The organism is Peribacillus sp. FW305-BF15, from assembly GCF_058783805.1.
In genome coordinates this window covers 97,316-189,100 of sequence record NZ_JBYSYV010000007.1, presented here as the reverse complement: position 1 = coordinate 189,100, position 91,785 = coordinate 97,316, and the positions used below count along the sequence as shown (strand labels likewise).

Annotated in this window: 93 protein-coding genes and 1 other annotated feature (1 of these 94 running past the window's edge); of the genes, 11 read left to right on the top strand and 82 right to left on the bottom strand. The window is 43.1% G+C overall.

Annotation, left to right across the window (positions count from 1 at the left end; translation table 11 throughout):
- Positions 1-477: 477 nt before the first annotated feature.
- Together vrrA and AC3WLU_RS09645 are read left to right on the top strand one after the other, a co-directional pair.
- The gene (gene vrrA / locus AC3WLU_RS09650; protein ID WP_400448339.1) at positions 478-1,164 is read left to right on the top strand and encodes a VrrA/YqfQ family protein; all 687 of its coding nucleotides are present in this window, start codon (positions 478-480) and stop codon (positions 1,162-1,164) included.
- Positions 1,165-1,289: 125 nt separating this feature from the next.
- The gene (locus AC3WLU_RS09645; protein ID WP_034308464.1) at positions 1,290-2,234 is read left to right on the top strand and encodes a 4-hydroxy-3-methylbut-2-enyl diphosphate reductase; all 945 of its coding nucleotides are present in this window, start codon (positions 1,290-1,292) and stop codon (positions 2,232-2,234) included.
- Positions 2,235-2,280: 46 nt separating this feature from the next.
- Here AC3WLU_RS09645 and AC3WLU_RS09640 read toward each other — a convergent pair whose 3' ends face one another.
- The 26 genes from AC3WLU_RS09640 to rpsU form a co-directional block, all read right to left on the bottom strand.
- Positions 2,281-3,399: a Nif3-like dinuclear metal center hexameric protein gene (locus tag AC3WLU_RS09640; RefSeq protein WP_278089841.1), complete on the bottom strand. Its 1,119-nt coding sequence runs from the start codon at positions 3,397-3,399 to the stop codon at positions 2,281-2,283.
- Positions 3,396-4,103, bottom strand: coding sequence for a tRNA (adenine(22)-N(1))-methyltransferase (locus tag AC3WLU_RS09635; RefSeq protein ID WP_492597192.1), 708 nt, complete (start codon positions 4,101-4,103; stop codon positions 3,396-3,398). Before AC3WLU_RS09635 ends, AC3WLU_RS09640 begins: the two co-directional genes overlap by 4 nt.
- A gap of 215 nt (positions 4,104-4,318) precedes the next feature.
- Positions 4,319-4,687: a cytochrome c550 gene (cccA, locus tag AC3WLU_RS09630; RefSeq protein ID WP_268563531.1), complete on the bottom strand. Its 369-nt coding sequence runs from the start codon at positions 4,685-4,687 to the stop codon at positions 4,319-4,321.
- 235 nt (positions 4,688-4,922) lie between these two features.
- Positions 4,923-5,453, bottom strand: coding sequence for a hypothetical protein (locus AC3WLU_RS09625; RefSeq protein ID WP_427524377.1), 531 nt, complete (start codon positions 5,451-5,453; stop codon positions 4,923-4,925).
- Between the two features lie 179 nt (positions 5,454-5,632).
- Positions 5,633-6,766: an RNA polymerase sigma factor RpoD gene (gene rpoD / locus AC3WLU_RS09620; RefSeq protein WP_034308477.1), complete on the bottom strand. Its 1,134-nt coding sequence runs from the start codon at positions 6,764-6,766 to the stop codon at positions 5,633-5,635.
- A gap of 35 nt (positions 6,767-6,801) precedes the next feature.
- Positions 6,802-8,607, bottom strand: coding sequence for a DNA primase (gene dnaG, locus AC3WLU_RS09615; RefSeq protein WP_095389827.1), 1,806 nt, complete (start codon positions 8,605-8,607; stop codon positions 6,802-6,804).
- A gap of 51 nt (positions 8,608-8,658) precedes the next feature.
- On the bottom strand, positions 8,659-9,114 hold the full coding sequence (locus tag AC3WLU_RS09610) for a YaiI/YqxD family protein (RefSeq protein ID WP_034311344.1): 456 nt from the start codon (positions 9,112-9,114) through the stop codon (positions 8,659-8,661).
- Between the two features lie 511 nt (positions 9,115-9,625).
- Entirely contained in the window at positions 9,626-10,435 is an 810-nt protein-coding gene (locus tag AC3WLU_RS09605; RefSeq protein ID WP_034311346.1) for a pyruvate, water dikinase regulatory protein, read from the bottom strand.
- A gap of 28 nt (positions 10,436-10,463) precedes the next feature.
- Positions 10,464-11,102: a transcriptional regulator CcpN gene (gene ccpN / locus AC3WLU_RS09600; protein WP_034308483.1), complete on the bottom strand. Its 639-nt coding sequence runs from the start codon at positions 11,100-11,102 to the stop codon at positions 10,464-10,466.
- A 161-nt stretch (positions 11,103-11,263) separates the two neighbouring features.
- On the bottom strand, positions 11,264-13,333 hold the full coding sequence (gene glyS, locus AC3WLU_RS09595; RefSeq protein WP_187049756.1) for a glycine--tRNA ligase subunit beta: 2,070 nt from the start codon (positions 13,331-13,333) through the stop codon (positions 11,264-11,266).
- Positions 13,320-14,216 (bottom strand): glycine--tRNA ligase subunit alpha, encoded by an 897-nt coding sequence (glyQ, locus tag AC3WLU_RS09590; RefSeq protein ID WP_034308488.1) that lies wholly within the window; start codon positions 14,214-14,216, stop codon positions 13,320-13,322. Before glyQ ends, glyS begins: the two co-directional genes overlap by 14 nt.
- Positions 14,217-14,311: 95 nt before the next feature.
- Positions 14,312-14,488: a binding site (T-box leader), on the bottom strand.
- Between the two features lie 58 nt (positions 14,489-14,546).
- A complete protein-coding gene (gene recO, locus AC3WLU_RS09585) occupies positions 14,547-15,299 on the bottom strand; it encodes a DNA repair protein RecO (protein WP_034308490.1) in 753 nt (250 codons plus the stop codon).
- Positions 15,300-15,332: 33 nt separating this feature from the next.
- A complete protein-coding gene (locus AC3WLU_RS09580; RefSeq protein ID WP_065310843.1) occupies positions 15,333-15,476 on the bottom strand; it encodes a YqzL family protein in 144 nt (47 codons plus the stop codon).
- A gap of 99 nt (positions 15,477-15,575) precedes the next feature.
- Entirely contained in the window at positions 15,576-16,505 is a 930-nt protein-coding gene (era, locus tag AC3WLU_RS09575; RefSeq protein WP_034308493.1) for a GTPase Era, read from the bottom strand.
- Positions 16,498-16,896 (bottom strand): cytidine deaminase, encoded by a 399-nt coding sequence (locus tag AC3WLU_RS09570; protein WP_048685709.1) that lies wholly within the window; start codon positions 16,894-16,896, stop codon positions 16,498-16,500. The genes era and AC3WLU_RS09570 overlap by 8 nt, the downstream gene beginning before the upstream one ends.
- Before the next feature lie 39 nt (positions 16,897-16,935).
- The gene (locus AC3WLU_RS09565) at positions 16,936-17,313 is read right to left on the bottom strand and encodes a diacylglycerol kinase family protein (protein ID WP_034308499.1); all 378 of its coding nucleotides are present in this window, start codon (positions 17,311-17,313) and stop codon (positions 16,936-16,938) included.
- The gene (ybeY, locus tag AC3WLU_RS09560) at positions 17,291-17,767 is read right to left on the bottom strand and encodes an rRNA maturation RNase YbeY (protein WP_492597191.1); all 477 of its coding nucleotides are present in this window, start codon (positions 17,765-17,767) and stop codon (positions 17,291-17,293) included. Before ybeY ends, AC3WLU_RS09565 begins: the two co-directional genes overlap by 23 nt.
- Positions 17,764-19,929: an HD family phosphohydrolase gene (locus AC3WLU_RS09555; RefSeq protein ID WP_187049757.1), complete on the bottom strand. Its 2,166-nt coding sequence runs from the start codon at positions 19,927-19,929 to the stop codon at positions 17,764-17,766. Before AC3WLU_RS09555 ends, ybeY begins: the two co-directional genes overlap by 4 nt.
- Before the next feature lie 189 nt (positions 19,930-20,118).
- The gene (locus AC3WLU_RS09550) at positions 20,119-21,081 is read right to left on the bottom strand and encodes a PhoH family protein (RefSeq protein WP_413001057.1); all 963 of its coding nucleotides are present in this window, start codon (positions 21,079-21,081) and stop codon (positions 20,119-20,121) included.
- A 3-nt stretch (positions 21,082-21,084) separates the two neighbouring features.
- Positions 21,085-22,272 carry a sporulation protein YqfD gene (gene yqfD / locus AC3WLU_RS09545; protein ID WP_034308509.1) on the bottom strand — a complete coding sequence of 396 codons (1,188 nt, stop codon included), beginning with the start codon at positions 22,270-22,272 and terminating at the stop codon, positions 21,085-21,087.
- Between the two features lie 15 nt (positions 22,273-22,287).
- Positions 22,288-22,572, bottom strand: coding sequence for a sporulation protein YqfC (gene yqfC, locus AC3WLU_RS09540; RefSeq protein ID WP_034308511.1), 285 nt, complete (start codon positions 22,570-22,572; stop codon positions 22,288-22,290).
- 127 nt (positions 22,573-22,699) lie between these two features.
- Complete coding sequence (locus AC3WLU_RS09535) at positions 22,700-23,194, bottom strand: YqfB family membrane protein (protein WP_328110775.1); 495 nt, start codon at positions 23,192-23,194, stop codon at positions 22,700-22,702.
- 22 nt (positions 23,195-23,216) lie between these two features.
- Positions 23,217-24,200, bottom strand: coding sequence for a flotillin-like protein FloA (floA, locus tag AC3WLU_RS09530; RefSeq protein WP_370023731.1), 984 nt, complete (start codon positions 24,198-24,200; stop codon positions 23,217-23,219).
- A gap of 56 nt (positions 24,201-24,256) precedes the next feature.
- Positions 24,257-25,531, bottom strand: coding sequence for an NfeD family protein (locus AC3WLU_RS09525; protein ID WP_440438927.1), 1,275 nt, complete (start codon positions 25,529-25,531; stop codon positions 24,257-24,259).
- A 345-nt stretch (positions 25,532-25,876) separates the two neighbouring features.
- Entirely contained in the window at positions 25,877-26,320 is a 444-nt protein-coding gene (locus AC3WLU_RS09520) for a GatB/YqeY domain-containing protein (protein WP_034308521.1), read from the bottom strand.
- A 14-nt stretch (positions 26,321-26,334) separates the two neighbouring features.
- Entirely contained in the window at positions 26,335-26,508 is a 174-nt protein-coding gene (gene rpsU, locus AC3WLU_RS09515; protein ID WP_028391853.1) for a 30S ribosomal protein S21, read from the bottom strand.
- 236 nt (positions 26,509-26,744) lie between these two features.
- Between rpsU and AC3WLU_RS09510 the strand changes: the two genes are divergently transcribed.
- Positions 26,745-27,677, top strand: a complete 933-nt coding sequence (locus AC3WLU_RS09510) for a Na/Pi symporter (protein ID WP_492597190.1) — start codon at positions 26,745-26,747, stop codon at positions 27,675-27,677.
- Positions 27,678-28,215: 538 nt separating this feature from the next.
- Here the strand turns inward: AC3WLU_RS09510 and deoC are convergent.
- The 13 genes from deoC to gpr form a co-directional block, all read right to left on the bottom strand.
- A complete protein-coding gene (gene deoC / locus AC3WLU_RS09505; protein WP_492597189.1) occupies positions 28,216-28,887 on the bottom strand; it encodes a deoxyribose-phosphate aldolase in 672 nt (223 codons plus the stop codon).
- A gap of 428 nt (positions 28,888-29,315) precedes the next feature.
- Positions 29,316-30,653 carry a tRNA (N(6)-L-threonylcarbamoyladenosine(37)-C(2))-methylthiotransferase MtaB gene (gene mtaB, locus AC3WLU_RS09500; protein ID WP_328097957.1) on the bottom strand — a complete coding sequence of 446 codons (1,338 nt, stop codon included), beginning with the start codon at positions 30,651-30,653 and terminating at the stop codon, positions 29,316-29,318.
- 6 nt (positions 30,654-30,659) lie between these two features.
- Positions 30,660-31,412 (bottom strand): 16S rRNA (uracil(1498)-N(3))-methyltransferase, encoded by a 753-nt coding sequence (locus AC3WLU_RS09495; RefSeq protein ID WP_096337733.1) that lies wholly within the window; start codon positions 31,410-31,412, stop codon positions 30,660-30,662.
- 138 nt (positions 31,413-31,550) lie between these two features.
- Positions 31,551-32,492, bottom strand: a complete 942-nt coding sequence (gene prmA, locus AC3WLU_RS09490; RefSeq protein WP_098185694.1) for a 50S ribosomal protein L11 methyltransferase — start codon at positions 32,490-32,492, stop codon at positions 31,551-31,553.
- A 37-nt stretch (positions 32,493-32,529) separates the two neighbouring features.
- A complete protein-coding gene (gene dnaJ, locus AC3WLU_RS09485; protein WP_492597188.1) occupies positions 32,530-33,645 on the bottom strand; it encodes a molecular chaperone DnaJ in 1,116 nt (371 codons plus the stop codon).
- A 287-nt stretch (positions 33,646-33,932) separates the two neighbouring features.
- Positions 33,933-35,765 carry a molecular chaperone DnaK gene (dnaK, locus tag AC3WLU_RS09480; RefSeq protein ID WP_034308533.1) on the bottom strand — a complete coding sequence of 611 codons (1,833 nt, stop codon included), beginning with the start codon at positions 35,763-35,765 and terminating at the stop codon, positions 33,933-33,935.
- A 37-nt stretch (positions 35,766-35,802) separates the two neighbouring features.
- Entirely contained in the window at positions 35,803-36,396 is a 594-nt protein-coding gene (gene grpE / locus AC3WLU_RS09475) for a nucleotide exchange factor GrpE (protein WP_063575648.1), read from the bottom strand.
- A gap of 99 nt (positions 36,397-36,495) precedes the next feature.
- Positions 36,496-37,524, bottom strand: coding sequence for a heat-inducible transcriptional repressor HrcA (hrcA, locus tag AC3WLU_RS09470; protein ID WP_048682856.1), 1,029 nt, complete (start codon positions 37,522-37,524; stop codon positions 36,496-36,498).
- 124 nt (positions 37,525-37,648) lie between these two features.
- A complete protein-coding gene (gene hemW / locus AC3WLU_RS09465) occupies positions 37,649-38,800 on the bottom strand; it encodes a radical SAM family heme chaperone HemW (RefSeq protein ID WP_034308541.1) in 1,152 nt (383 codons plus the stop codon).
- Positions 38,801-38,889: 89 nt separating this feature from the next.
- Positions 38,890-40,725: a translation elongation factor 4 gene (gene lepA / locus AC3WLU_RS09460; RefSeq protein ID WP_328131710.1), complete on the bottom strand. Its 1,836-nt coding sequence runs from the start codon at positions 40,723-40,725 to the stop codon at positions 38,890-38,892.
- Positions 40,726-40,900: 175 nt separating this feature from the next.
- Positions 40,901-41,224: a YqxA family protein gene (locus AC3WLU_RS09455; protein ID WP_106026905.1), complete on the bottom strand. Its 324-nt coding sequence runs from the start codon at positions 41,222-41,224 to the stop codon at positions 40,901-40,903.
- Between the two features lie 21 nt (positions 41,225-41,245).
- Entirely contained in the window at positions 41,246-42,445 is a 1,200-nt protein-coding gene (spoIIP, locus tag AC3WLU_RS09450) for a stage II sporulation protein P (RefSeq protein ID WP_413001067.1), read from the bottom strand.
- A gap of 86 nt (positions 42,446-42,531) precedes the next feature.
- Complete coding sequence (gene gpr / locus AC3WLU_RS09445) at positions 42,532-43,650, bottom strand: GPR endopeptidase (RefSeq protein ID WP_057278854.1); 1,119 nt, start codon at positions 43,648-43,650, stop codon at positions 42,532-42,534.
- A 274-nt stretch (positions 43,651-43,924) separates the two neighbouring features.
- Here gpr and rpsT point away from each other — a divergent pair, with 274 nt between their 5' ends.
- Entirely contained in the window at positions 43,925-44,191 is a 267-nt protein-coding gene (gene rpsT, locus AC3WLU_RS09440) for a 30S ribosomal protein S20 (RefSeq protein WP_034308554.1), read from the top strand.
- Between the two features lie 88 nt (positions 44,192-44,279).
- Here rpsT and holA read toward each other — a convergent pair whose 3' ends face one another.
- Positions 44,280-45,293 carry a DNA polymerase III subunit delta gene (gene holA, locus AC3WLU_RS09435; protein WP_063575645.1) on the bottom strand — a complete coding sequence of 338 codons (1,014 nt, stop codon included), beginning with the start codon at positions 45,291-45,293 and terminating at the stop codon, positions 44,280-44,282.
- Positions 45,294-45,633: 340 nt separating this feature from the next.
- On the opposite strand from holA, the gene AC3WLU_RS09430 reads away from it, so the two are divergent.
- Positions 45,634-45,768, top strand: coding sequence for a YqzM family protein (locus tag AC3WLU_RS09430; protein ID WP_034308559.1), 135 nt, complete (start codon positions 45,634-45,636; stop codon positions 45,766-45,768).
- A 76-nt stretch (positions 45,769-45,844) separates the two neighbouring features.
- On the opposite strand, the gene AC3WLU_RS09425 is transcribed toward AC3WLU_RS09430, so the two are convergent.
- The 3 genes from AC3WLU_RS09425 to AC3WLU_RS09415 form a co-directional block, all read right to left on the bottom strand.
- The gene (locus AC3WLU_RS09425; RefSeq protein WP_492597187.1) at positions 45,845-48,151 is read right to left on the bottom strand and encodes a DNA internalization-related competence protein ComEC/Rec2; all 2,307 of its coding nucleotides are present in this window, start codon (positions 48,149-48,151) and stop codon (positions 45,845-45,847) included.
- Between the two features lie 18 nt (positions 48,152-48,169).
- Complete coding sequence (locus AC3WLU_RS09420; protein WP_057278857.1) at positions 48,170-48,730, bottom strand: ComE operon protein 2; 561 nt, start codon at positions 48,728-48,730, stop codon at positions 48,170-48,172.
- A gap of 68 nt (positions 48,731-48,798) precedes the next feature.
- Positions 48,799-49,434 (bottom strand): helix-hairpin-helix domain-containing protein, encoded by a 636-nt coding sequence (locus AC3WLU_RS09415; protein WP_492597186.1) that lies wholly within the window; start codon positions 49,432-49,434, stop codon positions 48,799-48,801.
- Positions 49,435-49,544: 110 nt separating this feature from the next.
- Between AC3WLU_RS09415 and comER the strand changes: the two genes are divergently transcribed.
- Positions 49,545-50,375 (top strand): late competence protein ComER, encoded by an 831-nt coding sequence (comER, locus tag AC3WLU_RS09410; RefSeq protein ID WP_222619912.1) that lies wholly within the window; start codon positions 49,545-49,547, stop codon positions 50,373-50,375.
- Between the two features lie 98 nt (positions 50,376-50,473).
- Here comER and AC3WLU_RS09405 read toward each other — a convergent pair whose 3' ends face one another.
- From AC3WLU_RS09405 to AC3WLU_RS09370, 8 genes are read right to left on the bottom strand one after another with little or no spacing between them, the layout of a single operon-like run.
- Positions 50,474-51,217, bottom strand: coding sequence for a class I SAM-dependent DNA methyltransferase (locus AC3WLU_RS09405; RefSeq protein WP_057278859.1), 744 nt, complete (start codon positions 51,215-51,217; stop codon positions 50,474-50,476).
- A complete protein-coding gene (gene rsfS / locus AC3WLU_RS09400) occupies positions 51,214-51,570 on the bottom strand; it encodes a ribosome silencing factor (RefSeq protein WP_034308569.1) in 357 nt (118 codons plus the stop codon). Before rsfS ends, AC3WLU_RS09405 begins: the two co-directional genes overlap by 4 nt.
- A complete protein-coding gene (yqeK, locus tag AC3WLU_RS09395; RefSeq protein WP_054400178.1) occupies positions 51,570-52,142 on the bottom strand; it encodes a bis(5'-nucleosyl)-tetraphosphatase (symmetrical) YqeK in 573 nt (190 codons plus the stop codon). Before yqeK ends, rsfS begins: the two co-directional genes overlap by 1 nt.
- Positions 52,132-52,701, bottom strand: a complete 570-nt coding sequence (locus tag AC3WLU_RS09390; protein WP_034308571.1) for a nicotinate-nucleotide adenylyltransferase — start codon at positions 52,699-52,701, stop codon at positions 52,132-52,134. Before AC3WLU_RS09390 ends, yqeK begins: the two co-directional genes overlap by 11 nt.
- An 11-nt stretch (positions 52,702-52,712) precedes the next feature.
- Positions 52,713-53,003: a ribosome assembly RNA-binding protein YhbY gene (yhbY, locus tag AC3WLU_RS09385; protein ID WP_034308574.1), complete on the bottom strand. Its 291-nt coding sequence runs from the start codon at positions 53,001-53,003 to the stop codon at positions 52,713-52,715.
- Positions 52,997-53,839 carry a shikimate dehydrogenase gene (gene aroE, locus AC3WLU_RS09380; protein ID WP_063575642.1) on the bottom strand — a complete coding sequence of 281 codons (843 nt, stop codon included), beginning with the start codon at positions 53,837-53,839 and terminating at the stop codon, positions 52,997-52,999. The genes yhbY and aroE overlap by 7 nt, the downstream gene beginning before the upstream one ends.
- A gap of 20 nt (positions 53,840-53,859) precedes the next feature.
- Complete coding sequence (gene yqeH / locus AC3WLU_RS09375; RefSeq protein WP_222619913.1) at positions 53,860-54,969, bottom strand: ribosome biogenesis GTPase YqeH; 1,110 nt, start codon at positions 54,967-54,969, stop codon at positions 53,860-53,862.
- Complete coding sequence (locus AC3WLU_RS09370) at positions 54,966-55,487, bottom strand: YqeG family HAD IIIA-type phosphatase (RefSeq protein ID WP_034308582.1); 522 nt, start codon at positions 55,485-55,487, stop codon at positions 54,966-54,968. Before AC3WLU_RS09370 ends, yqeH begins: the two co-directional genes overlap by 4 nt.
- A gap of 466 nt (positions 55,488-55,953) precedes the next feature.
- Here AC3WLU_RS09370 and AC3WLU_RS09365 point away from each other — a divergent pair, with 466 nt between their 5' ends.
- On the top strand, positions 55,954-56,094 hold the full coding sequence (locus AC3WLU_RS09365) for a sporulation histidine kinase inhibitor Sda (protein ID WP_034311351.1): 141 nt from the start codon (positions 55,954-55,956) through the stop codon (positions 56,092-56,094).
- A 53-nt stretch (positions 56,095-56,147) separates the two neighbouring features.
- Here AC3WLU_RS09365 and AC3WLU_RS09360 read toward each other — a convergent pair whose 3' ends face one another.
- Positions 56,148-56,933 (bottom strand): phosphatidylserine decarboxylase, encoded by a 786-nt coding sequence (locus tag AC3WLU_RS09360; RefSeq protein WP_492597185.1) that lies wholly within the window; start codon positions 56,931-56,933, stop codon positions 56,148-56,150.
- Positions 56,934-57,078: 145 nt separating this feature from the next.
- Between AC3WLU_RS09360 and pssA the strand changes: the two genes are divergently transcribed.
- Positions 57,079-57,618 carry a CDP-diacylglycerol--serine O-phosphatidyltransferase gene (gene pssA / locus AC3WLU_RS09355; RefSeq protein ID WP_034308587.1) on the top strand — a complete coding sequence of 180 codons (540 nt, stop codon included), beginning with the start codon at positions 57,079-57,081 and terminating at the stop codon, positions 57,616-57,618.
- Positions 57,619-57,684: 66 nt separating this feature from the next.
- Here pssA and AC3WLU_RS09350 read toward each other — a convergent pair whose 3' ends face one another.
- Complete coding sequence (locus AC3WLU_RS09350; RefSeq protein WP_492597184.1) at positions 57,685-59,475, bottom strand: M3 family oligoendopeptidase; 1,791 nt, start codon at positions 59,473-59,475, stop codon at positions 57,685-57,687.
- A 161-nt stretch (positions 59,476-59,636) separates the two neighbouring features.
- Here AC3WLU_RS09350 and AC3WLU_RS09345 point away from each other — a divergent pair, with 161 nt between their 5' ends.
- Positions 59,637-59,939, top strand: a complete 303-nt coding sequence (locus AC3WLU_RS09345; protein ID WP_063575638.1) for a hypothetical protein — start codon at positions 59,637-59,639, stop codon at positions 59,937-59,939.
- A gap of 188 nt (positions 59,940-60,127) precedes the next feature.
- Here the strand turns inward: AC3WLU_RS09345 and sigK are convergent, their stop codons facing one another.
- From sigK to AC3WLU_RS09310, 7 genes are all read right to left on the bottom strand, one after another.
- Complete coding sequence (sigK, locus tag AC3WLU_RS09340) at positions 60,128-60,850, bottom strand: RNA polymerase sporulation sigma factor SigK (protein ID WP_034308596.1); 723 nt, start codon at positions 60,848-60,850, stop codon at positions 60,128-60,130.
- Positions 60,851-61,549: 699 nt separating this feature from the next.
- Positions 61,550-61,690 carry a YrzI family small protein gene (locus tag AC3WLU_RS09335; RefSeq protein ID WP_076365157.1) on the bottom strand — a complete coding sequence of 47 codons (141 nt, stop codon included), beginning with the start codon at positions 61,688-61,690 and terminating at the stop codon, positions 61,550-61,552.
- A gap of 712 nt (positions 61,691-62,402) precedes the next feature.
- Positions 62,403-62,669 carry a YrhC family protein gene (locus tag AC3WLU_RS09330; protein ID WP_034308601.1) on the bottom strand — a complete coding sequence of 89 codons (267 nt, stop codon included), beginning with the start codon at positions 62,667-62,669 and terminating at the stop codon, positions 62,403-62,405.
- A 116-nt stretch (positions 62,670-62,785) separates the two neighbouring features.
- Positions 62,786-63,922, bottom strand: a complete 1,137-nt coding sequence (locus AC3WLU_RS09325; protein WP_034308604.1) for a bifunctional cystathionine gamma-lyase/homocysteine desulfhydrase — start codon at positions 63,920-63,922, stop codon at positions 62,786-62,788.
- Between the two features lies 1 nt (position 63,923).
- Entirely contained in the window at positions 63,924-64,847 is a 924-nt protein-coding gene (locus AC3WLU_RS09320; RefSeq protein ID WP_492597183.1) for a PLP-dependent cysteine synthase family protein, read from the bottom strand.
- A gap of 94 nt (positions 64,848-64,941) precedes the next feature.
- On the bottom strand, positions 64,942-65,637 hold the full coding sequence (mtnN, locus tag AC3WLU_RS09315; RefSeq protein WP_034308609.1) for a 5'-methylthioadenosine/S-adenosylhomocysteine nucleosidase: 696 nt from the start codon (positions 65,635-65,637) through the stop codon (positions 64,942-64,944).
- Between the two features lie 16 nt (positions 65,638-65,653).
- Complete coding sequence (locus AC3WLU_RS09310; RefSeq protein ID WP_034308611.1) at positions 65,654-66,292, bottom strand: class I SAM-dependent DNA methyltransferase; 639 nt, start codon at positions 66,290-66,292, stop codon at positions 65,654-65,656.
- A gap of 154 nt (positions 66,293-66,446) precedes the next feature.
- Here AC3WLU_RS09310 and AC3WLU_RS09305 point away from each other — a divergent pair, with 154 nt between their 5' ends.
- Positions 66,447-66,659: a DUF2536 family protein gene (locus AC3WLU_RS09305; RefSeq protein WP_048682770.1), complete on the top strand. Its 213-nt coding sequence runs from the start codon at positions 66,447-66,449 to the stop codon at positions 66,657-66,659.
- Between the two features lie 70 nt (positions 66,660-66,729).
- Here AC3WLU_RS09305 and AC3WLU_RS09300 read toward each other — a convergent pair whose 3' ends face one another.
- From AC3WLU_RS09300 to cymR, 22 genes are all read right to left on the bottom strand, one after another.
- On the bottom strand, positions 66,730-67,437 hold the full coding sequence (locus tag AC3WLU_RS09300) for a YrrS family protein (protein ID WP_430026169.1): 708 nt from the start codon (positions 67,435-67,437) through the stop codon (positions 66,730-66,732).
- Positions 67,438-67,525: 88 nt separating this feature from the next.
- Positions 67,526-69,277 (bottom strand): peptidoglycan D,D-transpeptidase FtsI family protein, encoded by a 1,752-nt coding sequence (locus AC3WLU_RS09295; RefSeq protein WP_492597182.1) that lies wholly within the window; start codon positions 69,275-69,277, stop codon positions 67,526-67,528.
- A 125-nt stretch (positions 69,278-69,402) separates the two neighbouring features.
- Positions 69,403-69,879: a transcription elongation factor GreA gene (gene greA / locus AC3WLU_RS09290; protein WP_412995442.1), complete on the bottom strand. Its 477-nt coding sequence runs from the start codon at positions 69,877-69,879 to the stop codon at positions 69,403-69,405.
- A gap of 302 nt (positions 69,880-70,181) precedes the next feature.
- On the bottom strand, positions 70,182-70,820 hold the full coding sequence (gene udk / locus AC3WLU_RS09285; RefSeq protein ID WP_063575632.1) for a uridine kinase: 639 nt from the start codon (positions 70,818-70,820) through the stop codon (positions 70,182-70,184).
- A 1-nt stretch (position 70,821) separates the two neighbouring features.
- A complete protein-coding gene (locus AC3WLU_RS09280) occupies positions 70,822-72,093 on the bottom strand; it encodes a peptidase U32 family protein (protein WP_034308621.1) in 1,272 nt (423 codons plus the stop codon).
- Between the two features lie 32 nt (positions 72,094-72,125).
- Positions 72,126-73,055, bottom strand: a complete 930-nt coding sequence (locus AC3WLU_RS09275) for a peptidase U32 family protein (protein WP_492597181.1) — start codon at positions 73,053-73,055, stop codon at positions 72,126-72,128.
- Positions 73,042-73,707 carry an O-methyltransferase gene (locus AC3WLU_RS09270; protein WP_095678541.1) on the bottom strand — a complete coding sequence of 222 codons (666 nt, stop codon included), beginning with the start codon at positions 73,705-73,707 and terminating at the stop codon, positions 73,042-73,044. The genes AC3WLU_RS09275 and AC3WLU_RS09270 overlap by 14 nt, the downstream gene beginning before the upstream one ends.
- 257 nt (positions 73,708-73,964) lie before the next feature.
- Positions 73,965-75,101, bottom strand: a complete 1,137-nt coding sequence (mltG, locus tag AC3WLU_RS09265) for an endolytic transglycosylase MltG (protein ID WP_413009805.1) — start codon at positions 75,099-75,101, stop codon at positions 73,965-73,967.
- A gap of 1,532 nt (positions 75,102-76,633) precedes the next feature.
- Positions 76,634-76,924, bottom strand: coding sequence for a DUF1292 domain-containing protein (locus AC3WLU_RS09260; RefSeq protein WP_034308630.1), 291 nt, complete (start codon positions 76,922-76,924; stop codon positions 76,634-76,636).
- 12 nt (positions 76,925-76,936) lie between these two features.
- Positions 76,937-77,362, bottom strand: a complete 426-nt coding sequence (gene ruvX, locus AC3WLU_RS09255) for a Holliday junction resolvase RuvX (RefSeq protein ID WP_413001096.1) — start codon at positions 77,360-77,362, stop codon at positions 76,937-76,939.
- Entirely contained in the window at positions 77,362-77,631 is a 270-nt protein-coding gene (locus AC3WLU_RS09250; RefSeq protein WP_034311358.1) for an IreB family regulatory phosphoprotein, read from the bottom strand. Before AC3WLU_RS09250 ends, ruvX begins: the two co-directional genes overlap by 1 nt.
- 65 nt (positions 77,632-77,696) lie before the next feature.
- Entirely contained in the window at positions 77,697-80,333 is a 2,637-nt protein-coding gene (alaS, locus tag AC3WLU_RS09245) for an alanine--tRNA ligase (RefSeq protein WP_268565104.1), read from the bottom strand.
- A gap of 310 nt (positions 80,334-80,643) precedes the next feature.
- Positions 80,644-81,720 carry an AI-2E family transporter gene (locus AC3WLU_RS09240; protein WP_034308639.1) on the bottom strand — a complete coding sequence of 359 codons (1,077 nt, stop codon included), beginning with the start codon at positions 81,718-81,720 and terminating at the stop codon, positions 80,644-80,646.
- A 226-nt stretch (positions 81,721-81,946) separates the two neighbouring features.
- A complete protein-coding gene (locus AC3WLU_RS09235) occupies positions 81,947-82,162 on the bottom strand; it encodes a YrzR-like zinc ribbon domain (RefSeq protein WP_034311361.1) in 216 nt (71 codons plus the stop codon).
- Positions 82,152-82,610, bottom strand: coding sequence for a PRC-barrel domain-containing protein (locus AC3WLU_RS09230; RefSeq protein ID WP_176548612.1), 459 nt, complete (start codon positions 82,608-82,610; stop codon positions 82,152-82,154). The genes AC3WLU_RS09235 and AC3WLU_RS09230 overlap by 11 nt, the downstream gene beginning before the upstream one ends.
- 353 nt (positions 82,611-82,963) lie before the next feature.
- Positions 82,964-83,734 carry a TPM domain-containing protein gene (locus tag AC3WLU_RS09225; RefSeq protein ID WP_063575626.1) on the bottom strand — a complete coding sequence of 257 codons (771 nt, stop codon included), beginning with the start codon at positions 83,732-83,734 and terminating at the stop codon, positions 82,964-82,966.
- On the bottom strand, positions 83,734-84,303 hold the full coding sequence (locus AC3WLU_RS09220; protein WP_492597180.1) for a LemA family protein: 570 nt from the start codon (positions 84,301-84,303) through the stop codon (positions 83,734-83,736). The genes AC3WLU_RS09225 and AC3WLU_RS09220 overlap by 1 nt, the downstream gene beginning before the upstream one ends.
- Positions 84,304-84,385: 82 nt before the next feature.
- A complete protein-coding gene (gene recD2, locus AC3WLU_RS09215) occupies positions 84,386-86,791 on the bottom strand; it encodes an SF1B family DNA helicase RecD2 (RefSeq protein WP_492597179.1) in 2,406 nt (801 codons plus the stop codon).
- Between the two features lie 36 nt (positions 86,792-86,827).
- Positions 86,828-87,493 (bottom strand): tetratricopeptide repeat protein, encoded by a 666-nt coding sequence (locus AC3WLU_RS09210; protein WP_063577666.1) that lies wholly within the window; start codon positions 87,491-87,493, stop codon positions 86,828-86,830.
- A gap of 121 nt (positions 87,494-87,614) precedes the next feature.
- A complete protein-coding gene (gene mnmA, locus AC3WLU_RS09205) occupies positions 87,615-88,730 on the bottom strand; it encodes a tRNA 2-thiouridine(34) synthase MnmA (protein ID WP_492597178.1) in 1,116 nt (371 codons plus the stop codon).
- A 30-nt stretch (positions 88,731-88,760) separates the two neighbouring features.
- Positions 88,761-89,906, bottom strand: a complete 1,146-nt coding sequence (locus tag AC3WLU_RS09200) for a cysteine desulfurase family protein (protein ID WP_492597177.1) — start codon at positions 89,904-89,906, stop codon at positions 88,761-88,763.
- 61 nt (positions 89,907-89,967) lie between these two features.
- Complete coding sequence (gene cymR / locus AC3WLU_RS09195) at positions 89,968-90,387, bottom strand: cysteine metabolism transcriptional regulator CymR (protein ID WP_034308657.1); 420 nt, start codon at positions 90,385-90,387, stop codon at positions 89,968-89,970.
- A gap of 325 nt (positions 90,388-90,712) precedes the next feature.
- Here cymR and AC3WLU_RS09190 point away from each other — a divergent pair, with 325 nt between their 5' ends.
- Positions 90,713-91,785, top strand: partial view of a replication-associated recombination protein A gene (locus AC3WLU_RS09190; RefSeq protein ID WP_095678531.1) — the 5' portion only. The gene runs 199 nt beyond the window's last position; the window shows 1,073 of its 1,272 coding nt (coding positions 1-1,073); the start codon lies at positions 90,713-90,715; the stop codon falls past the right edge of the window.

Here is a 91,785-nt window from a genome sequence, read left to right as displayed (position 1 = left end):
AACATCGAGCTAGGCGCTGAAGCTGGATTACTCAAAAAGCGCAAGCGCCTGGGTTGCTCGTGAAGAAAATAGGGATTGTCCCATAAGGCGCTTTTTGCCTTGTGAGGGCAATCCTCTTTTTCACATCGAGCTAGGCGCTGAAGCTGGATTACTCAAAAAGCGCAAGCGCCTGGGTTGCTCGTGAAGAAAATAGGGATTGCCCCATAATGGGCAGGTCATCCACCTTCATTCTAATCACAAAAGCGCATGCGCTGAGGTTAGTTCTCTTAAAATGGACTCTTGCAAACGAAAAGCCCCTGTCCTGGTCATAGCGTATCCCCCGCAGACATGGAGCTAAAAGACTACCGTTACCATCTTACCTTCTTTCCGGTTACTTCACAACTGCCCAGTCACTCTTTCCTCAAACCTTTTTTGTCGAGTTGCATAATTTATATAGAAGATTACACCAGCATATAATATTCTTAGGAGGTGAAACTTATGTTCCCAAATAGAAATCGTCAACCCGGACCCGCTTTTCCGCCACCCAATGGCCGAAGGAGGCAGCAGCCCCCTGCTCCATTCAGGCAGTCACCGCAAATCCCCCATCCTTATCAGCAGATGCAGCGTCCGATGATTCCAAACAGACCGCAGGTACCACAGGGACCTCAAGGTTTCCACGGCCCATTCAACCAACAGCAGCGGCAGGAAATGCCGCCAGCAAAGAAAGAAGGGTTATTGTCAAAGATACTCGGTAAGTCGAAACAAAAAGCAGCTTCTCCGAATTTGTTTGCGCCAGCGGGTTCCACTAACCAAAGTTCTTCAAGAAGCAGCGGAGGCGGTATCTTAGAAACATTAAAAAACCCCGATTCCCTTAATAATATGCTTTCCAACACGCAAAAGGTGTTGCAAGCGGCGGAACAATTCACGCCTATGGTGGAACAATACGGTCCAGTGATTAAAAACCTGCCTTCCATGTGGAAAGTTTTCCGAAGCATATCATCAGCCGATGAGACCAAGGACGACGGAGCTTCCGTTGAAAGCGGGCCCGCGGTTGGGGCACAAGAAAACAGTGAGGTAAAAACGGTTTCGAAGAAAAAAGAAAAAGCTATAGAAGCTAACCCCACTGCGCCAGTTCGTCCCGAAACCAAAAGGAAGAGATCTTCAGGTCCCAAGCTTTATATTTAAAGGCTACAAAAAAATTACCAATAACTGATTTATGTAAATATGATGTTTTGTAATATCATCTATGGTCTTATATAATAGAAAGGTATAAAAAGTGAGAGTTTCTTGCCTTGAAGGAGGACACATAGATGAAAGTGATTAAAATTTCCCCGCGCGGCTATTGTTATGGCGTTGTCGATGCCATGGTCATCGCCCGAAATGCGGCTTTAGATAAAACCTTGCCACGTCCCATTTACATTTTAGGAATGATCGTGCATAACAAACATGTGACGGATGCGTTTGAAGAAGAAGGCATCATCACGTTGGACGGCAGCAACCGCAACGATATCATCGAACAGGTGGACAGCGGAACCGTCATCTTTACTGCTCACGGCGTTTCGCCTGAGATCAGGAAGATCGCGGAGAAAAAAGGGCTTGTGACGCTTGATGCAACATGTCCCGATGTTACCGCAACACATGACTTAATTCGGGAAAAACAAGCGGAAGGCTATCAAATCATTTATATTGGCAAAAAAGGCCATCCGGAACCTGAGGGTGCTGTCGGAGTTGCTCCCGATGTCGTTCACCTGGTTCAAAAGGATGAAGATGTGGAAGCCTTGACTTTGAATAGTGATAAGATCATCGTCACCAATCAAACAACGATGAGCCAATGGGATGTTTTGGATATCATGGATAAGGTCAAGGAAAAGTTCCCACATGCCGAAGTCCATAAGGAAATTTGCTTAGCGACACAGGTTCGCCAAGAAGCCGTTGCCGAGCAAGCTGGCGAAGCTGATGTTTTAATCGTTGTCGGAGATCCTAAGAGTAATAATTCAAACCGTCTTGCACAAGTATCCCAAGAGATTGCCGGCACGAGGGCTTATCGCATCGCTGACATTTCCGAGCTGAACCTTGAATGGCTAAAAGGTGCAGAAACGGTTGCCGTCACTTCGGGGGCTTCTACACCAACTCCGATCACGAAGGAAGTTATCGCATTTCTAGAACAATATGAAGCAAATGATGAATCCACTTGGAATACCGAAAAGAAAACGCCATTGCATAAAATTTTACCTAAAATTAAAGTGAAGAAATGATTGCACAAATACAAAGGCAGCCACTAAGGCTGCCTTTTTCGTGTTATCAAATGAAGCGGAATGGGTCTGTATTCAGCCTGGATGGAATGAATTCCACATCGAAGTTCTTTTCGCGGCACGTTTTTTCAAGGAATCGTGCCACCCCTTTTTTCATCACCTTTTCAACATTGTGGCCGGGATCGACGATATTCAGTCCAATCATCATCGCGTCATGGGCTGTATGGTAATACATATCACCTGTAACGTAAACATCGGCACCCTTGAATTTTGCTGTCGTAAAGTATTTATTGCCGTCTCCGCCCAAAACGGCCACTTTTTTTATCGGACTTTGCAGATCTCCCACGACACGCACCTTTTCAACATCGAGTGTCCGCTTCACATGTTCGGAAAATTGTTCAAGCGTCATTTCTTCGGCAAGTACACCAATCTTTCCTAAGCCAAGTGACTCCCCTTTATTCTCCAGTTTATATATATCGTGAGCAACCTCTTCATATGGATGGGCTTTAATCATCGCAGCTAGTACTTTCTTCTCGATATTTTCCGGGAATATCGTTTCAATCCGCATTTCAGCTACTTCTTCAAGCCTTCCTTCAGAGCCGATAACCGGTTCACTGCCTTCACCTGGCAAGAAGCGTCCGGTACCTTCCCCCGAAAACGAACAATTGCTGTAGTTCCCGATCGCTCCGGCCCCCGCCTTGCCCAGGGCTTCCCTCACTTTTTGTTCGTCGGTCTTTGGAACATATACGACCAATTTCTTAAGAGCTGTCTCATAGGTTGGAATCAATACCTCTGTGTCCTGCAATTGAAGAGCTTCGGCAAGCAAATCATTCACTCCGCCCTTAGCAACATCCAAATTGGTATGTGCAGCGTAAACAGCGATATCATGTTTGATCAGCTTTTCGATGATGCGGCCTCCAGTTGTGTTTGTATCGATCCTTTTCAATGGTCGGTAAATTAACGGATGGTGGGCAATGATCAATTCCACGCCATGTTCGATCGCTTCGTCTACAACCTCTTCCAGCACATCAAGGGCAATCAGCACTTTAGTAACCGGCTTATTTAGCTGCCCGACATGCAGCCCGATTGGATCTCCCTCCATTGCATAATGCTTTGGGGAGAATTGTTCAAACATCTCAATGATTTTGTGACCATTCACTGTCTTCAACCTTTAAGCACCTCCTCGATTACCGAAATTTGAGATTTCAATTCATTGCGCTTCGTTTCCAGTCCGCTTCTTCCGCTTTCATCCAATTGTTCGATGATTCTCTCCAAATGTTTTTTCTCAAGCCGCCATTTTTTTATGAAAATATCACTGAATTGCTCTCTTAAGAATGGACCGAAAGTGAGGCCCGTTTGCTTGTTTACACCATAAGGGCGGAGCGGGTCTCCTTTTTTGGCAATTAAGATCTCATAGATCTTCCCATCTTCCTCAAGGATCTCCTCTCCACAAAGCTCCCAGCCGTTTTCGATCAGCCAGCTGCGAACATTCGCTGCACCGACATTAGGCTGAAGGATTAGCCTTTCTGCCTTGCCGAGTTTCGCTTTTCCGCTTTCCAATATACTTGATATTAAAGTCCCTCCCATGCCTGCAATCGTAATGCATGTCGCTTCATCGGGATTCAATACTTCAAGCCCATCTCCTTTACGGACCTCTATCTTGTCTCCAAGACCCGTCATTGCCACTTGCTTGCGTGCTGACTGATAGGGTCCTTCTACAACCTCACCTGCTATGGCGCTGACACACAAGCCGTTAGTCACCGCATAGCACGGCAAGTAAGCATGGTCTGATCCTATGTCTGCCAGGATGCTTCCTTTTGGTATATGTATGGCAACACGTTCTAATCTCATCGATAGTTTTTCATGATTCATATTTATCAACTCTCTTAATTCAAATAATGTCTTGCTATAATTACTTTCCCATTCGATTATACCAAGTTCAATCGAAAAATTACAGAAAGGAGAAAAAGGGTTCTTTCTATATATGGGCAAAGAAAAACTGCAATCTGGAATCTTCCTTCTCCGAAAAATGAAAAACTGACTCAAAAAGTTCGCTTTCCAACGATTTCTTGAGTCAGTTTCATGACTTATTTCAGTCCATGAATATATTTGGCCATGGCGTCAATGTTCTGTTCTTCGACTAAACCTGGTGGCATTGCACCTCGTCCATTAGTGATCACGTTTTTAACCTCGTCCACCGAAAGGCGATCGCCAACTCCTTTTAGAGCAGGCCCGACACCGCCTTGATAGGCGTCACCATGACAAGAGATACAGTTTTGCTTATAAATGTCCTCAGGTGATGCTGAGGCACTTTCTGTTTCTTCTGTCTTTCCGCCGCCCTCTTTTTCCTTGGCAAGATCTTTGGCATCACCCAAACCTTTAAACGAAAGTAAAAACATAAGTCCAATACCAAAAACCATGATAATAATAAAAGGCATTACTGGATTGCGCTTCATAGTATTTCCTCCCCTATGTAGAACCTAAACTTACCATATTTAATATTATATACAAACAGCTATATATTATTTTACTTGAAAAGAGTTTCAAGTAAAAGCCCAAAAATAGAAGATATTATATAATTTCTTAAAATTGTCAAAAACTTATGTATATTTCCAAACATTTTTACTTTTTCTTACATATGTTTCATAATACCCAAAAATCATTATTTAAAACCGCTGGAGTGTCCTTGAATTATATTATTAAAAAATAAAGAGTGACCAGTGCTCCAAGGCTTCCCGCTATGGAAAAATGGAGCAGCTTCAGCTTATAGCCCAATAAAATCCAGAGTCCGCAATTAATGAATAAGAAAATATAAAGGATACTCGCTTTGCCGGGTGCCATGAATTCCGCCAAACTGACAGTTAATAAAAGCAATGATAGTACCATCCCCATCAACGCCATCTGAAAAATGATTTTCCTGCCTTTTAAGCGGCGGACTGCCAGCCCAAAGACAAGTATTGAAATTGTTGTCATAAGCATTTGCATTCTTATGGTTATTTCAGTAAAATAATTCAAAAATACAATAAATGCAAAAAAAGTTCCATTCAACACCCCGAAAAAGATGTCGTTTTTTTTGCTCGCGGTTTCATTCGATTTTGATGGCGGAATTTCGCCTTGACCGTATAATGCAAGCAGGTAATTACAATATTGCTCCGGAAGCATACGACTTTCCCTCCAGGAGTTTATTTCTTGAATGATGATTTTCTTTCTCATTTCATCCATGAATCTCACATCCTCATGATGATCTTCTTTTTAACGGCTAAGCTTTTAAATCTTTTTCCTTTATACGGAAAAACAGATAACCATTGTTCTGATTAGGATATTTTTACATCGGAATTGAAAAAAAAGAGCCGCTCCCGAACGCTGGGCATTCAAAGAGGGCTCTGTTAAGGGCATATATTCTATTCAAGGAAATCTTTCAATCGTTTGCTTCGGCTTGGATGTCTCAGTTTACGCAGCGCCTTCGCTTCGATTTGACGGATACGCTCGCGGGTGACCCCAAACACTTTACCTACCTCTTCAAGAGTACGGGTACGGCCATCATCAAGTCCAAAGCGGAGTCTCAAGACGTTCTCTTCACGGTCAGTAAGAGTATCCAATACGTCTTCAAGCTGTTCTTTCAATAGTTCATATGCTGCATGCTCCGATGGGGAAGTCGCATCCTGATCTTCAATGAAATCACCTAAATGTGAATCGTCTTCTTCACCTATTGGCGTTTCCAATGAAACAGGCTCCTGAGCTATTTTCAAGATTTCACGAACTTTTTCGGGAGTCAGGTCCATATCCTCCGCAATTTCTTCCGGTGAAGGTTCACGTCCTAAATCCTGAAGAAGCTGTCTTTGGACACGAATCAATTTATTGATGGTTTCCACCATATGCACCGGTATCCGGATCGTTCTTGCTTGGTCGGCAATGGCACGGGTTATCGCTTGGCGAATCCACCATGTTGCATACGTACTGAATTTGAATCCCTTGCGGTAATCAAATTTTTCCACAGCTTTGATAAGTCCCATATTACCTTCCTGAATCAAATCAAGGAAAAGCATTCCGCGTCCGACATAACGCTTGGCGATACTGACAACAAGACGTAGGTTAGCTTCTGCCAAACGGCGTTTCGCTTCTTCATCTCCATCTTCAATTCTCGTCGCCAAAGAGATTTCCTCTTCTGCAGATAAAAGGTCGACCCGGCCAATTTCCTTTAAATACATGCGTACTGGGTCATTAATTTTCACGCCAGGAGGAACACTTAAATCATTTAAGTCAAACTCTTCTTCTTTTGCAAGTTTCTTCTCATCTGGATCATCTTCATCTTCGTCTTCCTCACCATCAGTGAGTATTTCGACGCCGTTTTCTGCTAACACCTCATAGAACTCATCCATTTGATCGGAATCCAACTCAAAACCGCCAATCATTTCAGCGATTTTTTCTAAAGTCAAAGAGCCTCGTTTTTTACCTAGCTCTAGTAGTTTTTCTTTCACCTGTTCAAGGCTAAATTCATTATCAACTTGTTTGGAACGTGCTGGTTTTTCAGCCATTAGTTCCCCTCCTTCCAGGACTTACACCTAAACGACTACAACATTTTACGCAATTTAATGATTTCCATGGCAATTTGTGCAGCAGTGACATAATCACTTCGTCTAACTGCATCTTTTTCTTCAACTTGTTTTTCTTTTATCTTTAACAACTTTTCATATTTCAACACTTGATTTATACAATCGGTCAGTTCTTTATCGGTAACTTCCTCATTCACTGACATCATTTCTATTTCCGAAACGATCCTTCTCAAGTTTGGATCCGGTAAATAAGTAAGGAAAAAGCTTGTATCCGGTTCGTGTCCATCTTCATAGAACGCATATAAATAGGTGATGATTGCCTGATGTTCATCTACATGAAAGACCGTTTGCCCAAGCAACTGCTGAATTTTGAAAGTCATATCCCTGCTTTTCAGCATATGGGCAATCAACTTCGTTTCAGCATTATGGTGAGCAGGTTTTAACTTATGCTCATATTGCAGGGCCATTTTCTTTTGGGCTGCTGGCTGCGGCAATGTCCCCTTCTTGCGTTCCGTAAAGAACACCTGACGCTGCTGCTGTTCCAGCGCATCCAATGAAAGGGAAAATTCAGAGGATAGCTGCCGGAGATAATGATCCCTCTCCACTGCATTGGGCAATCGCGAAATTTCTTTAAGGACTTCTTCGATATATTGAATTCGATCTCCTTCATTATTTACATTTTTCCCTCGACGCAAATAATGCATTTTGAATGCCATGTAGGTTAAACTGGCCCCTATTACTTCAGAAACAAAGCTTTTTTCACCGAATTCCTTTATGTAGTCATCGGGGTCCAGGTTATCAGGCATGAGAGCGACTTTCACGGAAAACTCATGGTCCTGTAGCATATTGACTGCACGATTGGCAGCGTTCAATCCCGCTGAGTCCGAATCGTAGCAAATAAGTATCTGGTCAGTATTTCTTTTTAAAAGCTGGATATGTTGGTCCGTCAGGGCAGTGCCCATTGTAGCGACCGCATTCTCCACACCTGCGCCAACTGCTGAAATGCAATCGGCAAAGCCTTCAAAAATGACTGCTTGTTCTTTCTTTCGTATGTGTGGTCTTGCATGATGGAAATTATATAAAGTTTTACTTTTATTAAAGATTGGCGTTTCAGGACTATTCAAATATTTGGGCTCATCGTCCCCCATTGCTCTTCCTGAAAACGCAATCGTATTTCCTTGATGATCCATAATTGGAAACATGACTCTATTTCTGAAACGGTCAAAATATGACTCGTCTTTTTCCCTGAAAATAATAAGCCCTGCCTGCTCCATGTATTCCGCTGGAAACCCGCGTTTTAAAAGAAACTTGGACACGAAGTCCCATGAATCCAAGGAGTAGCCAATTTGGAACTTTTCTATCGTCTCTTCAGTAAACCCTCGTTTAAGTAAATATTCGAGAGCATCCTGCCCCTCTTTCGTATTAACGAGGAGATGATGATAAAACTTCCTCAGCAGGTCATGGGCTTCAACCATTTGCTGAGCGCCTGCCGGCATGTTGGAACGCTTGGAATCCTTATTGATTTCAACTTCCAAAGGAACATTTCCTTTTTCAGCTAAAACTTTTGCAGATTCCACAAAGCTGTAGCCTTCTATATCCATTAAGAAGGTAAAAATATTTCCGCCTGCCCCGCAACCGAAACAGTGAAAGATTTGTTTTTCCGTTGAAACGGAAAACGAGGGCGAGTTTTCACCATGAAAAGGACATAGGCCAAAGTAATTGCGCCCCTGCTTCTTCAGCTGGACATACTCCCCAATTAAATCAACAATGTCAACAGCTTCACGAATTTGATTAATTTTCTCATCTTCTATACGGCCATTTATCATTTTTCCACCTTGCAATATTGGTGATAGTTTCTTATTCGATACTGTTTCCTAATTCCCTGCAAAGTTCGACAATGTTTTCATAAGTTTATTTGTAAAACATGCACGATCTTCCTTTGTGAATGCTTTCGGCCCTTTCGTATGCTTACCCTGCCTGCGGAGTTTCGCCGACTGATAACGCATATCCAAAAGCATGAAAATATTCTCTTCCGTGTATTCTTTTCCCCTTGGCGAAAGGACATAAACGTTTTTAGGAAGCAGTGTCCCAGCCAAACCAATATCTGCAGTAACGACAATATCACCCTTTTTTACTGAGTTTACTATATAAAGATCTGCCGCTTCTTTGTCTGCATCGACATATACCCATTTACCTTCAGGGTTATTCATCATATTTTTATATGATGCAACAAAACAGACTTCAATTTCGTGCAAACTTGCACAATGAAGGATTTCGTCTTTCACCGGGCATGCATCGGCATCGACGTGTATCGTAGGTTTATTATTCATACCTTCTAATTCTACATCTTTCTGCATAATCCTTTTTCTCCCCTAAACTTTATGAAGATATGGTGAATTTCCAGCATGATTCAAAGCGTTCCCTCTAAAAGAGCAAACATTATCCTTCAAAGAATACCTGTTTATGCAAGTGAAAGCACCTCATTTGCCTTGAAAAAGACCAGCCCTTCCTGAATTATACGGAACATGTCGAATTATTTTTATGATAAAAACCTTGACATCTCATTAACCTTTAGTTTATTCCTTATTAATTAAGTCTAAACCTTAAGATTACTTTTTTCTCACAATTTTTTATTATAGTCTATTTGATTAGAAGATGCCAACATTTAAATCCCGAATGTGTTTTCATGCAAATCAATGGATTTGCACGAGGAAACTAAGAGGAATTTTATGTAATTATTTTGAATTTATTCTTATTAATCCCTTATTTGACCTTGGCATTAAAATGTGAGCTGACACATAGAGTGTCTAGCTCACATTTTGATTTGCCTTAATTTAAGGATCAACGGTTTTTGTTTTGAAGGATATTGATGATTAAATTGGCTGTTTCTTCAACAGCTTTATTGGTTACATCAATGATAGGACAATTCAGCCTTGATATGATTTTATCAAAGTATGTCAATTCTTCTTTTATGCGCTCCACATTTGCGTAAATGGCATGATCATTGAGCCCAAGTGACTTTAATCGTTCTTTACGAATATGGTTCAGCTTTTCCGGGCTGATCTTTAAACCAATGCATTTTTCAGGAGGTACCAGGAACAGCTCTTCTGGCGGTTCCACTTCAGGCACTAAAGGTACGTTCGCCACTTTATAGCGTTTGTGGGCTAAATATTGTGATAATGGCGTTTTGGAAGTGCGTGAAACACCCACAAGGACGATGTCTGCACGTAAAATGCCGCGAGGGTCACGTCCATCATCATATTTTACAGCAAATTCAATGGCTTCCACACGCTTGAAATAGTCATCATCCAGCTTTCTTACCAGACCAGGTTCATTAAGCGGCCCTTTTGGAGCCCTTTCCTGAAGGATGTCCATGAGCGGCCCTAAAATGTCATAAGCAGCCAGGTTTTCTTTCTCGACCTGTGCTTTCATATACGCTCTAATTGCTGGCTTCACCAGAGTATAAGCAATGATTGCCCCATCCAACTTAGCCAGTGATATCACTTCATCCACGTTTTGTTCATCTTCAATATACGGAATTCTCTTTATGGAAAAAGCAGATCCCGAGAACTGGCTTGCAGCGGCTTTTGTGACCAATTCCGCTGTTTCTCCTACTGAATCCGATACAACATATATAATAGAACCGTTCATATTCTCCGTCATTCCTTTTGCAAGCCCCCTAATAGCCTTCATCAGCCAAAGCTACGAATGCTTTCGTAATATTGGTTTTTGTAATCCTTCCAATTACTTCATAGCCCTTTTCTGTGTCTTTGACGACCGGTAATGAGTCGATTTGTTTATCAATCAGTTTTTTGGCAACATCAATCAAAAGGTCTTCTTTTGAACACATTGTAATATTGGGCATCCTAGTCATGATGATATTGACTGGAATGGAGTTAAGCTCTTGTTTCCCAATACTCGCACGCAATAAGTCTTTCCTTGATAAGACACCAACAAGCAATGCATGCTTATCGACGACGAACATTGTTCCGACATCTTCTAAAAACATCATGACGATTGCATCGTATACGGAAATGCCCTCGTCAACGACGACAGGTATCGATTGGTAGTCCCGTACATAAAGATGGTTAAGGCTATCTGTCAAAAGCTGTGTCCCTGACCTGCCTGTATAGAAATACCCCACTCTTGGCCGGGCATCAAGAAAACCTGCCATCGTTAAAATCGCTAAATCCGGGCGAAGTGTCGCCCTGGTAAGGTTCAATCTATCCGCAATATGTTCTCCAGTAATCGGTCCGTTTTCTTTTACAATTTGTAAAATTTGTTCCTGACGCTTATTCAATTGGATTATAATCACCACCCCACTGCTTTCGCAGAGTAAAGTAACAAAAGTTATTCATTTAATAATTATATACTAAATAATTTAATTAGGGCATTTTTGTCCTATTTATTGACCATTTATCTTTTTAAGAAATCGGAAACCCATATTCAAAGGGTTTCCGATTCCATACATCCTTTCGATCATGTAAGGATGATTTTATTCATGGCAGCAAAACCTGCAACCAAATCACTGATTTCCTTCATTAAGGATAAACGGTTGTTGCGGATTGCTTCATCCTCTGCCATGACCATTGTATTCTCGAAATATGACTCTATTTCCGATTGAAGCGAAACAAGCTCTTCAAACCGATCATTCTCATCTTTAGATTCCATATAACGCATTGCCACTTTTTGATATTTTACATATAACGCATTTTCTTGATCATTTTCAAAGGCAGCAGGGTCGACTGTCACCTGATTGTCACATTTTACGGCAATGTTCATGACCCGGCTTAAAGCTTCCAGGCTTTCCTTAAAGCCTGCTTCTTCTTTTTTCGCATCCAATACATGTGCACGTTCCACGATTGAGTGGATATAACCGATCTCATTGAACAAAACTGCGTCAATCAAATCGTAACGGATTTGCTGTTCTTGAAGCATGTGTTTGACACGTGCTTTAAAGAATGTGAACATATCCGCTTTAACTTCTTCAAGATCACGTTTTAAGATACCTTTTGATTCCGGTCCTTTAAGACCTAAAACAATAAGCTCCTCTAATGAAATATTCCATTTCTTCTCAGCTAGAATTTGGACGACACCGCTCGCCTGCCTTCTTAATGCGTAAGGATCCTGGGAACCTGTCGGGATGACGCCAATAGCGAAGAACGAAGACAATGTATCAATTTTTTCAGCCAAACTCACAACCGCGCCAATGACTGAAGGCGGTACAGCATCATCCGCATGCCTTGGCATATAATGTTCATTGATAGCCGCGGCCACTTCTTTGGCTTCCCCTTTTAAGAGAGCATATTTTTCACCCATATACCCTTGCAATTCAGGGAATTCATAAACCATATTACTTACCAAATCGAACTTGGCAATTGCCGCTGTACGAAGCGCCATTTCTTTTTCCGCCTTTAAATTCAAAGCATCCGCAAGAGCACCGGTCACTTCAGTTACCCGGGCAGTTTTCTCGGCCAATGTACCGATTTCTTCATGATAAACGATGCTGTCAAGCTTTTTCAAAGCATCCGAAATCTCTTTTTTCTGATCTTCTTTATAGAAAAATGCTGCATCCGATAAGCGGGCACGCAATACTTTTTCATTACCTTTAGAAACCTTATCCAAATGGCGGTCATCGCCGTTGCGCACGGTTACAAAGTAAGCAAGCAGGTTCCCTTCTTGATCTTTAACAGGGAAATAACGTTGGTGTTCCTTCATTGATGTGATAAGTACCTCAGCAGGAAGCTCAAGGAATTCTTCTTCAAAATGTCCAAATAACACCGTTGGATACTCTACCAAATTATTTACCTCTTCAAGCAGATCTTCATCGACAGGGATGATCCAGCCTTTCTCCTGCTCAAGCTCTTTAATCTGATCCAATATAACTTGCCGGCGTTTATCTGGATCTGCCATTACAAATTGTTCTGTCAGCGTATCTTCGTACCGTTCCGGCTGCTCGATGATGGCGCTATTGCCTAAGAAACGATGTCCTTTTGTTTCACGGCCCGTTTCCACATCAGCAATGCTGAATGGCACTATTTCATTGCCAAATAAGGCAATCAGCCATTTAATCGGACGGACGAAGCGGAGCTCCTGATTGGCCCAGCGCATATTTTTCGGGAACGTCATGCCGCTGATGATTTCAGCAAGCTCAGATAAAAGCTGAACGGTCTGCTGTCCTTTTATGAATTTATTCACATGGACATATTCAACACCCTTGAGTTCTTTAAAATATATGTCCTCTGAAGTCATGCCTTGACCCCTGACGAATCCCAATGCTGCTTTAGACCAGTTGCCTTCGCTGTCCAACGCGATTTTTTTGGCCGGACCTTTTGCCTCTTCTTCGATATCCTTTTGGGATTCTTCCACGTCCTTCACCAATACGGCCAAACGTCTTGGTGTGGAAAAAGCTTCAACCGTCCCGAATTCTATCGCTTTTTCCGTTAGCCATTTCTGCACTTTATCTGACAACTGTTTCATTGATGCTGTCACAAAACGGGCAGGCAGCTCTTCCAATCCAATCTCCAATAACAAATCACGCTTGCTCATTTGTATTCTCCCCTTTCACTTTCAGGATCGGGAAGCCTAATTTTTCCCGCTCTTCATAGAAGGTTTTGGCAACCTTACGCGCTAAGTTACGGCACCGGGCAATATAACCCGTTCTTTCCGTCACCGAGATGGCACCTTTGGCATCCAAAAGGTTAAATGTATGGGAACATTTCAAAACATAATCATATGCAGGATGTACAAGTCCTTCTTCCATTTGTCGATGCGCTTCCTTTTCATACATCGTGAAAAGCTGAAACAGCATGTCAAGGTCGGAGGTTTCGAACGTATATTTCGAATGTTCGTATTCCGGCTGACCAAATATATCGCGAACAGTGAATCCATCTGTCCATTCTAGGTCAAATACGTTTTCCTTATCTTGAATGTAAGAGGCGAGACGTTCGATCCCGTATGTAATTTCCACGGAAACCGGTTTACACTCAAGGCCGCCCACCTGTTGGAAATATGTAAATTGCGTGATTTCCATTCCATCAAGCCACACTTCCCAACCGAGTCCGGCACACCCTAGAGATGGATTTTCCCAATTGTCCTCCACAAAGCGAATATCATGCTCGAGCGGATTTATCCCTAAAGCACGTAATGAATCCAAATACAACTCTTGGATATTGTCAGGAGACGGCTTCATGATCACTTGGAACTGATGATGCTGATACAGTCGATTAGGGTTCTCACCATAACGACCGTCAGCAGGACGGCGGGAAGGCTCTACGTAAGCCACGCTCCAAGGCTCCGGTCCAATGGCTCTCAGGAACGTGTATGGGCTCATCGTACCTGCCCCTTTCTCGACATCATAAGCATTCATCAATATGCAGCCTTGCTCAGACCAATGCTTTTGTAACGTTAAAATCATATTTTGAATATTCATCGTACACCTCCAGGTTATTTAAACGGCTTTTAGATTATAGGTCGGAAACCCATTACATTTTGGCAAACAAAAAACTCCCGTCCCTATGCGAAATGCATAGGGACGAGAGTTTACCCGCGGTTCCACCCTAATTGCCGTTAACAAAACGGCCTCTTTTCAAAGCAACATGCTCCGGAAACGCCCTTCCCTGTAAATCCATATCCCGGCTTCCACCGTCCCGGGTTCGCTTTTTATGGAGAATGACAGATACTCTTTTCCATCAACGCAATCTTCTTATTTTGATGATTAGAATTTTATACAAACTAGCATGGAATGTCAATAGGTCAGAACCTAAAACATATCTTTCATCGTATCAATCTGTTTCAGGAACTTTTTTGATTTCAAAAGCAGACCGGAATATTCCTCATAATATGCATCGATGATCTTCCGCAGTTCTTTTTTCGTTTCAGGCTTGACGGAAATGTTTCCGAGCCTTGATAAATCTAAATAATAAAAAATCCGAAGCAATTTGACGGCTGCAGGTGAAATTTTAAAATGATAAGGATCTTTCCCCAGACAGCGGTGACAAATAAAGCCCGCTTCCCGAAGCGAGAAGGAGAATTCCCCTTCCGTTTCACCACATACAGCACACTGATTCAGCACTGGGTTAATCCCATTGACGGGCAGCATCTTCATTTCAAAAATGAATGTCAAAACCTCCGCGTCATATTCCTCGTTTATGTAATGCAAGGTTTGCGAAAGCAATTCATACAAATATGGATTCGGTTTCTTATCCTCGACGCTTTTATCAAGCAATTCAACAATATATGAAGCATAAGCGGTGGCAAAAAGATCCTCCCTTATGAAACGGAGTGAATCGACCATTTCGCCTTGCTGAAGACTGCCGAGTCCGGTTGATGTGGTTACAAGAAAATACCCGGAGCAAAAAAGCTGTGTGACGGCAGAAAGCCTGCTGTTAGGTTTACTGGCCCCTCTCGCCATGACGCCAATTTTCCCTAGCTCACGGGTATATATAGTAATGATTTTGTTGTTTTCTCCATATGCAGTTCGCCTTATGACAATGCCCTCACATTTTTGGAGCATACCAAGACACCACCCATGCTCGCCAAGGCTAACCTATGAAACAGGAAAATCAATTTCTGCTAGCTCATCATTCAATCCCAAGTGTCTTTCCTGTCTTTCGACTTCTATCTCCTTAAACAGCAAATAGGTGTCCACATTACCTGTTTCAGTGAATAATTCCCAGGTAAAATCCAACATATAAAGCCCACCTTTCATTTTTAACTAGCAATATGAATATCCGACCATATGATTAGCTTGACCGTTTTCCTAACTTTCATGATGCGTAAATTTTGTTAATTAATACTCGCTTTCATTGAAGCCGTAATCACGAAGCTGGCTTGCTTTGTTACGCCAATCCTTCTGTACCTTCACCCATAGTTCCAAGAAAACTTTAGAGCCTAATAGGTTTTCGATATCCACCCTGGCACGGCTGCCGACTTCTTTAAGCATTTTCCCTTGCTTTCCGATGACAATGCCTTTTTGTGAATCCCGTTCGACAACGATAGTCGCCATGACATTGATGGTGTCGCTATTGTCCATTTTTTTAATTGAATCGATGACAACAGCCACTGAATGCGGAATTTCTTCCCGTGTCAGGTGCAGTACCTTCTCGCGGACCAATTCGGAAATGATAAAACGTTCAGGATGGTCGGTCACTTGGTCAGCTGGGTAGAACTGGGGACCTTCAGGCAGATGCTCTTTGATTTGTTCAAGCAGTGTATCCACATTATTTCCTTCAAGCGCAGAAATCGGAACGACTGCCGCAAAAGGGTAAAGCTGTTGATATTTTTCAATGATCGGAAGTAAATCATCTGGATGCATCGCATCGATTTTGTTTACGACCAGGAAAACAGGCGTTTTTACGGATTGAAGTTTTTCGATGATGAACTCGTCACCGCGTCCGTATCCTTCAGTCGCATTGATCATGAAGAGAATCAAATCGACTTCCTTCAATGTATTCGTTGCCACTTTCATCATGAAGTCGCCAAGCTTATGCTTTGGTTTATGAATGCCTGGTGTATCGATGAAAATCATTTGTGAATCGTTTTGCGTAAGTACACCCTGGACCTTATTTCTTGTAGTTTGCGGTTTATCACTCATAATGGCGATTTTCTGGCCGATGACCCGATTCAGAAATGTACTTTTTCCAACATTAGGTCGTCCAATTATTGAAATGAAACCTGATTTGTAACCTTTTACTTGTGTATCGTCAAATAGTTTATCCATTTAAATCCTCCGGTGAAAAAGCTCCTGGAAGCAATTCCTGTACTGTTAGTTCTTTTATATCCCCATGTAAGTTGGTCAAAACGACCGGCATATCCTTTTCGCACAGTTCTGAAATTACCTGCCTGCATGCCCCGCATGGAGCGACGGGACCATCGGTATCCGCCACGACTGCAAGTTTGGTGAATTTTTTATCGTCATGGGCATAAGCGCTGAATAAAGCTGTCCTTTCGGCGCAATTACACATGCTGTATGCAGCATTTTCTATATTACAACCATGATAGACCTTTCCATCAGCAGTTAAAAGGGCTGCCCCCACCTTAAACTTGGAGTAAGGCACATAAGCTTTATCCCTTGCTTTTTTAGCTTCCTCAATCAATTCTTTTGTATTCAATTCACATCTTCCTTTCAAATTGAGTGCCATTTCGGCAACCTACAGGCCAACCTTAGGCAAAAAGATAATCAATCCAACTATTATAGAAAATATAGCATATATGAATACAGCTCCGGCTGCAATATCTTTTGCCTGCTTGGCAAGCGGATGGATTTGGTCCGTTACCAGGTCCACTACCCTTTCAATCGCGGAATTAACGAGCTCCAACGTAATCGTACCGGCTATGGCCGCCAAAATGAAAAGCCACTCCATCCCATTCAATGAGAAGTGCCAACCAAAGAATACGACGATTGCCGTTAACGCGAAATGAATCTTGATATTGCGTTCAGTCCGAACAGCCTCCAAAATTCCCTGACAGGCGAAAGAGAAACTTTTTAATAAAGGATACTTTTTTTTATCCTTCTCTTGAAAGTCCATATTCTTCCAAGATCTCCTTTTGTTTTGTGAACATCACTTTTTCATCTTCTTCATTCATGTGGTCGAATCCCAATAAATGAAGAAAACCATGCAGTGCTAAAAATCCAAGTTCCCGGTCAAATGAATGACCATATTCATCAGCTTGTTCTTTCGTGCGTTCAATGGAAATGATGATATCACCTAACATGCGGGGCATTTCCGCTCCGACAATTTCCACTTCATCTTCCCCCATTTCTTCAAGCGCAAAAGAAATGACATCTGTAGCTGAATCTTTATGACGATATTCTTTATTGATTTCCCGAATCCTATCATTGTCTACAAATGTAACAGACAGCTCGGTGTCTTTTTCAATGTTTTCTTTTCTTGCCGCAAATTGAAGAATGCTTTCAACAAGCTGCTGAGCTTCCTCCGTTACTTCATTCGTTTCATCCATTAAATCGATAGCTAAAATCATTCTTTCACCTTCTGTCCTAATTTATCCGGCTCCGGATATTCAATCCTGGAGTGGAAGATACCATTCAGCGATTCACATAAGGAATGCTTCACGATACTTAATTCTCTCATAGTAATGTCACATTCATCAAATTGTCCGTCAGAAATCCTGTCCTGAATGATGAAACTAACCAGCTCTTCAATCTTCTCCGGAGTTGGGTGCTTCATCGACCTCACTGCAGCTTCCACACTATCGGCTATGCCGATGACGGCCACTTCCTTCATTATCGCCCTCGGCCCGGGATATCGGTAGGCAGCCTCGAGTGTGGACTCATCCTGTTTTTTTGCCTTATGGTAGAAAAATTTCAATAATGTGGTCCCATGATGCTGCTCTGCAATATCCACAATCTCTTTCGGGAATTTGTGACTGCGCAGCATCTCCCCGCCATCTAAGGCATGGGCAATGATGACATCCCTGCTCGTTTCCGGCTGCAGCCGATCATGCGGGTTCTCTTCACTCATCTGATTTTCGATGAAGAAGTGCGGCCGCTTCGTTTTACCGATATCATGATAATAACTGCCGACCCTTGCCAGCAAGCCATTCGAGCCGATGGCTTCACAAGCCGATTCCGCCAAATTGGCGACCATTACACTATGATGATATGTCCCCGGAGCCTCAATCAAGATCTTCCGCAATAACGGATGATTGGGATTCGCGAGCTCGATAAGCTTAATCGATGATAAAATCCCGAAACCAGCCTCGAAAAACGGTAACAGGCCCATTGTCAAAACGGCTGCACCCACTCCAGAACCTAGGGCAGCAGAAGCATAATACAAGTACTCCATTCTAGTATAATGGCTGTCCATAATAAAGATGAGCGAAAAAACAAATGTCATATTGATTAAAGACAACAGCAGCCCCGCTACCAGCACCTTTGATTTGAAATTGGGCCTGGATAGGATGATGATTGCCGTCAATCCCCCGAAAATGATATAAAGCCCCATCGAGAAATCCAGATTTCCAGGTGTATCACCATTAAATATAATCGTACCATACGAACCTAACAATATGATCATTGCTACCGCTAACCTATCATTCAATAATATCTTGATGAGCATCGCCGCCATGGCACCCGGAAAAATGTATTCCAAGTTCGAGTTTTTCAGGTCTGCCAGAATGCTGACCGTTTTCATGGTAGCCATTGAAAGGATAAAGACAAGACTGAAGATCAATAACTGATTGTACTTGTTATCCTTTTTGGAAACGGAATAGTAGAAATAATAATAAAAAGCCGCAAAAGTCAGGAATATGAATAACAGCAGGCCGATATACGGGTAAATGGTGGACTCCGTATTTAAGAAGCCTGCCAGTTCAAGCTGCCTATATACATCCCTGTCCACTAACTGATTTTCTTCAACGATGATCTGGCCTTGAAGGATCCTGATCGGCTCCACGCTTTCAACCGCTTTCCTTCGCTGTTCCTCGGTTTTGTCCTTATCGAAAAATACATTCTGAATGATTGCCGTACGCGCAAGGGAAGTGGAGGCTTTTTTCATATCGCCACTAATGCTCATATAACCCAATTCCTCTACAACCTTTTTCTTGGCATTTTCGACGTCACTTGCAGCGATTCGGGAGCTCATCACATTATTCACTGCCGTAATGGTCGAATCCTTCGCTATTTTCAACTCATCTTCATCCGCCTGCACCAATGCCAGGAAAACGGATTCCTCGATATTTTTATTCACTTCATCAGTCAATTTTTCTTTTAATATCGAAACTTTTTGAGCATCCGTCTTTACGGTCTCTTTTTTATCCTCATCTTCTTTATGATCTTCATCGGGGTCCGTTTCTTTATTCACCTCAATCGCTGAATCGAAAATGGATGAAATCAGATCGACTTTATTTTTGGCATATTCTTTTTTTAAAGAATAAACATCCGCCACCTGTTTTGAAATCTCTTCTTTTTCCTGTTCCGTCTTATAGGTATCTTCCACAGTCTTGGTTGATCGGATCGTTTGTTCCGCAGGCTTAAAAAGCTCTACCTGAACCCTTTCCGGCTTCACATTGGAGAACATTAAACCATACGCAAACAAACCAAGTATGATGAACAAAAGCACTTGAAAAAAACGATGGACCAACAGCCCTTTTATTTGAGTGAAAAATTTCTGGATACGATTCAAGGAAGGTCCTCCTAAAAAAATGATGTTTATTATTCTAGATATGTAAAATCATAACAGTTTTCATATGAATTTTCACCTTCGTATTGATAAATGTAAAGGTTCTGTCATTTCATATCCACTTTTCCACCATAAAGTTCGTCATTTAGACACATCACGAAAAATCCGCCGATTGAAATGGCGGATTTTTTCTTATGACTTCGCCTGCTCGTAAGCAGTAATGATTTTAGCGACAAGCGGATGCCTTACTACATCACTTTGTTCAAAATAAACAAAGGAAAGGCCTTTAACATTCTTCAATATCTCTTCTACCCGGACAAGACCTGACTTCATGCCTTTTGGAAGGTCAATCTGGGTCCGGTCTCCCGTAATGACCATTTTCGATCCGAAACCAAGCCTGGTCAAGAACATCTTCATTTGGGCTTCCGTCGTATTCTGGGCTTCATCCAATATGACAAAGGCATCTTCAAGCGTACGACCCCTCATATAAGCCAGGGGAGCTATTTCGATCGTTCCGCGCTCTATCATCCTTTGCGTCTGTTCCATCCCCAGGAGGTCATGGAGAGCGTCATACAGCGGTCTTAGATAAGGATCTACCTTTTCCTTCAAATCACCAGGCAGGAAACCTAGGCTCTCCCCTGCTTCGACGGCAGGCCGTGTCAGGATGATCCGTTTAACATGTCCATTTTTCAAAGCATTGATGGCCATCACTACAGCAAGATAGGTCTTCCCGGTTCCGGCAGGCCCAATTCCAAAGACAAGATCCTGTTTCTTTATTGCCTGGATATAGTATCTCTGCCCGATTGTTTTGACTTTAATGGATTTCCCCTTAGCCGTTTTAGCGATTTCCTCATTATATAATTCACCGAAATACTCCAATGTGCCTTTTCTTGCCAATTCAATTGCATAAAGCACATCTCTGGAACTGATTGCAATTCCTTTTCTGACTACAGTCAATAATGCCTTGAGGATTTCCTCCCCCATCGTTACCCGCTCGATATCCCCGGCAACACTCACCGCTTCACCTCGGGTTATGACGGAAATGCCAAGTTCCTCTTCGAGCACTTTTACATTTGAATCTCCATTGCCCAATAACGCGATCGCTTCATTGGGTGATTCGATTTCGAGCTTAATTACTTTCACATCATCTGCCATTCGTTAGTCTCCTTGAATGATTGGCTGTCCAATCGCTATATCTTCAATAACTTGGTAATGTATAGACAATTTAACTTTACCATTCTCCATGCTTTCGTGCAAAATTTTTTCTTCGACGATTTCATCTTCTTCGTCTAAATGTTTTTTTAATTCCGCTTTGGCCATTTTTCGGCCTTCCTCCACCGCTTCTTTCTCCGTATAGCTTCGCACAATATCTTCCTTGCTCCTTAAGGTCACTTGTTTATAAGAAATCGGCAGCTCCCATTGAAGAAAGTGAAAAGGCCTCACTGTCGTTTCCTTTTCCTGTTTTTCATATCCCGGATCTTTGAAGCCCCATACCGGAAGGGAAAAGCCCCCCATTTTCAAAAAGTGCTTGCTCGTTTCATCTCCGTTAAAAACAGAAAACTTGGTTTTTAACGGAACTTCCACTTTCGCTTTATACCACGTTTTCCCTTTTATTACTCCCTTTGCGGATACAATTTCCTGTTTATCCTCTTTACCAATCAATCCTGAAACAAGAAGTTGTCCTTTTCCTACATAATCATTCACATTAACAATAGATTGTCCTTTTTCAACGAACATATCAGCGATGATCGCTTTTTTTGATGCTACCAAATTCTGTGGAGATGTTTTCTCGACCTCTTTAGGCTGCCGTTTTTCCACAACCCGAAAATGATATGTCGTTCCCTTTAGCTCGACCCCCACCCATGTCAATGCACCGATCCGGTCCGACAGCTTACGCTGAATCGTATCCACATCATCAACAAAGAATTGCACTTTACCGATCTTCACGCCCATCTTGTCCAATTCTTTCCGGATGGCATGCTCGGTTGCCGGTTTGGCATCTTGAACCTCGATGCCCCATACCATATTGGAAAGTACAAATATACATAGCAGGAAAGCGATCATCCCCGCTAAAAACCCGCTGTTTTTCATGACTCTCTTCATCAGGAAAGGGAAACCCTTTCCCTGCATGAACTTTACTTTACAATCACTCTTACGCATGACCTGACGTAGTTTGGGGATATCCCTGATATCCATATGGAAAATCAGGGCTTCACTTCCGACACGCTTCACATCCCAGATATGAAGCCCCCTTCTCGTCAGCATATTAATTAACCGTTCTGCACCTTTTCCATAAGCCTTCACCTTTACATAGCCTGTATAATAGTTTGTCCATTGGTTTTTCATGGAGACCTCCCGGGATCATTCATTGATAAAATAAACCTTGTCAATTTTGCCTTCGAGCATGATTTCTTCCGGCAAAATCGTCTTTATGACAAAGGCATTTCCCTTTATCAGCAACTGCCCATTTTTCAGCATCAATCGTACTTCGCTGTCTGTAAAAGCCAATAAGCCACGATGGTTTTCAATATAAATATGTAATTGTCCGATCATTGTAATTCGCGGCAGGTCCATCATGACATCTTGCGGAAGGTCCATTGTTTTGGTCATAAGCTGTTTCACTTTTTTTCCCCAATTGCGTGCCATAAAAAAGAACCCCCTTTCATCTCAATGTATGAAATGAAAGAGGGTTCTAGCACAAAATTATAAGTGAATGAAAGTCTATTTTTTCATGCTCATTTAATGAAGGTCTAAAAAAGCCCGGGGCTCCGAATCACCTTCTGGACCTTTGAAGACTTCTCTTCGCCCTTGGCGGTCCCAGCACTTCTGACATGATGATGCCATCAATCAGCTGCTTTTTGCCAAAAGACGGTCCTTTGCGATAGACCGGACTGTTATTATCAGCAATCGTTGAAGTGAGTTGATCTGCCTTCGCTTTTTGATACAAACGCTCTTGATCGTACTTCTGCTGTAGCCGTCTAAGCTCCGCAATCCTTTTGTTCGCTTCGTTCGTCGTCTCATCGATCACTTCTGCAGCCTGTGCTGCCTGCTGTTCGACTTTCCTTACGGGAGCAGGTGCAGGTCTTTGCTGCTGATTCCCTTGCTGCATTTCACCTTGAAGCTCCTGCATGACCTCCTGCCATTTCTTTTTCGGAGGGGTGTTAGGATCTTGAGCCTGTTTTTTCTTTCCTAACATGGACGTTAAAATACCGATCAAGACAATGATAAGGAATGGGTTCTTGAGAAAGAAATCAATAAAATCTCCCATTTAAAGACCTTCCTTCCCTGATCTAATTATTATTATGGTTATTGTTGTTATCTTTTGGATTTTCGGATATTTTACTGATAGAACCGCGCATATCCGTATCGGCCGTGATATTTTGGATATTCATATAATCCATCACTCCAAGGTTTCCGCTTTTCAGTGCATCGGCCATGGCCAGCGGAACTTCCGCTTCGGATTGAACAACCTTCGCTCTCATTTCCTGAACACGGGCAACCATTTCCTGTTCAAGTGCAACGGCCATCGCACGTCGTTCTTCGGCCTTTGCCTGGGCTATTTTCTTATCGGCTTCGGCTTGGTCCGTCTGTAATATGGCCCCGATATTTTTACCGATATCCACTTCAGCAATATCAATGGAAAGAATTTCGAATGCCGTCCCCGAATCCAACCCTTTCGATAAAACCGTTCTTGAAATCAAATCGGGATGTTCCAGTACATCCGTATGCATTTGCGAAGCACCGATCGTCGATACGATCCCTTCCCCTACACGGGCAATGATCGTCTCTTCACCGGCACCACCGACTAGGCGTTCAATATTGGCCCGGACCGTGATCCTTGCCTTCGCTTTCACTTCAATACCATTCATCGCCACACCTGAGATGAATGGAGTTTCGATCACTTTCGGGTTAACGCTCATTTGAACGGCTTGCAGTACATCACGACCGGCAAGGTCAATGGCTGCACCCCGTTCGAAAGGTAACGTGATATTGGCGCGTTCTGCAGCAATTAATGCATTCACCACTCGATCGACATTACCGCCTGCAAGGTAATGGCTCTCCAATTGATTCGTCGAAACATTGATTCCAGCCTTATGGGCCTTGATAAGGGGATTGACGACCCTGCTTGGTATAACACGGCGAAGCCTCATCCCAACTAATGTAAATATACTGATTTTGACTCCTGCCGCTAAAGCGGAAATCCATAACATGACTGGTACGAATGTGAAAAACACTGCCAATACGATGATAGCAGCAATCACTGCCAGTACAATAAATACCGTTCCTGAAGTTATCACTTAATGATTCATCCTTCCTGTATCCTTTAATTTTAATTTGAATCCGGAATTTCCCGGACGACTACCCTTGATCCTTCAACTTTAACGATAATGATTGTCGAACCTTTGGAAATAAAGCTCCCTTCGGTCACGACATCCACTCTTTCTTCTTTGACCAAAGCTGTTCCTGAAGGCCTCAAATCTGTTAGGGCCTTCCCTTCTGCACCTAATAAATCCAAACGATTCGGATTGCTGACATATCCTTGTTCCGTTTTTGTTGCATCGGTTAATATCATTTTCCTGAAAAATTTCATCTGTTTTCCAAACACCTTTACAAGTAGGATGAATACCAAAATGGATACGGTGACCGCAATTAGCAAGGAGATCGTCATATGGACCGGATCACCTGTCGCAAGGAATAGACTCCCCACTACCGCTGTAAACCCGAGCAGCCCGATAATCCCCCCTGGGATAAAAAATTCAATTAGTACGAGAATGACCCCAATGATGAACATCGCTAACGATTCGTATCCGGTGATACCGGCGACAAGATGACCATAGAAGAATAAGACAAGACTGGTGATTCCAATTACGCCCGGAATTCCAAAACCGGGTGAAAACAATTCCATCACAATCCCGATTCCCGCTATCGTTAATAAAATGGGAACGACGATCGGGTTGGTCAAAAAGCGGGCTAGTTTCTCAGGAAAGCTTTCTTCGATTGTCCGAATATCAGCATCTTCAACTCCAAGTATTCTATACAGCTCCGCTTTTCCAGAGACGGTGCCTTCGCTATACCCAGCCTTTTTTGCCTGTTCGGCTGTAAATGTCAGCAGCTTCCCTTTTTCCGCTCCATATTCGGGTAAATCGATGTCAACATCCGCCATCGCCTGGGCGTATATGGGATCACGTCCATTTTGTTCAGCAGCGGTCTTCATGGCAGCCAACCAATAAGATTGCGCTTTCTTACTTGCAGCGTTCCCTGTTGAATCAATCACAGCTGCAGATCCCATGGTGGCACTCGGAACCATATAGATCTCATCCGCACTTAAAGAAATGTATGCCCCTGCAGATAAAGCCCTGTTATTGACATAGGCAACTGTCTTTATTGGTGAATCCGCCAGTAACTTTGCAATTTCCCCCGCTGCATCCACAGCACCTCCAGGGGTATTCACCTCGAAAACGACAAGATCTGCATCTGCTGCTTCAGCAGTGGTCAGTGCTCGTTCCAAAAAGGCCGAGAGTCCCTTTTCCACCGTTTCTTCAATGGGTACATGGTAAACGATCTTCTCGTTTGCAGATACCGTCGCTCCACCAAAGGAAGACATGGTGAACAGCAATCCAAATAGGAGAACAGAAAAATAACGCCAAATTTTCAACGGAACGCCCCCTTTCCCGTATTAAACGCGGTAAGTGTCCCATTATCCAGGAACTTACCAGTAAATTCAGCCCGCAACTAAAATTCGAATAAGGAGCAATTGAAGCAACCCTTTACCCTGTTCTTTAGTTATTACGTATGTATATGAAAAAGGTTTCAAAAAAAAGCAAATAAAATTAAAAGTGCCACAATTATCTTGGGCTTCGTTTCAATAATATACGCATAAAATTCATGAAATACACAAAAACCACAGGCAATTTGCCTGCGGTTAGGTTTCGAGTTTTAAGTTTAGAGTTTAAGATAGATGTTGTTGTACTAATTTGTTAACTAGAGAACCATCCGCTTTACCTTTAACTTTAGGCATTAAAGCTCCCATAACTCGGCCCATATCTGCTTTGGATGTTGCATTGACTTCTAAAATCGTTTCGTTAACGATTTTAGAAATGTCTTCTTCTGAAAGTTGCTGAGGCATATATGCCTCTACGTATACTAGTTCGGTGCGGACTTTATCCACGAGATCTGAACGACCTGCGTTTTCAAACTCCTGGAGGGAGTCTTTGCGTTGTTTTAATTCGCGAGAGAGCACTGTCAATTCTTCATCATCTGTTAAATCTTGTCTCTGCTTCAAGGCTTCGTTTTGAATAGAAGCTTTCAGCATCCGAATAACAGATAGTTTGTCCTTTTCCTTGTTCTTCATCGCTTGTTTCATATCATTATTTAAACGCTCGAGAAGACTCATCTTTCCACCCTCTCTTAGAATTTACGTTTTCTTGCAGCTTCAGACTTTTTCTTACGTTTTACGCTTGGTTTTTCATAAAATTCACGCTTCCTAGCTTCCTGAAGCGATCCTGCTTTAGATACAGTACGTTTGAAACGACGAAGAGCATCTTCAAGCGATTCGTTTTTACGAACGACGGTTTTAGACATCTCTTTCCCTCCCTCCGAAAACAACACACTAACTCAAGTTGTCAACATGTTATACATGTACTAAACAATTATAATATATCATCTTTAGCAGGTCAACCAATAAAATCAAACTTATTTTGAATATAATCATGTTATTATCATAATTTTTCACTAAGCGATGATTCAACTTGCATGAAATTCCAATTTATAGCATGTCCCCCGTTAATGGGCCATAAGCTTACTATGAGGTGACAGTCATGCATGAGCTATTTTTTTTCATTTTATTCATAGCGATATTTCTGGCAGGTATGTCGGTTTTACGAATCGGACTGTTCAATATGTCCGGTTCAGCATTAAAAGCATTTCTCTCAAAGGTTACGGATAAGCCATGGAAAGGCTTCTTGGCCGGAACCATCTTTACCGGGATCCTGCAGAGCAGCTCGGCGGTCATGGTCATGACGGTCGGCCTCGTTTCCGCAGGAAGCTTAACATTCCCGCAAACAATCGGGATCATTCTTGGAACGAATATCGGATCCACCTTTACAGCAGAGTTCATGACTTTCTCTTTGGATCGCTGGATCATTCCCGGTGTCGTAAGCGGCGCTTTCCTTTGCTTCATGCCAAAAGCATTCCCGAGAAGCCTAGGAATGTCCCTGATCGGAATCTCGGCCATCTTCGCGGCGATGAGCGGTTTTAAAACGCTTTCGACACCGATTGCAGCCTATCCATCCATACAAACGCTTATCCAGTACATAGAGAGCCATATGAGTTATGCCCTGATTGCCGGGTTATTATTGACGGCACTCATTCACTCCAGTTCTGCAACCATCGGGATAGCCATGAGTTTTTTGATGAATGGGGAGTTATCCGTGTCCTCGGCAATCATCATCATGCTCGGATCGAATATCGGCACTTGCATCACCGGATACATGGCCAGCATCGGTTCTGGCAGACAAGCTGCCTTCACAGCTTATGCACATATTTGGCTGAACATCATCGGGGTTGTCGCATTCCTGCCTTTTGTGGACATCCTGGAAAGTACGGCTGCCTATTTCACCGAAAACAAAGGGACACAGCTCGCGCATGCCAGTGTCATTTTCAATATCTTGACTTCTTTGGCCGTCTTGCCATTCGCACGGCGATTCTCCAACCTCATTCTTTGGGTGCATCGGCCACACTTAAAAAAATAAGAGCTGTCCAAAAGTCATTGGCAACTGACTATGGGACAGCCATAAATAAGATTAACCTAAACGCATAGATAATAAGGATGGTCATCGATTTCAGCTAACCTTTTATAATTAGTTTTATGGTTCAATAAGCTCAAACCACTCAATAATACAACAGCTACTATCAAAATCAGCAAACTTTCATTAGAGAATGATGTTAGATAAAAAACAGTTACTGCCATTATAAATAAAACGGTTATTGAATGGTAAAATTTCACCATGCATTTTACCATTCAAAATGAAAAACCAATTTAATATAAGCATGTTTACTCCCTGTTGATACCTTCTTATATCTATTAAATCCACAATAAACTTATTTTTGAATGTATGGGTTCCATAAATGATACAAGACCTCTTTTTTTATGGAAGAAATAGGCCAATATACGGGCAAGGGAAATTGCCAGTTGAATTATTTTTGGAATCAATAAAAAACAGGCGGAGAAAAAATAATTCATTTTTCTCCGCCTGCTTTATTTTAGGGAATTATACGGTCCTTACAAAATCAATAATCGGAATCAGCCGTTAAGCCCTTCACGATGGAGACACCTGCACTCGCTCCAATTCTTGTTGCACCAGCTTCTATCACATTCTGGGCATCGCTCGTGTTGCGGACCCCGCCTGAAGCTTTGACACCGATATTCGGGCCAACCGTTTTTCTCATAAGCGCGATATCTTCAACTGTCGCTCCGCCGGTCGAAAAACCAGTTGATGTTTTCACATAATCCGTTCCGGCTTTTACGGCCAATTCACATGCACGGACTTTTTCTTCATCGGTCAATAAAGAAGTTTCAATGATCACTTTTGAAAGAGCCTTACCAGTGGATGCCGCTACCACAGCACGAATATCCCGCTCTACCAACTCATCATCCTTGTCCTTCAATGCGCCGATATTGATCACCATATCGACTTCGTGAGCACCATTGGCGATGGCATCTTTCGTTTCAAAAGCTTTGGTTTCCGGTGTGTTTGCACCTAGAGGGAAGCCGATTACCGTACAAACTTTCACTTCTGAACCTTCCAAAAGTTCACTTGCATATTTCACCCAAGTTGGGTTTACGCATACGGAAGCAAAGTTATACTCTCTCGCTTCTTCGCATAATACCTTTATTTGCTCTTTGGTTGCATCTGCTTTTAATAACGTGTGGTCAATTAAACCTGCTACATTTTGTGACATTAATAAATCCTCCTCAAAAACAATCTATACCTAGTTGTACGTACCTCTCATGATACCATAGTTTATCCATTTTGACGATATATATAGTCTTTACCCGAAAGCGCCAAGAAAACACATCTAAAAAAGGATAATAAAAAAAGACAGCGGTTAACCGCTGCCTTACAGACTGTGAACAAACTCGATATTAATTAAGATTGCCTACTTTGAGGGAGTGTAAAATATGAACGTTGATTTCCACTCCAGGCACTCGCTTTCCGCGGGCGGTCCGGGAGCCTCCTCGGCGCTCTTGGCGCCTGTGGGGTCTCCCTAGGACGCGCTTTTCCCGCAGGAGTCTCGTACCCTACGTTCCAATCAACTTAGTTTAACAATCTAGATAGAACTCCCTTTTGTCTACAAACTCAAAGACAGCGATTTACCGCTGTCTTTGATTAGATATTGGATGCTTGTTGCAACGGAAAATCCTTCACGACCGTCACGAACTGACCTTCACTAAATGGATAGCCAGATTTTGTGATTTTAACTTTGACGATTTCACCGACCATTTCTTCCGATGCCGGGAAGACGATTTTCATGTAATTATCTGAGTAGCCCTCATAAAGGCCATTTTCCAACTTCGTTTCAGGAATGACTTCCAGAACTTCCCCCTCGAATCGGGAGGCATACTCTTTTGCCAACTGATCCGACAACGTAATAAGGCGGTGGACTCGTTCATTTTTGATATCTTCATCCACTTGATCTCCCATACGGGCAGCCGGAGTCCCTGTCCGTTTTGAATAAGGGAAAACATGAAGTTCGGAGAATTTATATTTTTCTATAAAGTTATATGTCTCCATGAATTCTTCTTCAGTTTCACCTGGGAAACCTACGATGACATCAGAGGTAACAGCAAGGCCCGGAAGTGCAATTTTCAGCTTTTCGATTCGATCACCGAAGAAATCCATCGTATATTTACGTCTCATCCGTTTTAGAACGGTATCGGAACCCGATTGGATTGGTATATGCAAATGACGTACCACTTTTTTCGAATTCGTCAGCACTTCAATGATCTCATCTGTAATTTGGCTGGCTTCAATGGATGAAATACGGATACGCTTCAGCCCATCGACTTTTTCCAAGTCACGCAGCAGCATCGCCAAATTATAGTCTTTCAAATCGTCTCCGTAGCCGCCCGTATGGATTCCGGTAAGGACTAGCTCCTTATAGCCTGCCTCAACAAGCTGTTCAGCCTGGTGAACGACTTCTTTTGGATCGCGGGAACGCATCAAGCCACGTGCCCAAGGAATGATGCAGAAAGTGCAGAAATTATTGCAGCCTTCCTGAATCTTCAATGAAGCGCGTGTACGGTCTGTAAAAGCAGGTACATCCAACTCTTCGTAGACACGGTTTTTCATGATATTACCTACGGCATTGATTGGTTCACGCTCAACCTTGAATTGCTCAATGTAATCAAGCAGTTTAACCCTGTCTTGTGTTCCTACAACAATATCCACACCTGGTATGGCCATGATTTCTGCCGGCGATGTCTGTGCGTAACATCCCGTTACCGCTATGACGGCATTCGGATTCTTACGAATGGCACGACGGATGACCTGACGGCTTTTCTTATCGCCAGTGTTTGTCACCGTGCATGTGTTGATGACATATACATCTGATGTATTTTCAAACTCAACACGATCATATCCCCCAGTTTTGAATAATTGCCATATAGCCTCTGTTTCATAATGATTCACTTTACAGCCTAATGTATGGAAAGCGACCGTTGCCATTTTTCATCACCTCAAAAGTTCTACATGATAAGAAACAGCGGAAAGTGCATATAAAGGTGCTGTTTCAGTTCTTAATATTCTTGGTCCAAGACCGCAAGCCATAAAACCGGCATCAGTCAGTTTTTCAATTTCCTTATCTGCTAAACCACCTTCAGGCCCAAAAACGAATAGGATGGATTGCCCAGCAGTAATATCTTTCAAGACAGAAGCGAGTACAGAAGTTTCCCCCCGTTTTGCCTCTTCTTCAAAAGCGATTAATTTATGATCGAAACCAGTTGCATACCCAGCTAGCTGATCTGCCGTCATCGGTTCCTTGATGGCAGGGATAACCGTGCGGTGAGATTGCTCAGCCGCCTCTTTTGAAATCTTCTGGAGCCTCTCCAATTTCTTGCCTACCTTTTTGTGGTCCCATTTTACCACCGAACGAGCAGCAATAAAAGGGATAAATTCAACGGCACCCAGTTCAGTGCCCTTTTGAACGATATATTCCAATTTATCCCCTTTAGGCAGACCGCTCGCAATCACTACCCTTACAGGAAGTTCCTTTTCTTCATTCTTCCATTCAGTTACCGTACCTATTACAGCATCATCAGTAATTTCCGAAATTTCCGCGATTGCTGTCATGCCATTACCTTTCACCGTGATGATCCGCTCACCTGGTCCCATTCTCATCACTCTGGCGATATGGTGAAAATCATCACCTGATATCGTCACCATGTTTCCATTGATATCTGCTTCGTTAAGAAAATACCGTTGCACACTGCCACCTACTTCGTCTAGTCTAAATAACTCACAGGCTAACAGTCGGGAATCCAGAATGCAAGCCGTGCAAAGATTCAAGCTAAAAAAAGGTACTCTGACTATCAAAAAAACCGATAATCAGAGTAACTTTTCCAATTAAGCATTTCTTTTTGCGATTATTGCCACCCAATCTTCCATCAAGATCGTTTCCTCAACGGTGAAACCAGATGCTATAATCGCTTCCTTCACATCTTGTTTCTTAGTTTGAATGATTCCGGAAGCGATGAAAAATCCGCCAGGTTTAACGACTTTCGCTACATCATCCGTAAAACGCATGATCACTTCGGCAAGAATATTAGCCACGACGATATCCGCTTGTTCATTTACTCCATCCAATAAGTTGCCTTGTGACACGGACACTTTATCCTGCACGTTATTTAGTTCAACGTTTTGCTTGGCTGACTGTACTGCCACTTCATCCAAATCAAGTGACTGGATTCGCTTTGCATCCAATAATGCAGCTGCAATGCTTAGAACACCAGAACCAGTTCCTACATCAACGACTAAATCCCCAGGCGTTACTGTTCGTTCCAGCGCTTGGATACACATGACCGTCGTCGGGTGTGTTCCCGTTCCGAAGGCCATGCCTGGATCAAGTTCAATGATCAATTCGTCACTGCTTACCGGAGTATAGTCTTCCCACGTTGGCACGATGGTAAAACGTTCGGATATCTTGACGGGGTTATAATATTTTTTCCAAGCCGTCGCCCACTCTTCTTCATTCACTTCACTAATTGAAACAACATTTTTCCCAAGGTCAATATCAAAAAGTTGGAGATTATTGATTGATTCCTTAATAGCATCAATGGTATCGCCAAGGAAGCTGTTTACGGGCAGATAAGCCTTAATGACTACACCTTCATCCGGATAATCATCGGGGTTTAAGTGGTAGATTTCGCCAAAAACATTTTCACGTTCCTTGACTAATTCTAGAGGATCTTCAATGACAACACCGCTCGCACCTGCCTCATGAAGAATATTCGAAACAGGTTCAACCGCTTCATTCGTTGTTTGGATTGCAAATTCAGACCACTTCATAATCTACCAACTCCCAATTTGTTCTTTTTACTTTTATTCACCTATCTTTGAAAGCCCGCTTCACTTTTGAGAAAAAGCCATCATCTTGTTCATCTACACCTTGTCCGCTGATATCACTGAACTCACGAAGCAAGTCCTTTTGTTTTTCCGTTAATTTCTTAGGCGTGACAACCAATACGACCACATGCTGATCTCCTTGGCCATATCCTCTGACATTCGGAACTCCTTTGCCCTTTAAACGGAAACGAGTGCTAGTTTGTGTACCTGCTGGAATCTTCAGCTTCACTTTTCCATGCAGCGTCGGAACTTCTATTTCATCCCCTAATGCTGCCTGGGCAAAAGTAACCGGCATTTCACAATAAATATCATCGCCATCCCGTTCAAAGAATTCATGGCTGCGCACATGGAAGACTACATACAGGTCTCCTGCGGGGCCGCCATTGATTCCAGGCTCGCCTTGGCCTGTTACGCGCAACTGCTGGCCATCATCAATTCCTGCTGGCACCTTGACTTGGATTTTTTTGCGTTTTTGGACTTTTCCGTCGCCGCCGCATGTTGAACATTTATTAGGAATGATTTTTCCTGTTCCTTGACAATGGTGACATGCTCTCCGGTTCACAATCCTTCCGAAAGCTGTGTTTTGTTCAACATTCAATTGACCGGTTCCTTGACAATGTGAACAGTTTTCCACCTTTGTACCTGGTTTGGCACCGGATCCTTTACATGTACCGCAATCCTCTTCACGCGGAATTTCGATCTCAGTATCTTTTCCGAATGCAGCCTCTTCAAACGAAAGCGTCATCGTGTACTGTAAATCCGCTCCTTGACGCGGTGCATTAGGATCTCTCCTGCGTCCGCCGCCACCAAAGAAGCTACTGAAAATATCTTCAAAACCGCCGAAACCGCCAAAGTCCTGACCGCCAAAGCCTTGATTGGGATCTGTATGTCCAAATTGGTCATAATGGGCTTTTTTCTGTTCGTCACTCAATACTTCGTAAGCTTCCTTAATTTCCTTGAATTTATCCGCAGCATCGTCCGCTTTATTAATATCAGGGTGATATTGTTTGGAGAGCTTTCGATACGCTTTTTTGATTTCATCCTTCGAAGCACTTTTCGAAAGGCCTAACACCTCATAATAATCGCGTTTACTCATATCTAAAATCCACTCCCGATTCGATTCACATAAAGGTAATATTATCACTGAACGAAGATAATAATCAACTAGAAAAGTACAAACGGCTTTAACACATTTTTGCAAATGGCATTGCCAGCCCCAATTTGCACACATTTTTCTCTAAAATCCCACGATTCCCCATCAGTGATTGCAACAATGTTTCCATTCACTGTAAAAAAAGCCAAAGTCAAGATAACCTGACTTTGACTTTTTTACAATGGGGCAGAATACTGCCCGATATATCAGTGTCCCGATTGGGGCACTTTTTATTTTTTCTCTTCTTCGTTCACTTCAGTGTATTCAGCATCAACGACATTATCGTCTTGAGCAGACTCGCCAGCACCCGCTTCGCCAGCTTGCTGAGCTTTTGCCGCTTCTTCATAAAGCTTCATTGTCAAAGCTTGAACGATTTCGTTAAGTGCATCTTTTTTCACGCGGATTTCTTCAAGCTCATTTTTCTCGATTGCAGCTTTCAGTTCATCCTTCGCTTCATTCGCTTTTGTCACTTCCGCTTCGTCCACTTTACCTTCTAGATCTTTAAGCGTTTTTTCCGTTTGGAAAACTAATTGATCTGCTTCGTTACGAAGTTCAACTTCTTCTTTACGTTGTTTATCGCTATCGGCATTTTCTTCCGCTTCACGTACCATGCGTTCGATCTCTTCATCAGAAAGGCCTGAAGATGATTTGATGGTGATTGCTTGTTCTTTGTTCGTACCAAGATCTTTCGCACGAACGTTCACGATACCGTTTTTATCGATATCGAATGTCACTTCAACTTGCGGAACTCCACGCGGTGCCGGTGGAATGTCACTCAATTGGAAACGACCAAGAGTTTTGTTATCCGCTGACATTGGACGCTCACCTTGAAGGACATGGATATCAACTGCCGTTTGATTATCAGCCGCTGTCGAGAATACTTGTGATTTACTTGTCGGAATCGTAGTATTACGGTCAATCAGTTTCGTGAATACTCCGCCCATCGTTTCAATTCCAAGTGAAAGTGGAGTTACATCAAGAAGGACAACGTCTTTAACATCACCTGTCAATACGCCACCTTGAATTGCAGCACCCATAGCCACCACTTCATCAGGGTTTACACCTTTGCTTGGTTCTTGACCGATTTCCTTTTTGATCGCTTCAACGACAGCAGGAATACGTGTAGATCCACCAACAAGGATTACTTTGTCGATTTCAGATGCTGAAAGACCAGCATCTTTCAATGCTTGACGAGTAGGTCCCATCGTACGTTCCACAAGACCTGTGGAAAGCTCATCGAATTTAGCTCTAGTCATCGTTACATCCAAGTGAAGCGGGCCAGCTTCTCCAGCAGTGATGAACGGTAAAGAAATTTGAGTTGACGTTACGCCAGAAAGATCTTTCTTCGCTTTTTCAGCTGCATCTTTCAAACGTTGAACCGCCATTTTATCTTTTGAAAGGTCGATTCCGTTTTCTTTCTTGAATGCTTCAACCAGGTAATCGATGATGACTTGGTCGAAATCATCCCCACCTAGACGGTTGTCGCCGGCTGTGGACTTAACTTCGAAAACGCCGTCTCCAAGTTCCATGATCGATACGTCAAATGTACCGCCGCCAAGGTCGAATACAAGGATCGTTTGATCTTCTTCCGTTTTATCCAAACCGTATGCAAGTGCTGCAGCTGTCGGTTCGTTGATGATACGTTCCACTTCAAGGCCGGCAATTTGACCAGCATCCTTGGTTGCTTGACGTTCTGCATCATTGAAGTAAGCAGGTACAGTGATAACCGCTTTAGTGACTTTTTCGCCAAGATACTCTTCAGCGTATGATTTCAAGTATTGAAGGATGATTGCAGAAACTTCTTGAGGTGAGTATTCTTTTCCTTCAATTACTTCTTTATGGTTGGTACCCATATGGCGTTTAATGGAAATAATCGTGTTAGGGTTTGTAATCGCTTGGCGTTTTGCCACTTCCCCAACTTGCCTTTCTCCATTTTTGAATGCCACTACGGATGGTGTTGTACGGTTTCCTTCCGGATTCGGGATTACTTTTGGTTCCCCGCCTTCAAGTACAGATACACAAGAGTTTGTTGTACCTAAGTCAATACCAATAATCTTGCTCATAGTTTCACTACCTCCCAATTATTTATATGTAAAAATCCTATTCGTTCACTTTTACCATTGCAGGTCGAATCACACGGTCTTTAAGAAGGTATCCTTTTTGGAATTCCTCGACGACGATGTTCGAACCGAAGTTTTCATCTTGAACTTGCATGACCGCTTGATGCAAACGCGGATCGAACTCTTCGCCAACCGAACTGATCGGTTCGATGCCTTCTTTAGCCAATGCACCAGTAATCGCTTTATAGACCATTTCCATGCCGGATAGCAAAGATTTCGTCTGTTCATTTTCCGCTTCGATTTTTGTTGCTCTTTCAAAATTATCAAGAGCCTCCACTAAATCACTAGCAATACTTTGAACTCTATATTTTTGAGCCGCCTCCATATCAAGCTTGGCACGGCGTCTTGAATTATCAAAATCGGCCTGCAGACGAAGATAACGGTTATCCATTTCTTCGATTTTCGCCTCAAGTTCGGCAATTTTTTCTTGAGCCAATTGAAGTTCATCTTTTTCAACAGGACCATCGTTTTCTTCCGCTGCTGGAATTTCTCCTTCAGCGAAAACTGCTTCTGCAGCGCTTTCCTCGATTGTTTCATTTTCCAATGTTTGTTCTTCGTTTTTATTTTCTGTCACAATCTCACCTCCCTAAAAGGGTTATACAATTTATGCTAAAGTAATATGCCAGGCCGCGGAATACACTCCTCCGCCACCTTAACAATATTACCTTTGCTACTATTTTTGATACAGTTTTGTCATCAGGGCCGTTAAATCTTTCGAGAAAAACGAAAGCAAACTGATCACTCTCGAATATTCCATTCTCGTTGGACCCAATATGGCCAATGTGCCAACTTGCTCCTGCCCGATTGAGTAGGTTGCCGTAATCAAACTGCAGTCATCGAGCACTGTGTTTTGATTTTCACGGCCGATCTTGACGTGGATGCCCGATGGATTTTGAGTAATTAGTTCATAAAATCCCTGTTCCTGCTCAATCATCGATAAAAGCGTGCTTACTTTCGCAATATCATGGAACTCCGGCTGCCTCAGCATATTCGTTTTCCCGCCGAAAAATATTTTTTCGGGCTTTGTGTCCGTCAGGGTCTCCGCAAGGACCGAGACCATCGATCCATAGTTATGAATGTGGCGGCTCAATAGAACGGCCACTTCCTTATAGATCTTATCCTTTAGATCAACTAGCGGAACATCGACCAAACGGGAATTCAATATATTCACCATCTTTTCAATTTCATTTATATCAAAAGAAGGCGGTAAGGAAATCATTCGATTTTCCACATGACCTGTATCCGTAATAATGATGGCTATTGCCGTTTCGGGACTTAAGGGAATGATCTGGATTTTTTTCAGCTTATGCTCATTCACTTTTGGTCCGAGTACAATCGCCGTATAATTCGTCAGTTCCGAAAGTATTTTCGCTGACTTCTGAACGATCTTTTCCAATTCATAAATTCGTTCTACAAAAACGGATTTTAAAATCTTCACTTCATTCTTTTTCGGAGCTTGAGGAGAAAGTAAATGATCCACATAATATCTATACCCTTTTTCAGAAGGGATCCTACCGGAAGAAGTATGGGTTTTTTCTAAAAACCCCATTTCTTCAAGGTCAGACATTTCGTTGCGAATTGTGGCAGAGCTGAACGTGATTTCATCTTTCTTCGACAAGCTTCGTGACCCGACTGGCTGGGCAGAATGGATGAAATCCTCGATTATCACTTGTAGAATCAATAATTGACGATCAGTTAGCATGTATGATCACCTCTGTTAGCACTCTGTCTCATCGAGTGCTAATATACTAATAAATTATCAAATGCAGCTTATGATGTCAACAATGAAAACCGCTAATTCATCGTTAAAATAACATGGATTTCCTTCAATCGGAATCAATAACGCCTAAAAATGTTTGGAACACTTCATTTCCAAGCAGTTTGCCCCGCTCAGTCAAGCGCACGAACCCGCCTTCCACCTTAAGCAAACCCTTTGCCGATCCTTCTTCGAGCGGTTTCCTGAAAATCTCCGTCATTTCTACAAAAAATTTATTCTTGAAGATTTCCAATGAAACCCCTTGCGTTTTCCGGAGACCCAAAAACATCTCCTCTTCCATCCGTTCATGAAGCGGTACTGGATGTTCTTCCAACACAGGCAGCTCGTTCGAAAGCAATGGAGTGATATATTTCTTCACAGGCCCATGATTGGCCACCCTTTTACCTCCAGTATAGCCATGTGCACCAGCACCAATCCCATAATACTCCACATTATCCCAATATGTCAGGTTGTGCCTGCTTTCAAACCCAGCCCGGGCAAAATTACTGATTTCATATTGATGCAGACCATGCTTCTCCATCTCTTCCATCAGCCTCTCATACATCGAAGCCTCGAGCTCCTGCGGCGGCAGGTTTAATTTACCTCTTCGCATCTGATTATAAAAAACCGTCTTCGGCTCAACGATCAATGAGTAGCTTGAGTAGTGCGGCAATTGAAGCGCGATCGCTTTATCCAGTGTATCCTTGAAATCTTCCATCGTTTGGCCCGGCAATCCATAAATTAAGTCGATGCTTATATTCGTAAAGCCAACTTCTTGAGCCAAATGGATCGTTTCATATACTTCTGAAGCCCGGTGAGTCCGGCCAATTCGTTTTAATAATTCATCATTGAAGCTTTGCACTCCAAAGCTAAGTCTATTGACCCCTGAATCATAAAGTATCTTGAGTTTTTCCCTTGAAAGATCCCCGGGATTGGCTTCAAAGGTATATTCAGCCTTCTTGGGATCAAAGGGCAGGGTTTCATTGATTGCTTCACATAAGAATGCAAGCTGCTTTTCATCCAGTGAGGTCGGTGTCCCTCCACCGACGAAAACCGTATCCAACCCTGCAGTCGGGTATTTGGAAAGCTGCATCACCATTTCCCTTTTCATCATCTGTAAATATTCATCGACCGGCTGTCCCTGCAAAAATACTTTATTGAAATCACAATAGTGACAAATATGTTCACAAAATGGTATATGGAGGTAAGCGCTTTTGATCATTGTGTTCACAACCTTTTAATCGAATGAGTCGATAGAAAAAGAGGCTAGATCTCCTCTACCCTCTTTTTTCTAACTATCGTTTATTTTATTTATTTTTTGGGTGTCGTATCATCCATTTTCAAAACAGCCATGAAAGCTTCTTGCGGAACTTCAACGGAACCTACTTGTTTCATCCGCTTTTTACCTTCTTTCTGTTTTTCGAGCAACTTACGTTTACGGGAAATATCGCCGCCGTAACATTTAGCCAATACGTTTTTGCGCATTGCACTAATCGAAGAACGGGCGATGATTTTTTGCCCGATCGCCGCTTGGATCGGCACTTCGAATTGTTGCCTTGGAATCAATTTCTTCAATTTTTCAACAATGACTTTACCGCGTTCATAAGCAAAGTCCTTATGAACGATGAAACTTAAAGCATCGACAGTTTCAGCATTCAGTAAAATATCCATCTTCACAAGCTTGGACGGTTTGTAGCCGATCAGCTCATAATCGAATGAAGCATAGCCTCTTGTATTGGATTTCAATTGATCGAAGAAATCATACACGATTTCCGATAATGGAATTTCATAATGAATGCTCACACGAGTCTCATCGATATATTCCATATCAATGAAGTTACCGCGTTTATTTTGACAGATTTCCATGATCGTCCCGACAAACTCCGTCGGTGCCATCATCGTCGCTTTGACATATGGCTCCTCGACACGTTCGATCTTTTGAGCATCAGGCATATTGGACGGGTTATCCACTTTCAGGACCGTTCCGTCCGTTTGCACCACATCATAAATAACACTCGGTGCAGTGGTGATCAGATCGATTTTGAATTCACGTTCAATCCGTTCCTGGATGATTTCCATATGAAGGAGTCCAAGGAATCCGCAACGGAAACCGAAGCCCAATGCTTGCGATGATTCCGCTTCGAACTGAAGCGCTGAATCGTTCAATTCCAATTTCTCCAACGCATCCCGTAAATCATTGAATTTCGATGCGTCAATTGGGTATAAACCGCAATACACCATCGGATTCATCTTCCTGTAACCCGGCAATGGTTCTGTCGCACTATTCACGGCACTCGTGATCGTATCACCGACAGTCGTATCACCAACGTTTTTAATGGATGCCGTAAGGAAACCTACATCACCGACGTTCAGTTCATCCAAAAGCTGTGTTTTAGGGTTGAAAACACCCAATTCGGTAACATCGAATTCCTTGCCAGTGGACATCATTTTGATTTTGTCGCCCACTTTAATGGAACCCTCAACAACACGGATATAGGCAACTACACCGCGGTACGCATCAAACAGTGAATCGAAAATAAGCGCCTTGAAAGGAGCATCCGGATCACCTTGCGGAGCTGGAACCAATTCAACGACCTGCTCCAAAATCTCCTCGATTCCGATTCCGGCTTTAGCCGAAGCCAAAACTGCATCGGAAGCATCCAATCCGATCACTTCCTCGATTTCTCCGCGCACCCGTTCCGGATCTGCACTCGGCAAATCAATTTTATTGATGACCGGAATGATTTCAAGGTTGTTGTCCAAAGCTAAATACACATTTGCAAGCGTTTGGGCCTCAATTCCCTGTGCCGCATCGACAACAAGGACAGCGCCTTCACAAGCTGCAAGGCTTCGTGACACTTCATACGTAAAATCGACATGTCCCGGTGTATCAATAAGATGGAAGATGTATTCTTCTCCATCTTTCGCGTTATATTTCAATTGAATCGCATTCAATTTAATCGTAATTCCACGCTCACGCTCTAAATCCATGGAATCCAACAGCTGACTCTTCATTTCACGCTGAGTCATGGCGTTCGTTTTTTCAATGATACGATCCGCCAATGTAGATTTACCATGATCGATATGAGCGATGATGGAAAAGTTACGAATTTTTGATTGTCTTTTTAATTTTTCTTCTCTATTCATGACGTTCACTCCCACTAGTCGACACAATACACTATTTTTTATTATATCAATAGAAAATGCAAGATTCAACAGAATAGTTACAAAAGAAGCATCATTGCAGGACAAAGCATAAAAAAAGGCTGCATCCCGGATTCGGATGCAGCCTTTTGCAGGGCACAATCAACTTATTTCCTGCCTAAATCATATCAATAAGGGCTTGAAAGGCACCTGATATGGTTTCTCCAAGCGTTTTGCCGATCGATGAGAAAAAGTTGAAAGCTTTCATTTCTTCAAGCTTTTCTTTTTTCGTCGCCAAATCATGACTCGTCACTTTTTCGCCAAGGATATCCGCTTCCATCTCCCCTTGGTCCGATTGGTTAATGATGAATGCACTATTCAAAGAGGGATCTTCATACCCCTTCATTTTTTTCATCCCGTCGTTCGCTTGCTGCATCCCGATTAGAACACCTAAAAATAATACGAGCACAATCCCTGTACATTTCAACCAAAATCGAACCATGATAAGAGAACTCCTTTCAAATTACCTCGCTTCCGAATCCCCGGTCGGGTTATCCACCGCTTTGGCATCCCAGTAAAATTCACTGAAAACCTCGGTAAAGGCATCAACGGTCAAGTACATTTCCTCGAAAGTATTATCAACACCGCCAACTTCAATAAGCATGGCATTGCCTGATAAATCCTGATTATATATACCATTATGGCTAGATCCGCCCTGTTTCATAACCCCTCGGGAAATACCTGGGTATTTTTTCTCCAATGCTTTATGAAGCTTATTGGCAAGCGCGGCATTTTTTTCATAGTTCGGGTTATTCCCCCCGATCACGAAGGCGATCTTGGCATACTCTTTACCTCTGATTGTAATTGTCGTATGTTTCTTCCGCTTTGAATCGCGGTGGATATCAATCAGGTATTCTAAATCTTTGTTATTGGCCAATGCCGTCTGGACCGATTTCCGTGATTCTTGATACGATTTGGCATAATTCAATCCTTTATTATTCAGATTTCCCATGATATCCGTTTTATCGAGCGAGGAGCCGATCCCCTTATCAGCCAAATCTTCAACCATCCGTTCCCCGAGTTTCGTAATATTGATTTTAGAATGGTAGGCTAGATCGGGGTCTGTCACCCCTTTTAAATATGGAAGATATGACTCCCGGTTATGGCTATGGTATATCTCGACCACTTTCCGGCCATTGGTCGTTTGATTCGGCTGATTGGTCACTCCTTTATCCGGTTCTTTAATCTCATCCAGGTTTTGAAGGGATGCATCCCTTTCTTCATTCAGGACATCCACTGGCGGTGAAGATTCATACGGCATATTCGTATAATTCGTTCCTTCCCCAGCAACGAGGATCTCATTATCAAAAATCGAAAAGCCAGGAAGCTCCCTTCCCAGTAAACTTCGCGGGTCCTCAAGTGAAATGTTGGTCGAGACTTTTATCAATTGATTCGTGATGATCGATTCCTTCTTACCTTCCGGCAGGGCATTAAAAAGATAATGATTTTCGTTGGCCAGCATCGAAAACAGCATTTTTCCCGAGAATTGATTGGCTACAGTATGTACGGAGTTAGAAGATATCCGATACTCCGGTCTTAGGGAAGTCATGACCCCACTGACTGAAAAAACAAAAAGAAGCAAGGCGAGAATACCTAGAAAAGTTTTTATTATTGTTGATCCGTGAATGGCTGTTATGATTCCTGGGGAATTTCTTCTTTTCATCTTTCCACCCTCTCTATAGCTTGTCTATTAATACCTATGACTTTGCTAGAAAGGGTAGAACACCATTTTTGGGCACTGAAAGTGATTTAACGGGTGTAATAGCCGGCATTATCTTGATTTATTGAATGATGCAAGGCTGCATTTAAACCATTGGCTATCAAATTGGCCATATCCTCGATGAAAACATCGACTTCTTTTGGTGTAACCATCAAATTTTGACCAAGCGGTGACAATACCTCATAAATCAATTTCCGTTTCTCTTCATCAGGGAGGACACCTATCATTCCCAAGAAGGTTTGGCGCTCCTTTTCACCTGGCATATCCTCTTCGGTCAGCTTTGTGCGCTTCCCAAAACTGAATCCAGCTGGTGCCAACGAACGTGATGGCCTGTCCCCTTCATTCAGTTCCTTGCCAAAGTGCTTCAAAATATAATCTATCGTATCGCTGGCAATGGATACGGCATCCACGACAGTAGGTATTCCTATTGCTATAACAGGAACTCCCAGTGTATCCTGGCTCAATTCTTTTCTTTTATTTCCCACACCAGACCCTGGATGGATGCCTGTATCCGTAATTTGAATCGTAGAGTTCACCCGTTCGATCGAACGGGCAGCCAATGCGTCAACGACGATAAGGAAATCAGGATTACTTTTTTCGATGACGCCTTTTATGATGTCACTCGTTTCGATTCCGGTAATCCCCATCACCCCAGGGGAAATGGCACTGACCGGCCGATAGCCTTCCTTGACGGACTCTGGCTGCAATTCGAACAAATGTCTTGTGACTACAAGGTTCTCAACGACTGCAGGTCCCAGAGCATCGGGGGTAACATTCCAATTACCAAGACCGACAACTAGACAACTGCTTTCCTTGGTGATTTTATTCCGTTTCAAGAAGTAAGCCAGTTCGTTGGCGAACACCTTTTCCACCCGTTGCTGCGTTTCCGTATCCTGCTGGCGGATTCCCTGAACCTCGATGGTCAAATAGCTGCCCTGTTTTTTTCCGATTTCTTTTTCCCCCTCAGCCGTGACCTCGACTAAGGATACCTTCAGATCATCCACATCTTTTTCCTTAATAATGACCCCTTCGATGCGGGAAACATCCACTTCCTCTACTACACCTTTATGTTCAAGGGCAATTTCCTTTGCTTCAATCGCCAAATCTGTCCGAATTCCGTATTCACTAAGGTCCAATTTATTTTCCATAACGGCCTCCTGATGTTTGAATTGTATCTAATCTAGTATTTTCAATAGTCTCTCTTAAACATTCTGTCGTTTTTGCTTTTTTATTATTCATTTTTTTGGTACAATGAATAATGACGAGATGAATTTATTACTGAAATTATAATTCCTTTTCGATTCTCAATCTGAAGTATTGCATATTTATGAGCAGTCTGATAGAATATCACTTGTGCTATTTGATATGGATTTGAAAAGTCGAGTTCATATAATCTCGATTTCTTTGTAGGAGGTGAACGGAATGCCAAACATTAAATCTGCTATTAAACGTGTAAAAATCAACGACAAAAAACGCGTTCATAACATTACTGTTAGATCAACTATGCGTACTACAGTGAAAAACGCTGAAGTTGCATTAGCTGGTGAAAACGTTGAAGCTGCTAAAGAAGCTCTTTTAACAGCTGCTGTGAAATTAGACAAAGCTGCATCTAAAGGATTAATCCATAAAAATGCGGCAGCCCGTAAAAAATCTCGTTTAGCGAAAAGACTTAACGCTCTTAACGCATAATGACAAAAAATTAAACGATCCAATCGGATCGTTTTTTTTGTGCCGTTTTTTGCATAAAAAAGGTGACAGGATATCTGCCACCTTTTTATCATCTAATTTTTAAAAGCAGCAGTTCAAGCGTGATTGCCTTATCTGCTTGGCCGGTCTTCATTTTATAATCCGCTTCCGCTAAGTCGTTCATGATGCTCAACAACTCGCGTTCCTGGAATTTCCCCGTCTTTTCAAGTGCCAGCTTTACCCTGTAAGGGTGCACCTTCAGTTGACCAGCAATTTTTTGCTGGCTATAGCCCTGACGGGAAAGCTCCTTCACTTGATACATGAGCCTGACCTGACCTGCCATGACACTCAAGATCTTGATCGGCTCTTCATTCTGCCTGAGAAGATCGTGCAGTATCGTCATGGCACTCTCCATTTTTCTCTGTAACACATGATCAACAAGTGTGAAGATATTCTGTTCAAGGGATTTTGCGACCAGCTTTTCCACTACCTCGACTGTAATGTGCTTCTCAGCTTCCGTATAAAGCACCATTTTATCCAGTTCATTCGTCAGCATCATCAGATTCGTTCCTGCAAGTTCAAGTAAAAGCTCTGTAGCCTGCTCATCTATTCGGACTGAAGAAGCTTCGACCCTCTCCTTCACCCACCCCTTTAACTCATGATCACCAAGCTTCTTCGCTTCAACGAGAACCGCCTTACGCTTCAGTTCCTTGGTGATTTTTTTCCGTTCATCCAGTTTCTCATAAGGTGCGGTCAATACGACAATAGAATATGGAACCGGATCAGCCAAATACGCTTCCAGTCTTTTCACATTATGCTCAACTCTTGACTTCGTTTTTTCAGCTGTCAAAAAAAATGGGTTTTGCATGAAGACAAGGCGCCTTTCCCCGATAAACGGGAGGGTTTCGACATCTTCAAGCGCAGTTTCAACAGGCGTCTCTTCTAAATCAAATTGAGAAAAGTTAAAATCCATCTCATCTTCATGAAGGACATTGTCGATCAATAGCTGCTTCGTTTCATTAATTAGATAGGCTTCCGTCCCATATAACAAGTATACTGGCGCGAATTGCCCTTTTTTTATACTTTTCCAAACGTCTAATACCAATAGAATCCGCCTCTTTACTATGTATTCTTCTCTAATGGTATAGGTGGATGGACCATTTGACAAGCTATAAAGGGAACTAGCCCTTAAAAGGGCTAATTCCGGATCTATATGAACACTTTCAAGAAAGGCCCGGGTAATCTCCCTTGAAAGCGGGTAGAGTATTCATGTAGAACAAATGAGCTTTTCGTTTTTCGCTTGCTTTGTTTGTACTTTTATTTTGACCTCAAAATCCCAAACTATTTGTGACAACTCTTGTCAGTAAAGGAAATGAAGGAATGAAGCCTGTAGATTTTTTTTTGGTAATGTTTTATACTATTAGCAGAAATAGGAGGGGTAAATAATGAACGAATTCGAAAAGAATGTTCAATCAAAGACAGATGACGTCGCTGATTCCGCTATAGGATTCATCGGTTCTTTTGTATTTTTCGCTGCCATGTTCACCATAGCTGTCGTCATTAAAGCTGTCGGATCCTGATTTCATTCATTACATGCACTTATTTTTCCTGATGGAGGCTGCTGCTGCAGTCTCTTTCTTTTTGATTTTCTATATACTATGGGAGAGTCTTCAGAAAGGTTCCACTGCTTTTGTAATACTTGTAAATAATGGAACCATCCTCGTCCGTCCTGAACACTTTTATGCCATTCCCCTCCAGATTCCCAATTACGTCTCCATGAGGGTGCCCGTAGCGGTTATCTTTTCCAACTGAAATAAGCGCCGCTTTCGGCTGCAGCTGTTTAAGGAAGGGCGCGGAAGAAGACGTTTTACTGCCATGGTGACCGACCTTCAAGATATCCGCCTTCAACTGCGGAAATGTTCTCAAAAGTTCCCTTTCCCCTTCTTCTCCCATATCGCCGGTCAATAACCATGACACTCCCCCAAGCTCCGTGAATAGAACGATGGATGAATCATTCTTATCTTCCTCTTGCTTAAATGGACTTAGCACAGCAAACCGCACTCCGCCCGCCACCCATTGGTCCCCCCTTTTCAGGACGGTCATTTTCACTTTTTTCTCTTTCGCCACGGTTACAAGATCCATATCCCTATATTGCTCTTCACTCCAGCCTCCAATGATGATCTCCGCAACTTTAAAATGATCTATTAATTCTTTTGCACTTCCCATATGATCTGCATCCGGATGGGTTAAAATCAATTTGTCCAATTGGTGGATTCCTTTACTTTTCAATAATGGAATAATGATATCATCCGCCGTGTTGAACTTCTTTCGCTTTATCGCCCACGTATCGATTGGAAATGTAATTTGCCCGCCCGTATCAATTAAATAATTACCGCGATTGAAAGGCAGGGAAATGAAAATGGAGTCACCTTGTCCTACGTCGATGATTTGCACTTCACCGAAAGGCGAGAACCTTTGTAAGTTATATTGCAAAAGTAAAAGGACGATTATCATTCCGCACCAGATTTTACTTTTTTCAAAGGATACTTCCCAAGTCAGGTATAACCCTATAAGGGAAATAACAAGTAGTAACATCATGAGGAAAGGCGGCTTTCCAAACGGTATGGATGCGAGCGGCAATCCTGATGCTGCATCTGCGGCTTTATTGCAGAGTACGAAGGTGAAATTCAATAATGATATGAGAGGTTGACCAAAGGAAGGCAGTAATAAATGAATGAGGAGGGAAATCAGTGAAAATGGCAGCAATATGATGGAATAAATCGGAACATACAATACGTTCAGAAACACGCCAAGTAAAGATACTTCAAAAAAGTGAAAAAGCAAAATCGGAAGGGCTGCCAGTTGGCAGATGGAACTGAGGATGAATAGCTGCATCGATTTCTTCGGGTATTGCAAGAAGATGCTTGAAGACATGATAATGGAGAATGTGACCGCGAATGAAAGCTGAAAACCTATATCATAGAGCATATTAGGCCGAAAAAACAAAAGTGCCATATAAGTCGATCCGATTGCGGCACCCGCCGAAATCCGCTTCTTGAATAGCAGGAGTAGAAAGAAAAGTATAGCCATTGAACAGGATCGCACCACTGATGGACTGGCACCTGAAAGTAACATGTAAACCGGAAGGAAGAGTAAGATGGCCATCATCATTCTTTCCCGTGTAATCCCAACCCTGATGCCGATGTAAAATAACACCCCCGTTAAAAAACTGACATGAAGGCCGGAAATCGCCAGTAAATGAACCAACCCCAACCGCTGATAATTAGTAAGGTCCCCTTCATCTATATATCTCTGGTCACCGAATATGAGCGCTGTGACAAAACCGCTCGACTCTTCAGGAAAGTGTTCTCTAATATATGCAATCCCCTTCAGGCGCAAATTACGAATCGAAACCAGAATCGAGTTTCCACCTTCTTTGCATTCTTGAAATGAAATGGAATCCGCTTTGAATATCCAATGGGTGCCTTGGCGGAAAAGATAACGCTGGTAATCGAAACTGTTTTCATTCCTGTTTTTCTCGGGAACTTGCAATGTCCCTTCAGCCGGACATGATAAACCGATTCGCAGAAACTGACTCAGCTTTTCCTGTTCCAATTCGGTCGTGATTTTATAACGAAGCAATAGCCGTTCGCCTTTCTCACTGCTAATGAATCCTTTTAATGAATTTCCATCTATATTCGGTTGGTCGGTAAATGTGATGATAAATTGGCTTTCCGTTCCATGATAGGCAGTTTTGTTTCGGTGATCGGAGAAGGAGGCGGCCCCTAAAAATATCCCAATGATCACCAAATGAAAACTAAGGGCCTTCACACTTAAGCCCACCGAAAAATAAAGGAAACAGAGAAAAATTAGGATAATGATCAGCAGCCTTACATTTAAAAGAGAATGGGCCGTAACACCAAATGTGGCTGAAACGGCCAGTAAGATAAGATGTCTGGCCATGCCTGCCCCCCGTCCTATTTAATTTTCGAATATCTGATTGGCCTGCTTTTCCAGTTCCAATAAATCTTCTTTTCCCAGACCGTTTTGTTCAAGTTGAGCTAGCAATGAGAATACAAAGTCCTTTTTTTGTTTTCCATTCACATCGATGGCCCCTTTTGCTTCAACCTTCTCGGTCTTGACACCCGCCTGTTTGAATAATTCGAGGGCATATGGATGATTTTTGTAATCCTCGGCATAATAAACGGCCTTTATGCCAGCTTGGATGAGTGATTTACAGCACTGAAGACACGGAAAATGCGTCACATATATTTCCGCCTGATCAGTCGGCACCCCAAATTTCGCACATTGTAAAAGTGCATTCATTTCTGCATGTATCGTTCTGACACAATGGTTATCAATTACATAACAGCCGTCATCAATACAATGCGTCCCTCCCGCAATGGACCCATTATATCCCCCGGCAATGATTCGATTGTCCCTGACGATGGTCGCCCCTACAGTGAGGCGTGTACATGTGCTTCTTAAAGCTAATAAATGGCTTTGTGCCATGAAATATTGATCCCAACTAATTCTGTTCATGTTGTATCCCCTTACCCCTAGAATGATTTTCTTCAATTTTACCCTCTTCCTGTCCATTTGTGTAGCATTCATTTCACCGAAATGGAATCCCGTAACCTTTCAAACGTTTTATCGCCGATTCCCGTAACCTGCTTCAATTCATCGACCTCCTTGAATTTCCCTATCGTCTCCCTGTATTCCAGGATCGCATTCGCTTTGGATGGTCCAATTCCCGTCAAGGTTTGCAAATCTTCCTGTGTAGCAGTATTCAAGTTCACCAGCCCTCCTGACGTACCCTTAGTGATGGCATCACCAGACGTCCCGACTTGTATATTCTCCAAGTCCTCTTTGTCTTCTTCACCTATTTCCGGAACATAAATGACCATTTGATCTTCGATGATTTGGGCAAAATTCACTTTATCCGTGTCAGCCTTTTCCGTAAAACTGCCCGCAGCCGAAATCAAATCAATCACCCGATCACCTGCCTGTGCAGTAAAGATGCCCGGGGACTTGACCGCTCCTTTAACATCCACTTTAATGATCTCAGGCTCGGCAGCCGATTCATTTATACTTTGTTCCATTTCAGCTTCTTTTGCAGTAATCGAAAATATATCTTCCGTTTCAGCCGGATCCTCCCCTTGTTGAGAAAAAAAGTAAATGCCCCCTGCCACAAATGCCACAGCAACGGTAATCATCGTCATTTTCCTTTTTAAAATCCCTTCCATTTCTTTACCTCCTTATTGGATTTCGCACGATACATTGTCATAGGACAGATTAAAAATACATAGTGTTTTTAGGAGAATCAATCGCTTTAAGTGAGAGGAGTTGATCGGAATTGAAGAAAATTGGTGTTATCGGAACCGGAAATATGGGTACCATTTTAATCGAGGCATGGCTGGAGGCAAAAATATTGAATCCGGCAGATCTAATCATTACAAATCGCACACTTTCCAAAGCATTGGTGCTGAAAGAGAAACATCCGGGTATAAAGGTTGCGGAAAGCGCAGCCGAAATCGTCGAACAAGCGGACTTTATCTTTCTCTGTGTAAAACCATTGCAAATTAACAGCCTATTACAAGGCATCAAACAGCATATAAAAAGGGATCAGCTGGTTATTTCCATCACAAGCCCGCTTTCCGTCTCCCAGCTCGAATCGGCAGTGAATGCACCCTGTGCCCGCTTTATCCCGAGTATAACGAACCGTGTGGGTTCAGGCGTATCGTTACTGAGTTTCAGCGAGAGCTGCAGTAAGGAGAAAGTGTCAGCTTTATTTGATTTGGCCTCCGCCATATCGGCACCGGTCATCATTGAAAATGATATCACCCGGGTAGCTTCCGATATTGTCAGCTGCGGCCCTGCCTTCTTCAGCTATTTAGCTCAAGCTTTCATTGACGCAGCTTGCCAAACGACGAAGATAGATAAAGAAACGGCTACGACTTTGACTGAGAATATGCTGGTCGGCTTAGGGGAATTGCTCGGTAAAGGGGTTTATACATTGCCGACCTTACAGGAAAAGGTTTGTGTAAAAGGTGGAATAACAGGTGAGGGGATCAAGGTTTTAGAAGCTGAAACCGGGGAAATGTTCCATCATCTTTTTCAAGCGACACATGAAAAGTTTGCAGAGGATCTTCACGAAGTTGAAAAACAGTTCGGCCATCCTTATTAATATTCGTAATCAAGATCTCAATTCCTTCTAAAAGTAAAAAAAAAGAAGAGGTCAGACCTCCTATCGTCCTAGTACGAACGGAGATCTTGACCTCTTTATCATTTACTGGCTACAAACAATATTCTTTCGGTTTCCGTTACAAGCGGTGCTTCTTCAAGATCCGCCAGAATTTCTGAAACCGTGAAACCTGCTTGCTCCAGCCACTTTTTATATTGTTCAACCGGATAGGTCCGTTGATAATGCAACTCATCAAAACGGTCATAAAGACCGCTTTCATCATCCCTTACGAAAAAACTTAAATCATGTTCCACACTGTAAGGTTCTTCACCCGGGAAGCAATCCCATATATAGGATACTTCTTCACCATTGACAGCAAACGTATGATCACTAAAGATTTCTTCCATTTTATATAGGGAATGGATATCAAACATGAATAATCCGCCATCCTTCAAATGCTCATGAACCCGGCTGAACGTCTTGACGATATCCTCTTCGTCACGAAGGTAGTTCAGCGAATCACAAAAAATCGTGACACAATCAAATTGGCCAAGTCCTTCGAGTTCTGCCATATTCTGCTGGAAAAGCGGAATCGATAATCCAAGCTTAACCGCTTTTTCATTAGCTACAAGAAGCATTTCATCAGATAAATCCACGCCGGTGACTTCGAATCCGTGCTGCGCCAATTCAACGGTCATTTCCCCGGTTCCACATGCCAAATCCAGGACTTTCCTTCCACCAATTCCATACTGTTCCAGCTTCGCCGTAAGGATCATCAGCCATTTTTCATAAGGTGCGTCCTTCATCAATTCATCGTATACATAGGCAAAGCGTTCGTAAGTCATGAAGTCAGTTCACTCTCTAGATCTTCAAAAGGTGCATCTCCCCATAGACGTTCAAGGTTATAGTAGTTTCTTTCATCTTTATGGAAAATGTGGGCCACTACATCGCCAAGATCCACAAGCACCCATTTCGCCTCGTCAAAACCTTCAAGACGCTTTACATTGATTCCTGATTCATCAGCTTTGCTCTTCATTTCACGAGCTATTGCTTGTACTTGTTTTTCAGAATTACCGTGGCAGATCAAAAAGTAATCCGCTACAAGGGAAATACCTTGCATGTTCAATGCCACGATATCCTCTGCTCTTTTATCATCCGCCGCTTTTGCTGCAATTACAAGAAGTTCACGTTCAGTCATTACATCTTCTCCTTCAAATTCATGATCAAATCATTATATGTCTTAAATGTGTCAGGGTAAATTGCCTGATTTCTTTTCATTAAAAAAACAACTGTATTCCTTAAAGCCTGGATGACAGCATGATCCAAATTTTGCTTTGCTGTCTGCCTGACTTCGTCGACACCGGGAAAAGAACGCCCCGGCTCGATATAATCAGCAAGGTATACGACTTTATCCAAAAGGCTCATGCCAACCCTGCCAGACGTGTGATAGGCAATCGCATCCAAGATTTCAGCGTCCTGAATGCCTGCTTCCTTATTCACCAGATAAGCCCCGACAGGAGCGTGCCACAGCTCCATATTATATTCAAGTAACGCCGGGTCCATTTTTTCAGCGATTATTATTTGCTCCATTTCTTCTTTAGGACGAAATTTTGCATAATCATGGAAAATGGCTGCAAGTTCCGCTTTTTTGACGTCGGCACCATATCGTTCAGCAAGTTCAATCGCTGACTCGACCACACCCAAGGTATGAATGTACCTGCGCTCGGTGATTTGTTCTTTGACCAGCGCCAATGCTTTCTCACGATTCATATAAACCATTCCCTTTAATATACTTCACCACTGGATCTGCTATTAAATACTTCACGGTTTTCCCTGTTCTTAACTTCCTTCGTATCATGGAAGACGAAATGAACATCTGCGGGACTTTCACCATCGTGATCGGGTATAAGGTATTCTCATTATATCCAGGGCGCTTCACCCCGACGAAATTGACCATATGCACCAGCTCGTCGATACGATGCCAATTCGGTAAGTACTCAATCATATCTGCGCCAATTATGAAATAGAACTCATTGGCTGGTTCAAGTTCTTTAAGCAATTTTATCGTGTCATACGTATAAGATGTGCCTTTTCTTTCTATTTCAATACCCTCAATATAAAAAGATGGGTTTCCGGCTATCGCGTTTTCCAACATGGCCAGCCTGTCCATATCGGTTACTTCCTCCGATTTTTCCTTATGTGGAGGAACGTGATTTGGCATGAACCTGATTTCATCTAGCTCAAGGGCATCCAGCACTTCATTGGCTATAATTAAATGCCCGATATGCGGAGGATTGAATGTACCGCCAAGAATTCCAATTTTTTTCATAGATAGGTTCCTTAAGGTAATTTAAGTTGTTTGTTTTCTTTTGATTCTTTATATAGCACAATTGTGTTGCCGATAATCTGAACCAATTCAGCCCGTGCACCTTTTGATAAAGTAAGCCCCACATCATTGCGGTCCTCTTCACAGTTTTGCAGGATGCTGACCTTGATCAATTCACGTACTTCAAGCGCCTCACCAATTTGCTTGATGAGATTATCATTGACTCCGCCTTTACCAACTTGAAAAATTGGATTGAGGTGATGGGCCTTTGATCGTAAAAATCTTTTTTGTTTTCCTGTTAACATGTGTTACCTCCTAGTTTGTTCAAGACAATATCTGTCATTCTTGCTGTATCCGGCATAATGCCTGTCCATATCTCAAAGGCAAGCGCAGCCTGGTTGATGAACATTCCCAGACCATTTTGCGTTTCCGCCCCTTTTTCCCCAGCTTCACGCAGCAGCTTGGTTTTTAGAGGGTTATAGATGATATCACTGACAATTGCACCGGTTTTAAGCTGGTCGACCTTTAACGGCGAATGATCCAGTTCAGGACTCATTCCAGAAGAAGTCGTTTGGATGATTAAATCATATTGTGATAAGCTTTCTTCCGCTTCGATAATCGAGAGTGCCTTCGATACTTTATCATAAGGGCAATCAGAAACAAGCTGGGCCGCTCTTTCCTTTGTCCGGTTTGCAATATCTACTTGCTTTACCCCTTCTTTCACGAGGGTAAAATAAATCGCACGCGCAGCACCGCCCGCTCCGATCACTAACGTTTTTTTAGCCTTGATGTCACCTGATATTTCATCGCATAAAGATTTAAAAAATCCTTTTCCGTCTGTATTATACCCTATAAACCGACCATTTTTGTTAACAACCGTATTTACAGCCCCGATTGCCAGGGCCAGTTCATCCACTTCATCAAGGAAAGGGATGATTGATGTCTTATGAGGGATCGTGATGTTAAACCCTTCTATACCAAGGGCCTTCATGCCTTTCACGGCATCGTTCAAACCTTCTTTCGTCACATGAAAATGGTGATAAACCGCTTCTATATTTTCTTTTTCAAATGCATCATTATGAATGTCCGGTGACATCGAATGTGCAATTGGATCTCCCATTACCCCATATATCTTTTTCATAGACTAGACGACCCCTATATTTAGATTAATGATTTGCGAACGATCACATTGACGCCCTTTGGAACATGTGCAACGATTTTCGCCCCTGGCTCATTGACCGTCACCCAGCCAAGACCAGAAAACACAATATCCATTTTACCATCTTTCAAGGAAAATTCATGTGGAATCAGCTTCGGAAATTCCTCGATTTGTTCGGGCCGTGGGGGAGTCAGTAATTCCCCGGCATGGTTTTTATACAATTCATCGGCATTTTCCAGTTTCGTACGGTGAATATTCAATTCGTTCGAAAGGTAGCAAGTCAATGAACGCCTTCCGCCTGAGACATAGTCCAACCTGGCCAACCCTCCGAAAAATAGCGTCTGCCCTTCATTCAGCTGGTACACTCTCGGCTTGATTTCCTTTTTCGGCATAATCACCTTGAAGTCCCGTTTGTCCACATAGTGAGCCATTTGATGATGATTAATGATTCCAGGTGTATCGATCAATGCTTGTTCATCATCCAAAGGAATTTCAATCATATCCAAGGTAGTCCCAGGGAAGTGGGAAGTCGTGATGATATCACTTTCACCGCTCACTTCTTTTATAAGACGGTTGATGAAAGTCGATTTCCCTACATTCGTACAGCCCACCACATAGACATCTTTTCCTCTGCGATACCGCTCGATCGCATCCGCCGCTTCAAGTATGTGCTTTCCCTTTTCCGCACTGACAAGCAGGACATCGATCGGGTTAAGACCCAATTCCTTGGACGATTGCTTCATCCAATTGATCAACTTGTTCGGTTTTACCGATTTAGGCAATAAATCGACCTTATTTCCGATCAGAAGAACATCATTTCTCCCTACAAATCGATGAAGGCCAGGCAGCCAGCTTCCATTGAAATCAAAAATATCGACGATTTTGACGATTAAAGAGTCGGTTTCGCCTACTTTATTCAAGATTTTCAAGAAGTCATCGTCTGTTAAGGATACATCCTGAACTTCGTTATAATGTTTCAATTTAAAGCAGCGCTGACAAACGATGCTCTCTTTTTCCAGAGCCGATTTAGGGGCAAAGCCCAACTCCTTCGGATCTTCAGTCTGGACCTTCACACCGCAGCCGATGCACACTAATTCTTGATGATTGTTCAATTGTGATCCTCCCATTCTATCATTCCTTTTCGTTTAAAAAACGCCATGATCTTTCTTTCAAAATAACGATTGATCCTTGTTCTGAATTCGTCGGTTTGTGCGACAGGGACCACTAAGATTGTATGAAACCCGCCTCTGTTCCCTCCCAATACATCCGTCAATAACTGATCGCCGATTACCACCGTTTCTTCTAATTTCAACCCCATTGTCTTACGGGCTTTATGGAAAGCCCTTGCCATCGGTTTTCTGGCCTGGAAGATAAACGGAATGTGAAGCGGATCGGAAAAAGCCCGAACCCGATTTTCATTATTATTGGACACAATCGTCACTAAAATCCCATGATCCCGCATATTGTCGAACCATTTGATTAAATCGGGGGTGGCAGTCGGCCTGTCCCATTCAACGAGAGTATTATCCAAATCGGTAATGACGCCCTTAATCCCTCTTTTTTTCAATTCTTGAGGATCTATATTAAAAATGCTTTTAACATGTTCACTCGGCAAAAATAATTTAAGCATATTGGCACCTCTATATTTTCATTAAAATTTACCGTTTCCATCATATCGAATTTTCAGCCCACTTTCAAAAAAAATTAGGAAAGAATGGCTGACGGTAAAGAAACATCATAATGTATGTTTTCTGATATGGAAAGTCATTTTTCATTAAATAATGGGAAATTTGCAGGCAGACCAGAACCAAAGAACTAATTATGCATAAAAGATTTCGACAAAAAATTCATTTATTCAACCTGTGGATAACTTTACTAACATTTTCCATACTGATGGGCACCATTTCGTCCACTTTGCAAACAACTTAACCACAGGTTATCCACTTTCATCTGTGGATAACAGAACGATTGTTCTCCAAGTTTATTTCTGATACAGTAGGGGTACATCAAGGAAGACTTATCAATATATGCAGGTAAACACCAAATTATTCCTCGCAATCCCTACTGGAGGTGAGCAGCCCTTAAGTGGCGTTCTGATGCAAAAACTATCTGATGACCTGTTGCTTGAATCCTATTTTAAAGCACAGAATTTAAAGTTGAGTACCGATTTCATCCGCCTCATAGAAACGGAAATTCATCGAAGGTCCCTAACACATAAAATCCGGTCCATATTTTAATATGAAATACATAGGCTGACATCAAATGTCAGCCTCTTATTTTATATTTACAGTTAGACCGCTCTCATGAATCCGATTGTTTCACCTACACGGACATCTTCGGGAATGGATATGTTTCCTTCAAGTTCAAAACTTCCTTTTTCAAAAAGAAGCACAACTGTGGACCCAAAGCTGAAATAAGAAAACTCCTGCCCTTTTTCCAATTGATCCGAATCATCAGTAATGACGATCGAATTTATGAACATGGCCCCGACTTTCACCATTGCCAGATTTCCCGCCTCATTTTGTAGTTCAGTTATTGTCCGGTAATTTTTTGATAAAGGCTCTTTTCCATATTTCATCCCCCATTTATTAACGGGGTATGATTTCCTTCCAAGCGTCCATCGCTTGACCACGGAACCCTTGATAGGCGCATGGATCCTATGGTAATGACTCGGGCTTAAGTATAACACGAGATATTTGCCGCCTAAGTACTTTTCCAATAAAAGCTCATCCCCGAGCATTTCCTCCATTGAATATACCTTTCCCTTAACGACGATCTTTTTATCAGCGTGTATCTCCCCTGAGTCCTCAAGTACACCGTCCACGGGACAAGCTACAGCAGATGGAACTGCCGTAATTGGCCTCGCGTCAGCCTTTAACTGCCTTGTAAATAGCTCATGCAAATTGGTATATGCTTTTAACTCCTTACCAAATTCCTGTGTATTAAGCTTGAATGTTTTTACATAAAGTAAAATTAAGGGCCTGCTCCAACGAGATTGGCTAAAGTGTTTTAATAAACCTGATGAATACTGACCATTCGTCAGTTCAATAAGAACGCGATACAAAGACTGAAACAAAATATAACCACTCCAAATTGTAAAATTGTAAAATTATTCTAAAATCCTCTTGCATAAATTGTATTAAATAAAATATTATTATATAATAAATACTTATGTTTACTATATTTTGTTTTAATTTGTTTCACTTGAAAGGAGTGAAAAGATGTTTTTATTACACGCCCTAGATCAAACCATTAAAAAAGTGAAAGCACAAACAGCAAATATACTTACCTTAATTAATTTATCCCTTGGTGGATTTGCGATAATTGCCGTGATGCACGGTCAATTGAATTTAAGCTTGCTTTTAATCTTCCTGGCTGCCCTTGCAGATCGCTTTGACGGTATGGTTGCACGGAAATTCAACATTGAATCGGAATTGGGTAAGCAACTTGATTCCATGTGTGACATCATATCCTTTGGCGTCGCACCGGCTCTATTATTATACCAAGGAATATTGATAGAATTCGGAGCACCTGGCACACTCTTCACGGTTTTCTATATTGGCTGTGGCGCGTTTCGTCTCGCCCGCTTCAATATAAGTGAAAGCAATGGATATTTTACAGGAGTGCCCATTACGGTTGCGGGCTGCATCGCCACTTTAAGTTATTTAGCCATTCCGTATTTCCATCCGGTCTTTTTCTTATCCCTCATGATTATATTATCATTACTTATGGTCAGTCCATTTAAACTAAAGAAAGTTTAATAAGAAAAGCGGATGTCCTAAACCGGACATCCGCTTTCTTTTGTTCCTATTCCACCTAAACCCATCTTATGCTTTTCGGACTAATGGGTCGGTCAAACGCATGAATTCTTCTACATCCTCCATGCAGGCATTGACTGCTTCCTCCCAAAAATCCCGGGTCTTTAAATCGACGCCTAAATGTTTCTCCGCCAAATCCTCGACCTTCATGGAACCGGTATCCTTTAATAGAGCGATATATTTTTCTTCGAATCCTTCAGGTTCTTTCAGAGCATTCGCGTATATGCCTAATGAGAATAAGTAACCGAATGTGTACGGAAAATTATAAAATGGTACACCTGTAATATAAAAATGGAGCTTTGAAGCCCAGAAAGTTGGATTATAATCACTTAAAGCATCGCCATAAGCTTCTTTTTGTGCATCGACCATCAGTTCATTCAACCGTTCGGCACTGACATATCCTTGCTTCCTCTCGTCATAAAACCTAGTTTCGAATAAGTAGCGGGCGTGGATATTCATCAATAATGCCACGGAACGCTGAATTTTATCTTCTAAAAGCACCAGCTTTTCTTCCTCACTGGCTGCTTCCTTAACAGCTGCATCCGCTACGACCATTTCAGCAAAAGTGGAAGCGGTTTCCGCCACATTCATTGCATATGACCGATTCAATGGATGGATATCCCTCATCGCATAAGAATGGAATGCATGTCCCAATTCATGAGCCAATGTCGATACATTGGACGGTGTGCCCGAATACGTCATGAAAATTCTTGACTGCTTATTCAATGGAAAGCCGGTGCAAAAACCGCCTGGTCTCTTACCTGGTCTGTCCTCAGCTTCAATCCAGCTGTCTTCAAAAGCTTTTTGGGTGAAGTTCGCTAATTGAGAGCCGAATTTAGCGAATTGCTGGATGATGAAGTCTGCACCTTCTTGATAATCCATTACTTTGGATTCTGCCGTAACAGCGAGCGGTGCATCCAAATCCGCCCAACTTAATTTATCCAATTCCAGTAACTCCGCTTTCCTTTTTAAAAATCTCACAAGCGGCTCTTTATGATCTGCAATTACATTCCACATGCTTTCGAGGGTTTCTTTTTTCATCCTTCCTATTTCAAGAGGCTCTTTCAAAATATCATCCCAGCCCCTTTTTTCATTCACACTGAGACGGAAGCCAGCCAAATGGTTCAAAGTCCGGGCAAATAGGTCACTTTTTTCCTCCCAAGCCTGTTCCCACGCAGTAAATAATTCTTTCCGGGTCCTTTCATCAGGATCAGAAAATTTATTCGCCGCTTGGCCTACAGAAAGCTTTTCACCCTTATAAGGGATGGTCATTGAACCGACGATCGTATCATACATTTGGCTCCAACCTTCAAAACCGTCCATGGCCAATTGGGTGATTAATGATTCTTCCTTCACGGTAAGCTTTTCCTTTGCCTTTTCCCGACGTTCATTCAATACGAATTTCAATTCATTCAATGGTTCTTTTTCGAGGATTTTCATGAAAAATGCATCATCAAGCTGCATCAACTTTTCATCCAGCTTGCTTAACACCATTTTTAGTGAAGCGACTATCTTCATTTGTTTGATCCGCAGCTGACCAGCCTTCTTATCCTGCGCATTTTGAGCTTCCAGGCATCCAATGAAAGCACCTGCCTGCGAAGATTTCATATTTGTATTTTTAAAAAGATCAAATGCCTGGATTAAACTGAATTCATCATTTCCTACCGGATTGATATTGCTTACAAGCCTGTCTAATTCTTTTACCTCTTCGTTGAATTCATCTAAAAAAATCAGGAACTCCTTAGAAGAGCTTCCCCCTTTAAAAAAGATATCCAAATCCCATGTCATAGAATATCCCATACTAAATTGCCCCCTTTTTATCACTAACCCCATTATAGAGGTTCATTCAATATTTTTCTAATTAAAAGGAATTTTCAGTATTTTTCAGAACATTTTTCTATATCCCAGATTAAAAGCATGTTATGATGAATATAATCTTAGGAAAGGGGTGGTTGATTCATATGAAATTCTTTATTCACATGTCTGCCATCATCCTGCTCCTTTGGACACTGCCCATACAGTTCCACCATCATGCACAGCAGCTAACCATTGAAGAACATACCGATGTTCACCATTGGGATAAGGCCGACAAGAAACAGCCTTTTGTGCCGTCCTTTAGTTCATGGCAGTCACTTATCGTAATACTCATTTTTGAATTTACCATTTTGGGCTTTCTTTATTTTCCCTCGAATCTTCGACGGCGATATCTCAGTCCCGTTTTTTATCAGGCGAATTACGTAGCCTCACGCTCTGACATTTTATAAAAAATAAAATGGAGGAGTGATTCATATGTGGTTTCGACTAATTATGGTAGGGGTCTTTTCTTTAACCGCTTCACGTCTGTTCCTTTTTCAGGGAATCGAGATTTATCATGCATTTACAGATTTGATCAGAAATAAATATTAAAAAAAGAGTGCGGGGAATTTCCCCGCACTCTCTTTGTTTACCATTCCTATCCTTTAGCTTTCTTTTCCTTCTCTTTTTCTGCCCTGTAAAATTCATGGAACATCTTCATCAAAGCACGTTTTTCGATCCTTGATACATAACTGCGGGAAATGCCAAGCTCTTTAGCGATTTCCCTCTGGGTTTTCTCCTTTTTCAAATCCAGTCCAAACCTGCCTACAATGACTTCCTTTTCGCGTTCATCCAAAATATCAATATACTTTTTCACTTTTTCAATTTCCATATTGAGCTGAATCGTATCGATGACATCTTCCGATTCCGATTTCAGTACATCGATTAAACTGATTTCATTTCCTTCTTTATCCTGACCGATCGGATCATGCAGGGAAATATCTTTCTTTGTTTTCTTTGTCGCTCGTAAATGCATCAAGATCTCATTCTCAATGCATCGCGCCGCATATGTGGCAAGCTTCGTACCCTTCCCATCCGAATAACTCTCAATGGCCTTTATCAAACCAATTGTCCCAATCGAAATCAAATCCTCTGTATCTTCGCCCGTATTCTCGAATTTCTTGACGATATGGGCAACAAGCCTGAGATTATGCTCGATCAGGATGTTACGGGCATCACCGTCCCCCTCACTCATAAGCTTCAGATATTTCTTTTCATCCTGAGATGACAAGGGCTGGGGAAAAGCATTGTTTTTCACATAGGAAACGAATAAGTAAAATTCTTTGATAATATAACCGACAACTGTAAGTATTCCGGGCATTGGCTTCATCCCCCGTTTCTTTGGCTTCCCTATTCATACCTATGCAACAGTGGGCTTGTTCGTGCCTGTCCCGCTAAAAGAAATCGTGAAAGTGTTAAATGTTCAAACCAGCCTGGATGAATTCCCAAACGAACGAAGGCAAATGTTCATATAATGATAGGGAATTTTTTAGGGAAAGGGGGTTTTTGCGATGGGATATAACTATGGACCATACGGATGCAGCTATGGTTATCCGGCTCCTGCGCCTTGTTATTCAGGGTCCGGTTACGGCTTTGGTTATGGCCTGTTTATTGTCCTCCTGATTTTATTGCTCATTTTCGGGTTTTGGTGGTTGCCGGGATGTGGATTTGGTTATGGTGGGTCAGGTCCGTGCTGCTGATTCAGGCAAAGAAAAAAACTCGGCCCTAAGGCCGAGTTTTCCCATTTTACCTATTCATATCTAACGTTGGCGTTCCGAGTGCAGCGTCATGACCATCTTGATCAACATCTCTTCAATTCATCACGTTTCCAATGCCATTTTCCGCTGTTCTTATACATACAAACCATGACAATGCTGGCCATGCACCGGCAAATACGTTAGCCGGTATCCTTCTCCTGCCAATAGCAACGCTTCTCTCCTTTTACGTAAAACAAGTTCAACATATTAACCTCCACCTTTCTTTAATTTTTTTATGAACGGAATACCTACCTCATATGTTTTTAGAAAAAAGGACGATGCTTCAACGCTTTATCTAGATGTTCTTCTCGAATCTTGTGGATTCTCTCCTGTTGCAAACATTCCTCGGCAGTCATTTTTTTCATTTTAATCGTGATTGTGAAAAAAAGCATATTCAGTGTCATAATATCACCTCCTTTAAGGGAGCGGCCCAACAAAAAGGCATAAAAAGGCCGCAGAAAGTTACGTCCTCCTGCGGGCTTTTTTAGAGAATATAAAAAGACCGCAGGATAAAACACTTCTCCCTGCGGCCGCTATGTCTGAATGATTAATAAAGCCAAATTGCTTTAGAAATATTCCGCTTGGCACAGGTCGAATGTTATGTGATTGTCATTTGAAACGGACCGGCTGATTGCGACGACTCCATGTAGATACAATGTCATTTTCTTCGACCTCCTTTGGAATATTTTTTATTACTTGGTAAGTATATCCACAAATTCGATATTTGTAAACGGCTTTTGCCTATTTTTTTGAAAATTTCAATCTTTCTACCCATTTTCATGAGCTATTATTACCTAAAGGAGGTAAGTCGTATGATAAATCTGCCCCTTAATGGGCTACAACAATTGAAAAATAAAAAAACCTGATTCTTTAAAAGAATCAGGACAGACTGTAGACAAACTCGAGTTTGTCTACAGATTTAATGAGGGTTTGTAAAATCTCGAACGTCGATTTCCTCTTCAGGCACTCGCTTTCCGCGGGCGGTCCGCCCTCGGCGCTTTTGCGCCTGCGGGGTCTCCCCTTGACGCGCTTTTCCCACAGGAGTCTCGCACACCCGCTCCAACGACTTTGTTTTGAAATTTAGATAAAACCCCTTTGTCTAAACTAAGGTTTGCTCTATTGTTGTAAAGTGTCCTGGTCATCCATTTCGGCCAAGATCTTCTTATATTTCTTTGATAATGAGAAAAATACTATGGATATGCCCAGGAACATGATTGTCGCTCCCATATAGACATATGTGTCAATCATCGCTTTGTCTCCAGTGGGAAGGATGGTTCCTATATAGAAGAACGAACCCACACATAACAAAGTGATCGCAAATTGTTTAAAATCGACCATTTTCGAACGCAGCATTGCCGCCGTTTGTTTTTTGCGGTTTTTCATGCCATTCCACCTTCTTTCAAGCTAATAAGATATCGATATCTCATTCTACCATATTTATTCCAAATGACAGGGTGTAAATAATGGCAGTCAGCTATGAATTTCGGGTCCCTAAACGATTATCCTTGCAGCGCTTGTTCCAAGTCTTCCAATAAGTCTTCAACATCTTCCAGACCTACTGAAATACGAATCAACCCATCCGTTATCCCAAGTTCTGCACGACGCTCAGCCGGAATGGAAGCATGTGTCATCAAAGCCGGAATGGAAATCAAGCTCTCCACTGCCCCCAGACTTTCCGCAAGTGTAAAGTATCTCACTTTGTTCAAAACGGACTCGGCCTTTTCCGCACTGCCGACATCAAATGAAACCATACCGCCGAATCCACGCGATTGTTTTTTGGCAATATCATGATTTGGGTGGTTTTCAAGACCTGGGTAATAGATTTTCGAAACGCCTTCATGCCCGGATAGGAAACGAACGATTTGAGATGTGTTTTTTTCATGTTCTTCCATCCTGATTCCCAGCGTTTTAATGCCTCGCATCAGCAACCATGAATCCTGGGGCCCCAGCACGCCTCCTGTGGAGTTTTGGATGAAATGAAGGTCATTGCCAATCTTTTCATCATTCACCACGACAAGACCCGCTACAACATCGCTGTGTCCCCCCAGATACTTCGTTGCACTATGAAGCACGATATCGGCTCCAAGTGAAAGCGGATTTTGCCAGTAAGGCGTACTGAAGGTATTGTCCACAATGGTGAGGATGCCGTTTTCTTTTGCTATTTTTGATACTTCTTCCAAATCGGTGATTTTCAATAATGGATTCGTCGGAGTTTCAATGAACAGTGCTTTCGTATTGTCCTTTATCTCTTTTTCGATCGAGTGTATGTCACTCGTATTGATGAACGTAGCTTCCACCCCGAAGCGGTTAAGCACTTTAGTGATGACCCGGAAAGAACCTCCATAAACATCATCTGTCATCAATACATGATCACCATGACTGAACAGCATCATAACCGCAGTCATCGCTGCCATTCCTGATCCGAAGGCGAAACCTCTTTTTCCTTCCTCAAGATCCTTGATCAATTCTTCGAGGGCATGGCGGGTCGGGTTGCCTGTACGGGAGTATTCATAGCCCCGATGATTCCCCGGACCATCCTGTTTATAGGTGCTCACTTGATAAATCGGCACCGAAACCGCTCCTGTTTGTTCATCACCAAAAATGCCGCCGTGGATCAATTGTGTTTTTTTTCTCATTTTACATTCCTCCCTGATAAATTTTTTTGCTTAAGTATCGTTCACTTGAATCCGGAAATATGACGACGATATTCGCCCCCCGGGAAGCCTTGGCCGCTTCTTTCATGGCCGCTGCAAATGCCGCACCGGAAGAACTGCCGACAAGAAGGCCTTCTTTACTCGCCAATTCCTTCACCATATCGAAAGCGTCACGATCGCTTATCGTATGGATTGCGTCAAAATACGTTTCATCCATATAGGCCGGTAGAAATTCCATCCCGATCCCCTCTGTTTTATGGGGTCCGGCTTTTCCGCCGTTTAAAATCGATCCTTCTGGTTCGACAATGACCGTTTTGACAGCAGCGTTCTTTTCTTTCAAATATCGCGATGTTCCCATGAATGTCCCGCCCGTCCCGGCACCGGCAACAAACACATCCACATCGCCTTTCATCTGTTCCCATATTTCAGGTCCCAGCGTTTTATAATAGGCATCAGGATTGGAAGGGTTGGCGAACTGCTGGGGACAATATGATCCCGGAATTTCAGCCAGCAGCGCCTTAGCCTTGGCGATTGCTCCTGTCATCCCTTCCTCTGTCGGGGTTTGGATCACATTCGCTCCAAGGGCACGCATCAATTCCTGTTTCTCGGTACTGAATTTCTCCGGAACGCAAAAGATCACGTCCACCCCACTGTTTATCGCAGCCAACGCCAAGCCAATCCCGGTATTCCCGGCAGTCGGTTCGATGATCGTCCCGCCCTTTTTCACCTTCCCTGTCTGCAGCGCTGTGGCTAACAGTTCTTGACCAAGCCGATCCTTCACACTGCCTCCCGGATTGAAGTATTCCAGTTTGGCAAAGATACGGACTTCATCCGGAAGCGGGAAATGGGTGATTTCCATCATCGGCGTTTCCCCTATCAGCTCATGAATATTTTTAAAGACTTTCATATTCGGACACCCTTTCATAGTTATCCTACCAATTTAATAAGGATTATGCAATAAAGAATGATCAGCAGAAAAGCTTCCGCTGATCACTTACCATTCATTTCATTTTTTCAACCATTTTCAAAATCAGTGCCGCTGAATGAAGAGCCGCAGTTTCCAGGAATTTATCAAAGGAAATATTGGACTCCTTACCTGCGATATCCGAAAGGGAACGAATGATGACAAACGGTGTTTTGAATTGGAAGGCTACCTGTGCAATGGCTGCCGCTTCCATTTCCACCGCGTATAAATCAGAGAATTTCCCTCTGACGAATTCAACCCTGTCAGGATCATTCATGAAAGAATCCCCCGTCACGATCAACCCTTTCGCCACTTGTATATCCTCGATTTCTTTTGCTGCTTCTTCTGCGATTGCAAAAAGCTTTTCATCCGGTGTAAAAGCTGCAGGCAGCTGAGGTACTTGACCGTATTCATATCCAAAAATCGTCACATCGACATCATGGTGCCGCACTTCCGTGGATATGACCACATCCCCTACATTCAGATCTGGATGATAACCGCCGGCAGAGCCAGTATTGATGACCGCATCCGGTTTGAATTTTTCTAACAGGATTGCAGTGGACATTGCCGCATTCACTTTACCGATACCCGATTTAAGTAAAATGACCTCGATACCATTCAGTGTGCCTGTATTGAACTCGGAACCGGCAATGGTCACCTGCTCCAACCCTTCCAATTTATCACGTAAAATCGTAACTTCTTCTTCCATTGCTCCGATTATGGCTACCTTCATTAGTAAAAACCTCTTCCTATAATTTTTCCGCCTCCATGATCCAGACGAATTGATTGCAGCGCTCGAAGTTCACTTTATATCCATTTGCTTCAAGCACTTTTTCCAAAAAAGGAATCGTAGTATAATATTCCGTTTGCAAATCGTTCGCCAAATTATGAAAGCCTGCCTGCCTTGCATCTTGAATCGCTCGTTCATGAGCTTCCTTTGATTGATACATTGTATCAGCAAACACTATTTTACCACCAGTATTCAGTAACTTTCCATAGTTGGCTATCGCTTTTTCTTTTTCTTCATCGGTTAAATGATGAAACGCGTACGTACTCACGATCGAATCAACCTGTTCCGGCTTCGGAAAATCGATAAAATCACCGTCTACAATTTCTGTTTTTCCGCTCAGCTTGCTTACCGCTATTTCCCTCATTGCAGGAGAAGGTTCTATTCCCGATACCTTTAGGCCCTTCTTCAAAAGTCTTTCCGTCAAATTCCCGGTACCCACCCCGAACTCCAGCACATGACCAAAAGCCCGATTGGTGACGCTGTCCAATATGCCATCATAATGTTTAAAAACCTCTTGATACTCAATATCGTGTCCACCAACCGTATCATCATACGATTTCGACCATTCTTCAAATAAATCGATAAATTCTCTGCCCATTTTTAATCACCTTTTATAATAAGATAATAAAACCTATAAGCATACTATGAAATAAATAGAGAAACAGTTCTTGTTTTTAGGCAAATTCATTAGGTTCAGATTCGGACAAAATGGTGTTAAACTAACAGTATCTGAATGTTGGAGGGGAACAGTCATGAGTTTTCAACTCGACTTAAACTTATTCGAAGATAAAATAGAATTTTTCGAAGCAGAAAGCATCAAGAATCTTGAAGAAAAAATCCAATCACAAATTGAAATCAATAAAGCGATCATGCTTCAGGTGGAATCCGTGTCACACCAAATGTATGTAAGTGAAGAAGGCAGACGTTTTTATAGTGCAGTCGTCCACTTTAAAGCTAAAAAATGATCACCATGAAAAACCCCCGAAAAGCGGAATACCTTTCGGGGGTTTTTCGTTTATACATTTTTTCTGAACATTATCTTTTATCGTTTGTCTTCAGCTCTTCGACTTTTACAGGTTTCCAACCTGATCCGTCCACCCATTCAATATAAACCCGGAACGTTTTAGGGTTGTCTCCTTCAGAAACCGTACCGATTGCCGTGGTCGACGAACCGCCGTTTTGCAGCCACCATAGCTTCATGCTGCCTTCATCGATTCCAGCTCCGCTTGCTATCGCTTTACTCATTTCATTCCAATCGACCGAGCCCTTTTCGAAGCTGGTAGTGTGCTCCCCGGATTGCTCCGTTCCTACTGGTTTCCAACTCTCACTTGTATATGTAGACGCAACATTGCCATCGCCGCTGCCTTCCACTTCCACAAGTTGGGCATCTCCTGCTTTTTCTGAATCTGCATCATCTTCAGCCTTCTCTTCTGCATCTTCCTCTGTTGCTTTACTATCTTCTTTTTCGGCATCTTCTTCCGTTGCTTCACTATCACCTACTGCGTCTTCCTTCTCTGAATCCGTTTCTTCCTCTTTGCCAGAAGGTTTGTCCACTACTTTCCCTTTTTCTGTCTCGGCGACTTGCTTTGGTTCAGTCGTGGCTTTTTTTGTTTCGGTGCCATCATCACTTAAGAAAATCGAGACTGCGACAATGACGATTAAAATGGAAACGATGGTGATTGCAATATTATATATTTTATTTACTTTTCTTTTTTGATCTCTCTGATTGAAACGTGAGCCCAAGGTCCATTCCTCCCCTTACCATTTCTTACTGCCTCATTTTAACATGATTTAGCCAGAGATAGAAGGGAAGGGTTTCCTACACTTTTCGTCAATTCTCGCTATTGTCCTGGTCCTTCGAGTACAGGACTTTTACAATATCTGAAAAAAGAGGCGTCATGCTGGAACTGTTTTCCTTCGTTTCAAAACTTACGGTAACAAGAGCATATTTGGGATCTTTATATGGAAAGTAGCCTGCAAACCATTTATTGAGCTCCCCTTTTTCGATATTGGTCTGAGCTGTCCCGGACTTGCCGGCGACCTCCACAGGCAAATCTCTCAAGGAAGCGCCCGTCCCTTTCTCTTCCGTTACGACCTTCCTAAGAAGATGCTGCATCTTCATCGCTGTATAGGGTGACAGTTTCTCGCCGCCAATGCTTTGATTGGGAAAATCGACTACGGTCGTACTATTGTTAAATTCGACCTTGGAAACGGCTTTGACCTGTTCCTTCTTGCCGCCGCGGGCAATCGTTGCCATCATATTCGCGATCGCGAGCGGCGTCGTTTGGACATCCTGCTGGCCAATTGCCGTTTTGGCAACCATTTTGGGATCTTTTTTTAAATCGTCATCATGCCAGACCTTTCCTGTTTGTTCATGATGCAGCTGAGTGACTTCCGTGTGATATACGTCCCCTTGCCAGCCCGTTTCACCAACCAGCCCTAACTTTTTTGCATATTTGTCCAAAAAGTCCGGATCCTTCTCCGCTATTTCCTGTGACAATTCGGCAAACGTCCTATTACAGCTTTGGGCAAAGCTATTTTCAAAATTAAGTACGCCCAGTTCCCTCTGTTTATCCGTTTTGCCGTCTATCGTCAAATTACAGTTAAATGTCCTGGTGGGACTGGCCGCTTCATAATCGATGGCCGCTGCTGCCGTGACCGTTTTAAAGACGGAACCCGGCGTTTTTTGAGTCAGCATCATATTGACGGCCCCTTCACCATTTGGATCTTTTATATTAAGCGCCGGACGTGATACCATGGCCACGATTTCACTTTTTTCGATATCAATCAGGACGAGACCGCCTTTTTTTATCCCGCGTTCATCGACGAGCTTTTCCGCTTTCTCCTGAATTTCTTTATCGATCGTCGTCATGACCTTCACCGGGTAAAGCGGATTTGCTGGTTCCACATATTTAACATCGACACCGAACATCGGTCCTCCGCTGGCGTCCACGTGAAAAACGAGCTTCGATTCCCCAGCGGAAAGCAAGAACTCATCGAAGGTCCTTTGCAGTCCCGTATTGCCTATTTTCGTTTCAGGAGATAAATTCATGTCCGGATAACGTTTTTTCTTTTCCGCATCTGATATATTCGTCGTTCCGATCAATTGTGCTGCAGGCGTTTGATCATGATATAATTTCTCATTCACGGCAAAGACCCCGGGAATCTTCAATTCATTGATTGCCTTCGACTGGCTGGACGTCAACTCTATCGGTTCATCCCCGCCAAATACGAATGGTTCATCCGCTTCTTCTATAGCCCTTTTTAACTCCGCTTCCGATTTCCCTATTATCGAGGCCACTTCATCTATGGGCCATGTCATTTTTTTTAGAAAGGGAAAAAGGACGAGCGTCGGGATTTCTTCATGTGCCAGCGGTTCTCCATTTCTGTCATAGAACTTTCCGCGTCCATCATCAATCTTTAATATTTGTGAACGCTGATTCACGCTTGCTTCCAACAGGTTCACATCATGCTTTGAAAAAGATTCTGTCGATACAAGTTGGATGTAGGCAAGCCTGCCTATGAGCATCAGCATGAAAGTGGTCAAAAAAAGTGCCAGCAACCTCATTCGTTTCTTTTTCATAAAATACACCTCGATAACCATTGTTGACGAGGTGCGAATTTTTAAACAATTATGAACAAATTTAACGCGGCACTTTTCCGATAAAAAAGAGGATGCCCCGATGGACATCCCCTTTTGCATTTTATTTAGTCAATGGATACAATCTTGACGCTCATTTCGCCGCCAGGTGTCATGATCGATACCTTGTCGCCGACCCTTTTCCCTATCAGGCTTTTCGCGATCGGGGAATCATTGGAGATTTTTCCTTCGAATGGGTCCGCTTCAACGCTTCCTACGATGGAATATGTTTCTTCATCACCATTTGGAAGTTCCACGAAGGTTACCGTTTTTCCAAGTGAAACTGTATCTGTATTCGAATCATTGCCTTCAATGATTTTTGCATTGCGGATCATGTTTTCGATCGTTGTAATACGTCCTTCAACGAAAGCCTGCTCTTCTTTTGCGGAATCGTATTCTGAGTTCTCGGAAAGGTCCCCAAAACTGCGGGCGATTTTGATTCTTTCCACCACTTCTTTACGTTTAACCGTTTTTAACTGTTCCAGTTCCTGTTCAAGCTTTAACTTACCTTCTTTAGTCATTGGATATTCTTTTTCAATTGCCAAAACCCTTCACTCCTTCAAATTCTTTACAGCAAGCATTCGCTGTGACAAGTTTATGTACTATATCGTGCTTAACCCTAAATCGAGTCAAAATATATAATTGCGCGACTTAAAAAGTCGCGCTTCGATACTAAGAAACAATCCGTTCCTTAGTATATAAACCGACTGCGGTGAGCAGCCGGTTCGTTCTGTATCAAGAATAGAGTATTGCGTTTTCCAACATTTGTCCAGTCTTTCCCATTAAATAAATGGGATTTTTAAATAAACGGAGGAAAATGGCACCTATCATTATTTATGCTATGTTATTACAAAAAAGACTTTTGTTCAAGGATTGTTTGAATTTTTGTCACCATAAGGTCAATCGCCACATGGTTTTGGCCGCCTTCTGGTATGATGATGTCGGCATAACGCTTCGTCGGTTCTATGAACTGATTATGCATCGGACGGACGACACTGATGTATTGTTCGATGACGGAATCTATGGAACGGCCGCGTTCTTTAATATCACGGGTCATCCGGCGAAGGATACGCAGGTCTGCGTCCGTATCGACATATAGCTTCATATCCATCAGGTCTCGCAGGCGCTCATCCTCCAGTACAAGAATCCCTTCAAGGATGATGACATCCTGTGGCTCAACTGTGATGACTTCTTCCGAGCGCGTATGGATCGAATAATCATAAACCGGTTTTTCTATCGTTTCATAGCGCAGCAATGCGTTAATGTGATCGATTAACAAATCATTATCAAATGCAAGCGGATGATCATAGTTCGTTTTCAGGCGCTCTTCAAAAGGCAGATGACTTTGATCTTTATAATAATAATCTTGTTCGATCATCAAGATGGAATGTCCTTGGAAGAATTCAAAAATGGAACGGGTAACACTTGTTTTACCTGATCCCGACCCTCCGGTAACTCCGATGACCACTGGTTTCTGTCTTGTCATATCAATTCTCCTTCCGCATCATATTGTTCACATAAACTCTATTATCTACTTGAATGCGGACAATTTGAAGCGGATGGCGGGCTGCCTCCAGCTCCTTACCTGACTCATCCCAGATCGTACCGATTTTTTGAGTGAAGTTTTCGATTTCCGGTCCAAAAAACTCCACTTCATCCCCAGGCTTGAAGAAATTACGTTGCTGCATGGTGACGATTTTAGTTTCCTCGTTGTAATCAAGCACCAATCCTGCGAAGTCGAAGCGAGTCTTTACGGTATGATTCCCGAACATTTGCTGTTTATACCCAGGAATTTCCCCTTCCATGAACGATGATGCCGTCTCACGGTTCGCACACTTATCAAGCTCTTCCAGCCATTCTTGTTTAATCTTGAAATTGTCGGGATCGGCACAATACGCATCAATCACTTTACGATACACGCTGACAACCGTTGCAATATAATGAATCGATTTCATTCTTCCTTCGACTTTTAAGCTGTCTATGCCAATTTCAATCATGCCAGGCAGTGATTCAATCAGCTTCAAGTCTTTTGGACTCATTGCGAATGGAGCATCTTCTTTATCGAATAAAGCCTTTTCCCCATCTTGATCCAGCTCATATAAATCATAATCCCAACGGCAAGACTGACAGCAGCCGCCGCGGTTCGAATCACGCGCCGTCATATGGTTCGAAAGGGTGCAGCGTCCAGAATAGGCAATGCACATGGCCCCATGAACGAAAGCCTCGATTTCGATATCGACCTTTTCCTTCATTTCACGGATTTCATCAGCACTCGTCTCACGTGCCAAAACAACACGCTCCAAGCCTTCCTCTTTCCAATACTGAACAGCCTTCCAGTTCGATAGCGATTGCTGTGTGCTTAAATGGATCTCGACTTTCGGAGCGACCCTTTTACAGGTTTCGATGATTAATGGGTCGGCGACGATGATACCATGGACCCCTGCCTCCTGAAGACCTTCCAGGTATTCATCAAGACCATCGATATTTTCATTATGTGCGAAGATATTTGTAGTTACATATACTTTGGCACCATATTTATTAGCGAATTCGACGCCTTCCTTCATTTCCTCAAACGTGAAGTTACCGGCATTGGAACGAAGGCCATATTCCTGACCGCCAATGAACACGGCATCCGCGCCGTAATGAACGGCAATTTTTAATTTTTCCAGGTTGCCGGCCGGAGCCAGCAATTCCGGTTTTTTTACAATGACTCTCTTTCCATCAACGATCTTGGAAATTTTATCAGCAATAGCATTCAAGGCTATTCCTCCTCTTTCTCTTACCCTTTTCTTTAATAAACCGATTCTTTAAAGAAGAACCCAGTATCCAACTCACGGTTATCCGGCTGAACCGCTTTGACTTTTTCAAAAAGTTCCGATTTGATATCATCATAGCGGTCAGGGTCTTCAGCATATACGTCAATCGCTTCCCGATATAACCTTGTCATTTCAATGACATATTCCGGAGTTTGTAGTAACCCTTCGATTTTCAGTGAATCAATTTCCGCTTCAATCAATTCCTGAAGTTCATCAATCATGCACATATCATTCGGACTCATGATATGTGTACCATTTTCATCTTCATAAATCGGGTATTTATTTTCGCGTTCCTTATCATGCAAGAACATATTTCTTTGTTCCTTCCGATTTTCCACTTCCAATGCCTTGCCTTGGTATTCAAAGTAATTACCTAGGAGCGTTCGCTTCGATTGGAACATGCATGTCATGCCATGCACTTGCACTTCAATCTCCACTTCGGCATTTTCCTTCATTTCCACGATCTCGTCCAGACTTATCTCACGGGCAGCAACGGCACGGACAGCACCGCGTTTTCCCCAGTAATTACATGTGTACCAGTTCGTTACCGTCATCTCTGTATTCCAGTGCAGGGGCATATCAGGTGCCACGGCACGGACAGCCATCAAGACTGCGGGATCACCGAAAATGATCCGGTCGGCACCAGCCTCTTTGAGGAATGTAACATACCCTTCAAGCTCGTCCACTTTTTCATTATGAAAAATGGCGTTCATGGATACGTACACTTTCTTGCCCGCAGCATGTGCAAGTTCAATTGCCTTCTCTACATCTTCACGATTGAACTCCCCTGCCAGCCTTAGTGCATAACGTTGTTCGCCAATGACAAAGGCATCAGCGCCAGCATCGATGAGTTCTGTTATATGATCGACACTTGTCGGAGTCACGAGTAATTCAGGCTTTTTCATTTTTGTCACCTCTATGTTTACTAATGGCCACACCATCACCAATCGGCAAAATTACAGTATCGAAATGGGGATGGTCATGTAACCAGATGTTAAAGTCTCTGATTTTTTTGATAAGAGCTCGCTTTCTTCTCGTCATTTCCATTTCTTCAATGTTTTCGGCAACCAAGCCTTTGAATAAAACATTGTCAGTAATGATGATGCCAGCATCAGCAAGGAATGGTTCAAACAGTTCAAAGAATCGCTTGTACTGCCCTTTAGCTGCATCAACGAAGATGATATCGAACGGGCCATGCTCCATCACTTTCGGTCCCGCTTCAAGGGCATCCCCTTCAATGAGGGTGATCCTTTCAGACAGTCCCGCCTTCTTGAAGTTAGCCCTTGCCTGCTCAATGCGGGCCTCATTCCGTTCAAGTGTGACGATTTGAGCTTCCGGAAGGGTCTCAGCCATCCTTATGGCCGAATAACCAATGGCCGAACCTACTTCCAATATCGCTTTTGGCTGATGAAGCCTTAAAATCTGAAGCAGCACTTCAATTCCTTCGGGCTCCATGATCGGCACATTATTTTCCATCGCAAAATCTTCCAACTCCTTAAGCAAACCCGTACGCTCCGGAATTAAGGAATGAAGATATTGTTCTATTTTTCCGTTCAAAACGTTTCCTCCATTTATAAGGAAAACAAAAGCGCTTGGTCAGTAACATGAAAAAATTGATTGAACAATTTCTTCACAAGGAGCTGAAACAAGTATGCTTGACGATCTACATTTCCTTATCTTTCAAAATAAAACCCGGCATTCGCCGAGTTACGTCACCGATAAGAATCGGATCAAAAATTCACTTGTACTATTCTATCATAAAAACAAGGGGAAAGTAATATCTCTCCCCCCTCGGTGTCCTTGCATTTTTTTATTTATTTATTGGAAATATGCTCTGCCTTTTTGTTATTGTGGTCATCCAAGGTCTTGGAGTAAAGGACTTCCCCTTCAGGTGTTGCCAAAAAGTACAGGTAATCCGTTTTCTCAGGTTTCAATACCGCATCGATCGATGTCGTTCCGGCATTTGCAATCGGCCCTGGCGGAAGCCCCTTGTTCTTATACGTATTATAAGGGGATTTCACCTCAAGGTCTTTATAATACACCCTGCTCTTATGTGAACCCTTCGCATACAAAACGGTCGGATCCGTTTGAAGCGGCATACCTTCCTTAATACGATTGTAAAAGACGGAAGCTATCTTTCCGCGATCGACTTGTGCCGTCGCCTCTTCTTCGACAAGCGAAGCGAAGGTCAGCATCTCGTGTACGGAATAATCGTTCTTATCCATTTGGCCCTCGTAAGCCTGCAAAGTTTCTTCGGTTTTCTTCAGCATCTCGATGACGATCGACTCCAGGGTCGGCTTTTCTTCATAAAAGTCATAAGTAGCTGGGAAAAGGTACCCTTCCAGCGGATATAAAACCTTTTCATTTTCAATTTCCGAGGTCAATAGCTGCGGAAATTGCTCTTGCATGGAATTAACGAACTTCTTATCATTCAATTTCTTGAAGACCTTTTTCGGATCTTCACCCGTCTTCCCCGCTATGATATCGGCAATTTGGATTAGCTGCTTCCCTTCAGGAATCGTTATCTTCATTGCCGCTTCCTTCATGAGTTTCCCGGTTTTGATGCTTGTGACAATATCTTCAATCGGCATCGAAGGTGATAATTTATACTCCCCTGCCTGAAAACCGGATTCATTGCGGAATTTAATATAATATTTGAATACGCGTGCGTCCTTGATTATTCCCTGCTCTTCAAGCAGAGTTGAAATTCCGTTAACGGATGAACCGATCGGGATTTTCACTTTCTTGATGGTGTCATCATCCGGATCGACTGGTTTCATGGCTGAGTTGATATATAAAAAGCCCACAAGACCAACTATCCCGATTAGTAAAATAAGCGAAGCGACCGTAATCATGATGATTTTACGAACCAGCTTGGCTTCTCCTTGCTGTTCTAACAATTTCATTCGGATATGTTCCTTTTTAGATAGATTTTTATCTTTTTCATCCATGTTCATTCCCCCTGCAAACTCACACCAACTACAGAATGGTTTCTAGATGATGCTTTTCTCTAATTAATCTTTGCTTCGAACATTATACTAAAATCAACAAATAATTACATGTTTTTTGCAAAACTACATTCATCAATACTCTATTTATGGCAAAAATGCACTAGTTTTGTCAATATACAGGTATTATTTAATAGGAAAATGGTGATATCTTTGTCTACAGTTTATTTGAGGGCATATTAATTTCCGCTCCAGGCATTCCCTTTGATGCGTTTTTCCCGCAGAGACCCCCTACCTTACTCCCCAATCAACTATTTATTAACTTAGAAACCATACTCGAGGAGTTGATGGTGCTGCTTGGGGTCAGTTGGTTCGGGAACATCATTTGATGAAAGATATATTTCCGAACTCCTTTTGCCCACAGTCTTTTTATGGCTTGTACAATTTAGACGTTGATTTACGCTCCAGGGACTCGCTTTCCGCGGGCGGTCCGGGAGTCTCCTCGGCGCTTTTGCGCCTGTGGGGTCTCCCTTGGACACGTATTCCCGCAGGAGTCTCGCCCCTTCCGTTCCAATCAACTTTGTAACCCTTTAGTCTAAAAAAGTGGCTCGGAATATCACAGCTGAACAATGAAATGTTATTTGGTGGTGGACTTACTTTCCACTTCAGATTCTCGCTTTCCGCGGACTGTCTCGGGAGCCTTCTCGGCTTCCGCCTGCGGGGTCTCCTTAGACACACTTTTCCCGCAGGAATCTCGCACACCCGCTCCAATCAACTTTGTTTTAATTATACTCTGCTAAAAATGTTTCCTGCATGTGTTGGCATTTTAGGGAATGACAGAAATATTCATATAGGAATGCCATAATGATTTGAGGAAAAGGAAAGGTGTGAAGGAGTTGGATCAGTATTATTTTGTAGGTTGGGGGACATTGGCACTCATAAACGCCGGACTTGCTCAAGGAAAAAATAGAACGGCGCTGAATTGGTTCTTGCTATCATTATTTTTGGGTCCGTTCGCTACTTTTATGCTTTTATTCGCAAAGAAAAGATAAGGGGTTACTGGTACAAAAATGAAAAAAACGACCTTCATGTCTACAGTTTATTATGGGTTTGTACAATTTGAACGTGATTTCCACTCCAGGTACTCGCTTTCCGCGGGCGGTCTCGGGAGCCTCCTCGGCTTTCGCCTGCGGGGTCTCCTTAGACACGCTTTTCCCGCAGGAGTCTCGCACCTTCCGTTCCAATAAAATTTTATAAAAAATTCAGATTGTAACCCTTTTGGCTCGGAGTGTCACAACCCGACCATAAAATGTTATTGGTGTTAGACTGAAATTTCCACTCCAGGTACTCGCTTTCCACGGGCGGTCTCGGGAGCCTCCCTTGCTTCCGCCTGCGGGGTCTCCTTAGACACGCTGCTCCCGCAGGAGTCTCGCACTTCCGCTCCAATCAACCTAAAATAGTTTCGTTTTAAAAACAACAACCTTTACGAAAAGAGCCAAAAAAAAAACCGACCTTTAGGGGCCGGTTTTTTTCTTTTATTCTTCTTCAGCTTCTTCTTGGTCAAGGAATGTATTTAACATTTCTTCGACAAGATCCCACTCTTCTTCTGTTTCGATCGGTGTAAGTTCACCATCTTTATTATCTTCGCTCGGTACGAATGATGAAGCGTGGATTTCAATTTCTTCCTCTTCATCTTCTGCAGACATCGGATAGTAAAGTACATAAGATTTGTTGAATTTATCTGAGTCGAATGTGAAAAGGATTTCGCAAAGCTGCTCGTTTCCGTTTTCATCTACTACTGTAATGTTGTTTTCGCCGTGTTCCATTTGTTATTCACCTCATATTGAATTTGTTTGTCTGTCCAAGAATCCTTGCAGAATCATGACAGCTGCCATTTTATCAATGACTTTCTTGCGTTTGCTTCGGCTCACGTCCGCCTCAAGAAGGACACGTTCAGCCGCCATAGTTGTCAACCGTTCATCCCAGAGAAACACCGGCAGCTTGAATTTGTATTCTAATCGTTTAGCGAAATCTTGGCTGATCTCGCCTCGCGGTCCAACAGTCCCATTCATGTTCTTAGGTAAACCGAGGACAATTTTAGAAACATCATGCTCTTTTATAATTTCATTGAGGCGTTTAAAGCCGAAGTCATTTCCAGCTTCGTTAATTTTGATCGTTTCCAAACCTTGTGCAGTCCAGCCCATCGCGTCGCTCAGGGCGACGCCGATGGTTTTTGAACCTAAATCAAGTCCCATTGTGCGCATTAGTATTCCTCTCGATGGTTCTTAAGATACGATTTAACCAATTCTTCGATGATTTCATCGCGTTCAAGCTTACGAATAATGTTTCGAGCATCCATATGGCGCGGGATGTAGGCCGGGTCACCAGATAATAGATAACCGACAATCTGGTTTATCGGGTTATAACCTTTTTCCTGAAGTGCAACATACACTTGAGACAATACTTCTTGTACATCTCTTTCGAATGGTTCTTCGGGAAAATTAAATTTCATCGTTTTATCAAAGGAACTCATTAACATGCACCTCTCCTCAGCGTCCAAATCCACTATTACCTACATTGTACAACACTTTCCATTGATTATGAAATCGATAAGACCCATTCTTCAACAAAATTAAGTGCTGCATCCAATTTTTCAGGGTCTTTTCCGCCGGCTTGGGCCATATCTGGACGTCCGCCACCGCCACCGCCGCAACGGGAAGCAACTTCTTTTACCAATTTACCAGCATGGAAACCGCGGTCGATGTAATCCTTGGTCACCCCGGCAATCAAATTGACTTTATCGCCTTGGGCCGAGCCTAATACGATAATGACAGAATCGAGCTTTTGTTTCAAATCATCCGCCATGGCACGCAGATTATTCATGTCGGTAGCTTGAACCTTCGCCACCAATACTTGAACACCATTTACGTCTTTTACGTTAGAAACAAGACTGCTTGCTTCAATATTACTTAATTTTGCAGTAAGGCTTTCATTCTCGCGATGAAGATCCTTCACTTCAGCCAGTACCGTTTCAATTCTTGAAGGTACGTCTTTCAAGTTCGTTTTCAATTTAGCAGCCGCGTCCTTCAGGACACCGATTTGATCGGTCATCAATTTGTACGCCCCGGCACCCGTTACCGCTTCTATACGGCGAGTTCCTGCACCGATGCCGCTTTCGGAAACGATTTTGAACAAGCCGATCACCGCTGTATTCGGAACGTGGACACCGCCGCAAAGTTCCAAACTGTAATCGCCTATTTGAACGACACGTACAATCTTGCCGTATTTTTCGCCGAACAAGGCCATTGCGCCCATAGCCTTGGCTTCTTCGATGTTTTTATAATCCGTATTCACTTGTAAGCTTTGCCAAATCTTTTCATTTACAATCGTTTCGATTTGTTCAATCTCTTCCGCAGTTATCTGGCCAAAATGAGAGAAATCGAAGCGAAGGCGTTCAGCCTGTACGAGTGAACCCGCTTGGTTGACATGTGTACCAAGCACATCTTTCAACGCCTGATGCAAAAGGTGCGTCGCTGTATGGTTTTTCGTGATATGGATGCGATTTTCTTGATTTACCGCAGCAACGATATGGGAATCTGCTGTTAATGTGCCGGCAGTAACTGCTACACGGTGCAGATTTTGGCCATTAGGAGCTTTTTGGACATCAAGGACATCAACCTTCACCGATTCACTGGCCATCGTTCCTATATCGGCTATTTGTCCGCCGCTTTCCGCGTAGAAAGGAGTCTTGTCCAGTATCACTTGAACTTCTTCTCCTTCTTGTGCCTCCGTTACAAGCTCGCCATTTTGTATGATGGCGGCAACTTTGGCTTCGACAGCAACTTGATCATATCCGACAAATTCACTTTCAACTTTAATATCGCCCAATACCCCGCCTTGGATTTGCATGGAATCAACATCTTGACGCGCTGAACGGGCACGTTCACGCTGAGCATCCATCTCTTTTTCAAATCCAGCTTGATCGACCGCCATGCCTTCTTCTTCTGCATACTCTTCCGTTAACTCAATCGGGAAACCATATGTGTCATATAAACGGAATGCATCGCTGCCCGGAATGGTCGTATTGCCTTTTTCCTTTTCCTTTTTAATGACTTCAGAAAGGATGGACAGTCCATCATTCAGGGTTTCATGGAAGCGTTCCTCTTCATTTTTGATTACTTTTGCAATGAATTCTTTATTCTTGAGGACTTCAGGATAGAAGTCTTTCATGATTTCACCGACGACCGTCACAAGCTCGAACATGAATGGTCGGTTGATGTTGATTTGCTTAGCATATCGAACCGCTCTGCGAAGTAAACGGCGCAATACATAACCGCGGCCTTCGTTGGATGGAAGAGCCCCGTCACCAACTGCAAAGGCTACCGTACGAATATGGTCGGCTATGACTTTGAATGCCACATCTTTTTCTGAATCAACACCATATTTTACATCGGATATCTCTTCGACTGCGCGGATGATTGGCATGAATAAATCTGTATCATAGTTCGTCGCCACATCTTGAACGACGGAAGCCATACGCTCAAGGCCCATCCCTGTATCGATATTTTTCTTTGGAAGCGGTGTGTAAGAACCGTCCGGATTATGGTTGAATTGAGAAAATACAAGATTCCATACTTCCAGATGACGTTCATTTTCCCCGCCTGGATATAGTTCCGGATCATTCGGATCATCGCCATATGCTGGTCCGCGGTCATAGAAAATCTCCGTATTCGGACCGCTTGGACCTTCCCCGATATCCCAGAAGTTTTCTTCCAGGCGAATGATCCTTTCAGCAGGAACACCGATTTTCTTATTCCAAAGTTCAAATGCTTCATCATCTTCAGGATGGATCGTCACAGCCAATTTATCTTTATCGAACCCAATCCATTTTTCATCGGTCAAAAATTCCCATGCCCATGTGATGGCTTCTTCTTTGAAATATTCACCAATGGAGAAGTTTCCGAGCATTTCGAAAAACGTATGATGACGTGCCGTTTTTCCCACGTTTTCAATATCGTTTGTACGGATCGCCTTTTGAGCATTCGTAATCCTTGGATTTTCAGGAATCACCCGTCCATCAAAATATTTCTTTAACGTCGCCACCCCGGAATTGATCCAAAGCAATGATGGATCTTCATGAGGAACCAATGACGCACTTGGTTCGATGTTATGTCCTTTTTCACTAAAAAAGTCTAAATACATTTGGCGGATTTGAGCACCAGTTAAATACTTCATATATATATCCTCCTTTTAAAAATTATGTAATTTTGAGCACACAAAAAACCCCCATCCCAAAAACAGGGACGAGAGTTGACTCGCGGTACCACCCTGATTATGGACGCAGGAATTCATCCCAGGTCCATCACCTTCATAAAAGCCTTAACGCGGCGTGACGGCAGGTATTAGCTGCTCTCAGGACTAGCTTTCTGCTGCTCTTCACCTGGCAGTCCCTTTCAGCCTGGGGGACCCCTCTCTTTAGATGGACTTCAGCATACTTCATCCTTCAACGAATTATCTTATGTTATGGATTATATTCACAAGACTTTTATTTGTCAATAAGGGGCGGCTTCTTTCTAAAGTGAACGCGGGCATGAAGTACAAAAACTTTCAACACAGCCAAGATGGGAATCGAAACGACCATGCCGACGATACCGCCTATTTCGCCTCCGGCCAATAATGCAAGCATGATGAACAGCGGATGCATATGAAGGCTTTTACCGACTATTAGCGGAGACAGGATATTTCCTTCGAGAAATTGAAGGACAAGCACGATGACCGCGATGATCAACACCATTTTCACTGACATTGTCGCGGCGATGACCACAGCAGGAATGGCCCCAATAATCGGTCCGAAATACGGAATGACATTCGTTATTCCGATTATCGCCCCCAAAAGAAGCGGATATTTCATTCCGGCTATCCAGAAGAGCAGCGAGGAAATCAAGCCGATCACGACACAGACGATGATTTGTCCGCGGATATAGCCGCCAAGCGATGCATCGACATCACGAACGAATGCCCGTCCCTGATTGCGCCATTTTTTCGGGGTCATATACCATGCCATTTTTTTTAAAACGGTGAAATCTTTCAGGATATAAAAAGCAATGAAGGGAATCAACGCAATCAGGACGATGAAATCAATCATCTTCATTGCATACTCCATCGCCTTTTCCGGTATACGCTTCAGCCAGCCTTCGAAAAGGGTGACACCCTCTTCGAATCTTTCATGAATTCCGAACGGCCAGGCCGCCGTTTGATGATTGAGCTTATCAATCCTGCCCCGGTACTGTTCAACCAGTTCCGGCACGCTTTCCGACAGCTCGCGAACCTGGCTGACGATCACTGGAATCCCTTTATAAACGGCAAAACCGATCCCCCCGAAAAACAACAAATAGATGATCGTGATCGAAAGCCAGCGACGCATCCCTTTCTCATTCAAATATTCCACTACAGGGTGCAGCAAGTAACTGATGAACGCACCGACCAAAAAGGGCAGCAGCACCGTCACACATACAGTAACGGCAGGTCCCCACATGGGCTTAAGTTTCATAAAAATATAGATGACGAAAAATAAGAGCAATAAAAAACCCAGGCGATAAAACCACTTTAGCCGAATACTCACAATAAACACCCCCCGCTCATTTATTCTTCGAAAGGCGGAAGGTTTTCATACATAAAAAAGAGTGCCCTCATTATCAGGACACCCATTCCTGCTATAATAATGACTTTAATCTTTTGCGTATTTTCTTCATGTTCCGTTTGATCATCTTCGAGTTCATCAAGTCCGAACCCATATTCATTAGAGTATTGCGTGAACGTCTAGCCATTGCAAACACCTCTTCCGTTATTTACATACCGAAGCGGCGGTCATTTTCCTCAAACAAATCGTCCAATGAGCTTAAACTTCCATCTTCCTCGACTTGATGCGTATTGATGAGCCCTTCGGACAGAGTCATTTCAATAAAGCAATTCCAACAATAATATTGATTTACGCCAATCTTCCCAACATCTTTACTGCGGCAATTCGGACATTTAATTTCCAAAATGGACACCTCACTGTTCATAAACTGAAACAATGATGGTATCCTTCCCTAATGCAGGCGGCTGTTTTGATTCTATCACTGTCGACTCCGAGAAAAACCCATCCGTTGTTTCATACGCTATAATCGTGCCCATTTTTTCCTTGAAATATACATCCTGCAGTAAACCAAGTTCTTCGCCCATTTCTGAAAACAGCATGCGTCCCAATACTTCGTCCTTCGAAAGGCAAATGGAATCCGCAGGCACTTTCCTTAAGGTTGAATCTTGGTGGCTGATGACGATCCCATCTGGACCGAATGAAGAAATCTCGTCAAGTTTCAAATGAAAAGCTCTTTTGAACAATGCTTGCTGATGAACGACCAAGCCAGTTACCTGTCCCATTTCGGAAATTGATAAATCGTGGACCGTGCCGATTCTTTCTCCTTTGATTGTGAAAACCGGCATTCCTTTCAATAAAGAAAACGTCCGCAAGGTCATCCCGCCTTTCCGAACATTTTTATTATCTCTTTACTACTGAAAATAGATGTGCTGAAAGGTTTTCCATTGTTGGTCCGACACAGGGGCCATACATAAAAAAAGGCTGTTTTCACATACTTTGTTGCTATTTACCAGGTAGTGAGTTGTGGTTGATTTCCCCTCCAGATGCTCGCTTTCCTTGGTGCGGGCGGTGAGCCTCCTCGGCGTAAACGCCTGTGGGGTCTCACCTGTCCCGCTGCTCCCGCAGGAGTCTCGCACTTTCGCTCCAATCAACCTTAAATAGTTTCGTTTTAAAAACAACAATCTTTACGAAAAAAAAGACCGGTTTCCCGGTCAGACCCACTGCTTTACCAGCCCCTGCTGGCACCTCCGCCACCGGAACTTCCTCCGCCGCCGCCCCGTGGACCGCCGCTTCCGCCTCCACGGCCGCCGCCGCCGCGACTTATGAATATCAAAAGGATATTGATTAGCGTTTGAAGGAAAAACCCTTTAAAGAACTTGGCATCGAGGATGAATACGATGATGACGACGATGATAATGAGGAAAATCTGTAAACCAGATGGCTGAAAGGTTTCTGACTCGGGCTGAACGGAGAGATCTTGATAAAACTCGTCACCTAGGTTGTATTCTTTCGTGACGTCATTATATACAGCCTTATAGGTCTCCGTCAGGGCAACATCATATTTACCCTCTTTCAGCGCGGGGATAGCCACATCATCCAAAATCTGTCCAGATTTTATATCGGTGATGGCCCCTTCCAAACCGTACCCAACTTCAATACGGATTTTCTGTTCTTCCATGGCCAGCACGATGAGGACTCCATTGTTCAGCTCGGCATCACCAAGCTTGAATGATCTTAATGCCTCGACCGAGTACTCCTCGATTTCGGATCCTTCCATCGAATCAACCGTCAAAATGGAAATTTGTGCTTTTGTGGCATCATCCAATCGTTTCCCTAGTTCGATGAGTTCCGATTTTTCCTGATCATTCAGGACTCCGGCGAAGTCCTGAACATATATATCCCCCACTGGTTCAGGAATGTTAGGTTGTGCTGCGGCCACGTTTGCTAAACTGAACGTGAGAATGAAGAATAGCGCAAACACAGCGAGTTTTTTCATTATTTATCGCTCCCGAAATCAACCTTTGGCGTTTCTTTTTCTTGATCGGTCACTTCAAAATATGGTTTGGCATCAAACCCGAACGCTCCTGCCATCATATTCTTCGGAAAGCGTTTAATCATCTTATTATAGTTGGTAACTTCATCATTATAGTCTTTTCGTGCTACCGTCAGCCGATTTTCCGTGCCTTCCAAACTATCCATGAGACCCTTAAAGTTCTCATTGGCCTTTAAGTCCGGATAGTTCTCGACAACAACCAAAAGACGGCTCAAGGCCCCGCTCAATTCTTGATCGGCTTCAATTGCATCTTCGGTCGAATTGGCACCTGCCAGCTTCGAGCGTGCATCACTCACCGCTTTAATGGCTTCCGTTTCATGAGCGGCATAACCCTTCACCGTTTCAACAAGATTCGGAATCAAATCCGCTCTTCGTTTTAATTGGTTATCCACCTGTGACCATTTATTATCGACGTCTTCACTGGCACTAACAAGTCCGTTGTACGAAGATGTGCCATAAATGACCAGTAGAACGACAACGACTATCCCGATTATCCAACCTTTTTTCATCAAATCCCCCCTGCTTACATATAAGTTATATCCTTATTAGTTCCACCAAAACCATGAATTTTAAACAAAATCAATCAAAAAGAACCTACATAAAATCATATGGCGTGACATTCTCCATCCCGATCATCGGGTCAGCATGCATAAGAATATCAAGATAACTTGCCTCTTGATGTACCTCTCCCTTTTCGACCGGCATTTCTTCTTCACTCAAGATCTCCAGCAGCTTTTCACGCAAAGTCGTTTTCCGGCGCATCTCATCATTACGCTCGATCCCTAAACGGAATGCATCTTCTTCACCACATAGGATCAAGAAATTTTTACTGCGGGTAATCGCCGTATACAATAAATTACGGCGGAGCATCCGGTAATAACTTTTCACTACAGGTAAAATGACGATGGGGAATTCGCTTCCCTGCGATTTATGGATGGAGCAGCAATAGGCATGTGTAATCTGGTTCAAATCCTGCTTCGTGTAAGTCACTTCGATGCCTTCGAACGATATGATCACTTTATCGACAGAATCGGTATTTTCTTTAGCGAACAATATGGACACAATTTCCCCCATATCGCCATTAAAGACACCCTCCTCCGGCTGGTTCACCAGTTGTAGCACCTTATCTCCGGTTCTAAATATCACATCGCCGAATTTTATTTCCCGCCGCTTCTCATTCGCATTGCTATTGAACACTTCCTGAAGCATTTTATTCAGTGCATCAATTCCGGCAGGCCCTCTATACATGGGAGCCAGCACCTGTATATCTTTGGCCGTGAAGCCTTTCGTCCTGGCATTGGCAACCACTTTCTCGATTACTTGGGGGATTTGATTCGTTTGACAGCGAATGAACGATCGATCTTCCTGCTGTTTCGTGACATCATCCGGAAGCCTTCCTTTTTTGATTTCATGGGCCAATTCAATGATCGATGACCCATCAGCTTGACGATATATATGTTCGAGACTGACAGTCGGCACACAATTCGATGCAAGCAAATCCTTTAAAACCTGCCCAGGGCCAACAGATGGCAGCTGATCTTCATCACCAACCAATATCACCTGGACATTTTCCGGCAGAGCTTTAAACAATTGATGGGCCAGCCACGTATCCACCATTGAAACCTCATCGATAATCACGATACGGCCATCCAGCTGATTATCCTCATCATGGGAAAAGCCTTCACTCCCGTTCCACCCCAGCAAACGGTGGATCGTGACTGCGGGGAGCCCCGTCGACTCGGCCATGCGTTTCGCTGCACGGCCAGTAGGAGCCGCAAGTACGAATGGAAAGGGATCGCTTCCTTCTTTTTTATAATCGTTAATGTCCATGGATACACCATGCAGCTCTGCATATAGCTCAACGATGCCTTTGATGACTGTCGTCTTACCTGTACCCGGTCCCCCAGTCAAGATTAACATCGGCGATTGCAAGGCTGTCTGGATCGCATCCTTTTGGGCCGGGGCATAGGAAACATCCAGCCGCTCTTCCAGCTTCCCAAGTGCCAGCAAGAACTCCGATTCAGGGAACTGGTCCTCATACTCGGTTTGAGCAAGCAGCCGCTTGATATTCATCACGATTCCCTTTTCCGAATAGAATAGCGAAGGCGGATAAATTCGTTGATCCTCGACAACGATTTTCCCCTCTTGCGTCAATTCGATTATTTCCGAGGAAATGTTGGTGAACTCAATGCGATCCCGTTTATTTTCCTCCAGCAGCCGTTTGACCGCTTCCAAGAGCTGCTCGGCTTCTATGTATATATTTCCGTCCTGGAGGCATTGGGATTCAAGCGTATACAAGCACGCAGCCTTGATTCGGTCGGGGTGGCTGCCGGAAATGCCCAGCTGATGCCCAAGCTCATCCGCCCGTCCAAACCCAATCCCTTCAATATCCTCTACGAGCTTATACGGATTCCCCTGAACCATCGTGATCGTATCCTGCTTATACATTTGATAGATTTTCATCGACAGCTGCGGACCGAAGCCATATTGATTCAAGGCGATCATCACCTGCTCCAGACCTTGATGCTCGACTAATGTATCATAGAGGCCTTTTGCCTTTTCCCCTGATAGCTTCGGGATATCATCAAGCAGCGAAGGCTGAGCCAGAATTTTTGAAATGGCCTTATCACCCAGTGTCTCAACAATGCTTTCGGCTGTTTTTTTCCCAATGCCCTTGAAAAGGTCACCTGATAAATAACTGACGATGCCTTCCTTGGATTGAGGCAGATCCTTGCGAAAATGCTCTACATGGAATTGAAGGCCAAAACGCGGATGTTCCTTCATGGCCCCATAAAAAATATAGATCTCATCCTCATGCATCCTTGGAAAATAACCTGTTACGACCGCTTCCTTCTCTTCATATTCCAGATTCGTTTCATGCACACGAATTCTCACAACCGAGTACATATTTTCTTCATTATGAAAGATCGTCACTAAATGACTGCCTTTCATGAACTTTTTCTCTTCTGAAAACAAATCCAACGAATCTTGCTGGCTCAACTCTTCTCCCCACCTTTCCATGCATATGCTTTTTATTTACTCAGCATTCATTTCTTCCATCAGTTTCTTACCGTGCGCAGCAAGCATATGGTCAGGCTGTGCTTCCAAAGCCTTATCAAAATAAACCATCGCGGCTTTCGCATCCTCACGATACCCTGCAAACGCAACACCTAAATTATAATAAGCATCCGCATGGCCCGGATCCTGTTCCACAACTTTATTCAGTTGATTGATCAATTCATCATACAATTCCGCATTAGCAAGACATAAAGCATATTGGAATCTTGCATCAACATCCTCAGGGCTCAGCTCCACCGTTCTCTGCAGATAAGGCATCGCCAATTTCGGTTGATCCAATGCCATCAATGTCAATCCAAGCATGAAGTAAGCATCGCTGTTATCCAGTCCCAGACGGATGGCCTTTTCAAACATATCCTTCGCTTCGACCAGTTTAGAATCGGATTCATAATATAAGTTTCCTAATGAATAGTACGCCGCTGCTGCATTTTCATCCAGCTCGATCGCCTTTTTGTAAAACTTGACCGCTTTATCCGTTTCACCGACGGCAGTCAATACATTCCCAAAGTTTATGTAAGCAACAGGCTCATTCGGATTTTCCTCGATCGCCTCATTAAAAACTTTCGCCGCTTCTTCGTATTTCCCTTGCTGCATAAATTCAATACCTTGTTGATTCTTATCCATATCCATTCACACTCCATTTTTATATTAAAAAGTATAGCATAAGCCAGTGGTCAAATTCAGGCGGTCACCCGCAATCCAAAAGAAGTCCCCAACCGCAAACACAGCTGGGGACATGATTATTTTACCCTACGTAAGTCAGTTTTTCACCTTTTTTAAATACTTCATCAATCGTACCGCCGCCAAGGCATACTTCACCATCATAGAAGACGACTGCTTGTCCAGGTGTGATTGCGCGGACTGGCTCGTCAAAGATGACTTCGACATCACCATTGTCCAAGACCTTCACCTTAACACCGCTATCGTCTTGACGGTACCTGAATTTTGCCGTGCATGTGAATTCATCGGCAGGCGCATGTTCCGCTACCCAGCTGACATTGACTGCACGAAGGGAATTGGAATACAGCACATCATTATCAAAGCCTTGACACACATACAATACATTGCGCTTCAAGTCTTTTCCCGCAACAAACCAAGGATCGCCGCTGCCGCCAATTCCCAGACCGTGACGCTGACCGATCGTGTAATACATCAATCCGTCATGTTTGCCCATAACCTTGCCATCCATCGTGACCATATCACCGGGCTGAGCTGGGAGGTAATTGCTTAAAAACTCTTTGAAATTGCGTTCACCGATAAAACAGATTCCTGTAGAATCTTTTTTCGCTGCCGTGGCAAGACCCGCTTCTTTCGCAATTTCACGGACTTCCTTCTTATCAATGTGTCCAAGCGGAAACATGACTTTTTCCAACTGTTCTTGAGTAAGCTGGTTCAAGAAGTACGTTTGATCTTTATTATTATCGATACCGCGCAGCATTTTGTATTCGCCATCCCGGTATTCAACCTGTGCGTAATGACCTGTAGCCACATAGTCGGCACCAAGGCTTACCGCATGTTCAAGAAAAGCCTTGAACTTGATTTCCTTATTGCACATTACATCCGGATTCGGGGTACGGCCCGCTTTATACTCATCCAGGAAATAAGTGAAAACTTTATCCCAATACTGCTTCTCGAAATTGACCGCATAATAAGGGATGCCGATTTGATTACAAACGGCAATTACATCATTGTAATCTTCGGTTGCCGTACAGACTCCGTTTTCATCTGTATCATCCCAGTTCTTCATGAAAATCCCGACCACATCATAGCCTTGATTCTTCAATAGCAGGGCTGACACAGAAGAATCCACGCCTCCTGACATACCCACGACGACGCGGGTGTCCTGTGGTGCTTTTCTCATTCTGTCACCTCATTTATTTTAAAGTAAGAATTATCTTCTCACTAATCTATTAACGATTTTAACGGTGGTTTCTGCCGCCTGCCTTACTTCCTCTTCCGTGTTGTTCAGACCGAAGCTGAAACGGATCGAATTCTTCGTCCGCTCCGAATCTTTCCCGAACATCGCCACAAGCACATGCGACGGATCGATTGACCCGGCAGTACAAGCGGATCCGCTCGATACAGCAACACCTGCCAAGTCCATATTTACGAGCATCGATTCCACATTCGTACCCGGAAAACTAACATTCAGCAAATGCGGCAGCGACTGTTCCATGGATCCGTTAATTTCATATTGTACATCCGCCTCATCAAAGACGGCAAGCAATACGTCTTTGAATCGCTTGTATTGCTCCTTTTTCTTTTCCATCGTGCTCTGTGCAATTGAAACAGCTTCTGAAAAACCGGCAATTGCCGGCACACTCTCCGTACCAGCACGGCGCTTGCGTTCTTGCTCCCCGCCATATAAATGCGGATTCAGCTTCAACCCTTCACGAATGTAAAGAAAGCCAATTCCCTTGGGACCGTTGATTTTATGCGCGGATACACTCAGCAAATCCACACCCAGCTCACGAACGTCGATAGAGATCAAACCATATGCCTGGACCGCATCCGTATGGAAAATGGCTTGGTGACCCTTGAGCACCTGCCCTATTTCAGCAATCGGCTGGATCGTACCCACCTCATTATTGCCGAACATGACCGAAACCAAAATCGTGTCGTCCCTCAATGCCGCCTTTAAATCGGCAATTGAAATAAGCCCCGCCTCATTCACAGGTAAATATGTGACCTCAAAGCCAGACTTCTCAAGGTATTGGCAAGTATGCAAGACCGCATGATGCTCAATCTCCGTCGTAATGATGTGCTTCCCTTGTTCTTTATAAGCATTCGCAACACCAATGATCGCCGTATTGTCAGCCTCGGTTCCGCCGCTCATGAAAATGATTTCATTCCGCCCGGCACCGATGCTCGCTGCAATACTCGAACGCGCCTCATCCAAAACATGGCGCGCCTCCCGTCCGAAAGCATGAATGCTCGACGGATTTCCGAAAGCATTGCTCATGACCCTCATCATCGTATCGATTACATTCGGATGCATCGGTGAAGTCGCAGCATGATCTAAATATATTCTGTCCACTTTTTTGTCGCCTCCATTAAAAAACGCAAGCGCCTACATAAATAGGCGCATTGCTGATCAATTAAATATAGTACATATAAGAATCGATTTCACCCGTATCCTTGTAGCTCGCCAAATCCATAAGCGTCGTATTATCCAATACATCCTTCACGGCATCGCGAATCCTGATCCAAAGCTGACGCTTCACTGGCTCTTCATCCTCGATTCCCTCAACAGGCGTAATCGGCCCTTCCAATACACGAATGACATCACCTGAAGTAATCTCCTGAGGATCTTTGGACAGGACATACCCGCCATATGCACCGCGGACACTCTTCACCAACCCCGCATTACGAAGCGGCGCAATCAACTGCTCCAAATAATGCTCCGACAAATTATGCGTCTGGGCAATCGATTTCAAACTCTTCGGGCCTTCTCCATAATGTTTAGCAAGCTCGATCATGATCGTCAAACCATAACGGCCTTTAGTAGATATCTTCATACATATACACCTCAAATTATTTATCCGTTTCTAAATTCTTTTGAAATTATAGCATATTCCCGCCGGAAATGCATTCACCCGCCCTTCCTTTGTCAAATTATCCTAATTGGAGAGGTAGGATAAGTGGAAATAAAGAATGAAATGTAAACCGTTCGAGGGGATGATCGAATTATTCGCTCGTGAGGCTAGATCGATTGATAACCCTACAGCACACATTCAATCCCCAAAGAGACCACCATAATGGGAAATCACCCTCTTTTTATAGCATAATCAGCGCATTTCCCCCATCAGTTGTGATACCTTATATAAAAAGGAGAGGTGCGCAATGAATATTAAACCGCTTGCTTTCCGGATGCGGCCTCGATCGATTGATGAGATCATCGGGCAGGAGCATCTGGTCGGTGAAGGAAAAATTATCGCAAGGATGGTCAAAGCCAAGCAGCTTTCTTCCATGATCCTGTATGGTCCCCCGGGAATTGGCAAGACATCGATCGCAAGTGCGATTGCCGGAAGCACGAAATTTGCGTTCCGGACGCTGAACGCAGTGACCAATAATAAAAAGGATATGGAAATCGTGGCAGCCGAAGCTAAAATGTCCGGTAAAGTGATTCTGCTGCTTGATGAGGTTCATCGGCTCGATAAGGCGAAGCAGGATTTCCTATTGCCTTATCTTGAAAACGGGATGATCACCCTGATCGGTGCAACGACCAGCAATCCCTATCATGCCATCAATCCGGCCATCAGAAGCCGGTGCCAGATTTTCGAGCTCAAATCTTTGGTAACCGATGATATAACCAAAGCGCTGGAACGGGCACTTCATGATGAAGAGCGGGGACTTGGTGCATATGAAACCGAGGTCAGCTATGATGCCCTTACCCATTTCGCGACTGCTTCGAATGGAGATGTCCGCAGTGCCCTTAACGCACTTGAGCTCGCCGTCATTTCCACAGAACCCGATGAGTCCGGAACCATTCATATAGATCTGCAAATTGCCGAGGAATGCATGCAGAAAAAAAGCTTCTCGCATGACAAGGATGGAGATGCCCATTATGATGTCCTGTCAGCTTTCCAAAAATCAATTCGCGGCAGTGATGTGAATGCCGCCCTTCATTATTTGGGTCGCTTAGTCGAAGCCGGCGATCTTGTCAGCATCGCCCGCCGTTTGGTAGTCATCGCTTACGAAGACATAGCTCTTGCCAATCCCCAGGCTGGCCCCAGGGCCCTCGCTGCAGTCGAAGCCGCTGAACGACTCGGTTTTCCTGAAGCCCGGATCCCACTTGCCAACTCAGTGATCGAGTTATGCCTATCACCTAAATCGAACACGGCCATTGTCGCAATCGATGCAGCTCTATCAGACATTCGCAGCGGCCATAGCGGCGATGTACCAGATCATCTTAA

What these genes read in the sequence shown, in the direction of transcription:
- vrrA (WP_400448339.1), top strand. Translation starts at nt 478, where the DNA reads ATGTTCCCAAATAGAAATCGTCAACCCGGACCCGCTTTTCCGCCACCC.
- AC3WLU_RS09645 (WP_034308464.1), top strand. Translation starts at nt 1,290, where the DNA reads ATGAAAGTGATTAAAATTTCCCCGCGCGGCTATTGTTATGGCGTTGTC.
- AC3WLU_RS09635 (WP_492597192.1), bottom strand. Translation starts at nt 4,103, where the DNA reads ATGAATCATGAAAAACTATCGATGAGATTAGAACGTGTTGCCATACAT.
- cccA (WP_268563531.1), bottom strand. Translation starts at nt 4,687, where the DNA reads ATGAAGCGCAATCCAGTAATGCCTTTTATTATTATCATGGTTTTTGGT.
- AC3WLU_RS09625 (WP_427524377.1), bottom strand. Translation starts at nt 5,453, where the DNA reads ATGGATGAAATGAGAAAGAAAATCATCATTCAAGAAATAAACTCCTGG.
- rpoD (WP_034308477.1), bottom strand. Translation starts at nt 6,766, where the DNA reads ATGGCTGAAAAACCAGCACGTTCCAAACAAGTTGATAATGAATTTAGC.
- AC3WLU_RS09610 (WP_034311344.1), bottom strand. Translation starts at nt 9,114, where the DNA reads ATGAATAATAAACCTACGATACACGTCGATGCCGATGCATGCCCGGTG.
- AC3WLU_RS09605 (WP_034311346.1), bottom strand. Translation starts at nt 10,435, where the DNA reads ATGAACGGTTCTATTATATATGTTGTATCGGATTCAGTAGGAGAAACA.
- glyS (WP_187049756.1), bottom strand. Translation starts at nt 13,333, where the DNA reads ATGAGCAAGCGTGATTTGTTATTGGAGATTGGATTGGAAGAGCTGCCT.
- glyQ (WP_034308488.1), bottom strand. Translation starts at nt 14,216, where the DNA reads ATGAATATTCAAAATATGATTTTAACGTTACAAAAGCATTGGTCTGAG.
- recO (WP_034308490.1), bottom strand. Translation starts at nt 15,299, where the DNA reads ATGCTCCAAAAATGTGAGGGCATTGTCATAAGGCGAACTGCATATGGA.
- AC3WLU_RS09580 (WP_065310843.1), bottom strand. Translation starts at nt 15,476, where the DNA reads ATGTTGGATTTTACCTGGGAATTATTCACTGAAACAGGTAATGTGGAC.
- era (WP_034308493.1), bottom strand. Translation starts at nt 16,505, where the DNA reads ATGGATAAACTATTTGACGATACACAAGTAAAAGGTTACAAATCAGGT.
- AC3WLU_RS09565 (WP_034308499.1), bottom strand. Translation starts at nt 17,313, where the DNA reads ATGGACTTTCAAGAGAAGGATAAAAAAAAGTATCCTTTATTAAAAAGT.
- ybeY (WP_492597191.1), bottom strand. Translation starts at nt 17,767, where the DNA reads ATGATTTTAGCTATCGATTTAATGGATGAAACGAATGAAGTAACGGAG.
- AC3WLU_RS09550 (WP_413001057.1), bottom strand. Translation starts at nt 21,081, where the DNA reads ATGGCAGATGATGTGAAAGTAATTAAGCTCGAAATCGAATCACCCAAT.
- yqfD (WP_034308509.1), bottom strand. Translation starts at nt 22,272, where the DNA reads ATGAAAAACCAATGGACAAACTATTATACAGGCTATGTAAAGGTGAAG.
- yqfC (WP_034308511.1), bottom strand. Translation starts at nt 22,572, where the DNA reads ATGGCACGCAATTGGGGAAAAAAAGTGAAACAGCTTATGACCAAAACA.
- AC3WLU_RS09535 (WP_328110775.1), bottom strand. Translation starts at nt 23,194, where the DNA reads ATGGGAGATTTTATTGATTTCTTTCTCAAGAACCCATTCCTTATCATT.
- AC3WLU_RS09525 (WP_440438927.1), bottom strand. Translation starts at nt 25,531, where the DNA reads ATGTCTTCCTTTGGTGGAGCGACGGTATCTGCAAACGAGAAGATCGTT.
- AC3WLU_RS09520 (WP_034308521.1), bottom strand. Translation starts at nt 26,320, where the DNA reads ATGAGTCTTCTCGAGCGTTTAAATAATGATATGAAACAAGCGATGAAG.
- rpsU (WP_028391853.1), bottom strand. Translation starts at nt 26,508, where the DNA reads ATGTCTAAAACCGTCGTTCGTAAAAACGAATCGCTTGAAGATGCTCTT.
- AC3WLU_RS09510 (WP_492597190.1), top strand. Translation starts at nt 26,745, where the DNA reads ATGCATGAGCTATTTTTTTTCATTTTATTCATAGCGATATTTCTGGCA.
- deoC (WP_492597189.1), bottom strand. Translation starts at nt 28,887, where the DNA reads ATGTCACAAAATGTAGCAGGTTTAATTGACCACACGTTATTAAAAGCA.
- mtaB (WP_328097957.1), bottom strand. Translation starts at nt 30,653, where the DNA reads ATGGCAACGGTCGCTTTCCATACATTAGGCTGTAAAGTGAATCATTAT.
- prmA (WP_098185694.1), bottom strand. Translation starts at nt 32,492, where the DNA reads ATGAAGTGGTCTGAATTTGCAATCCAAACAACGAATGAAGCGGTTGAA.
- dnaJ (WP_492597188.1), bottom strand. Translation starts at nt 33,645, where the DNA reads ATGAGTAAACGCGATTATTATGAGGTGTTAGGCCTTTCGAAAAGTGCT.
- dnaK (WP_034308533.1), bottom strand. Translation starts at nt 35,765, where the DNA reads ATGAGCAAGATTATTGGTATTGACTTAGGTACAACAAACTCTTGTGTA.
- hrcA (WP_048682856.1), bottom strand. Translation starts at nt 37,524, where the DNA reads ATGCTAACTGATCGTCAATTATTGATTCTACAAGTGATAATCGAGGAT.
- hemW (WP_034308541.1), bottom strand. Translation starts at nt 38,800, where the DNA reads ATGATCAAAAGCGCTTACCTCCATATACCATTTTGTGAACATATTTGT.
- lepA (WP_328131710.1), bottom strand. Translation starts at nt 40,725, where the DNA reads ATGAATAGAGAAGAAAAATTAAAAAGACAATCAAAAATTCGTAACTTT.
- AC3WLU_RS09455 (WP_106026905.1), bottom strand. Translation starts at nt 41,224, where the DNA reads ATGGTTCGATTTTGGTTGAAATGTACAGGGATTGTGCTCGTATTATTT.
- spoIIP (WP_413001067.1), bottom strand. Translation starts at nt 42,445, where the DNA reads ATGAAAAGAAGAAATTCCCCAGGAATCATAACAGCCATTCACGGATCA.
- gpr (WP_057278854.1), bottom strand. Translation starts at nt 43,650, where the DNA reads ATGGAAAATAAATTGGACCTTAGTGAATACGGAATTCGGACAGATTTG.
- rpsT (WP_034308554.1), top strand. Translation starts at nt 43,925, where the DNA reads ATGCCAAACATTAAATCTGCTATTAAACGTGTAAAAATCAACGACAAA.
- AC3WLU_RS09430 (WP_034308559.1), top strand. Translation starts at nt 45,634, where the DNA reads ATGAACGAATTCGAAAAGAATGTTCAATCAAAGACAGATGACGTCGCT.
- AC3WLU_RS09425 (WP_492597187.1), bottom strand. Translation starts at nt 48,151, where the DNA reads ATGGCCAGACATCTTATCTTACTGGCCGTTTCAGCCACATTTGGTGTT.
- AC3WLU_RS09420 (WP_057278857.1), bottom strand. Translation starts at nt 48,730, where the DNA reads ATGAACAGAATTAGTTGGGATCAATATTTCATGGCACAAAGCCATTTA.
- AC3WLU_RS09415 (WP_492597186.1), bottom strand. Translation starts at nt 49,434, where the DNA reads ATGGAAGGGATTTTAAAAAGGAAAATGACGATGATTACCGTTGCTGTG.
- AC3WLU_RS09405 (WP_057278859.1), bottom strand. Translation starts at nt 51,217, where the DNA reads ATGACTTACGAACGCTTTGCCTATGTATACGATGAATTGATGAAGGAC.
- rsfS (WP_034308569.1), bottom strand. Translation starts at nt 51,570, where the DNA reads ATGACTGAACGTGAACTTCTTGTAATTGCAGCAAAAGCGGCGGATGAT.
- yqeK (WP_054400178.1), bottom strand. Translation starts at nt 52,142, where the DNA reads ATGAATCGTGAGAAAGCATTGGCGCTGGTCAAAGAACAAATCACCGAG.
- AC3WLU_RS09390 (WP_034308571.1), bottom strand. Translation starts at nt 52,701, where the DNA reads ATGAAAAAAATTGGAATTCTTGGCGGTACATTCAATCCTCCGCATATC.
- yhbY (WP_034308574.1), bottom strand. Translation starts at nt 53,003, where the DNA reads ATGTTAACAGGAAAACAAAAAAGATTTTTACGATCAAAGGCCCATCAC.
- aroE (WP_063575642.1), bottom strand. Translation starts at nt 53,839, where the DNA reads ATGAAAAAGATATATGGGGTAATGGGAGATCCAATTGCACATTCGATG.
- AC3WLU_RS09370 (WP_034308582.1), bottom strand. Translation starts at nt 55,487, where the DNA reads ATGCTTAAATTATTTTTGCCGAGTGAACATGTTAAAAGCATTTTTAAT.
- AC3WLU_RS09365 (WP_034311351.1), top strand. Translation starts at nt 55,954, where the DNA reads ATGCAAAAACTATCTGATGACCTGTTGCTTGAATCCTATTTTAAAGCA.
- pssA (WP_034308587.1), top strand. Translation starts at nt 57,079, where the DNA reads ATGTTTTTATTACACGCCCTAGATCAAACCATTAAAAAAGTGAAAGCA.
- AC3WLU_RS09350 (WP_492597184.1), bottom strand. Translation starts at nt 59,475, where the DNA reads ATGGGATATTCTATGACATGGGATTTGGATATCTTTTTTAAAGGGGGA.
- AC3WLU_RS09345 (WP_063575638.1), top strand. Translation starts at nt 59,637, where the DNA reads ATGAAATTCTTTATTCACATGTCTGCCATCATCCTGCTCCTTTGGACA.
- sigK (WP_034308596.1), bottom strand. Translation starts at nt 60,850, where the DNA reads ATGCCCGGAATACTTACAGTTGTCGGTTATATTATCAAAGAATTTTAC.
- AC3WLU_RS09335 (WP_076365157.1), bottom strand. Translation starts at nt 61,690, where the DNA reads ATGACACTGAATATGCTTTTTTTCACAATCACGATTAAAATGAAAAAA.
- AC3WLU_RS09330 (WP_034308601.1), bottom strand. Translation starts at nt 62,669, where the DNA reads ATGAAAAACCGCAAAAAACAAACGGCGGCAATGCTGCGTTCGAAAATG.
- AC3WLU_RS09325 (WP_034308604.1), bottom strand. Translation starts at nt 63,922, where the DNA reads ATGAGAAAAAAAACACAATTGATCCACGGCGGCATTTTTGGTGATGAA.
- AC3WLU_RS09320 (WP_492597183.1), bottom strand. Translation starts at nt 64,847, where the DNA reads ATGAAAGTCTTTAAAAATATTCATGAGCTGATAGGGGAAACGCCGATG.
- mtnN (WP_034308609.1), bottom strand. Translation starts at nt 65,637, where the DNA reads ATGAAGGTAGCCATAATCGGAGCAATGGAAGAAGAAGTTACGATTTTA.
- AC3WLU_RS09310 (WP_034308611.1), bottom strand. Translation starts at nt 66,292, where the DNA reads ATGGGCAGAGAATTTATCGATTTATTTGAAGAATGGTCGAAATCGTAT.
- AC3WLU_RS09305 (WP_048682770.1), top strand. Translation starts at nt 66,447, where the DNA reads ATGAGTTTTCAACTCGACTTAAACTTATTCGAAGATAAAATAGAATTT.
- AC3WLU_RS09295 (WP_492597182.1), bottom strand. Translation starts at nt 69,277, where the DNA reads ATGAAAAAGAAACGAATGAGGTTGCTGGCACTTTTTTTGACCACTTTC.
- udk (WP_063575632.1), bottom strand. Translation starts at nt 70,820, where the DNA reads ATGACAAGACAGAAACCAGTGGTCATCGGAGTTACCGGAGGGTCGGGA.
- AC3WLU_RS09275 (WP_492597181.1), bottom strand. Translation starts at nt 73,055, where the DNA reads ATGAAAAAGCCTGAATTACTCGTGACTCCGACAAGTGTCGATCATATA.
- mltG (WP_413009805.1), bottom strand. Translation starts at nt 75,101, where the DNA reads ATGGATGAAAAAGATAAAAATCTATCTAAAAAGGAACATATCCGAATG.
- AC3WLU_RS09260 (WP_034308630.1), bottom strand. Translation starts at nt 76,924, where the DNA reads ATGGAACACGGCGAAAACAACATTACAGTAGTAGATGAAAACGGAAAC.
- ruvX (WP_413001096.1), bottom strand. Translation starts at nt 77,362, where the DNA reads ATGCGCACAATGGGACTTGATTTAGGTTCAAAAACCATCGGCGTCGCC.
- AC3WLU_RS09250 (WP_034311358.1), bottom strand. Translation starts at nt 77,631, where the DNA reads ATGAGTTCCTTTGATAAAACGATGAAATTTAATTTTCCCGAAGAACCA.
- alaS (WP_268565104.1), bottom strand. Translation starts at nt 80,333, where the DNA reads ATGAAGTATTTAACTGGTGCTCAAATCCGCCAAATGTATTTAGACTTT.
- AC3WLU_RS09235 (WP_034311361.1), bottom strand. Translation starts at nt 82,162, where the DNA reads ATGAACAGTGAGGTGTCCATTTTGGAAATTAAATGTCCGAATTGCCGC.
- AC3WLU_RS09225 (WP_063575626.1), bottom strand. Translation starts at nt 83,734, where the DNA reads ATGAAAAAACTCGCTGTGTTTGCGCTATTCTTCATTCTCACGTTCAGT.
- AC3WLU_RS09210 (WP_063577666.1), bottom strand. Translation starts at nt 87,493, where the DNA reads ATGGATAAGAATCAACAAGGTATTGAATTTATGCAGCAAGGGAAATAC.
- mnmA (WP_492597178.1), bottom strand. Translation starts at nt 88,730, where the DNA reads ATGAGAAAAGCACCACAGGACACCCGCGTCGTCGTGGGTATGTCAGGA.
- cymR (WP_034308657.1), bottom strand. Translation starts at nt 90,387, where the DNA reads ATGAAGATATCTACTAAAGGCCGTTATGGTTTGACGATCATGATCGAG.